At 67.5% G+C, this 110,285-nt stretch carries 115 protein-coding genes and 1 tRNA gene (2 of these 116 running past the window's edge); 51 read left to right on the top strand and 65 right to left on the bottom strand.

What is annotated here, in order from left to right; genetic code table 11:
- The 4 genes from KNW02_RS01140 to KNW02_RS01125 all read left to right on the top strand — a co-directional run.
- Positions 1-646 carry the 3' portion of a VWA domain-containing protein gene (locus tag KNW02_RS01140; protein WP_216031406.1) on the top strand. It extends 257 nt beyond the left edge of the window, so 646 of the gene's 903 nt are visible here — the last part of the coding sequence; its start codon lies off the left edge, out of view; the stop codon is at positions 644-646.
- Positions 643-1,260, top strand: a complete 618-nt coding sequence (locus KNW02_RS01135) for a hypothetical protein (RefSeq protein ID WP_216031405.1) — start codon at positions 643-645, stop codon at positions 1,258-1,260. Before KNW02_RS01140 ends, KNW02_RS01135 begins: the two co-directional genes overlap by 4 nt.
- The gene (locus KNW02_RS01130; RefSeq protein WP_216031404.1) at positions 1,254-2,423 is read left to right on the top strand and encodes a BatD family protein; all 1,170 of its coding nucleotides are present in this window, start codon (positions 1,254-1,256) and stop codon (positions 2,421-2,423) included. The genes KNW02_RS01135 and KNW02_RS01130 overlap by 7 nt, the downstream gene beginning before the upstream one ends.
- 188 nt (positions 2,424-2,611) lie before the next feature.
- Positions 2,612-3,079 carry a MarR family winged helix-turn-helix transcriptional regulator gene (locus KNW02_RS01125; protein ID WP_216031403.1) on the top strand — a complete coding sequence of 156 codons (468 nt, stop codon included), beginning with the start codon at positions 2,612-2,614 and terminating at the stop codon, positions 3,077-3,079.
- A gap of 57 nt (positions 3,080-3,136) precedes the next feature.
- Here KNW02_RS01125 and KNW02_RS01120 read toward each other — a convergent pair whose 3' ends face one another.
- The 8 genes from KNW02_RS01120 to KNW02_RS01085 are packed head-to-tail and all read right to left on the bottom strand — an operon-like array spanning position 3,137 to position 11,176.
- Positions 3,137-4,678 carry a nitrite reductase gene (locus KNW02_RS01120; protein ID WP_216031402.1) on the bottom strand — a complete coding sequence of 514 codons (1,542 nt, stop codon included), beginning with the start codon at positions 4,676-4,678 and terminating at the stop codon, positions 3,137-3,139.
- Entirely contained in the window at positions 4,653-5,876 is a 1,224-nt protein-coding gene (gene nirJ, locus KNW02_RS01115; protein ID WP_216031401.1) for a heme d1 biosynthesis radical SAM protein NirJ, read from the bottom strand. Before nirJ ends, KNW02_RS01120 begins: the two co-directional genes overlap by 26 nt.
- 11 nt (positions 5,877-5,887) lie before the next feature.
- Positions 5,888-6,373, bottom strand: a complete 486-nt coding sequence (ahbB, locus tag KNW02_RS01110; protein WP_216031400.1) for a siroheme decarboxylase subunit beta — start codon at positions 6,371-6,373, stop codon at positions 5,888-5,890.
- Positions 6,370-6,843: an Lrp/AsnC family transcriptional regulator gene (locus KNW02_RS01105; protein ID WP_216031399.1), complete on the bottom strand. Its 474-nt coding sequence runs from the start codon at positions 6,841-6,843 to the stop codon at positions 6,370-6,372. The genes ahbB (KNW02_RS01110) and KNW02_RS01105 overlap by 4 nt, the downstream gene beginning before the upstream one ends.
- Positions 6,840-7,835, bottom strand: a complete 996-nt coding sequence (gene ahbB / locus KNW02_RS01100; RefSeq protein WP_216031398.1) for a siroheme decarboxylase subunit beta — start codon at positions 7,833-7,835, stop codon at positions 6,840-6,842. The genes KNW02_RS01105 and ahbB (KNW02_RS01100) overlap by 4 nt, the downstream gene beginning before the upstream one ends.
- A 2-nt stretch (positions 7,836-7,837) precedes the next feature.
- Complete coding sequence (locus KNW02_RS01095; RefSeq protein WP_284438402.1) at positions 7,838-8,989, bottom strand: cytochrome D1 domain-containing protein; 1,152 nt, start codon at positions 8,987-8,989, stop codon at positions 7,838-7,840.
- Positions 8,989-9,330 (bottom strand): c-type cytochrome, encoded by a 342-nt coding sequence (locus KNW02_RS01090; protein ID WP_216031396.1) that lies wholly within the window; start codon positions 9,328-9,330, stop codon positions 8,989-8,991. The genes KNW02_RS01095 and KNW02_RS01090 overlap by 1 nt, the downstream gene beginning before the upstream one ends.
- Before the next feature lie 55 nt (positions 9,331-9,385).
- Positions 9,386-11,176: a nitrite reductase gene (locus KNW02_RS01085; protein ID WP_252733322.1), complete on the bottom strand. Its 1,791-nt coding sequence runs from the start codon at positions 11,174-11,176 to the stop codon at positions 9,386-9,388.
- A 134-nt stretch (positions 11,177-11,310) separates the two neighbouring features.
- On the opposite strand from KNW02_RS01085, the gene KNW02_RS01080 reads away from it, so the two are divergent.
- On the top strand, positions 11,311-13,365 hold the full coding sequence (locus tag KNW02_RS01080) for a NosR/NirI family protein (protein ID WP_216031395.1): 2,055 nt from the start codon (positions 11,311-11,313) through the stop codon (positions 13,363-13,365).
- Positions 13,362-14,240: an FAD:protein FMN transferase gene (locus KNW02_RS01075; protein ID WP_216031394.1), complete on the top strand. Its 879-nt coding sequence runs from the start codon at positions 13,362-13,364 to the stop codon at positions 14,238-14,240. Before KNW02_RS01080 ends, KNW02_RS01075 begins: the two co-directional genes overlap by 4 nt.
- Positions 14,241-14,275: 35 nt before the next feature.
- On the opposite strand, the gene KNW02_RS01070 is transcribed toward KNW02_RS01075, so the two are convergent.
- A complete protein-coding gene (locus KNW02_RS01070; protein ID WP_216031393.1) occupies positions 14,276-15,349 on the bottom strand; it encodes a tellurite resistance/C4-dicarboxylate transporter family protein in 1,074 nt (357 codons plus the stop codon).
- A 91-nt stretch (positions 15,350-15,440) separates the two neighbouring features.
- Positions 15,441-16,511, bottom strand: coding sequence for a DUF475 domain-containing protein (locus KNW02_RS01065; RefSeq protein ID WP_216031392.1), 1,071 nt, complete (start codon positions 16,509-16,511; stop codon positions 15,441-15,443).
- A 217-nt stretch (positions 16,512-16,728) separates the two neighbouring features.
- Here KNW02_RS01065 and KNW02_RS01060 point away from each other — a divergent pair, with 217 nt between their 5' ends.
- The 3 genes from KNW02_RS01060 to KNW02_RS01050 all read left to right on the top strand — a co-directional run bounded on the left by KNW02_RS01060 (position 16,729) and on the right by KNW02_RS01050 (position 19,913).
- On the top strand, positions 16,729-17,400 hold the full coding sequence (locus tag KNW02_RS01060; RefSeq protein ID WP_216031391.1) for a DUF1045 domain-containing protein: 672 nt from the start codon (positions 16,729-16,731) through the stop codon (positions 17,398-17,400).
- A gap of 193 nt (positions 17,401-17,593) precedes the next feature.
- Complete coding sequence (locus KNW02_RS01055) at positions 17,594-18,829, top strand: aromatic ring-hydroxylating oxygenase subunit alpha (RefSeq protein ID WP_431356725.1); 1,236 nt, start codon at positions 17,594-17,596, stop codon at positions 18,827-18,829.
- Between the two features lie 7 nt (positions 18,830-18,836).
- Positions 18,837-19,913, top strand: a complete 1,077-nt coding sequence (locus KNW02_RS01050; RefSeq protein WP_216031389.1) for an FAD-binding oxidoreductase — start codon at positions 18,837-18,839, stop codon at positions 19,911-19,913.
- A gap of 6 nt (positions 19,914-19,919) precedes the next feature.
- Here KNW02_RS01050 and murD read toward each other — a convergent pair whose 3' ends face one another.
- From murD to KNW02_RS01000, 10 genes are all read right to left on the bottom strand, one after another.
- Positions 19,920-21,323, bottom strand: coding sequence for a UDP-N-acetylmuramoyl-L-alanine--D-glutamate ligase (gene murD / locus KNW02_RS01045; RefSeq protein ID WP_216031388.1), 1,404 nt, complete (start codon positions 21,321-21,323; stop codon positions 19,920-19,922).
- Between the two features lie 92 nt (positions 21,324-21,415).
- Positions 21,416-21,775: a DUF8817 family protein gene (locus tag KNW02_RS21190; protein ID WP_216031387.1), complete on the bottom strand. Its 360-nt coding sequence runs from the start codon at positions 21,773-21,775 to the stop codon at positions 21,416-21,418.
- Positions 21,776-21,779: 4 nt separating this feature from the next.
- Positions 21,780-22,862: a phospho-N-acetylmuramoyl-pentapeptide-transferase gene (gene mraY, locus KNW02_RS01035; protein WP_216031386.1), complete on the bottom strand. Its 1,083-nt coding sequence runs from the start codon at positions 22,860-22,862 to the stop codon at positions 21,780-21,782.
- A complete protein-coding gene (locus KNW02_RS01030) occupies positions 22,847-24,232 on the bottom strand; it encodes a UDP-N-acetylmuramoyl-tripeptide--D-alanyl-D-alanine ligase (protein ID WP_216031385.1) in 1,386 nt (461 codons plus the stop codon). Before KNW02_RS01030 ends, mraY begins: the two co-directional genes overlap by 16 nt.
- The gene (locus KNW02_RS01025) at positions 24,229-25,728 is read right to left on the bottom strand and encodes a UDP-N-acetylmuramoyl-L-alanyl-D-glutamate--2,6-diaminopimelate ligase (RefSeq protein ID WP_216031384.1); all 1,500 of its coding nucleotides are present in this window, start codon (positions 25,726-25,728) and stop codon (positions 24,229-24,231) included. The genes KNW02_RS01030 and KNW02_RS01025 overlap by 4 nt, the downstream gene beginning before the upstream one ends.
- Positions 25,725-27,554, bottom strand: coding sequence for a peptidoglycan D,D-transpeptidase FtsI family protein (locus tag KNW02_RS01020; RefSeq protein ID WP_216031383.1), 1,830 nt, complete (start codon positions 27,552-27,554; stop codon positions 25,725-25,727). Before KNW02_RS01020 ends, KNW02_RS01025 begins: the two co-directional genes overlap by 4 nt.
- Complete coding sequence (gene ftsL, locus KNW02_RS01015) at positions 27,551-27,904, bottom strand: cell division protein FtsL (RefSeq protein ID WP_216031382.1); 354 nt, start codon at positions 27,902-27,904, stop codon at positions 27,551-27,553. The genes KNW02_RS01020 and ftsL overlap by 4 nt, the downstream gene beginning before the upstream one ends.
- The gene (gene rsmH, locus KNW02_RS01010; protein ID WP_216031381.1) at positions 27,901-28,869 is read right to left on the bottom strand and encodes a 16S rRNA (cytosine(1402)-N(4))-methyltransferase RsmH; all 969 of its coding nucleotides are present in this window, start codon (positions 28,867-28,869) and stop codon (positions 27,901-27,903) included. Before rsmH ends, ftsL begins: the two co-directional genes overlap by 4 nt.
- A 3-nt stretch (positions 28,870-28,872) precedes the next feature.
- Positions 28,873-29,391 (bottom strand): division/cell wall cluster transcriptional repressor MraZ, encoded by a 519-nt coding sequence (locus tag KNW02_RS01005; protein WP_216031380.1) that lies wholly within the window; start codon positions 29,389-29,391, stop codon positions 28,873-28,875.
- 625 nt (positions 29,392-30,016) lie between these two features.
- The gene (locus tag KNW02_RS01000; RefSeq protein WP_216031379.1) at positions 30,017-31,093 is read right to left on the bottom strand and encodes an Mrp/NBP35 family ATP-binding protein; all 1,077 of its coding nucleotides are present in this window, start codon (positions 31,091-31,093) and stop codon (positions 30,017-30,019) included.
- Between the two features lie 332 nt (positions 31,094-31,425).
- Between KNW02_RS01000 and KNW02_RS00995 the strand changes: the two genes are divergently transcribed.
- The 6 genes from KNW02_RS00995 to KNW02_RS00970 all read left to right on the top strand — a co-directional run bounded on the left by KNW02_RS00995 (position 31,426) and on the right by KNW02_RS00970 (position 37,248).
- Entirely contained in the window at positions 31,426-31,653 is a 228-nt protein-coding gene (locus KNW02_RS00995; RefSeq protein WP_431356724.1) for a DUF1127 domain-containing protein, read from the top strand.
- 608 nt (positions 31,654-32,261) lie between these two features.
- Positions 32,262-33,041 carry a 23S rRNA (adenine(2030)-N(6))-methyltransferase RlmJ gene (gene rlmJ, locus KNW02_RS00990; RefSeq protein WP_216031378.1) on the top strand — a complete coding sequence of 260 codons (780 nt, stop codon included), beginning with the start codon at positions 32,262-32,264 and terminating at the stop codon, positions 33,039-33,041.
- Between the two features lie 80 nt (positions 33,042-33,121).
- Positions 33,122-33,415 (top strand): septum formation initiator family protein, encoded by a 294-nt coding sequence (locus KNW02_RS00985; RefSeq protein WP_216031377.1) that lies wholly within the window; start codon positions 33,122-33,124, stop codon positions 33,413-33,415.
- Positions 33,416-33,536: 121 nt separating this feature from the next.
- Positions 33,537-34,547, top strand: coding sequence for a pyruvate dehydrogenase (acetyl-transferring) E1 component subunit alpha (gene pdhA, locus KNW02_RS00980; RefSeq protein WP_216031376.1), 1,011 nt, complete (start codon positions 33,537-33,539; stop codon positions 34,545-34,547).
- A 16-nt stretch (positions 34,548-34,563) separates the two neighbouring features.
- Positions 34,564-35,934, top strand: a complete 1,371-nt coding sequence (locus KNW02_RS00975) for a pyruvate dehydrogenase complex E1 component subunit beta (protein ID WP_216031375.1) — start codon at positions 34,564-34,566, stop codon at positions 35,932-35,934.
- Between the two features lie 12 nt (positions 35,935-35,946).
- A complete protein-coding gene (locus KNW02_RS00970; RefSeq protein ID WP_216031374.1) occupies positions 35,947-37,248 on the top strand; it encodes a pyruvate dehydrogenase complex dihydrolipoamide acetyltransferase in 1,302 nt (433 codons plus the stop codon).
- A 135-nt stretch (positions 37,249-37,383) separates the two neighbouring features.
- Here KNW02_RS00970 and KNW02_RS00965 read toward each other — a convergent pair whose 3' ends face one another.
- The 7 genes from KNW02_RS00965 to KNW02_RS00935 all read right to left on the bottom strand — a co-directional run bounded on the left by KNW02_RS00965 (position 37,384) and on the right by KNW02_RS00935 (position 46,071).
- Positions 37,384-40,440: an efflux RND transporter permease subunit gene (locus tag KNW02_RS00965; RefSeq protein WP_216031373.1), complete on the bottom strand. Its 3,057-nt coding sequence runs from the start codon at positions 40,438-40,440 to the stop codon at positions 37,384-37,386.
- Positions 40,437-41,678: an efflux RND transporter periplasmic adaptor subunit gene (locus KNW02_RS00960; protein ID WP_216031372.1), complete on the bottom strand. Its 1,242-nt coding sequence runs from the start codon at positions 41,676-41,678 to the stop codon at positions 40,437-40,439. Before KNW02_RS00960 ends, KNW02_RS00965 begins: the two co-directional genes overlap by 4 nt.
- Positions 41,679-41,827: 149 nt before the next feature.
- Positions 41,828-42,598, bottom strand: a complete 771-nt coding sequence (locus KNW02_RS00955) for a division plane positioning ATPase MipZ (RefSeq protein WP_216031371.1) — start codon at positions 42,596-42,598, stop codon at positions 41,828-41,830.
- 93 nt (positions 42,599-42,691) lie between these two features.
- Positions 42,692-43,582: a DMT family transporter gene (locus KNW02_RS00950; RefSeq protein ID WP_216031370.1), complete on the bottom strand. Its 891-nt coding sequence runs from the start codon at positions 43,580-43,582 to the stop codon at positions 42,692-42,694.
- Positions 43,579-44,526, bottom strand: a complete 948-nt coding sequence (locus tag KNW02_RS00945; RefSeq protein WP_252733319.1) for a DMT family transporter — start codon at positions 44,524-44,526, stop codon at positions 43,579-43,581. Before KNW02_RS00945 ends, KNW02_RS00950 begins: the two co-directional genes overlap by 4 nt.
- Positions 44,523-45,098 (bottom strand): peroxidase-related enzyme, encoded by a 576-nt coding sequence (locus KNW02_RS00940; RefSeq protein ID WP_216031369.1) that lies wholly within the window; start codon positions 45,096-45,098, stop codon positions 44,523-44,525. The genes KNW02_RS00945 and KNW02_RS00940 overlap by 4 nt, the downstream gene beginning before the upstream one ends.
- 127 nt (positions 45,099-45,225) lie before the next feature.
- The gene (locus KNW02_RS00935) at positions 45,226-46,071 is read right to left on the bottom strand and encodes a LysR family transcriptional regulator (protein WP_216031368.1); all 846 of its coding nucleotides are present in this window, start codon (positions 46,069-46,071) and stop codon (positions 45,226-45,228) included.
- A 102-nt stretch (positions 46,072-46,173) separates the two neighbouring features.
- Here KNW02_RS00935 and KNW02_RS00930 point away from each other — a divergent pair, with 102 nt between their 5' ends.
- From KNW02_RS00930 to rpmE, 11 genes are all read left to right on the top strand, one after another.
- Positions 46,174-46,761, top strand: coding sequence for an FMN-dependent NADH-azoreductase (locus tag KNW02_RS00930; RefSeq protein ID WP_216031367.1), 588 nt, complete (start codon positions 46,174-46,176; stop codon positions 46,759-46,761).
- A 178-nt stretch (positions 46,762-46,939) separates the two neighbouring features.
- Positions 46,940-48,436, top strand: coding sequence for a signal recognition particle protein (gene ffh / locus KNW02_RS00925; RefSeq protein ID WP_216031366.1), 1,497 nt, complete (start codon positions 46,940-46,942; stop codon positions 48,434-48,436).
- Positions 48,437-48,447: 11 nt separating this feature from the next.
- A complete protein-coding gene (locus KNW02_RS00920) occupies positions 48,448-48,981 on the top strand; it encodes a GNAT family N-acetyltransferase (protein WP_216031365.1) in 534 nt (177 codons plus the stop codon).
- Positions 48,978-49,490 (top strand): GNAT family N-acetyltransferase, encoded by a 513-nt coding sequence (locus KNW02_RS00915; RefSeq protein WP_216031364.1) that lies wholly within the window; start codon positions 48,978-48,980, stop codon positions 49,488-49,490. The genes KNW02_RS00920 and KNW02_RS00915 overlap by 4 nt, the downstream gene beginning before the upstream one ends.
- Positions 49,487-49,990 (top strand): GNAT family N-acetyltransferase, encoded by a 504-nt coding sequence (locus tag KNW02_RS00910; protein ID WP_348524659.1) that lies wholly within the window; start codon positions 49,487-49,489, stop codon positions 49,988-49,990. The genes KNW02_RS00915 and KNW02_RS00910 overlap by 4 nt, the downstream gene beginning before the upstream one ends.
- A 70-nt stretch (positions 49,991-50,060) precedes the next feature.
- Complete coding sequence (locus KNW02_RS00905) at positions 50,061-50,357, top strand: chorismate mutase (protein ID WP_216031363.1); 297 nt, start codon at positions 50,061-50,063, stop codon at positions 50,355-50,357.
- 50 nt (positions 50,358-50,407) lie between these two features.
- Positions 50,408-50,773, top strand: a complete 366-nt coding sequence (gene rpsP, locus KNW02_RS00900) for a 30S ribosomal protein S16 (protein WP_216031362.1) — start codon at positions 50,408-50,410, stop codon at positions 50,771-50,773.
- A gap of 61 nt (positions 50,774-50,834) precedes the next feature.
- Complete coding sequence (gene rimM / locus KNW02_RS00895; RefSeq protein ID WP_216031361.1) at positions 50,835-51,332, top strand: ribosome maturation factor RimM; 498 nt, start codon at positions 50,835-50,837, stop codon at positions 51,330-51,332.
- On the top strand, positions 51,325-52,200 hold the full coding sequence (gene trmD, locus KNW02_RS00890) for a tRNA (guanosine(37)-N1)-methyltransferase TrmD (RefSeq protein ID WP_216031360.1): 876 nt from the start codon (positions 51,325-51,327) through the stop codon (positions 52,198-52,200). Before rimM ends, trmD begins: the two co-directional genes overlap by 8 nt.
- A complete protein-coding gene (gene rplS, locus KNW02_RS00885) occupies positions 52,197-52,580 on the top strand; it encodes a 50S ribosomal protein L19 (RefSeq protein ID WP_216031359.1) in 384 nt (127 codons plus the stop codon). Before trmD ends, rplS begins: the two co-directional genes overlap by 4 nt.
- Before the next feature lie 12 nt (positions 52,581-52,592).
- The gene (gene rpmE, locus KNW02_RS00880) at positions 52,593-52,814 is read left to right on the top strand and encodes a 50S ribosomal protein L31 (RefSeq protein ID WP_216031358.1); all 222 of its coding nucleotides are present in this window, start codon (positions 52,593-52,595) and stop codon (positions 52,812-52,814) included.
- A 92-nt stretch (positions 52,815-52,906) separates the two neighbouring features.
- Here the strand turns inward: rpmE and KNW02_RS00875 are convergent, their stop codons facing one another.
- Complete coding sequence (locus KNW02_RS00875; protein WP_216031357.1) at positions 52,907-53,314, bottom strand: hypothetical protein; 408 nt, start codon at positions 53,312-53,314, stop codon at positions 52,907-52,909.
- A gap of 121 nt (positions 53,315-53,435) precedes the next feature.
- A complete protein-coding gene (locus KNW02_RS00870) occupies positions 53,436-54,878 on the bottom strand; it encodes a cobyric acid synthase (protein WP_216031356.1) in 1,443 nt (480 codons plus the stop codon).
- A 72-nt stretch (positions 54,879-54,950) separates the two neighbouring features.
- Between KNW02_RS00870 and secG the strand changes: the two genes are divergently transcribed.
- The 3 genes from secG (at position 54,951) to KNW02_RS00855 (ending at position 57,968) form a co-directional block, all read left to right on the top strand.
- On the top strand, positions 54,951-55,457 hold the full coding sequence (gene secG, locus KNW02_RS00865) for a preprotein translocase subunit SecG (protein ID WP_216031355.1): 507 nt from the start codon (positions 54,951-54,953) through the stop codon (positions 55,455-55,457).
- Positions 55,458-55,610: 153 nt separating this feature from the next.
- Positions 55,611-57,254 (top strand): CTP synthase, encoded by a 1,644-nt coding sequence (gene pyrG, locus KNW02_RS00860; protein WP_216031354.1) that lies wholly within the window; start codon positions 55,611-55,613, stop codon positions 57,252-57,254.
- Positions 57,255-57,380: 126 nt separating this feature from the next.
- Entirely contained in the window at positions 57,381-57,968 is a 588-nt protein-coding gene (locus tag KNW02_RS00855) for a YdeI/OmpD-associated family protein (RefSeq protein WP_216031353.1), read from the top strand.
- Between the two features lie 164 nt (positions 57,969-58,132).
- On the opposite strand, the gene rpsO is transcribed toward KNW02_RS00855, so the two are convergent.
- The 5 genes from rpsO to KNW02_RS00830 all read right to left on the bottom strand — a co-directional run bounded on the left by rpsO (position 58,133) and on the right by KNW02_RS00830 (position 60,679).
- Positions 58,133-58,402 carry a 30S ribosomal protein S15 gene (rpsO, locus tag KNW02_RS00850; RefSeq protein ID WP_216031352.1) on the bottom strand — a complete coding sequence of 90 codons (270 nt, stop codon included), beginning with the start codon at positions 58,400-58,402 and terminating at the stop codon, positions 58,133-58,135.
- Between the two features lie 178 nt (positions 58,403-58,580).
- A complete protein-coding gene (locus tag KNW02_RS00845; protein WP_252733318.1) occupies positions 58,581-59,705 on the bottom strand; it encodes a calcium-binding protein in 1,125 nt (374 codons plus the stop codon).
- A 93-nt stretch (positions 59,706-59,798) separates the two neighbouring features.
- A complete protein-coding gene (locus KNW02_RS00840; RefSeq protein WP_216031469.1) occupies positions 59,799-60,302 on the bottom strand; it encodes a DUF1643 domain-containing protein in 504 nt (167 codons plus the stop codon).
- Positions 60,303-60,397: 95 nt separating this feature from the next.
- Entirely contained in the window at positions 60,398-60,523 is a 126-nt protein-coding gene (gene ykgO, locus KNW02_RS00835) for a type B 50S ribosomal protein L36 (RefSeq protein ID WP_042245282.1), read from the bottom strand.
- Positions 60,524-60,604: 81 nt separating this feature from the next.
- Positions 60,605-60,679: transfer RNA gene (locus KNW02_RS00830), tRNA-Val, on the bottom strand.
- A gap of 156 nt (positions 60,680-60,835) precedes the next feature.
- On the opposite strand from KNW02_RS00830, the gene KNW02_RS00825 reads away from it, so the two are divergent.
- Genes KNW02_RS00825 through KNW02_RS00810 form a run of 4 tightly spaced genes read left to right on the top strand, consistent with a single transcriptional unit; the run spans position 60,836 to position 63,314 of the window.
- The gene (locus KNW02_RS00825; RefSeq protein ID WP_252733317.1) at positions 60,836-61,705 is read left to right on the top strand and encodes an N-formylglutamate amidohydrolase; all 870 of its coding nucleotides are present in this window, start codon (positions 60,836-60,838) and stop codon (positions 61,703-61,705) included.
- Between the two features lie 18 nt (positions 61,706-61,723).
- Positions 61,724-62,623 carry an SPFH domain-containing protein gene (locus KNW02_RS00820; RefSeq protein WP_216031351.1) on the top strand — a complete coding sequence of 300 codons (900 nt, stop codon included), beginning with the start codon at positions 61,724-61,726 and terminating at the stop codon, positions 62,621-62,623.
- The gene (locus tag KNW02_RS00815) at positions 62,620-62,889 is read left to right on the top strand and encodes an NfeD family protein (RefSeq protein ID WP_216031350.1); all 270 of its coding nucleotides are present in this window, start codon (positions 62,620-62,622) and stop codon (positions 62,887-62,889) included. Before KNW02_RS00820 ends, KNW02_RS00815 begins: the two co-directional genes overlap by 4 nt.
- The gene (locus tag KNW02_RS00810; protein ID WP_216031349.1) at positions 62,889-63,314 is read left to right on the top strand and encodes an NUDIX hydrolase; all 426 of its coding nucleotides are present in this window, start codon (positions 62,889-62,891) and stop codon (positions 63,312-63,314) included. Before KNW02_RS00815 ends, KNW02_RS00810 begins: the two co-directional genes overlap by 1 nt.
- Here KNW02_RS00810 and KNW02_RS00805 read toward each other — a convergent pair.
- On the bottom strand, positions 63,311-64,045 hold the full coding sequence (locus tag KNW02_RS00805; RefSeq protein ID WP_216031348.1) for a hypothetical protein: 735 nt from the start codon (positions 64,043-64,045) through the stop codon (positions 63,311-63,313). The two genes, KNW02_RS00810 and KNW02_RS00805, sit on opposite strands and share 4 nt — an antisense overlap.
- 70 nt (positions 64,046-64,115) lie before the next feature.
- Positions 64,116-64,823 carry an orotidine-5'-phosphate decarboxylase gene (gene pyrF / locus KNW02_RS00800; protein ID WP_216031347.1) on the bottom strand — a complete coding sequence of 236 codons (708 nt, stop codon included), beginning with the start codon at positions 64,821-64,823 and terminating at the stop codon, positions 64,116-64,118.
- 158 nt (positions 64,824-64,981) lie between these two features.
- Here pyrF and clpB point away from each other — a divergent pair, with 158 nt between their 5' ends.
- Together clpB and KNW02_RS00790 are read left to right on the top strand one after the other, a co-directional pair.
- Complete coding sequence (gene clpB, locus KNW02_RS00795) at positions 64,982-67,624, top strand: ATP-dependent chaperone ClpB (protein WP_216031346.1); 2,643 nt, start codon at positions 64,982-64,984, stop codon at positions 67,622-67,624.
- A 119-nt stretch (positions 67,625-67,743) separates the two neighbouring features.
- Positions 67,744-68,388 carry a hypothetical protein gene (locus tag KNW02_RS00790; protein ID WP_216031345.1) on the top strand — a complete coding sequence of 215 codons (645 nt, stop codon included), beginning with the start codon at positions 67,744-67,746 and terminating at the stop codon, positions 68,386-68,388.
- A 26-nt stretch (positions 68,389-68,414) separates the two neighbouring features.
- Here the strand turns inward: KNW02_RS00790 and KNW02_RS00785 are convergent, their stop codons facing one another.
- Positions 68,415-69,323 carry a 5'-methylthioadenosine/S-adenosylhomocysteine nucleosidase gene (locus tag KNW02_RS00785; protein ID WP_216031344.1) on the bottom strand — a complete coding sequence of 303 codons (909 nt, stop codon included), beginning with the start codon at positions 69,321-69,323 and terminating at the stop codon, positions 68,415-68,417.
- A 250-nt stretch (positions 69,324-69,573) separates the two neighbouring features.
- On the opposite strand from KNW02_RS00785, the gene KNW02_RS00780 reads away from it, so the two are divergent.
- The 4 genes from KNW02_RS00780 to msrA all read left to right on the top strand — a co-directional run bounded on the left by KNW02_RS00780 (position 69,574) and on the right by msrA (position 72,943).
- Entirely contained in the window at positions 69,574-70,542 is a 969-nt protein-coding gene (locus KNW02_RS00780; RefSeq protein WP_216031343.1) for an NAD(P)H-dependent flavin oxidoreductase, read from the top strand.
- Positions 70,543-70,640: 98 nt separating this feature from the next.
- Positions 70,641-71,900, top strand: a complete 1,260-nt coding sequence (locus KNW02_RS00775; RefSeq protein ID WP_216031342.1) for an NAD(P)/FAD-dependent oxidoreductase — start codon at positions 70,641-70,643, stop codon at positions 71,898-71,900.
- 94 nt (positions 71,901-71,994) lie between these two features.
- On the top strand, positions 71,995-72,444 hold the full coding sequence (gene msrB / locus KNW02_RS00770) for a peptide-methionine (R)-S-oxide reductase MsrB (protein ID WP_216031341.1): 450 nt from the start codon (positions 71,995-71,997) through the stop codon (positions 72,442-72,444).
- Positions 72,437-72,943 carry a peptide-methionine (S)-S-oxide reductase MsrA gene (gene msrA / locus KNW02_RS00765; protein ID WP_216031340.1) on the top strand — a complete coding sequence of 169 codons (507 nt, stop codon included), beginning with the start codon at positions 72,437-72,439 and terminating at the stop codon, positions 72,941-72,943. Before msrB ends, msrA begins: the two co-directional genes overlap by 8 nt.
- Before the next feature lie 167 nt (positions 72,944-73,110).
- On the opposite strand, the gene KNW02_RS00760 is transcribed toward msrA, so the two are convergent.
- Genes KNW02_RS00760 through KNW02_RS00750 form a run of 3 tightly spaced genes read right to left on the bottom strand, consistent with a single transcriptional unit; the run spans position 73,111 to position 78,322 of the window.
- Positions 73,111-76,155, bottom strand: a complete 3,045-nt coding sequence (locus KNW02_RS00760) for an efflux RND transporter permease subunit (RefSeq protein WP_216031339.1) — start codon at positions 76,153-76,155, stop codon at positions 73,111-73,113.
- Positions 76,152-77,276, bottom strand: coding sequence for an efflux RND transporter periplasmic adaptor subunit (locus tag KNW02_RS00755; protein WP_216031338.1), 1,125 nt, complete (start codon positions 77,274-77,276; stop codon positions 76,152-76,154). The genes KNW02_RS00760 and KNW02_RS00755 overlap by 4 nt, the downstream gene beginning before the upstream one ends.
- Positions 77,273-78,322 (bottom strand): efflux RND transporter periplasmic adaptor subunit, encoded by a 1,050-nt coding sequence (locus KNW02_RS00750; protein WP_216031337.1) that lies wholly within the window; start codon positions 78,320-78,322, stop codon positions 77,273-77,275. Before KNW02_RS00750 ends, KNW02_RS00755 begins: the two co-directional genes overlap by 4 nt.
- Positions 78,323-78,573: 251 nt before the next feature.
- Here KNW02_RS00750 and KNW02_RS00745 point away from each other — a divergent pair, with 251 nt between their 5' ends.
- Positions 78,574-79,365 carry an alpha/beta hydrolase gene (locus tag KNW02_RS00745; RefSeq protein ID WP_216031336.1) on the top strand — a complete coding sequence of 264 codons (792 nt, stop codon included), beginning with the start codon at positions 78,574-78,576 and terminating at the stop codon, positions 79,363-79,365.
- Here KNW02_RS00745 and KNW02_RS00740 read toward each other — a convergent pair.
- On the bottom strand, positions 79,355-80,179 hold the full coding sequence (locus tag KNW02_RS00740; protein ID WP_252733316.1) for an aldo/keto reductase: 825 nt from the start codon (positions 80,177-80,179) through the stop codon (positions 79,355-79,357). The two genes, KNW02_RS00745 and KNW02_RS00740, sit on opposite strands and share 11 nt — an antisense overlap.
- 42 nt (positions 80,180-80,221) lie before the next feature.
- Positions 80,222-80,692 carry a YbaK/EbsC family protein gene (locus KNW02_RS00735; RefSeq protein WP_216031335.1) on the bottom strand — a complete coding sequence of 157 codons (471 nt, stop codon included), beginning with the start codon at positions 80,690-80,692 and terminating at the stop codon, positions 80,222-80,224.
- A gap of 134 nt (positions 80,693-80,826) precedes the next feature.
- On the opposite strand from KNW02_RS00735, the gene KNW02_RS00730 reads away from it, so the two are divergent.
- The 4 genes from KNW02_RS00730 (at position 80,827) to KNW02_RS00715 (ending at position 83,924) form a co-directional block, all read left to right on the top strand.
- Positions 80,827-81,156 (top strand): DUF8846 family protein, encoded by a 330-nt coding sequence (locus KNW02_RS00730; protein ID WP_216031334.1) that lies wholly within the window; start codon positions 80,827-80,829, stop codon positions 81,154-81,156.
- A gap of 92 nt (positions 81,157-81,248) precedes the next feature.
- The gene (locus tag KNW02_RS00725) at positions 81,249-82,511 is read left to right on the top strand and encodes a lytic murein transglycosylase (protein ID WP_216031333.1); all 1,263 of its coding nucleotides are present in this window, start codon (positions 81,249-81,251) and stop codon (positions 82,509-82,511) included.
- Between the two features lie 166 nt (positions 82,512-82,677).
- Positions 82,678-82,911 (top strand): hypothetical protein, encoded by a 234-nt coding sequence (locus KNW02_RS00720; RefSeq protein ID WP_216031332.1) that lies wholly within the window; start codon positions 82,678-82,680, stop codon positions 82,909-82,911.
- Between the two features lie 116 nt (positions 82,912-83,027).
- Entirely contained in the window at positions 83,028-83,924 is an 897-nt protein-coding gene (locus KNW02_RS00715; RefSeq protein WP_252733315.1) for a DMT family transporter, read from the top strand.
- Positions 83,925-83,975: 51 nt separating this feature from the next.
- Here KNW02_RS00715 and KNW02_RS00710 read toward each other — a convergent pair whose 3' ends face one another.
- The 7 genes from KNW02_RS00710 to KNW02_RS00680 form a co-directional block, all read right to left on the bottom strand.
- Positions 83,976-84,461 carry an RNA pyrophosphohydrolase gene (locus KNW02_RS00710; protein ID WP_216031331.1) on the bottom strand — a complete coding sequence of 162 codons (486 nt, stop codon included), beginning with the start codon at positions 84,459-84,461 and terminating at the stop codon, positions 83,976-83,978.
- Positions 84,454-85,884 carry a S41 family peptidase gene (locus KNW02_RS00705; RefSeq protein WP_216031330.1) on the bottom strand — a complete coding sequence of 477 codons (1,431 nt, stop codon included), beginning with the start codon at positions 85,882-85,884 and terminating at the stop codon, positions 84,454-84,456. Before KNW02_RS00705 ends, KNW02_RS00710 begins: the two co-directional genes overlap by 8 nt.
- Before the next feature lie 16 nt (positions 85,885-85,900).
- Entirely contained in the window at positions 85,901-87,073 is a 1,173-nt protein-coding gene (locus KNW02_RS00700; RefSeq protein ID WP_216031329.1) for a murein hydrolase activator EnvC family protein, read from the bottom strand.
- Positions 87,070-88,587 carry a 2,3-bisphosphoglycerate-independent phosphoglycerate mutase gene (gene gpmI, locus KNW02_RS00695; RefSeq protein WP_216031328.1) on the bottom strand — a complete coding sequence of 506 codons (1,518 nt, stop codon included), beginning with the start codon at positions 88,585-88,587 and terminating at the stop codon, positions 87,070-87,072. Before gpmI ends, KNW02_RS00700 begins: the two co-directional genes overlap by 4 nt.
- A gap of 172 nt (positions 88,588-88,759) precedes the next feature.
- Positions 88,760-89,227, bottom strand: a complete 468-nt coding sequence (gene rlmH / locus KNW02_RS00690; RefSeq protein WP_216031327.1) for a 23S rRNA (pseudouridine(1915)-N(3))-methyltransferase RlmH — start codon at positions 89,225-89,227, stop codon at positions 88,760-88,762.
- Between the two features lie 4 nt (positions 89,228-89,231).
- Positions 89,232-89,663 (bottom strand): ribosome silencing factor, encoded by a 432-nt coding sequence (gene rsfS / locus KNW02_RS00685; RefSeq protein WP_216031326.1) that lies wholly within the window; start codon positions 89,661-89,663, stop codon positions 89,232-89,234.
- Positions 89,664-89,733: 70 nt separating this feature from the next.
- A complete protein-coding gene (locus tag KNW02_RS00680; protein ID WP_216031325.1) occupies positions 89,734-91,089 on the bottom strand; it encodes a mechanosensitive ion channel family protein in 1,356 nt (451 codons plus the stop codon).
- A gap of 263 nt (positions 91,090-91,352) precedes the next feature.
- On the opposite strand from KNW02_RS00680, the gene leuC reads away from it, so the two are divergent.
- Entirely contained in the window at positions 91,353-92,789 is a 1,437-nt protein-coding gene (gene leuC / locus KNW02_RS00675; protein ID WP_216031324.1) for a 3-isopropylmalate dehydratase large subunit, read from the top strand.
- A gap of 52 nt (positions 92,790-92,841) precedes the next feature.
- Here the strand turns inward: leuC and KNW02_RS00670 are convergent, their stop codons facing one another.
- On the bottom strand, positions 92,842-93,399 hold the full coding sequence (locus KNW02_RS00670) for a hypothetical protein (RefSeq protein WP_216031323.1): 558 nt from the start codon (positions 93,397-93,399) through the stop codon (positions 92,842-92,844).
- A gap of 85 nt (positions 93,400-93,484) precedes the next feature.
- Here KNW02_RS00670 and leuD point away from each other — a divergent pair, with 85 nt between their 5' ends.
- Both leuD and KNW02_RS00660 read left to right on the top strand, forming a co-directional pair.
- On the top strand, positions 93,485-94,090 hold the full coding sequence (leuD, locus tag KNW02_RS00665) for a 3-isopropylmalate dehydratase small subunit (RefSeq protein ID WP_216031322.1): 606 nt from the start codon (positions 93,485-93,487) through the stop codon (positions 94,088-94,090).
- Positions 94,081-95,148, top strand: a complete 1,068-nt coding sequence (locus KNW02_RS00660; RefSeq protein WP_216031321.1) for an endonuclease/exonuclease/phosphatase family protein — start codon at positions 94,081-94,083, stop codon at positions 95,146-95,148. Before leuD ends, KNW02_RS00660 begins: the two co-directional genes overlap by 10 nt.
- Here KNW02_RS00660 and KNW02_RS00655 read toward each other — a convergent pair.
- From KNW02_RS00655 to KNW02_RS00595, 13 genes are all read right to left on the bottom strand, one after another.
- The gene (locus tag KNW02_RS00655; RefSeq protein ID WP_216031320.1) at positions 95,118-96,356 is read right to left on the bottom strand and encodes an adenosylmethionine--8-amino-7-oxononanoate transaminase; all 1,239 of its coding nucleotides are present in this window, start codon (positions 96,354-96,356) and stop codon (positions 95,118-95,120) included. The two genes, KNW02_RS00660 and KNW02_RS00655, sit on opposite strands and share 31 nt — an antisense overlap.
- On the bottom strand, positions 96,353-97,024 hold the full coding sequence (gene bioD, locus KNW02_RS00650; RefSeq protein ID WP_216031319.1) for a dethiobiotin synthase: 672 nt from the start codon (positions 97,022-97,024) through the stop codon (positions 96,353-96,355). Before bioD ends, KNW02_RS00655 begins: the two co-directional genes overlap by 4 nt.
- Complete coding sequence (locus KNW02_RS00645) at positions 97,009-98,151, bottom strand: 8-amino-7-oxononanoate synthase (protein ID WP_216031318.1); 1,143 nt, start codon at positions 98,149-98,151, stop codon at positions 97,009-97,011. The genes bioD and KNW02_RS00645 overlap by 16 nt, the downstream gene beginning before the upstream one ends.
- Positions 98,152-98,191: 40 nt before the next feature.
- On the bottom strand, positions 98,192-99,241 hold the full coding sequence (gene bioB, locus KNW02_RS00640) for a biotin synthase BioB (protein WP_216031317.1): 1,050 nt from the start codon (positions 99,239-99,241) through the stop codon (positions 98,192-98,194).
- Positions 99,242-99,391: 150 nt separating this feature from the next.
- Positions 99,392-99,763, bottom strand: coding sequence for a hypothetical protein (locus tag KNW02_RS00635; RefSeq protein ID WP_216031316.1), 372 nt, complete (start codon positions 99,761-99,763; stop codon positions 99,392-99,394).
- Positions 99,757-100,818 carry a flagellar type III secretion system protein FlhB gene (gene flhB / locus KNW02_RS00630; protein ID WP_216031315.1) on the bottom strand — a complete coding sequence of 354 codons (1,062 nt, stop codon included), beginning with the start codon at positions 100,816-100,818 and terminating at the stop codon, positions 99,757-99,759. The genes KNW02_RS00635 and flhB overlap by 7 nt, the downstream gene beginning before the upstream one ends.
- Positions 100,815-101,570 (bottom strand): flagellar biosynthetic protein FliR, encoded by a 756-nt coding sequence (locus tag KNW02_RS00625; RefSeq protein ID WP_216031314.1) that lies wholly within the window; start codon positions 101,568-101,570, stop codon positions 100,815-100,817. The genes flhB and KNW02_RS00625 overlap by 4 nt, the downstream gene beginning before the upstream one ends.
- Entirely contained in the window at positions 101,570-103,666 is a 2,097-nt protein-coding gene (locus KNW02_RS00620; RefSeq protein WP_216031313.1) for a flagellar biosynthesis protein FlhA, read from the bottom strand. Before KNW02_RS00620 ends, KNW02_RS00625 begins: the two co-directional genes overlap by 1 nt.
- Positions 103,663-103,941, bottom strand: coding sequence for a hypothetical protein (locus tag KNW02_RS00615; protein ID WP_216031312.1), 279 nt, complete (start codon positions 103,939-103,941; stop codon positions 103,663-103,665). The genes KNW02_RS00620 and KNW02_RS00615 overlap by 4 nt, the downstream gene beginning before the upstream one ends.
- On the bottom strand, positions 103,941-104,807 hold the full coding sequence (gene motA, locus KNW02_RS00610) for a flagellar motor stator protein MotA (protein ID WP_216031311.1): 867 nt from the start codon (positions 104,805-104,807) through the stop codon (positions 103,941-103,943). Before motA ends, KNW02_RS00615 begins: the two co-directional genes overlap by 1 nt.
- 12 nt (positions 104,808-104,819) lie before the next feature.
- Positions 104,820-105,362, bottom strand: a complete 543-nt coding sequence (locus KNW02_RS21185) for a MotE family protein (RefSeq protein WP_216031310.1) — start codon at positions 105,360-105,362, stop codon at positions 104,820-104,822.
- Positions 105,355-105,705, bottom strand: a complete 351-nt coding sequence (locus tag KNW02_RS00600; RefSeq protein WP_216031309.1) for a hypothetical protein — start codon at positions 105,703-105,705, stop codon at positions 105,355-105,357. Before KNW02_RS00600 ends, KNW02_RS21185 begins: the two co-directional genes overlap by 8 nt.
- On the bottom strand, positions 105,702-106,178 hold the full coding sequence (locus tag KNW02_RS00595; RefSeq protein ID WP_216031308.1) for a flagellar basal body-associated FliL family protein: 477 nt from the start codon (positions 106,176-106,178) through the stop codon (positions 105,702-105,704). The genes KNW02_RS00600 and KNW02_RS00595 overlap by 4 nt, the downstream gene beginning before the upstream one ends.
- Positions 106,179-106,294: 116 nt before the next feature.
- Between KNW02_RS00595 and fliF the strand changes: the two genes are divergently transcribed.
- The 4 genes from fliF to fliP are packed head-to-tail and all read left to right on the top strand — an operon-like array spanning position 106,295 to position 109,408.
- Entirely contained in the window at positions 106,295-107,875 is a 1,581-nt protein-coding gene (fliF, locus tag KNW02_RS00590) for a flagellar basal-body MS-ring/collar protein FliF (protein WP_216031307.1), read from the top strand.
- The gene (locus tag KNW02_RS00585) at positions 107,872-108,447 is read left to right on the top strand and encodes a hypothetical protein (RefSeq protein ID WP_216031306.1); all 576 of its coding nucleotides are present in this window, start codon (positions 107,872-107,874) and stop codon (positions 108,445-108,447) included. Before fliF ends, KNW02_RS00585 begins: the two co-directional genes overlap by 4 nt.
- Entirely contained in the window at positions 108,435-108,692 is a 258-nt protein-coding gene (locus KNW02_RS00580; protein ID WP_216031305.1) for a FliM/FliN family flagellar motor switch protein, read from the top strand. Before KNW02_RS00585 ends, KNW02_RS00580 begins: the two co-directional genes overlap by 13 nt.
- A 35-nt stretch (positions 108,693-108,727) precedes the next feature.
- The gene (gene fliP, locus KNW02_RS00575; RefSeq protein ID WP_216031465.1) at positions 108,728-109,408 is read left to right on the top strand and encodes a flagellar type III secretion system pore protein FliP; all 681 of its coding nucleotides are present in this window, start codon (positions 108,728-108,730) and stop codon (positions 109,406-109,408) included.
- Positions 109,409-109,588: 180 nt separating this feature from the next.
- Here fliP and arsC read toward each other — a convergent pair whose 3' ends face one another.
- Together arsC and KNW02_RS00565 are read right to left on the bottom strand one after the other, a co-directional pair.
- Complete coding sequence (arsC, locus tag KNW02_RS00570) at positions 109,589-109,957, bottom strand: arsenate reductase (glutaredoxin) (protein WP_216031304.1); 369 nt, start codon at positions 109,955-109,957, stop codon at positions 109,589-109,591.
- A gap of 6 nt (positions 109,958-109,963) precedes the next feature.
- On the bottom strand, positions 109,964-110,285 hold the 3' portion of the coding sequence (locus KNW02_RS00565) for an Lrp/AsnC family transcriptional regulator (RefSeq protein WP_216031303.1). The gene runs 194 nt beyond the window's last position; 322 of the gene's 516 nt are visible here — the last part of the coding sequence; its start codon lies off the right edge, out of view; it ends in the stop codon at positions 109,964-109,966.

The raw sequence follows: 110,285 nt of genomic DNA, 5'->3' as shown, positions 1-110,285 counted from the left end.
GCCGGTTCTGGCGCAGACCGATGCCGCGATCATCGCCGTCGATCTGTCACCTTCGGTCGCCGAGGGGCCGGGTCTGGGCGAGGCGCAAATGGCCGCCGCTGGCCTGCTGCAGGGGCTGGCCGGTCGCCCGCTGGGCCTGATCCTGTTCAGCGGCGAGGCCTATGCCGTCTCGGCGCCCACCGACGATCCGGCGACGCTCGAGACGCAGATCGCGGTTCTGGCCACCGACACCATGCCCGGCCCCGGCAGCCGCCCCGCCGCGGCGCTGTCGATGGCGGGCGAGATGCTGGCCGGGCTGCGCCGCGCCGATCTGATCCTGATCTCGGATGGCGGCGGCATCGACGCCGCCGCCGAGGCCGAGGCCGACCGGCTGGCCGCCCAGGGCATCCGTGTCTCGGCCCTGCGACTGTCGGGCGTGGCGCCCGAGGCCCCGCCCGTGCCGGCCGAGGCGCTGGACCGGCTGACCCGCGCCGGCGGCCGGATGCTGCCCGCCGATCAGGTCGTCCGTCTGGCCAAAGGGCTGCAACGGCCCGGTGCGCTGCGGCGCGACCCGGTGCTGAGCGCGCTGCAATACCGCGATCTCGGGCCGTTTCTGGCCGCGCTGGCGATCCTGCCGCTGCTGGTCATGCTGAGGCGGCAGGCATGAGGGCACCGCTGATCGTGCTGGCACTCGCCCTCGCCGCGCTGGTCGCGGCCGGCCCCGAGGCCCTGGGCGGCCTCGCCCTGCGCGCCGGCTGGGACGGCTTGGCGCTACGCCTGCTGGCGGATCCGGCGGCGCGGGGCGTGGCGCAATACCGGCGCGGCGATCATGCCGCCGCGGATGCCAGCTTTGCGCAGGCCGGGCGCTCGCAGACCTATAATCGCGGCCTCAGCCTTGCCGCGACCGGGGATTATCCGCTGTCGGTGGCCTATTTCGACGCCATGCTGTTCGCCAATCCCGCCGATGCGCAGGCCCGCCGCAACCGCGATCTGGTGGCGGCGATGTACCCGCCCCCGCGCGGCGAGTCGATCGTGCCGGGCCGGTTGCGCGGTGCCGGCGGGTTGCAGCCGGAACAGCCGCTGATCTCGGATCTGCTGGCCAATTCCTCGGGGCCGGAATGGCAACGCAAGCTGGACCGCAAGGGGATCGCCGCCAGCGACGCCTGGCTGGAGACGATCGGTGACGATCCGGGCGAATTCCTGCGGCTGCGGCTTGAGGCCGAGTTCGACCGCCGCGCACAACTGGGCCTGATCCGCCCGACCGAGGGCAGGCCATGGTGATCCGGCTTGCCCTGATCCTGCTTCTGGCGCTGGCCAGCCGGGCGGCGGCCCAGGATGTGAAGCTGATGATCCTCTATGATCACGGCAACCCGGTGGTGGGCGAGATGGTCAAGCTGCGCATTCGCGGCGAATACGACCTGACGGTTTCGCTGGAGGACATGCAGTTCCCGAATTCGCCCGATTACGACTGGATGCAGATCGCCCGCGACGACTGGCACAAGGAACGGGTGAACGGCCGGCTTCTGCAGATCTTCGAACGGGTGGTGGCGGTGTTCCCGCGCCGCGACGGGGCCGTCGGCATCGGCCCCCTGACCCATCGCCTGACCTATGTCACGCCCGCCGGCGGACGGGCCGAAATGACCGTGACCGCCCCGGCCGTCACGCTGAACGTGACGCCCTTTCCCGGCGGCTACAGCCCGCTGGCCGCCAGCCAGCTGACCCTGACCGACCAGCTTTCGGCCGAACCGGGGCAACTGAAACAGGACGAGGTGCTGACCCGCCGCGTCACCATCGAGGCCCTGGGCACGCTGGCCCATTACCTGCCGCCGCGCCCCGAGATGCGCCAGCCCTGGATGATCAGCTTCACCGCACCCGAGGAACGCGAGACGGTGCTGACCGATGCCGGGCCGGTCGCCCGCGTCACCTGGGAATGGCAGATGCGCCCCCATACCGGCGAGCCGGCGATCCTGCCGGGAACCGGCTTTCCATGGTTCGACACTGATACGCGCCATATCGAGATCGCGCCACTGCAGCCGATCCCCTTCGGTTTTGCCGGCTTCGGCTCGAACTTCGATGCCGCCTCCGATACCGGGGCAGGCAGCGCGGTGCTGTCGGTGGTACTGTTTCTGGCCGCCTTTCTTGCCGGGCTGGCGGCGCTGGCATGGACGCGCGCGCCCAGGGCACCTGGCCCGACTATGCGCAGCCTGCGCCGCCTCGGCCCTTCACCCGCGCGCCACGCGATGCGCGAGGCCGCGGACCGGCAGGATCTGCCCGCATTGCGGGCCGCCGTCGACCGGCATCTGCGCTGGTCCGGTCGCTGGTCCGACGCGGTCGCCGAACTGGACCGGCAACTCTATGCCGCCAACCCGGCGGCCGGCTTCGATGCCACGGCCTGGCTGATCCGCTTCCGCGCAAGCGAGCGTGTGGCGGGCCGTCGCGGCTGACCTCGTCTCTGCGGTGCCGGATCGGCAGCCTTGCGACAGGGTGACAGCCCCCGACCGGTCGCCTTGCCATTCAGGACAATGCAGTTCAAAATATTCATTCTTGAAATATATCGGCCGGACGGGGAAACCGCGCGAGACGCAACCTGACCAAAGGCGTGAAGGGGACGAATGTGCAGGACAAGCAGCGGATGGCAGTTCCCTCGGAAAGCAGCGCGCTGGCGACGCGGCGGCTGAAGCTGTGGATACGGATGCTGGGCGTGACCCGTCAGGTCGAAAACCAGTTGCGGGAATTCCTGCGGGTGGATTTCGACACGACGCTGCCGCGCTTTGATGTCATGGCTGCGTTGTATCGCCGCCGCGAGGGTCTGACGATGACCGACCTGTCACGCACCCTGCTGATCTCCAACGGCAACACGACGACGGTGGTCAGCCGGCTGGTTCAGGACGGGCTGGTGAGGCGGCTCTATTCCGAAGAGGATCGCCGGCGCATCACCGTCACGCTGACCGCCGAAGGGATCGCCCGGTTCGAGATCCTCGCCGCCCGGCATCGCGAGTTGATCGACCGGCTGTTCGCCGAGCTTGGCGACGAGGATCTGGACGCTTTGCGCGACGTCTTCCGCCGCCTGCGCGACAGCCTGTCCGCGCAGGACGCCTGACACCCTTCCCCTGTTCCCGCCGCGTCGGGCGGGCCACCTGCCCCGCCGCCGACCCGGTCAGTGGCTGGTGCCATCCTCGAAGGTGATCTTGTTCCAGACATTGTATTTCCCCGAGGGCTTGCGCATCGGCAGGCGCTTCACCTCTTCCAGCGTCCTGGCGTCATAGACGACCACGGCGCCATCATCTTCCCACAGCGAGACCAGAACATGGCTGCCGTCGCGGGTGAACTCGGCATGGGCGAAGGTCTGGCCGGGGAACGGTGCCAGCGTCCTGACGATCTCGAGCGTCTCCTTGTCGATGACATGCATCCTGTCCCTGTTCGGACCGAAGAACACATCCGCCCAGAGATAGGGGCTGGCATCGTGGCTGCGCAAAAAGAACCCCGGCCCGTCGGTCTTGATCTGCTTGACCAGCGTCCAGTCCTGCATGTCGATCACCGACAGCACGCCTTCGCCCAGATGCGGCGAGGCCATGACCCGGCGGCCGTCGCGTTCCCAGGTGATGCCGCTTCCCAGATGCGGCAGACCGGGCAACGGCAATTCGGCGATGATCCGGCCGACATCCAGATTGACCACCACGCCCTTGTTGCCGTCGCGGTTCGCGCCGATCAGCTCGCTGTAGTCGGGCGAGAAGAAGAAATCGTCCACCGGCTCGTCGATGACGATGCGGCGGCGGGCGAAAAGGCCCTGCTCGGCGCCAAGCGCCTCTTTCATGCCGACCTCATAGCTGTGAACGAAGCCGTCATGGAAGGGGCCGGCATCCGGGCTGGTCGCCACCTCCCAGATCTCGGGGGCGTCCTTCAGCGCCAGGATGAAGCTGTCGCGGCTGGGCGCCTGATAGACGGCGCTGACCCGGCTGGGGGTCTTGTCGCGGGCCAGCACGTCGATAACCTTCGCCGGGCTCAGATCGCTGCTGTCGAGGATGGTCAGGCTGGCCGGCAGGTAATTGGCCACGGCCAGCCATTTGCCGTCCCGGCTGATGGCGATGTTGCGGCTGTTCAGCCCGGCGCGGATGCGGCCGACCTCCTGCAGGGACCAGATATCGTATTTCTGCACCCAGCCGTCCCGCGACATGATGAAGACGAAACGCCCGTCGGGGCTGAATTTCGGCCCGCCATGCACGGCGAACGGCGTGGCAAAGCGGTCCAGCACCTCGAATGTGTCGCCATCCAGCACGCTGACATGGTGATCGCCGGTTTCCACGACCAGCGTGATGTTCATCGGATCGGCGTCGAAGACCGGCGCCTCGGCGGGCTGGTAATCGGCATTCATCTCGCGGCTGGCGGCAACGTCATCCGGGCGCCAGTCCGGGCTCTGCGCCAGCGGCGCGGTGACGTAATCGACCAGCGCCGCGATCCGCGTGCCATCCAGCGTGTCGGCAAAGCCCGCCATCTGGGTCGAGACGCGGCCCTCGGCGATCACCCGGTCGATCCCCTTCACCCGCCCCAGCGTTTCGGGGATCAGCGCCGGGCCGGTCCCGCCCAGACGATCCGCGCCGTGGCAGGTGGCGCAGTTCTCGGCGTAATCGGCGGCGGGATCGGCCTGGGCAAACAGTGGCGCTGCGGCCAGCAGGCTAGATAAAACGATGCGCCGGATCATGGCTCTTTCCGCGGAAGGGAGTGACGGTCAGGCGTTCCAGATCGGCCCCGGTCGCGCCGATCTCGGCCCCCGAGAGATAGCAGGCCGGATCCTCGGCCCATGGATCGCCGGTCAGTTGCAGCGCCCGGATACGGGTATTGCCGCCGCAGACCTGCTGATAGGCACAGGCGCCACAGCGCCCCTTCAACGGGCGCGGCCGGGTGCGCAGGGTGGCGAGGATCGGGTCATCGCCGGTCCAGATCTCCGAGAACGGCCGTTCCTTGACCGAACCCACAGTATAGTCCGACCAGTAGGTATCGGGATGGACCTTGCCCTGCGGGTCGATATTGCCGACACCAAGACCCGAGGAATTGCCGCCCCAGGTTTCAAGATGGGCGCGCAGATTGGCGATCCGGTCGGGGGCGAACCGATCCTCGGCCCAACGCAGGAAATAGACCGCATCCGCGTCGTTGTTGCCGGTCACGACCTCCAGCGCCTCGCCGGCCTCGACGGCGGCCCAGGCGCGTTCGATCAGCAGATCCATGGCGCGGCGGGTATGCGAATGCTCGGCGTCCTCGCCCCGGTGCTTGTCGCCGCGGCCCGCATAGACCAGATGCGACAGGTAGAACTTGTCCACCCCTTCGTCGCGGCACAGGTCCAGCATGGCCGGCAGGTGATCGCTGTTCCCTTCGGTGATGGTAAAGCGCAGGCCCACCTTGATGCCGCGCGCCTTGCAGGCCCGGACGCCGGCCAGCGCCTGATCGAAGGCCCCCTCGACGCCGCGGAACCAGTCATTGACCGCGCCGATCCCGTCCAGCGAGATGCCGACGTAATCGAAGCCCAGATCGGCCAGCCGGTCGACGTTTTCGGCATTGATCCTGGTGCCGTTCGTGGACAGCGACAGGTGGCGGAAATCCAGCCTGCGCGCCTCGGCCGCCAGTTCCCAGAAATCAAAGCGCGACATCGGCTCGCCGCCCGACAGGATCAGCGCGGGAATGCGGAAATCCGAAAGGTCGTGCAGCACGCCCATGGCCTGCTCATGCGTCAGCTCGCCCGGAAACTCCCGGTCGGCCGAGACGGTATAGCAATGCCGGCATTTCAGGTTGCAGCTGCGGGTGAGGTTCCAGATCACCACCGGCTTCACCGCGCCCGGTCGTGCGCGCCGCCGCGGCGGCGTCGGTTCGCGAAGCTGGTGCATATATTGGGTCAGGCGAAACATCGGGCCTCCTTTCAGCCGTCGCCGCGCAGGCGCAGGCCGGTCTTTTTCAGGATCCGGGTGGAGTAGAGGATATCATCGGCGCGACAGGCAGCCCCCAGCAGGCCGCGAAGCTCGGCCCGCTTGGCCTCGACCTCGTCGCGCGAGGCGCCGTGCAGCATGGCAAACAGGTTATAGCGCCAGACCGGCGCGCGCGGCCGCAGATAGCAATGGGTCACGAAATCCAGCGCGCCGACCTGCCGGCCAAGCGCGGAAGCCTGCGCGTCATCGACATCCCAGACGCTCATGCCGTTGGCGGTCATTCCCAAGGCATAGTGATTGGGCGCGATGGCGATGCGACGGATCACGCCGCTGTCCTGCATCGCGGCAAGACGGTCGATCACCTGTGCCTCGCCGAGCCCCAGATCATCGGCGATCCGGGCGTAAGGCGCCTCGACCAGCGGCAACCCGGCCTGGGTGGCGGCGATCAGGCGGCGGTCGATGGCATCGAGCCCGCTCATGCCGCCACCCGGAAGCCGATGAAGAATTCTTCCAGTTTCGGGAATTGCCAGACGCTCAGCCCGGTTTCGGCCTCGATCCGGGCGCAGGTCTCGGCAATCCCCGCCTGCGTCTCGGTCGCCAGCACGAACCACATGTTCAGCGCATGGTCGCGCTGGTAGTTATGGGCGACCTCGGGATGGGCATTGACCAGATCGGCGATGCGGTCGAAATCGGCCTCGGGGGCCGACAGCGCGCAGAGGCAGAACGCCCCGCCCATCGCCGCGGCATCGAAGAAAGGGCCAAAGCGGGTGATGGCGCCGATCTCGCGCAGCCGGGCCAGCCGGTCGATCAGGTCCGCGCCGTCCAGCCCAAGCGCCACGCCCGCCTCGTCATAGGGCCTCGGCGACAGCGGAAAGCCCTCTTGCAGGGCATTCAGGATGGCGCGGTCGGTGGCGTCCAGCGCCTCGGGCGGCAGGGTCTTGCGTCTCATGCGGCCTTTTCCTTTCGCGTCGCTGTCTCGGTGATGATCGCACCACGCTGGCGGAAACAACGGGTCGAGAACAGGATCTTGTGCGCGGTCCCGGCCAGTTCGGGCAAGTCGCGGGCGCGATCCAGGACCGCCATCGCCTCGTCGCGCGAACGGGCGTGGATCATGCAGAACAGCGGCCAGTCCCAGACCCCCGGCACGATGCGGCGCTGATAGCACAGTGTCACGCCGGGCAGGCCGGCGAGGGCCGTTCCGGCAGCTTCGATCCGATCCTCGGGCAGACGCCAGACGACCATGGCATTCTCGCGCCAGCCAAGGGCGCGGTGACGCACGATCACGCCGACGCGGGTCAGCAGCCGCGCCTCGGCCAGCGCCGCGATGCGTGCAATCACCTCGGCCTCGTCGCGGCGCAGGTCGCGGGCCAGCGCAGCGAAGGGGCGCGGCTCCAGCGCCAGCCCCTCGGACAGGGCCTGCATCAGGGCGCGGTCGCCGGGCCTGAGCGCCGCCATATCGGCGGGCCGGTCCAGCGCCATGCAGCGCCGCGGCCCCTCCAGCGGAAAGCCCAGGTCGATATTGAAGGCGCGAACCAGCGGCAGGGACAGCACCCGAAGCCCGCTGGCCGCCTCGATCCGGGCGAGACAATCGGCCAGCGCGGCGGCATCGGGTGCGGTCGCCACCAGCCACAGGTTCCAGTCATCCTCGCGCAGATAGGAATGGTTGACGCCCGGCTCGGCGCCGACGAGGGCTGCAACCTCGTCGATGCGGTCCGTTGGCACCTGCAATGCCGCCAGCGTCGAGGCCCCTGCCGTATTCGGCCGGCAGGTGGCACCGACCCGGGTGATGCGGCCGGCATCGCGCAGCCGGCGCAGCCGGGCGATCACCTCGGCCTCGCCGCTGTCCAGCCGTTCGGCCATGGCGGCGAAGGGACGCGGTTCCAGCGGCAGGTCGCGCTGAAAATCGTCCAGAAGGCGGAGGTCCAATTCGTCCTTCGGCATGGCTACAACCCTGTCCTGTGCGCGCGGTCGGTGAAGAAGATGCCCGAGGGCGCGCGCGCCTCGATCTCACCCAGAACCTCGCGGCTGCGGGTATCGCGGATCTCGACCCGGTTCTCGTCGCGGACCGACAGCCAGACCTCGCGCCCGCGGGGCGCGAACTCCATGTGCAGCACACCCTTGCCGGGGGTCAGTGTGTCGGTGACCTGCTGGGTCAGCACGTCCACCACCTGCACCTTGTCGTTGTCGGGCGGGGCGAAATTCACCCAGACCTCGCGCTTGTCGGGCCGGGCCAGCGCAAAGACCGGCTGGCCCGCCAGATCGGTGCGGGCGATCTCGGTCAGGCCCTCGGCATCGACCCACAGAAGCTGGTGCAGTCCCACCGCCGGCAGCGCGAAAACGCCATCCGCCAGTGTCCAGCCCTGCAGATGCGGCATCTTGTAGACCGGCAGGTCGGGCTGGTTCTTGCCGTAATCCGGCAGGAAGCGGGTCACCTGCGGCGGGTCCTGCCACAGATCAATGGCGGTCAGCCCCTTCTCGCCGAACAACCCGACGATATAGGTGCGCCCGTCGCCGGTCAGCAGCGCGTCATAGGGATTGGCGCCGATCCCTTCCAGCCGGGTGATGACGGGCTGCGCCGGGTCCTGCGAATGGTCGAGGATCCAGACCTCGCCCGTGTCCCATGTGGCCACCGCGAAACGGCTGCCCGGCACATCGGCGATGCCCACGGTCTTCGAACCCATCGGCACATCCGCGACCAGGTCCAGCGTCTCCGCGTCGAAGACCTTGACCCCGCCGGGCTCGTAATTGGCCACCGCGATCAGGCGGCCGTCATCCGAGATCGCGCCGCCGATGGAATTGCCGCCCTGCACGACGCGCCTGACGATGGCCCGGGTCAGGATATCGACCTTGGTCAGCCCGCCGTCGCGGCCGAAGACATAGGCGAAGCGTTCGTCGGGGGAATAGACGAGGCTTGCGTGGGACAGGTCACCCAGGCCTTCGATCCGGCCGATGGCGGCGCGTTCGCTGCGGTCCACGACCAGCAGCGATCCGGCCTCGCGCTCGACGATCAGACCCAGGTCGCCGGTGCCGCGCAGATCCTCGGCGGCCGCGGCGGGAAGGGCGGCCAGAACGGTCAGGGCGAGAACCTTCAGCATCATTCGCTCTCCGTCAGCAGATAATCGGCAATCCAGCGCGCCTCTTCCTCGGTCAGCAGAGGCCGCCAGCCGGGCATCGCGGTGCCGGGCATTCCGTCAAGAATCACATCCATGAGGTCAACCGGATCGCGCCCGGCCAGCGCCTCCGAGGTGATCGCGCGGCCAAGGCCGCCGGTCAGTCTCAGCCCATGGCATGACCCGCAATCCTGCCTGACCATGTGGCGCAGTTCGGCCTGACGCTCGGGCAATGGCGATCCGGCATCGGCCGCACCTGCCACCAGCAGAAGCAGGGCCACGGCCCTTCCGGCCCGCAAGACTGTTCGGATCAGGGACAATTCCATGTGCAAGCTGCGCCTCGGGGCGGGCATGATGGTCGCCCGCCCCGTGGCATCTGCATCAGTAGGTGTCGGTCTTGGTGTTGTAGACGTTGAACTTGCCGGTCGGCGTCACCAGGCGCTCATCCTTGATGACATGCTTCAGTTCCAGCGTCTTGTCGTCCACCACGACGATGGCCGATTCCTGGTCCTTGCCGTTCCAGACCGAGAACCAGACCTCGGTGCCCTCCTTGTTGAACTCGCCCTGCACCACGCGCGGCTGGCCTTCGGCAATGCCGGCCCATTCCGCGATGGGAAGCGTGATGAATTCCGGATCCGTCTCGGGATCGGGCAGCGTGGTGGTGTCGAAGACCGCGATCGAGCCCGAGGTTTCGGCATCGGGGTTCAGCGTAGCATCCACATAGAGATATTTCGAGTTGGGATGCGTCTTCACGAACAGCGAGCCGCCGCCAAGCGCCGGGAAGGTATCGACGATCTTCCAGGCGTTGTCCGGATGCCCCTCGGGGTCGGTGCCGATCAGCGCCACGGATTCGTCGCCCAGGTGCGAGGTCGCCCAGACCGGGCCAAGCGTCGGGTGCACGAAGTTCGCGCCGCGCCCCGGATGCGGGGTCTGGCCGCCGGTATCCTCGATCGAGACCAGCTTGCCTTCCTTCGTGTCGATCACCACCAGCTTGTTGCGGGCGTTCGCCGCGGTGATGAAATAGCGCTTGGTGCTGTCCAGACCGCCGTCGTGAAGGAAGCGTTCGGCCTCGATCTCGGTGGTCTTGAGGTTCTTCAGGTCGGTATAGTCGACCAGCAGGATCTTGCCCGTCTCCTTCACGTTGACGATGAATTCCGGCCGGTAGTGGCTGGCCAGGATCGCCGCGACCCGCGGTTCGGGGTGGTACTGCTGCTCGTCATACAGCATGCCGCGGGTGGACTTGATCTTCAGCGGCTCCAGCGTCTCGCCGTCCATGATGACATATTGCGGCGGCCAGTAGGCGCCGGCGATGGCGTATTTGTCCTCCCAGCCCTCCATCTTCGAGGTCTCGATCGAGCGCGCCTCGGAGCCGATCTTGATCTCGGCGACGGTATCGGGTTCCGCCATCCACAGGTCGATCATGTTGATCTTGGCATCGCGACCGATCACGAAGAGGTAGCGGCCCGAGGCCGACATGCGGCTGATATGCACCGCATAGCCGGTATCCAGCACCGACTTGATTTCATAGCTGGTGCCGTCGATCAGGGCAATCTGGCCCGCGTCGCGCAGCGTCACGCTGAACAGGTTGTCCAGATCCCAGTCGTTTTCCTGCTGCGTCGGCCGGTCCTCGGGCGGGACATGCACCACCCAGCTTTCGCGCATTTCGCTCATGCCGAATTCCGGCGGGGCTGCCGGATCCTGCAGCAGGTAGTTGGCCATCAGATCGACCTGCTCGGGCGTCAACTCGCCCGAGGTGCCCCAGTTCGGCATCCCGGCGGGCGAGCCGTAGGTGATGAAGCTCTGCAGGTATTCAAAGCCCAACTCGCGGGTCAGATCCGGGGTCAGCGCCTTGCCGGTCGCGCCGTTGCGCAACACGCCGTGGCAGCCGGCGCAGCGCTCGAAATAGATCTTGTTGGCCTCGTTATACTGCTCGTCGGTCATGGCGACGACGCCCTCGGGCGCACCGGGGGCAGTCACATCCTCCTCGGCCAGCACGTCCAGCGAGGGCTCGTACTTGTTTTCGGACTTCGACTCATGGTCTTCCAGCGCGGCCTTGGCCTCGTCGCTGAGCGCCGGCTGTTCCTGAGCCGCCGCGGCAAGCGGCCCGAGGCATAGCGCCAATGCCGATGCCGCCAGCAGGCGCCTGGTTGTCACGGATGTCGTCTTGCTCATCTGGCTATCCTATCGGCTAGATCGCGTCCCGTACCCTTATTGAACAAGATTCGCGCCGCTGACTTTGACTTTGATCAAAGATGTCCCGCATTGTTTGCGAGATGAGCATAGGGCACACATGGAATCGGATCACGATGCCCAGCGATATCCCAGAAGCGCGGCACCGGCTGCTTGGTTGGCTTGTCCTGCCGCTTGTTTGGGTTTGTCTTGCCGCAAGCACCCTGGCCGCCCCACTGCCCCCCGATCCGGCAACCGCGCAGGCACTGTTTGCCGAGGACGGCCCCGTTGCCCTGGAACGCGTCGAGACACCGGTGCCCGGCTGGCGGGCCACGCAAGCCGGGCAGCCGCTGGGGTTGGTCGGCTCGACCTGGGAAATCGGGACCACGACGGGCTATTCCGGCAAGCCGCTGGACGTGCTGGTCGCGGTGACGCCCGAGGGGGTCATCGCCGGCGCCAAACTGGTGCAGCAGACCGAGCCAGTGCTGAGCCTCGGGATATCCGAGGCCGATATCGCCGCCTATGTCGAGGCGTTCCGGGGCACCGACCTGATGCGCGATTATGCGGCGCTTGGCGCCGATCCCGACCTGCCCGACGTGATCTCGCGCGCCACCGTGTCGACCGGGGTCATCCGTGACGGCATCCTGCGCAGCGGGCGGGTGCTGGCGCAGGCGCAGGGGCTTGGCGGCGGCGGCATCGACCGGGTCGGCTATCAGCCCGCGACCTGGGGCGAGTTGCTGGCGCAGGGCGCCTTTGGCCACAGCACGATCACCATGGCGGATGCCGCCCGTGCACTTGCCGACGCCAAGGTTCCGATCCAACCCTCGGAGGCGCCGTTTCTGGACATCTATGCCGGGCTGATCGACCCGCCGACGATCGGCCGCAACCTGCTGGGGGCGCAGCTGTTCACCACGGTGACCGGGGCGCTGCAACCCGATGAGGCGCTGGTCGCGGTCATGTCGCGCGGCGTCCAGAGCCCGCGCGGAACCGAATGGCGCCGCTCGGGGCAGTTCGAGCGGATCGGCTTTCAGCAGGATACCAGCCTGATCCGGCCAGCCACCGACGATTTCACCATGGTCGAAAAGCTTGCGCTGCCGGATGTGCCGGAGTTCAAGGAAATCAGTCTGTTCCGGATCAGCACCGACCCGGCCACCGGCGGCATCGACCCGCAAAGGCCCTTCGACCTGATCGTCACCGCGACCCGCGCGGCCACGAATGGCGGCGAGGCGTCACTGCCCGTTCGGACCACCATCTCGCTGCCCGAAACCTATATCCTCGCCGACACGGCACCGGTTCCGCTGTGGCAGGAATTCTGGATGCGCAAGATCCCCGGCATCGTCATCGTCGGGCTGATGCTGTTCGTTCTGGCCCTGATCCTGTTCGGGCAGGAGGCACTGGTCCGCAGGCCCAAGCTGTGGTTCCGCGTCCGGCTGGGCTTCCTGCTGACCACGCTGCTCGTTCTGGGCTGGGGGTTGAACGGCCAGCTTTCGGTGGTGCAGGTGGTGGCCTTCCTGAATTCGCTGTTGTCGGGATTCCGCTGGGAAACCTTCCTGATCGAGCCGATCATCTTCCTGATCTGGTCCACCGTGGCCCTGGGCCTGCTGTTCTGGGGGCGCGGCGTGTTCTGCGGCTGGCTCTGTCCTTTCGGCGCCTTGCAGGAGCTGATGAACATCGCCGCGCAACGCCTGGGCGTGCGGCAGATCGCGGTGCCGCAGGCGCTGCATGAACGGCTGTGGGTGATCAAGTACACGCTGTTCGTGGCCATCGTCGCGCTGAGCTTCTACAGCATGGAGCAGGCGCTGATCCTGGCCGAGGTCGAGCCCTTCAAGACGGCGATCTCCATGCGCTTCATGCGCGCCTGGCCCTTCGTTCTGTTCGTCGTGGCGGTGCTTGGGGCGGGACTGTTCATCGAGCGGTTCTATTGCCGCTATCTCTGCCCGCTGGGGGCGGGGCTCGCGATCCCGGCCAAGCTGAAGATCTTCGACTGGCTGAAGCGTCGCCCGCAATGCGGCCGCGAATGCCGGTTGTGCGAGACGAAATGCACCGTCGGCGCCATCGACCCGCTTGGCCGGATCAACCCGAATGAATGCGTTCTCTGCCTGCGCTGCCAGGTGGTGATGAACGATCCGCAGACCTGCCCGGTGCTGAAACGCCGGGCCCGAAGCGCCCCGGCGCAACCGGAGGTCACATGAACCGCCGCCGCTTCCTGATCCTGACCGCCTGCGCCGCCGCCCTGCCGCGCGCGGGACTGGCGGCGACGGATGAATGGCGCAGCCGGGCCATGGGCGCGGATGTGACCCTGCGCCTGCAAGGCGCCTCGGCGGTGCAGGCCCGGGCCTTCTTCGCCGAGGCGGCGCGTGTGCTGGCCCATGTCGAAAGCCTGTTCTCGCTGCATCGCGCCTCCGACCTCCAGCGGCTGAACCGGATCGGCGGGCTGCGCTTTCCCGCAGACGGGATGATCGAACTTCTGGCGCTGTCGGATCGGCTGCACCGGATCACCGGCGGCGTGTTCGATCCGACCATCCAGCCGCTCTGGCTGGCACGCGCCGGGGGAACGGATGAAAGCCGCGCCGTGACCGGCTGGCAGGGCGTGAGCTGGTCGGACCGCGAGGTTTCGCTGGCGCGTCCGGGCATGGCACTGACCTTCAACGGCATCGCCCAGGGATGGGCCGCGGACCAGCTGGCCGCCGCCGCCGCGCGCCACGACCTGACCGACCTGCTGATCGACACCGGCGAGGTTCGCGCCCTTGGCAGCCATGGCTGGCGGGCGGAACTCGCCGATGCCCGCGGGCGCGTCCACCAGCGCCTGATCCTGTCCGCGCGGGCGCTGGCGACCTCCTCGCCTTCCGCCACCCGGATCGGCCCGCGGCAGATGCCGCATATCATGGCCCACGACGACCGCCCGCCCCTGTGGGACACGATCTCGGTCAGCGCGCCGCAGGCCGCACTGGCCGACGGCCTGTCCACGGCGCTGTGCCTGATGACGCCGGAAGAAGCCGTGCGGGCCATGGCACAATTGCCGGAATGCCGGATCGAGCTGCAAATCCCTGCGGGCGTGCCCGGCTGATCTTACCCGAACGGGCAAGGGCTGCCCGGCACTTTTCAGGCCGCGCCTTGCGGCCGCAACAGGTTCACGAGATAGGCTAGGAACGCGACCGTCCAGACGATCAGCGCGATGACGGAAAAGGTCCGGGTCAGCGGGTCGAGAAAATGGAACTCCAGCGCGAGGGCCATCTGATGGGTCGAGACCGCATACATGCCAAGCGGAAAGACCGCCCCCCAGTACAGCGGATCATAGCGCAGCGGAAAGCGCATATAGACATGCCGCCAGACCCCGAGGATCAGCAGCATCGGGATCCACCAGGTTCCGGTCGCCCAGTAGAACACCGTGAAGCCCTTCATGAAGGGAACGATCGAATGCAGGAACGGGGCGTCCTGCGAATTCCGGATCAGCAGCGCCCCGGCCAGGGTCGAAATCGCCATCGCCCCCATGTTGATCCAGTAGGGCGGTGACAGATCGCCCGGCGAGAACCGGAAAAACGCATAGCGATAGAAGATCAGCGACATCAACCAGATGTAGAGCATGCCGCCCCACAACCACATCGACAGCGCCAGAAAGTTCAGGTCCAGCCGATAGGGTTGCGGCAGCTGAACGGCCAGCAGCGTGGACAGCACGGCAATGGATTGCGTCGCCACCACCGCCAGCAACCAGGCCCCGCTGATTCCCTGATCCAGCGGCGGCTTGACCTGCTTGATCGTGAGGGCGGTGAAGATCGTGTAGGTCAGGCCGAACCACAGAAAGGCGGCAACGCCCCACAAAACGAAAGCGGCGGCCGGGCGGTCCGCCAGCAGCACGAACTCGCTGCCCAGCACGCTGGAGGCCGCGACCATGGTGAAGAAGCCGGGTCCGCGGAGATGATCGAACATATCCGCCAGCAGCCGCGCGCGATGCCGCAGAAGGCGCATGAGCGTCAGCCCCCACAGCACGACATAGGCAATGCCCGCAACGGCGAACAACGCCACCGCGACGCCCCGCAGCCCGATCTGGTCGGCCGCCAGCGAAACGATCCCGGTTGCCATGACCATCGCGAAATAGGCCGGGGACAGCCGGCTGACATCGGGGCGCAGCAGCCTGCCGCTGAGGGAGTCCCGGGTTGGCGTGTCGGCGCCGGGCATGGGCCAATGTTCCAGTTCTGCCGCTGATGGGCCTTTATGGGCCGGCCAAGGAGGCCGCCGCAAGCAGTCTCTGGCCGGCGTCTCGTCGGGATCAGGACCCGTGTTCGCCGCCCTGCCCGTGATGGCGGCGGTTCCACAGCACCGAACTGACAAAGGCCGTGGCGATGAAGCAGGCCCCCAGAAGCCCGGTCACCACCTCGGGCAGATGCCACATGGTCTGGCCGAACATGATGATCGACAGCACGAGGATCGACCAGAAGGCACCATGCTCCAGATAACGGAACTCGGCCAGCGTGCCGCGCTCGACCAGCATCACGGTCATGGCGCGCACATACATCGCGCCGATGCCAAGGCCGATGGCGATCAGGAACAGGTTCTGGGTCAGCGCGAAGGCCCCGATCACCCCGTCAAAGCTGAACGAGGCGTCCAGAACCTCGAGATACAGGAACGCCCCCAGCCCGGCCTGTGCCGTGCCCCGGGCGGCGCTGCCCTGCCTCTCGCCCCAGCGGTCCAGCACATGCCCCAGGGCATCGACCGCAAGGAAGGTGACGATCCCCCACATGCCGCTGAACATGAACAGCTTTTCGTCGCGCACCGGCAGCAGCCAGACGAAGACGAGGATCAGGACCAGAACGAACCCGACCTCCATTCCCCGGACCGATCCGCAGGACCGCAATGCGCGTTCCAGCCGGCCGATCCAATGCACCTCCTTCGACTGGTCGAAGAAGAAGGTCAGCGCGACCAGCATCAGGAACGAGCCACCGAAAGCCGCGATGGGCAGATGCGCCCCCCGGATCAGTTCGGCATATTCGGCCGGGCGGGTCGCGGCCAGTTCGATCGCCTGCCACGGCCCGATCCGGGCGGCGATGACGACGATCAGCAGGGGAAAGATAACCCGCATCCCGAAGACCGCGATCAGGATGCCCCAGGTCAGAAAGCGCCGCTGCCAGACGGGCGACATCTCTTTCAGCTTGTTGGCATTGACGATGGCATTGTCGAAGCTGAGCGAGATTTCCAGCACCGCCAGCACCGCCGCGATCACCAGAAACGAGATCGCGCCCGCACTCGTCCCCGAGAACCTCCACCCCAGGGCGCCAGCCAGGGCGACGCCCAGAACCGTCACGATCAGCGGCCATCGAAAGTAGGAGGCGGTCGAGCGCATCGGTTAAAGCCTTTCGTTGGACTGCACCCTGATAGGACGGCAGGGTCACGTCAGCAAGGCCGGGCTGGCACCGCCCTGCCGTGGGCGATGCGATCGGATCAAGCCCCTTTGACGGGATATGGCCATCGCCCGGGCGATCGGGCAGGATCGGCCGCAAACGGGCAGGACCGGACCCGGCGCGAAGTCCCTCCGGTGTACCCCCCCAGCGAGGTCAGACATGGGCGAATGGCGCCGCTACGCGATCTACTACACCGCGACCGGGCCGCTGGCCGAATTCGGTGCGGTCTGGCTGGGCTGGGACATCGCCAGGTCTAGGGCTTTCGAGGTCAGGCCGGCGCGGATCGAGGCGCTGACGCGGTCGCCGCGTCGCTACGGCTTTCACGCCACGCTGAAGCCGCCGTTCCGGCTGGCCCCGGACAGCAGCGAAGCCGCCCTTCTGGCGGATCTGCGTGATCTGGCCGCGGCTCTTGAACCCGTCTCGCTGCAGGGCGGACTGCAACTGGCCCTGCTGGACGGCTTTCCGGCCCTGGTTCCATCCGCGCCCGCCCCCGGCCTGCACGACCTCGCGGCGCGGATCGTCCGCGATCTGGACCAGCATCGCGCGCCCCCGACGCCCGAGGAACGCGCCCGCCGCGCCCCTGAACGGCTGACCGCGGCACAGCGCGCGCTGCTGGATCGCTGGGGCTATCCTTGGGTGATGGACCAGTTCCGCTTTCACATGACGCTGGGCGACCGGATGACCGCCCCCGAGGCCGAGATTCTTCTGGCGACGCTGGCGCCGGAACTGGCGCCGCTGCTGCCCGACCCGCATCCGGTCGATGCGATCACGCTGGCCGGCGAGGATGAGGCTGGCAGCTTTCATCAGATCGCGCGCGTTCCGCTGGGCTGATTCGGCCCCGCCGCCGGGGACCGGCACAGGACAGATAGCTGTGGCAGCAATGCCAGTCCCTGCGGTTTTGCTCATGGCACGGTGGCGGATGTCTGAAACCGAGGATGCGAGGTCGCAATTCATCCGTTTCGGCGCGGCGGCACGGGTAGGCTGGCCGGGAACCCCAACCCGCGCCAACGATTACAGGTGCCAGATGACCCAGATGAGCCTTTCGACCGCCGAACTGATCGCCCAACGCCAGCCCGGCCATTCGCTGCCCCGCGATCTCTATTGCAACCAGCAGACCCTGCACGACGATCTGGAACAGATCTGGTACCGGGAATGGGTCTTCGCGGTCCCGGCCTGCGAGATCCCCAAGGCCGGCAATTTCGCCACCCTGCAACTGGGCGCCTTTCCGGTCATCATCGTGCGGGGCGGCGATGGCCGCATCCGCGCCTTCCACAATGTCTGCCGCCATCGCGGCCAGCGGCTGTGCGCCAAGGCCTCGGGCAGCAACCCTAAGCTGGTCTGCCCCTACCACCAGTGGACCTACGATCTGGACGGCAGGCTGCTTTATGCGCGCGACATGGGCGAAGGGTTCGACGCCTCGAAATACGGGCTGAAGCCGGTCCATTGCATCGACCTGGGCGGGATGGTCTTCATCTGCGTCGCCAAGGTGCCGCCCGCGGTCAACGAGCTTGCCCAGAACCTGATGCGCTATCTCGCCCCCAGCGGGCTGAGCGACGCGAAGATCGCCCACAGCTCGACCATCGTCGAGAAGGGCAACTGGAAGCTGGTGATGGAGAACAACCGCGAATGCTATCACTGCGGCGGTGCGCATCCCGAACTGTGCCGGACCTATTCCGACGATCCGCTGATGACGGTGATGGAAGGACCGCATTCCGCCAGCAACGAGATCCTGACCCATTGGGACCGCTGCGACGCGGCGGGCCTGCCGGCGCGGTTCGTGAACGCCCCCGACATGCAGTGGCGGATGGCGCGTGCGCCGCTGATGGACAATCAGGAAAGCTTTACCATGTCGGGCAAGGCGGCGGTGATGCAGCGCATGGGCTCGATCCCGTGGAACGACGCCGGCAGCCTGATGTTCTACCACTTCCCGTCAAGCTGGAACCATTTCCTGCCCGATCACGCGATCGTCTTCCGCATTCTGCCGATCAGCCCCACCGAGACCGAGGTCACCACGAAATGGCTGGTCCACAAGGACGCGGTCGAGGGCCGCGACTACGATCTGGCCAAGCTGACCGAGGTCTGGCTGGCCACCAATGACGAGGATCGCCGCGTGGTCGAGGAAAATCAGGCCGGCATCCTGTCGCCCGCCTATGAGCCCGGCCCCTATTCGCCGCGGCAGGAGGCCGGGGTGATCCATCTGGTCGACTGGTACTGCGCCACCATGGCCAGCCGGCTGGGACTGCAAAGCGCGGCGGAGTAGCACGGCGATGAAGAAGCAGCGACTGAACTGGAACGCCGAGCCCTGGGACGATTCCGAGATGCTGGAATGCACCCAGATCGTGCCCGAGACCGCCGATACCTGGACCTTCACCTTCCGCGCGCCCTCGGGCGCGTGGTTCGACTATGAGCCGGGGCAGTTCGTCACGCTGGACCTGCCGGTGCCGGGCGGCAACGTGCAGCGGACCTATACGCTGTCCTCCTCGTCCTCGCGGCCGCTGTCGATCTCGGTCACGGCCAAGGCGCAATCGACCTCGGTCGCCACGCGCTGGATGATGGATCACCTGAAGCCGGGGATGCGGATCCGGGCCTATGGACCGTCGGGGATCTTCAGCTTCCACCGCCATCCGGCGAAGAAATACCTGTTCATCTCGGCCGGCTCGGGGATCACGCCGATGATGTCGATGACGACATGGGCCTGGGATTCGGGCAAAATGCCGGACATCATCTTCGTCCATGCCGCCCGCCGCCCCTCGGACATCATCTTCCGCGAACGGATGCAGCAGATGGCCAGCCGCCTGCCCGGTCTGCAGCTGCGCCTGACAGTCGAGGAGCCCGAGCCGTTCAAGGCCTGGGCGGGCTATCAGGGCCGGCTCAGCCAGATCATGCTGGGTCTGATGGCACCCGACTACCTCGAGCGCGAGGTGTTCTGCTGCGGCCCCGAGCCCTTCATGCAATCGGTCCGCGACATGCTGATCTCGCTCGGCTACGACATGGACCGCTATCATCAGGAAAGCTTCGGTGCGCCGGTGGCGAACGAGGCCGAGGCGCCGGTGATCGAGGATGTCATCCCCGACGAGGAGGCGAAGGCCCAGATCCGCTTTGTCGGCAGCGATGTCGTGGCCGGCTGCGCCGAGACCGACACCGTGCTGGCCGTCGCCAAGCGCGCGGGGCTGAACATCCCCTCCGGCTGCACCTTCGGCCTGTGCGGCACCTGCAAGGTCAGGAAGCTGTCGGGCGAGGTGCATATGGTCCATAACGGCGGCATCACCGATGAGGACATCGAGGAGGGCTGGATCCTCGCCTGCTGCTCGAACCCGTTGGGCCGGGTTGAGATCGACATCTGAGCCGGCTCAACGCCCCTGCAGGGCCTCGACCAGCGCGGTGAAATGCTCGCCGCGCTTCTCGAAATTGGGATACTGGTCGAAGCTGGCGGCGGCCGGGGCCAGCAGGACGGTATCGCCCGCCTCGGCCTCGGCCGCGGCCCGCGTCACCGCCTGTTCCATGGTCTCGGAGATCTCATGGGGGATCTGGCCGATCTCCAGCGCGAAATCGCGCGCGGAATGGCCGATCAGATAGGCCTTGCTCACCTGCCCCAGATGCGGCAGCAGCCCGGCGATCCCGCCCTCCTTGGCCAGCCCGCCGGCGATCCAGCGGATCCGGGGGAACGCCTGCAGCGCCTTGGCCGCGGCGTCGACATTGGTGGCCTTGGAATCGTTGACGAAGCGGACGCCGCCGATCTCGGCCACCAACTGGCTGCGATGCGGCAGGCCGGCAAAGCTGTGAAACGCCGCCTCGATCTCGCGCGGGGCCAGCCCGACGGCGCGACAGGCGGCATAGGCCGCGCAGGCGTTCTGGTGGTTATGCGCGCCGGGCAGACCCTTGACCCCGCGCAGGTCGATCGAGGCCGCCTGCCGCCCCTTGCGGTACTCGGCCAGAAAGCCCTTGCGGGCAAAGACCGACCAGCCCGGCCCGTCCAGCTTCTGTCCGGCCGAGACGCGGATCACCCGGTCGTCGGCGGGCGCCATGGACATCTGCCCGGCCAGATATAGCCCCTCGGCCTCGTCGACGCCGATCACGGCGCGATCCGGCCCGCCTTCCGCAAACAGCCGCCGCTTGGCCGCGAAATAGCCGCCCAACCCGCCATGCCGGTCCAGATGATCGGGCGACAGATTGGTGAAGACGGCGACATCGGGGGTCAGCGCGCGGGCCAGATCGGTCTGATAGCTGGACAGTTCCAGCACCACCACCTCGCCGTCATGCGCGGGCTCCAGCGACAGAACGCCGGTGCCGATATTTCCGCCCATCTGCGTCGGCCGTCCGCATTCCCGCAGGATGTGATGGATCAGCGCCGTGGTGGTGGACTTGCCGTTCGATCCGGTCACCGCGATCACCCGCGGCATGCGGTCGAACCCCTCCCAGTCGGCGGTCGCATAGCTGCGGAAGAACAGCCCGATATCGTTGTCGACCGGCACGCCGAGGGCATAGGCCCTGGCGATCACCGGATGCGGCCTGGGGTAAAGATGCGGGATGCCGGGCGAGGTGATCAGGGCGGTGACCCCCTCCCAGGCGCCGTCACGGGTCAGATCGACGATGCGCATGCCCTCGGCCTCGGCGCTGGCGCGGGTGTCGTTGCCGTCATCCCAGGCGATCACATGCGCGCCGCCTGCCGCCAGCGCGGCAGCGGTGGCCTTGCCCGACCGGCCAAGTCCCAGAACGGCAATGGTCTGATCTTCGACGCCTTGAACCGGGATCATCGGTCGCACCCTTTCCTGTTGCCGGGATCAACCCCGGGGATTCGCCCGGATATTTCAGCCAAACCGCAGCGCGGTGCAAGCCGGCGCCCGGCTCAGGGGCCGAGGCAGCGGATCAGGCTGCCATCCGGGTCGATCAGCGCGAACATGCGCAGATCGTCGGTCACCCGGCTGATGCCGGTCAGGCAGGGCCTGCCCCGCGCGGGCAGGTTCAGTTCGGCGAACTCGGCGGCCAGTCCTTCAAGGTCTTCGGTGCGGAAACAGGCGCTGAACCAGCTGCCGCCCGGATCGAGGTCGGGATGAGGAAAAAACTCGAGCTGCGCCTCGCCGCGCTTCAGGATCATCCAGTTGTCGTCCCGGTAGGCGCGGGCAAAGCCCAGCCGGGCGTAAAAATCCTCGGTCGCGTCGAAGGCGCGGCTGGGCAGGTTGGCGGTGACGGTCAGCGGCAGGGCCATCGCGTCACCGCAGCTTCAGCGTCGCCAGCCCGATCAGCGCCAGGATCAGCGAAATGATCCAGAAACGGATGACGATCTGCGGCTCCTTCCAGCCCAGTTTCTCGAAATGGTGGTGGATCGGCGCCATCAGGAAGACCCGCTTGCCGGTGCGCTTGAAATAGAGGACCTGGATGATCACGCTCAGCGCCTCGACCACGAACAGGCCGCCGACGATGGCCAGCACGATCTCGTGCTTGGTGACCACGGCGATGGCGCCCAGCGCGCCGCCCAGGGCAAGGCTGCCGGTATCGCCCATGAAGACGGCGGCCGGGGGCGCGTTGTACCACAGAAAGCCCAGGCCCCCGCCGATCAGCGCGGCGACGAAGATCAGGATCTCGCCGGTGCCCGGAACGTGGTGGACACCAAGATATTCGGTGAAGTCCACCCGGCCCACCGTATAGGCGATGACCCCCAGCGTGCCGGCCGCGATCATCACCGGCATGATCGCCAGCCCGTCCAGCCCGTCGGTCAGGTTCACCGCATTGGCCGCGCCGACGATCACCAGCATGGCGAAGGGGATGAAGAACAGGCCCAGATCGATCAGCACGTTCTTGAACACCGGCAGCGCCAGTTGTCCGGTCAGCCCGGCCGGATGCAGCCACATGGCCCAGGCCGAGGCGATGAAGGCCAGCGCCAGCCCAAGCGCCATGCGCACTCGCCCCGGCACGCCCTTGGTATTGTGCTTGCTGACCTTGGCGTAATCATCGGCAAAGCCGATCGCAGCATAGCCGGCGGTCACGCTCAACACCACCCAGACATAGCCGTTGTCCAGCCGTGCCCAGAGCAGGGTCGAGACGAACAGCGCCGAGAGGATCAGAAGCCCGCCCATGGTCGGGGTGCCGGCCTTGACGAAATGCCCCTCGGGGCCGTCGTCTCGGATCGGCTGACCCTTCTTCTGCGTGCGCCGCAGGTAATTGATCAGCGGGCGGCCGAAGATGAAGCCGAAGATCAGCGCCGTGAAAAAGGCCGCGCCCGCCCGGAATGTGATATATCGAAACAGGTTGAAGAGGTCGCCCCCTTCGGACAGGCTGCTCAGCCAATAGAGCATTCGTCTTCCTCTCGTTTGAGGCAGTTACGCAGGGCCTCGACCACCGAGGAAATCTTCGAGGATTTCGAGCCCTTCACCAATACGATGTCACCCGCGGCGACCAGCGATCCGGCCCTGGCCGCCAGTTCGGCGGCGTTCCCGGCCCATTCACCGCGCTTGCCCGCCGGCAGCGCGTCAAAAAGATGCCGCATCAGCGGCCCCGCCGCATGGACCAGATCGACCGAGGCCATGGACGGGTCATCGGCCACGGCGCGATGCAGGTCTGCCTCGTCCGCGCCCAGTTCCAGCATGTCGCCCAGAATGGCCACCCGCCGACCGCCTCGCAGCCCGGCCAGCGTCGCCAGCCCCGCCGCCAGCGAGGCCGGGTTGGCGTTGAAGGCGTCGTCGATCAGCCGGATGCCGCCCAGTTCCTCGACCGCGCCGCGACCTTTCGGCGGCTGCCAGTCCGACAGGCACCGGCCCGCCTCGCTGACATCGGCCCCTGCTGCCGCCAGCGCCGCCAAGACGCCGATCGCATTCATCGCGAAATGGGCGCCGGTGGTCTGCAGCGTGAAATCAACGGTCTCTCCGGCAATCCTCGCGCGGCATTTCAGGGCGGCGCCTTCGGGTTTCGCCTGCACCAGCCTCGCCATGCCATGCTGGCCGAAGCCCAGGACGATGGCGCCCGCCGCATCGGCGCCGTCGCGCAGGATCTGGGTCACCGGCAGATCCTCGGGGATGATCGCGGTGCCGATGGCCTCCAGCCCCTCGAAGATCGCGCCCTTTTCGCGGGCGATGCCCTCGATCGCGCCGAAGGCTTCCAGATGCGCCGCCGCAACCGTGGTGATCATCGCCACATGCGGCCGCGCGAGGCGCGACAGCGGCGCGATCTCGCCCGGATGGTTCATGCCGATCTCGACAATGGCGAAATCGGTGTCGGCGGGCATCCGCGCCAGCGTCAGCGGCACCCCCCAATGGTTGTTATAGCTGGCCTCGGCGGCATGGATGCGGCCCTGCCCGGCCAGCGCGATCCGCGCCATGTCCTTGGTCGAGGTCTTGCCGACAGAGCCGGTGATGGCGACGATCTTGCCCCCCATCCGCGCCCGTCCGGCCCGGCCAAGCGCCTCCAGCGCCGGCAGCACCTCGGGCACGATCAGCAGCGGCGCATCCGGGGTCACCCCCTCGGGGATGCGGCTGACCAGCGCGGCGGCCGCGCCCTTCTGCAGGGCCTGGGCCACGAAGTCATGGCCGTCGCGGAGATCGGTCAGCGCCACGAACAGATCGCCCGGCCGGATCGTGCGGGTGTCGATCGACACGCCCGAGGCAAGCCAGTCGCCCTGCGCCCGACCCCCGGTCGCGGCGGCGGCATCCGCTGCGGTCCACAGGCTCATATCTTGCCGTCCAGTGCCGCGACGGCGACCGAAGCCTGTTCGGCATCGTCGAAGGGATAGACATCCTGACCGACGATCTGGCCGGTCTCGTGCCCCTTGCCGGCAATCAGCAGCGCATCGCCCGGCTGCAGCGCATCGACGCCGCGCAGGATCGCCTCGGCCCGGTCGCCGACCTCGGTCGCCTCCGGGCCGGCACCCGCCATCACGGCGGCACGGATCGCGGCCGGATCCTCGCTGCGCGGATTATCGTCGGTCACGATCACCACATCCGCATGCGCGCGGGCCGCCTCGCCCATCAGCGGGCGCTTGCCCTGATCGCGGTCGCCGCCCGCACCGATCACGACGACGATGCGGCCCATCACATGCGGCCGCAGCGATTGCAGCGCGGCCAGCACCGCGCCGGGCTTGTGCGCGTAATCGACAAAGACCGCCGCACCGTTGTCGCGCTGCGCGACAAGCTGCATCCGCCCGCGCACCGTCTGCAGGTCCGGCAACACCCGCAGGATCGCCTCGGCCGAATCGCCCACGGCCAGCGCCAGCCCCATCGCGGCCAGCACGTTCTCGGCCTGAAAGCCGCCGATCAGCGGCAGGCGCACCATCTGCGCCTGCCCCATCACCGAAAAGCGCAGATCCTGCCCGGTTGCGTCAAAGCGCTGGCCGAGGATCCGCAGCATCGCATTTTCGCCCCGTCCGACCGAGGTCAGGGCCAGCCCGCGATCGGTGGCAATGTCGGCCATCTGGCGGCCACGCTCGCTGTCGACATTGATGACGGCGGCTTCGCCATCCTCGAGGATGCGGTTGAACAGCAGCGCCTTGGCCGCGAAATAGTCATCGAACCCGGCATGATAATCCAGGTGATCCTGGCTGAAATTGGTGAAGGCGCCGGCCTCGACGCGCACCCCGTCCAGCCGCCGCTGGTCGAGGCCATGGCTCGACGCCTCCATCGCCGCATGGGTGACGCCGGCCTCGGCCGCCTCGGCCAGAACCCGGTGCAGGGTCAGGGGCTCGGGGGTGGTATGGGCCAGCCGCGCCTCGTAATCGCCCTCGACGCCCATCGTGCCAAGGCTGATCGCCCTGTGCCCCAGGGCCTGCCAGATCTGGCGGGTGAAATGCGCCACCGAGGTCTTGCCCGAGGTGCCGGTGACGGCGACCACATGTTCGGGCTGGACCTCGAACCACAGCGCCGCCGCGCCGGCCAGTGCGGCGCGCGGATCCTCGGCCACGACCAGCGCGCCATTCCAGCCCGCCAGCGCCTCAGCCGTCAGTTCGGCGCCGGCCCTGTCGGTCAGCACGGCGGCGGCATCCATGCGCAGCGCATAGGGCACGAACTCTGCCCCGTGGATCGCCGTGCCCGGCAGCGCGGCAAACAGATGCCCCGGCTTCACCGTCCGGCTGTCAACGGAAATTCCGGAAATGGCCGGGTCGCGCCCGTCCCTTGCCCGCAGCCCCAGCTGCGCCAGCGTCTTCGTCGCCTGCCTCACCCAGTCACCTGTCATTGGTTCGCGACGAGCTTTATCTCATCGTGCGGGCCGGGTTCAACATGCGGCTGAAAGCGCGCGGCGATGCTGGGCAGGGATTCGTCGGTTTTCGCCTCGAGCCCGATCATCGGCGCGAGGCGGCGGACCAGTTCGGCGGCAACCGGGACGGCGGTGGCGCCCGCCGTCCGGCTTTCGCCGCCGCCGCTGCCGACCGAAGGTTCGTCCAGCGTCACGATCAGCACATATTTCGGATCGCTGGCCGGGAACATCGAGGCGAAGGTCGAGATCACCTTGTTCTTGTAATAGCCGCCGCTGGGCCGCGGCTTGTCGGCGGTGCCGGTCTTGCCGGCGATCTCGTAGCCCTCGACCTCGGCCTGCTTGGCGGTGCCGCGCGTCACCACCTGGCGCAGCATGCTGATGGCCAGTTCGGCCGCACGCGGCGACAGGACCTGCTCGCCCTCGGGGCGCTTGCGGCCGTGGATCAGCGTCGGCTCGACGCGCTTGCCGCGATTGGCGATGGTGGCATAGGCCGCGGCCAGATGCAGCGGGCTGGCGGCAAGGCCATGGCCGAAGGCCACCGTGGCCGCCGTCACCGCGGGCCAGCGCGGCGGCACCAGCGGACGCCCGGTCGGGGCCTCGACCATCTCGATCGAGGTCGGCTCGAACAGGCCCAGCTTCTGCAGGAAGTCCTTCTGCCGCTCGACCCCCAGCATCTGGGCGATGCGGACGGTGCCGACGTTCGAGGATTTCACGATCACGTCCGTGGCGCTGAGTTGGGGGCCATAATTGTTGAAATCATTGATCAGATACTTGCCGATCTTCATCGGGCTTTTCGAGTTGATGCCCGAATTGGGGTTGATCAGCTTCAGGTCCAGCGCCTGCGCGACCGGAAAGATCTTGAAGGTCGAGCCCAGTTCGTATTGCCCCTGCACGGCACGGTTGAACAGCGGGCTGTCCGACGCATCGCCCTTCAACAGCGGCCGCGGCCGGTTGTTCGGATCGAAATCCGGCAGGCTGGCCATGGCCAGAATCTCGCCCGTCTCGACCTCCATCAGGATGCCGGCCGCGCCCTTGGCACTCATCAATGCCATGCCCGAGGCCAGAACCTCCTCCATGGCGGCCTGCGCCGACAGGTCGATCGACAGCGCCAGCGGCGCCCCGTCATTCGAGGGGTCGCGCAACCAGTTGTCGAAAGCCTTCTCGACGCCGGCCACGCCCAGAACCTCGGCGCTGCTGACGCCTTCATTGCCGAAGCCCGAGCCGCCGAGGATATGGCTGGCCAGATCGCCATTGGGATAGATGCGCATCTCGCGCGGGCCGAACAGCAGGCCCGGCTCGCCGATGTCATGGACGGCCTGCATCTGTTCGGGGCTGATCTTGCGCTTGATCCACATGAACTTGCGGTTGCCGGTAAAGTCGCGGATCAGCTTTTCCTCGCTGAGATCGGGGAAAATCCGCGCCAGCCCCTGTGCCGCGCCGATCGGATCGACCATCTGCTGGGGATGGGCATAGACCGAATGCGTCAGCAGGTTGGTGGCCAGCACCCGCCCACGCCGGTCGGTGATATCGGCCCGCTGCGAGATGATCTGCGCCGACAGGACCTGACTGCGCGGCTCGCTGGGGTTGCTGGAGGCCAGCACCCCCATCCGCACTCCGACGGTTCCGAAGGCGAGCAGGAAGAAGCCGGCCATCAGCACCAGCCGCCCCTCGGCGCGGCGGCGCGCCTTGTGCTGGATCGCCTCGTGGCGCAAGCGGCGGTTCTCGGCCTCGATCTCGTCGGGGTTCTCGCCGTGTTCGCGGGCGCGAAGGATACGGGCCAGCGGGCGCAGGGGGGTGCGGATCATGGCTGTTGCTCCTGAGACGGGGCGGTATCGCCGGCGTCCTCCGCCTCGGGCGGCGCAGGCGGTTTCGGGTAATCGACATTGCCGATATCGAGATACTGGCCCGATTCCAGCGGGACCAGTTGCAGGCGCTCGAAATTCAGGTTGACCAGTTCGCGCAGGCGCTCGGGGCGGTTCAGATAGGCCCATTCGGCCCGCAGAACCCCCAGGTCCTCGCGCAGGCCGGCGATCTCGCGCTGGATCTGGCCCATTTCGCTCATCGCGGCCTGGGTGCGATAGTTTTCGCGATAAGCCCAGAAGGCCAGCGCCAGCACCAGCAGCGTCACACCCAGATAGGTCAGCGGGCGCATCATGCACCTCCCTTCGCGGGAAGGCGGGGCATCGCCAGCGCGGATTCGTCGGCTGCCCCCGCCGGTGCATCGGTGCGGATCGCCACCCGCAGAAGGGCCGAGCGCGCGCGCGGATTGCCCTCCATCTCGTCCGGGTCGGGGCCGATGGCGCGGCGGAACGGCAGGGTGAAGGCCGCCGGCGCCGTGTCCTGCACCGGCGCATAGCGGCTGCCGCCGCCGGCGCTGTTCGCGCGGGCCTGCATGAAGCGCTTGACGATCCGGTCCTCCAGCGAATGGAAGCTGACGACGGCCAGCCTGCCGCCCGGCTTCAACGCGCGCTCGGCCGCGGACAGCCCGTCCACCAGCTGCCGGAATTCGTCATTCACCCAGATGCGGATCGCCTGAAAGCTGCGGGTGGCCGGATGGCTCTGCCCCGGTTTCGGGCGCGGCAGGCAGCCGGCCACGATCTCGGCCAGTTGCGCGGTCCGGCTCAGCGGCCGCGCGGCGACGATGGCGCGGGCGATGCGACGGGCGGCGCGTTCCTCGCCATAGTGATAGAGGACATCGGCGATCACCGCCTCATCGACCTCGTTCAGCAGATCGGCCGCCGACGGCCCGTCCTGCCCCATCCGCATGTCCAGAGGACCGTCGCGCAGGAATGAAAAGCCACGCTCGGCCTGATCCAGTTGCATCGAACTGACCCCCAGATCCAGCACCACGCCGTCCAGCGGCTGGCCGGCCAGTTCGTCCAGATCGGAAAACGTGCCCGGCACCAGCCGCAGCCGGTCGCCATACTGCCCGGCCCAGTCCTGCGCCATCTGAAACACCGCCGGATCGCGGTCCACGCCGATGACGGTCTTCGCACCCGCCTCCAGAAGCCCGCGCGCATAGCCGCCGGCACCGAACGTGCCGTCCAGCCAGATGCCCGACACGGGTTCGACCGCCCTGAGAAGCGGCTTCAGCAGGACAGGGATATGCGGCTGGTCCATGCCCTAGCCCTCGCCGCTGCTGGCCTGGCCAAGAAACGAGCGCGGATCGAAGCCCGGCCCTTTCGAGGCGATGAACTTCTCCAGTTTCTCGACATCCTTCGGCGGGGAATCGGGCAGATAGACCTTCACATAGTCACCGCTTGCGGCAAAGATCGTCTCGATCCCGTTGCCGAAGCCCAGCTTCTCGCGCAGCTTCTGCGGCAGGACCAGACGGCCCTCGCGGTCGATTTCCAGATCGACCGACTGGCCGTTCATCAGCAGCTCGAGGCTGAGGCGCTCTTCGGTGCCGCGGGTCAGCCGGTCGATCTGCGCATCGATCTCTTCGATGGCTTCCATGGTGTAAAGTTCGAGCCAGTTCCATGTGTCGGGGCCATAGACCGCCACCAGCTGCGTGCGCCCGGTATTCGAGGTCGAGAAGGCAGGATCGCCGGCGTCGAAGGTCTTGCGCAGCCGGGCGGGGACCGACATGCGGCCCTTTCCATCGACCTTGACGGTCTCGGTGCCTCTGAACTTCCGCGCCACGCCGGCCCGCCCTCACTGCTCACTCTTCCGGTCGCCCGAAAGAGAAAGGCGGACCGGGCCGCTGCCACTGCCCGATCCGCCGCCCTCGTTCCCATTGCCTGGGCCCCTTTCGGGGTCGTCCACCCTGTCACGCGCCACCTGGGGGAGGTGCTGCTCGCACGCGCGGGCGGATCAATATTGGAAAACGGGTGCCTGCATGAAACCTGCGTCGCCTTGCGGGGTCTTGTTGCCCCTTCACTCCCCGTCTCCGTGATCAAGTTGTGACATGGGAATTTGCGGGAAGCAATGGATTTCTACGCCACTTAGGGTGAAATTACCTTGATAAAACCGAGACGTTCATAACAAACGGCAGGCTCGCGGCGCAAGAACACGCCACATGTTGTGTACGCATAACACATACACCACACATATAGAAATGTGCGGTTTTTCCCGCGCAATCCGCGCTGTCCCAGAAAGTGCCCGCAGAAATACCGCGATAACAGACCTCAGCTCAGAATTCACGTGGAATCCCGCTGGAATCACGCCGAATCACGTATCCGGGATCGCCGGCGCCCAGTCAGTGCCCTGAATTCCCAGCCGCCCCGGAAATTCCCACCCGACACCCACCCCATGACAGGGCGCGCCGTCAGGCGACCCCCTGTTCGATCAGCCGCGCGGCCAGCCGCGCATAGGCCTGCGCGATCTCACCCTCGCCCAGGGCGACGGGCCGGCCCGAATCACCGGCCAGCCGCACCTCGAGTTGCAGGGGGATCTCGCCCAGGAAAGGCAGCCCCAGATCCATCGCCTCGGCGGCGACGCCGCCATGGCCGAACAGATGCGCCTCATGACCGCAGTTCGGACAGATATAGCTGGACATGTTCTCGATCAGCCCCAGAACCGGCGCCTTGAGCTTGTTGAACATGTCGATGGCACGACGCGCATCCAGCAGTGCCACATCCTGCGGGGTCGAGACGATGATCGCCCCGGTCACCGCCGCCTTCTGGCACAGCGACAACTGCACATCGCCGGTGCCGGGCGGCAGGTCGATCAGCAGCACGTCCAGCTCGCCCCAGTTCACCTGCTGCAGCAGCTGCTGCAATGCCCCCATCAGCATCGGGCCGCGCCAGACCACGGCCTCGCCCTCCTTCAGCATCAGCCCGATCGACATGATGGTGACGCCATGGGCGTGCAGCGGCTCGATCCGCTTGCCATCGGGGCTCGCGGGACGGTCCGAAACGCCCATCATCCGCGGCTGCGACGGACCATATATATCGGCATCCAGCAGACCGACCCGCCGGCCGGCCCGGGCCAGGGCCACCGCCAGATTGGAGGTCAGCGTCGATTTCCCGACCCCGCCCTTGCCCGATCCGATGGCGACAATGCTGCGCACACCCGGAATCGGCTGCGGGCCGGCCTGCCCGGTCGCATGGCGCCCGATCTTCAGCGACGGCGCCGCCCCCGCCGCGGCCGGGCGGGCCGCGGGGGCCGTCACCACGATCTGCACCCGCTCGATCCCCGGCAGGGCCTCCAGGCGGCGCTGCGCCTCGGCCTCCACCTGCGACAGGCTGCTGGCGGCCGCCGCATCGGCCGCCTCGATGACGAATCGGATCGTGCCGCCATCGACGCTCAGGGCGCGGACGATATCCGCCTCGGCAAGCGTCCGGCCGTCCGGAAGACGGATGTCTGCGATTTCCGCTAGGGCAACTTCCCGGCTGACGGACATGTTATCACCTCGTGTCGACTGTGGCGGGCGGCATGATGCACGGCTGCGCCAGCCACCGCCACCCCCTTGCGACGTTTGGCCGGAAACCCCGCCAAGCGCTTTCAAATCAGGGCTTTGACCGGGCCGGAACGTGATCGCAAACATTTGCCTCAAGGTAAAATTGTTTTTTCGATTCAGTATCAACCCGGCCAATCCTGAGAATGAGCCATGCAATTGCTGCATGGCAGCATTTTGGATCCATCCATTGTGCATCTGCAGCATTAGCGCCATCTTTAACCCATCGAAGGCGCCGGGCCATCTGGGCAAGGCGCAAGACAGAAAGGAACAGAGCAATGACCGTTATCGTCCAGGCCCAGAACAGCACGGCCGCACCCGGCCTGCGTGGCCGGCTGATGGCTGCGGTTCAGCGCTTCCAGGAAAACCGCGCCCGCAATGCCGTCTATCGCCAGACCGTGCGCGAATTGAATGCGCTGACCACTCGCGATCTCGACGATCTGGGAATCAGCCGCTCGATGATCACCCGTCTGGCCCATGAGGCCGCCTGGGGGACGTCGAAGTAAGCCATAGCCTTCCCGCCCCACCTCCTCCCGGGGCCGGGACCGGCGGCATCCTCCTCTCCTCCTCCCCGGAGGATGCCGCCCAAAGACCGTGCCGGACCCCCTCCTCCTCCCTGGGGTCCAGCATCGCCGCGGCGACCCCGCTCCTCCTCCCAAGGGGTCGCCGCAAAAGAACATGGCCGCGCTGTTTCGCGGCACCCGAACACGACCGGCCTTCTCCTCCCTCCTCCCTGGCCGGACGTCAGCGGCAAGCCCCTCCTCCTCCCCGGGGCCGCGCCGCACCCATAGCCGCCCTGTTCGCGGCAAACCGATGCGACGGGCTCTCTCCTCCCCCCTTGAGCCCGCATCGCTGGCGGTGTTGGCCTCTCCTCCTCCCTGGCCCGCACCGCACCCCATACGCGGCCCGACCCTCCTCCCTGGGCCAGCGTTGAGCGGCGGCACCCCTCCTCCTCCCTAGGTGCCGCCGCAACCCCCCTCCATCGCACTCTTTCCAAATACCTGCGGGGGTGAATTGGCCGCAGGCCAAGAGGGGGCCGGCGAGGCCCCCCGGGTTCCGCGCCGCCCGACCCATCCCCCCTTCCGGCGCGCTTCGATCGGCGCTATGGCAGGCCATGCTCAGCTATCAGCACGCCTATCACGCCGGAAACCTCGCCGATCTGCACAAGCACGCGCTGCTGGCCTCGGCGCTCGCCTATATGACGCGCAAGGACAAGCCGCTCTCCTATCTCGAAACCCATGCCGGGCGCGGCCTCTATCGGCTGGACGCCCCCGAGGCCCGCAAGACCGGCGAGGCCGAGGCCGGCATCCTGCGCGCCGAGGCCGAGGGCTGGCTGCCGCAAGGGCACCCGCTGCGACAGGCACTGGCCGCCATTCGCGCGACCCGGGGCGCCACCGCCTATCCGGGCTCCCCCCTGATCGCCGGGCACTTCCTGCGACCGACGGATTCGGCCCATCTGGCCGAGCTGCATCCGGCCGAGCATGCGGCCCTGTCCGAGGTGGCGGCATTTGCGACGCCCTACCGTCAGGACGGGTTCCAGATGGCCCAGGCAATCTGCCCGCCGACGCCGCGGCGCGGGCTTTTGCTGATCGACCCCAGCTATGAGATCAAGGCCGATTACACCGCCATCCCCCGCCAGATCGGGCTGCTGGCCCGCAAGTGGAATGTCGGGGTGATTGCGCTCTGGTATCCGCTCCTGACCGACGATCGGCACCTGCCGATGCTCGATGCACTGGCGGGCGCCCATCCCGACGCGCTGCGCTCGGAGGTCGGCTTTCCCCCGGCCCGGGCGGGGCATTCGATGATCGGCTCCGGCATGTGGATTCTCAACCCGCCCTTCGGCCTGCGCGACGAGGCCGCCCGGATCGAGACGATCTTCCGGCAGCGGCTTTGAACTCGGCCGGGGGATTCCCCTGCCCACGCGCCTGTGGCATGATCGGCGGCAAACCCGCAAAACAATCGCCGGCCCGCCTCATGTCACAACGTCTCTCGATCAGCGCCACCATCTTCTTCGTGCTGACCCTCTCGCTTGGCCTCTATTTCGCCTTCGCCGCCGTGCAGGGCCCCTCCGGCATTCTGCGCCGGATCCAGGTCGAGGCCGAGACCGCCGAACTTGCCGCCGAACGCGACAGGCTGCGTGCCGAGGTGGACCGGATGCAGAACCTGACCCGCCGCCTGTCGGACGATTTCCTCGATCTGGATCTGCTGGACGAACAGGCCCGCGAGGTGCTGGGCGTGGTCCGTGCCGACGAAATTATCCTGCGCTGACGGCAGCCTGCCGCCGCGCCGGGCGCCGATCCGGTTTCCCGCATTGCACCCTTCCGAGCAATAGGTTACGGATAGTTTAACGCTGAACTATCCCGAAACCGCATCTAGGAGGAATGCCCGCATGGCCAGGAGACCCGCCGCCAGCAAGCCGGCTGCGTCCAATACGTCGAAGGACGAATTGCTGAAATACTATCGCGACATGCTGCTGATCCGCCGATTCGAGGAGAAGGCCGGCCAGCTTTACGGCATGGGCCTGATCGGTGGCTTCTGCCATCTCTATATCGGTCAGGAAGCGGTCGTCGTCGGCCTCGAGGCCGCCGCCAAGGAAGGCGACAAGCGCATCACCTCCTATCGCGACCACGGCCACATGCTGGCCTGCGGCATGGACCCCAAGGGCGTCATGGCCGAGCTGACCGGCCGCGAGGGCGGATATTCCAAGGGCAAGGGCGGCAGCATGCACATGTTCAGCCGCGAAAAACATTTCTACGGCGGCCACGGCATCGTCGGCGCGCAGGTGCCGCTGGGCGCGGGCCTTGCCTTCGCCGACAAGTATCTGGGCAATGACAATGTCACCTTCGCCTATTTCGGTGACGGCGCCTCGAACCAGGGCCAGGTCTACGAAACCTACAACATGGCCGAACTGTGGGATCTGCCGGTCATCTTCGTGATCGAGAACAACCAGTATGCCATGGGCACCTCGATGAAGCGCTCGACCAAGTCGACGACGCTTTACGGCCGCGGCGAATCCTTCGGCATCCCGGGCGAGCAGGTCGACGGCATGGACGTGCTGGCCGTGAAGGCCGCCTCCGAGAAGGCGGTGGCGCATTGCCGCGCCGGCAAGGGCCCCTACATCCTCGAGGTGATGACCTATCGCTATCGCGGCCACTCGATGTCGGACCCGGCGAAATACCGCACCCGCGAGGAGGTGCAGAAGATGCGCGACGAGCGCGACGCCATCGAACATGTCCGCGAATTGCTGCTGCAGGGCAATCACGCCACCGAGGACGAGTTGAAGGCGGTGGACAAGGAAATCAAGGACATCGTGAACGAGGCCGCTGAATTCTCGAAGGAAAGCCCTGAACCGGCCCTCGAGGAACTGTGGACCGATATCTACGCCGAGACGGACGCCTGAGGGAGGGACCACAAGAATGGCAACCGAGATTCTGATGCCCGCCCTGTCCCCGACCATGGAGGAAGGCACGCTGGCGAAATGGCTGAAAAAGGAAGGCGACGCGGTCAAGTCCGGCGACATCATCGCCGAGATCGAGACCGACAAGGCAACGATGGAATTCGAGGCCGTGGATGAAGGCATCCTCGGCAAGATCCTCGTGGCCGAGGGCAGCGAGGGCGTGAAGGTGAACACCCCGATCGCCGTGCTGGTCGAGGAAGGCGAAAGCGCCGACGACATCAAGGCGCCCGCACCTGCCGCCGCCGCTGTCCCGGCCGAGGCCAGGGCAGAAGCTCCGGCCGCTGCCGCCGAGGCCGGACCGGCGACGCCCGCCGCCAATGCCAGCCCCGACTGGCCCGAAGGCACCAAGATGAAGACCATGACCGTGCGCGAGGCGCTGCGCGAGGCCATGGACGAGGAAATGGCCCGCGACGAAACCGTGTTCCTGATGGGCGAAGAGGTCGGCGAATACCAGGGCGCCTACAAGATCAGCCAGGGCCTGCTGGACAAGTACGGCCCGCGCCGCGTCGTCGACACCCCCATCTCCGAGATCGGGTTCGCCGGCATCGGCACCGGCGCGGCTCTGGCCGGGCTGCGTCCGATCGTCGAGTTCATGACCTTCAACTTCGCCATGCAGGCGATGGACCACATCATCAACTCGGCCGCCAAGACGCTCTACATGTCCGGCGGCCAGATGGGCTGTCCGATCGTGTTCCGCGGACCGAACGGTGCCGCCGCGCGCGTCGCCGCCCAGCACAGCCAGGATTACTCGGCGTGGTTCGCGCAGATCCCCGGCCTCAAGGTGGTGATCCCCTATGGCGCGGCGGATGCGAAGGGCCTGCTGAAAACCGCGATCCGCGATGCGAACCCGGTGATCTTCCTCGAAAACGAGATCCTTTACGGCCGCAGCTTCGAGGTCCCGGATCTCGAGGATTTCACCATCCCCTTCGGCAAGGCCAGCATCACGCGCCCGGGCAAGGACGTGACCCTCGTCAGCTTCGGCATCGGCGTGAGCCACGCCCTGGCCGCCGCCGAGGCTCTGGCTGGCGAAGGCATCGAGGCCGAGGTGATCGACCTGCGCACCCTGCGCCCGATCGACTATGGCACGGTGATCGAATCGGTGAAGAAGACCAATCGCTGCGTGACCGTCGAGGAAGGCTTCCCGGTGGCCTCGATCGGCAATCACCTCTCGGCTTATATCATGGAAAACGCCTTCGATTACCTCGATGCGCCGGTGATCAACTGCACCGGCAAGGACGTGCCCATGCCCTATGCCGCCAATCTGGAAAAGCACGCGCTGATCACGCCCGCCGAGGTCGTGGAAGCCGTGAAGAAAGTCACCTACAGGTAAGGAGATCGCGAGATGCCGACAGAAATCCTGATGCCCGCGCTGTCTCCGACCATGGAGGAAGGCACGCTGGCCAAATGGCTGGTGAAAGAGGGCGATACCGTCTCCTCGGGCGATATCCTGGCCGAGATCGAGACCGACAAGGCGACGATGGAATTCGAAGCCGTGGATGAAGGCACGGTGGGCAAGATCCTCGTGGCCGAGGGCACCGCCGGCGTGAAGGTCAACACCCCCATCGCCGTGCTTCTGGAAGAGGGTGAAAGCGCCGCCGACATCGGCGCGGCACCGGCCCAAAAGGCCGAGGCCGCCACCGCGCCCAAGGCTGATGCGGCACCAGCGGCTGCCGCGCCGGCCGCCGCCGCCCCTGCCCCGGCGGCGCCGAAATCTTCCAGCGGCGACCGCATCTTCGCCTCGCCGCTGGCGCGCCGCATCGCCGCTGAAAAGGGCATCGATCTGGCCGGCATCGCCGGCTCCGGCCCGCGCGGCCGGATCGTCAAGACCGATGTCGAAGGCGCGAAGCCGGGCGCCGCACCAACAAAGGCGGCTGCGGCACCCGCCGCCGCCCCTGCGGCGGCAGCCGCACCCGCCGGCCCCTCGGCCGAAGCGATCCTCAAGATCTATGCGGACCGCCCGACCGAAGAGATCGCACTCGACGGCATGCGCCGCACCATCGCCGCCCGTCTGACCGAGGCCAAGCAGACCATCCCGCATTTCTACCTGCGCCGGTCCGCCAAGCTGGACGAGCTGATGAAGTTCCGCGCCACGCTGAACAAGCAGCTGGAGGGCCGCGGCGTGAAGCTGTCGGTCAATGACTTCATCATCAAGGCCTGCGCGCTGGCGCTGCAGGAGGTGCCGGATGCCAATGCCGTCTGGGCCGGCGACCGGATCCTGAAGCTGAAGCCCTCCGATGTCGCGGTCGCCGTGGCGATCGAGGGCGGCCTCTTCACCCCGGTCCTGAAGGACGCACAGCAGAAGACGCTGTCGGCCCTTTCGGCCGAGATGAAGGATCTCGCCACCCGCGCCAAGACCAAGAAGCTGGCGCCGCACGAATACCAGGGCGGCAGCTTCGCGATCTCCAACCTCGGCATGTTCGGCATCGAGAATTTCGACGCCGTCATCAACCCGCCGCATGGCGCGATCCTCGCGGTCGGCAGCGGCATCCAGACGCCGGTGGCCGAGAATGGCGAGCTGGTGATCCGCAACGTCATGTCGATGACGCTTTCGGTCGATCACCGGGTCATCGACGGCGCGCTCGGGGCGCAGCTGCTGCAGGCCATCGTCGCGCATCTGGAAAACCCGATGGGCATGCTGGCCTGATCGCACCCCTCGAACCTGTCCCGGCCGGCGCAGCCCTGCGCCGGCCGCGGCATTTCCGCCGCCTTCTTCTTCACAGAAATATCCTCGGGGGGCTCCGGGGGGCAGACAGCCCCCCGGCCGTCGCGGGACGCGAACTCACTCGGCCGGCATCTCGCGCGCCCGGTTCAGCCCGATCCGCTGTCCAATCCAGCCGAACACCCCGTGCTGCGCGCCGTGGATGACCGAGAACAGCGACGGCACGAACAGCAATGACAAAAGCGTCGACAGCAGCAGCCCGCCGATCACCGCAATCGCCATGGGCGAGCGGAACTCGCCCCCCTCGCCGGTCGCCAGCGCCGAGGGCACCATGCCCGCAGTCATGGCGATGGTGGTCATGACGATGGGCCGCGCGCGCTTGTGCACCGCATCGAGGATCGCCTCGCGCTTGGGCGTGCCGGCCGCCATCGCTGTCAGCGCAAATTCGACCAGCATGATCGAGTTCTTGGTGACGATCCCCATCAGCATCAGAAACCCGATCACCACCGCCATGCTGATCGAATTGCCGGTCACGAACAGCGCCAGGATGGCGCCGCCGATGGCCAGCGGCAGCGACAGCAGGATGGTCACCGGGGTGACGAAATTATGGAACAGCAGCACCAGCACCACATAGACCAGCAGCACGCCCGAGCCCATGGCCAGCCCGAAGGCCCCGAAGACCTCGGCCATGATCTCGGCGTCGCCGGCCGCCTTGATCTCGGTGCCGGGCGGCATCTCGATCTCCTGCTGCAGCGCGGTCACCTGCGCATTCACCGGCCCCAGCAGCGCGCCATCGGCCAGGTTCGCGCTGACCTCGGTCTGGAACTGCCGGTCATAGCGGCCGATCTCGGTCGCCCCCGCGGCAAGCGAGACATCGGCGACCGCGGCCAGCGGAACCGGCCCGGCCGCGCCGGGCACCCGCAGGTTCCGCACCTGCATCAGATCGGACCGGACTGCCCGGTCCAGCCGCACGAGGATCGGGATCTGCTCGTCCCCGGCATTGAACTTGGCAAGGTTGGCATCGGTATCGCCCAGCGTCGCCACCCGCAGCGTCGTCGCCATGTCGCTGGCGGTCACGCCAAGCTGCGCGGCGATATCGGCGCGGGGGCGGATCTGGATCTCGGGCCGCTGCAGGCTGGCCGACGAGGTCACCCCCTCCAGCGTCGGCAACCGACCCATCGCGCCGGCCAGCCGCTGCGCCGCCAGTGCAGCACCAGCCTCGGTCTCGCCCAGCACGTTGATGGTCAGGTCGTGGCGGCCCTCCTCGTTCTGGAAATGCAGCCGCATGTCGGGCACCTCGGCCAGCCGCTGCTTCAGTTCGGCCTCAAGCACGAATTGCGACCGCTCGCGGCTGTCCTTCTTGCCGTAATTGATCATGATCCGCGCCTCGGTCACATCGCGGCCATCGCCATAGGCAAAGACCGACTGCACCTCGGGCGTCCCGCGGATCTGCCGCGTCAGCCGGCGCACCGCATCCTCGGTCTCCTCGATCGGCGCGCCCGGCGGCAATTCCAGCTTGATCTGGCTGCGGCCGATATCCGAGGCGGGAATGAACTCGGTCGGCAGCAGCGTGGCCGAGAAGATCGAGCCGGCGAAAATCCCCAGCCCGGCCAGCAGCGTCAGCCCGCGATGCCGCATCGTCCAGCGGCAGACCGTCATCAGCATCCGCATCACCAACGCGTCGCGCGGCTGCCCGTCATGGGCCACCCCGCGCATGAAATAGGCCGCCAGCATCGGCGTGATGATCCTCGCCACCAGCAGCGAGAACAGCACCGAGACCGCGACGGTCAGGCCGAACTGCTTGAAATACTGCCCCGGAATCCCGCCCATGAAGCTGACCGGAGCAAAGACCGCGATGATCGAGAAGCTGATCGCAATCACCGTCAGGCCGATCTCGCTTGCCGCCTCCTCGCTGGCCTCATAGGCGGGTGCCCCCATGCCGATATGGCGTTCGATATTCTCGATCTCGACGATGGCGTCATCGACCAGGATGCCGGTGACAAGGGTGATGCCCAGAAGGCTGATCCCGTTCAGCGTGAAGCCCAGCAACTGCATGACGAAGAAGGTCGGGATGATCGACAGCGGCAAGGCCACCGCCGCGATCAGCGTCGCCCGCCAGTTGCGCAGGAACAGGAACACCACGATCACGGCCAGCGCCGCGCCCTCGTACAACGTCTCCATCGCGCTGTGATAGCTGGAGGCGGTATAGGTCGTGGCATCGTCGATCAGCATGATCCGGGCATTGGGATGGCGCGCGCCGATCTCGGTCAGCTTTGCCTTGGTCGCGTCGCCCGCGCCCAGATCGGATTCGCCCGACCCGCGATAGACACCGAAGGCGACCACAGGCTGACCGTCCAGCAGGGCGAAGGTGCGTTCCTCGCTGGCGCCGTCGATCACCTCGCCCAGTTGATCCAGCCGGACGGTCCGGCCGCCGGCGATGCTGACCGGCGTCCCGGCCAGTTGCGTCACCGTATCGGCCGAGCCCAGCGTGCGGATCGAATATTCGCTGCCAGCCAGATCGCCGCGCCCGCCACCCATGTCGATATTGCGCATCCGCAACTGGCCCGAGACCTCGGCCGCGGTCAGCCCGTGCGCCAGCAGGCGGTCGGGATCCAGTTCGACCTTGATCTGGCGCTCGGCCCCGCCGATGCGGGTGGTCCGGGCGACGCCGCTGACATTGGACAGCTCGCGCCCGATCACGTCATCGACGAATTTCGACAGCTCCTCGATGCTCTGGGCCGGGTCGCTGACGGCATAGGTCAGAATCGGAAAGCCGGTGACATCGACACGCTGGGTGATCGGCTCGCTGATGCTTTCGGGCAGGTCGGCGCGGACATTGGACACCGCGTCCTTCACGTCGTTCACCGCCCGGTCGCTGTCGGTTTCCAGCTCGAACTCGATGGTGATGCTGGCCGTGCTGTCGGTCGCGGTCGAGGTGATGTGGCGCACCCCGGTCACCGCGGCGATGCTGTCCTCGACCGGCTGGATGACCTGCGTGATCAGCTCCGAGGGGGCCGCGCCGGGCTGGTCGATGGTGACGCCGATGATCGGCAGGTCGATATTCGGCATCGCCGTCACCGGCAGCCGCGAAAAGCTGAACAGCCCGACGACCACCAGCACCAGGAAGATCGCGATCGGTGGAACGGGGTGCCGGATCGACCAGGTGGACAGGTTCATGGCTTGCGGGCCCCGTCCGCCGCCACGCCGGCGCTGGCGGTTGCGCCGGTCGCGGCGGTTCCGGTCTGCAACCCGCCCTCCTCCTTGGCCGAGGGGACCGGGCGCACCGGGTCGCCATCGCGGAAGAACGCGCCGGCGCGGGCCACCACCACCTCGCCCTCGGCCAGCCCCGCGACGATCTCGCGACGCCCCTGCCACAAGAGGCCGGCGGTGATCTCGCGCGTCTCGATCCGGCCATCGCGGACCACCTGCACCCGGTCGCCTTCCGCATCCGACAGCACCGCCGCCGCCGGCACCATCACCGCCTCGTGCCGGCCGGTCACGACCTGGCCGCTGGCAAACAGCCCGATCCGCAGCCCCGAGGCCTCGCCAAGCGAAATCCGCATCAGGCCCAGCCGCGTGGCCGGATCGACCGCGGCCGGAACCAGCCGCACCCTGCCCTGCACCGCGCCCACACCCGCCACATGGACCTCGACCGGATCCCCGGCCTTCAGGTCCGGCAGGGCGGTTTCGATGACCTCGGCCTCCAACTCGATCTCGCCCCCGGCGATCATCGCAAAAAGCGGCTGGGCCGAGGCTCCGGACAGGGCGCCCAGTTCGGCATTGCGCGCCGTCACCAGCCCGGCGACCGGCGCGGTGATCTCGGCCCGGTCCATGTCCAGCGAGGCGATCCGCCGTGCCGCCTCGGCCAGGGCCAGCGCCGCCGTAGCCACCGCCAGCCCGTCCGAGGCCGAGGCAGCGGTGGCCCGGGCATTCGCCGCCGCCGCGATCGCCTGATCCAGCGTCGCCTGCGGGGTATTGCCGCCCTGCCGCAGCTGTTCGGCGCGTTTCAGGGCGATCTCGGCCTGCGTCAGCAGGGCCTCGGCGCTGTCGATATTGCTTTGCGCCTGCCCGACCCCGGCCCTGGCCCGCTGATATTCCGCCTCGGCCTGCGCCAGCTGCGCCGCCAGCGTATCGACCGACAGCCGCGCCAGCACCTGCCCTTCCTCCACAGCGTCGCCCGGCTCGGCCAGCAATTCGATGATCTCGAAGCCCGAAACCTTCGCGAAGACCTCGACCGGCCGACGCGCCACCAGCGTTCCCGTCACCGGCACCTGCGCCTGAACCTCGGCCTTCACGGCCGCGACCACCGTGACCGTGGGCACCGAACCCGCGACCCCGGGCGCCGGCGCCTCCTCGGCACGGGCCGGCAAAGTCAGCAGGGCGACCGCCAGAAGCGTGGTCAGAATGGATCGCATCAATCTCTCCCGGGTGGCTGACCCAGATCATGTGGCGCCAGCCCGATAATTCAGACGCCCCGCGCCGCGTCAATGTTTCAGGTCGTCACATTGTGCCCGGCTTCACCGGACCGTGAACCGGAACCGCCCTGCCGTAACGGCGCCGTGCCTCAGAACGCGGCCTCGACCCCGGGCAGGTTCAGGGTCACGATCAGGTCGCGCAGTTCCTGCCGGGCGGCGATATTCGACATCGACAGCTGCTCGGTCCCCAGATCCTTCAGGTCCAGCAGGGTCAGCCCGCGCGGAAACAGTTCGCGGAAGATCACCCGCTCGGAAAAGCCGGGCGCCACGCGAAAGCCGATCCGTTTCGACAGCGTGGCCAGCGCGCCGCCGACCTTGCGCTTGTTGTGCATCGCCTGCGTGCCCAGCCGGTTGCGCAGCACCAGCCAGTCGATCGGCCCGGCCCCCGCCTCGGCCCGCATCTGCCGCGCCATCCAGACCATCTCGGCATAGATCGAGGGGCCCAGAACCTTGCCTTCGGGCGTCAGCCGCGCCAGCAGGTCGAAATCGACGAAACTGTCGTTCATCGGCGTCAGCAGCGTGTCGGCCACGGTATGCGCCATCTGGCTCAGTTGCGTATGTGAGCCGGGACAGTCCAGCAGGATGAAGTCGCATTCCGCCTCAAGCGCGCTCAGCGCCGGGCTCAGCGGATCGTTGCCCGGCGCCAGTTGCCCGATCACCGGCATCGGCAGGTCCAGCCCCTCGCGCGCAGCGAAGGCGGCGCGGTTTTCCAGATAGCGGCCGAAACTGCGCTGGCGCACGTCCAGATCCAGCCCGCCGACGCGGTGCCCCATCCGGGCCAGCGCCGTGGCCACATGCATCGAGGTCGTGGACTTGCCCGAACCACCCTTTTCGTTGCCCACAACGATGATATGCGCCACCGCCCGCCTCGTTCCTGCCCCGGTCTTCGCGCGGACCCTAGCGAGTGCGCGCGGCGATGAAAAGCCGCCCCGGCACGCCGCGCGGCATTCGTCTCAGCGGTCGGCCTGCAACAGCAGCGCCAGAGCCGCCAGCGTGGCCAGCATCCCCGGCAGCACCACCATCCCCGGCAGCCCCTGCCCCAGCGCGGCCTCAAGCGCGATCACCCAGGCCGGCGTCAGATAGGTATAGGCCATCACCTTGGCCGCCGGCAGGTGCAGCGTCGCGAACTGGACCAGCACGAAGGTGACGGCGCTGGCAAAGATCGCCACATAAAGCAGCGTGATCCAGACGATCGCCGGCAGATGCGCCCAGTCGGTCGCCCGGATCGCCCCCCAGCCCCAGATCAGCAGCACGATCGCGCCCGCGATCAGCGTTCCCAGCGTGAACACCACCGGATTCTCGCCCCGGTTCAGCTTGCGCACCAGGGGCGTATAGAGGGCATGCGCCGCACAGCCGGCCAGATAGATCGCCTCGCCGCGCCCGAACTGCAGCCGCGCCATGGCGGCCAGATCGCCGCGGAAGATGACCCACAGCGCCCCCGCCCCGCCCAGCAGCAGCGCAAGCGCCATCCGCGCCGTCATCCGCTGCCGCATCAGCAGCCAGCCGAAACCGGCCGCCATCAGCGGGGTCAGCGTGAAGACCGCACTGGCACTGACCGGGGCCGCAGTTTTCAGCCCCTCGAACATCAGCACGAAATAGACGGCGAAAACCCCGCCCAGCAGCAGATAGCGCCAGGGCGCCCGGAAGGCCGTGGCCGGAATCCCCGGCCCGGCCAGCGCCACCCCGGCGATCACGCCCGCGGCAATGATGAAGCGCGCGGCGGTGATGGCCGAGGGATCGATCAGGTTCGCCGCCCGCGCGCCCAGCGAGAACGACCCCGCCACCAGCGCCGAGAACAGCAGCATCGCCGCATGGCCGCGCAGCGCCTCGCGCCGCGCCGTCATGCCCTGGCCCTCCGGCCCAGCAGCCGTCCGTCGATCAGCGCCAGCCCGCCCGCGATCAGCGCCATGCCCAGAAGATGCGCCGCCCCCAGCGTCTCGTTCAGGAACAGCCAGCCCAGCAGGATGGCCGAGACCGGCACCAGAAAGGTCACCAGCGACAGATTGGTTGCGCCCGCCCGCGCCAGCACCCGGAAATACAGCAGATAGGAAAGCCCGGTGCTGACCGCGCCCAGGACCGCGACCGCCAGCCAGACACGCCCCGGCACCCCGGCGCCCGGCAGCCCGTCGACCAGCAGCGCCAGCGGCAGCAGGATCGCGCTCGACGCCGTGACCATCCCCGCGCCAGCAACCACCGGATCGATGCCCATGGCCCCGAAGCGCCGCCCGAAGGTGCCCGCGAAGGCATAGGAGATCGTCGCGCCAAGGATCGCCAGTTGCGGCCAGACCGCGTGCCCCAGCCCCGCAAGGCTGTCCAGACCGATCATCACCGCGACCCCGCCCAGCCCCAGCACGACCCCGACAAGCTTGCGCAGCGTCGCCCGCTCATCGCTCAGCAGCAGGCCCGAGACGATCACCGTCCACAGGGGCGTCGTGGCGTTCAGGATCGAGGCCAGCCCCGAGGGGATCGCGGTCTGCCCCCAGACAATCAGCCCGAAGGGAACGGCGTTGTTCAGGATGCCCATGATCAGGAAGGACAGCCACAGCGCCCTGTCGCGCGGCACTGCCCGCCCGGTCACGGCGACGATCAGCCACAGCAACACCGCCGCGATGCTGACCCGCAGGGCGACGATGGTCAGGACCGGCAATCCGGTCACGGCGACCGCGATCAGGAAGAACGATCCGCCCCAGAGCAGCGACAGCAGCAGAAGCCGCGCCCAGTCCGACGCCCCCATCCGGGCCGAGATGCCGGGCGTGGCCGCCGTCGCGGCGGCGGGACCCGGTCTCATCCCCGGCCCAGCATGTAGAATTCGTCATTCGGGCGGATATCGCCGGCATTCACCAGCCGGTTCGACAGGCCGAAGAAGGCGGCGATGGCGCCGATATCCCAGATCTCGTCCTCGCTGAACCCGGCCTCGCGCAGCGCCGCATGGTCGGCATCCTCGATCTGCTGGGCGTTCAACGCCACCTTCTCGGCATAGGCCAGCATGGCGCGCTGGCGGGCCGTCAGGTCGGCCTTGCGCCAGTTCACCGCGACCTGATCGGCGATGAAGGGGTTTTTCGCCCGGATGCGCAGGATCGCGCCATGTGCGACCACGCAATACTGGCACTGGTTCAGCCCGCTGGTGGCGACCACGATCAGTTCGCGCTCGGCCTTGGTCAGCCCCTCGTCCTTGTCCATCAGCGCGTCGTGATAGGCGAAGAAGGCGCGGAACTCGGCCGGCCGATGGGCCAGCGCCAGAAAGACGTTCGGCACGAATCCCGATTTCTCGGCGACCTTTTCGATGGCCGCGCGCATGTCCTCGGGCAGGCTGGCCAGATCGGGGATCGGAAATCGGCTTATGGGCGGGGTGTCGGTCATGGCGGGCTCCTCCTCGGCGACAGTCTTGCGCAAGCGACGGGCGGATGGAAGTACGCCCGCCCCGACCCTGACGCCTTTCGCACCGGCACGGGCGCGGAAATCGGGCGCCGCATCCGGCGCGCGGACCTCACCCGCCGCGCAGCGCCGCCAGCGCCGCCTGCACCTTCGGCGTGCGGTGCAGGTCGACATGGGTGACCAGCCACAGCTGCGACTGCCATTCCGGCAGGGCCATCGCCTCGACCAGCCCGCCGGCCCGCTGGGCCGGAATGGCCCCGGCGGCCAGCCCGGCACGGATCACCGCCTCGCGCGCGGCGGCATCGTTGCTGACCATCAGCAGGTTGGCGGCGGGAACATGCGCGATCAGCCAGCGAATCATCGGCGCCCCCTGTTCTTCGGGGCCGGGCAGCGCGAAACGATGCCCGGTCACATCCTCGATCGGGCCATGCGCGTCGAGATAGCTTTGCGCCGCATAAAGACGCTCATGCGTGGCGGCCAGCGGGCGGGTGACGTAATCGGGCTCGGTCGGCTGCGAGCCGGCGCGGATCGCAACATGCGCCTCGCCCGCACCCAGCCGGAACAGCCGGGTATCGGTCAGATAGCGCAGCCGCAGCCCGGGATGGCGCTGCATCAGCCCGATCAGCCGCGGCATGACCAGCCCTGCCAGCCCCGGCAGCGAGGTCAGCACCAGTTCGCCCTCGATCCGGTCGCCCGCGCCGGCGATCTGCGCCGCCATCTGCGCGAAACCCTCATCCGCCGCCCCGCCGGCCTTCAGCAGGGTCCGCCCCGCCTCGGTCAGCGCATAGCCGCGGGCATGGCGCTGGAACAGCCGCGCCCGCAGCCGTGCCTCCAGCGCATCGACGCGGCGGATCACCGTCGCATGATGGATGCCCAGCGCCTCGGCCGCGCCGCTGACCGTGCCCGCCCGCGCCACCGCCAGAGCCACGCGGATATCGTCCCAGTTGTCCATGCTCATGTGCGCCTCTGCACAGATGCTGCGCACTTATTGCCGTTCCGTTCGATCCTGCAAAGCCCTAAATGAGGTCCAGCAACCCATCCGCCCGGAGAACGACCCGACATGAATATCCTGCATCTCGACAGCGCCATCACCGGCGAGGCCTCGGTCTCGCGCAAGCTGACCGCCAATATCGTGGCCAAGCTGACCGCCGCCAATCCCGGCGCCGGGGTGAGCTATCGCGACCTGAACGAGGGCGTGCCGGCGATCGACACCAACTGGTTCCACGCCGTCCGCCTTGCGCCCGAGAACCCGAGCGCCGAACAGCAGCGGCTGATCGACATCTCGGACCGCTATCTGGCCGAGGTGCAGCAGGCCGATGTGCTGGTCATCGGCCTGCCGATCTACAATTTCAACCTGACCGCGCAGCTGAAGAACTGGCTGGACCAGATCGCCCGCGCCGGGGTCAGCTTCCGCTATACCGAGGCCGGCCCCGAGGGGCTGCTGACGGGCAAGCGCGCCGTGATCGCCTATTCGGCCGCGGGCACGCCGATCGGGTCCGATCTGGACCACGCCTCGGGCTATATCCGCTTCATGCTGGGCTTCCTCGGCATCACCGATGTCGAATTCGTCGCCGCCGACCGGCTGGCGATGGACCGCGAGGCCGGGCTGGCCCGCGCGCAGGACGCGCTGGACAGGTTGGCCGCCTGAGATCACCGGATGGGATGGCGTAAACGGCCCGCGTTGACTCGGGGGCCGTTTTTGCCTATCTGAACCCGGATTCCCGGAAGGACCACCCTTCCGGTCCCCGCAGCCCGTGGGGATCGCCCCCCGTCAGCGCGTTGCGCCCACGGGGGCAGTTCTGTTTTGGACCCGCAGGAGGCCCGCGATGTTCGAGAACCTGTCAGATCGCCTTGGCGGCGTCTTCGACCGGCTGACCAAGCAGGGCGCCCTGTCCGAGGATGACGTCACCGCCGCCATGCGCGAGGTGCGGGTGGCGCTGCTCGAGGCCGATGTCTCGCTGCCGGTCGCGCGCAGCTTCGTCAAGTCGGTCACCGGCAAGGCGACCGGCGCCGCCGTCACCAAATCCGTCACCCCCGGCCAGCAGGTCGTGAAGATCGTCCATGACGAGCTGATCAAGGTTCTGCAGGGCGAGGGCGAACCCGAGGCGCTGCGCATCGACAACCCGCCCGCGCCGATCCTGATGGTCGGCCTGCAGGGCTCGGGCAAGACCACCACCACCGCCAAGCTGGCCAAGCGGCTGGCCGAGCGCGAGAAGAAGCGCGTGCTGATGGCGTCGCTGGACACCAACCGCCCGGCGGCGATGGAGCAGTTGGCGATCCTCGGCCAGCAGATCGGCGTCGATACCCTGCCGATCGTGCCCGGCCAGACGGCGGTGCAGATCGCGCAGCGCGCCAAGCAGCAGGCCAGCCTTGGCGGCTATGATGTCTACATGCTGGACACCGCCGGCCGGCTGCATATCGACCAGGTGCTGATGGACGAAGTGCAGGCGGTCCGCGACATCGCCCAGCCGCGCGAGACGCTCTTGGTCGTCGATGGCCTGACCGGTCAGGACGCGGTGAACGTCGCCACCGAATTCGACGGCAAGGTCGGCATCTCGGGCGTCGTGCTGACCCGGATGGACGGCGACGGGCGCGGCGGCGCGGCGCTGTCGATGCGCGCCGTCACCGGCAAGCCGATCCGCTTCGTCGGCCTTGGCGAAAAGATGGACGCGCTGGAAGGCTTTGACGCGCAGCGCATCGCCGGCCGCATCCTCGGCATGGGCGACATCGTCGCCCTGGTCGAGAAGGCGCAGGAGGTGCTGGAGGTCGAACAGGCCGAGCGCATGATGAAGCGCTTCCAGAAGGGTCTGTTCAACATGAACGACCTCAAGGGCCAGCTTGAGCAGATGCAGAAGATGGGCGGCATGCAGTCGATCATGGGCATGATGCCCGGCATGCAGAAGATGGCCAAGCAGGCCGAGGCTGCCGGCATGGATGACAGCGCCATCCGCCGCCAGATCGCGCTGATCAATTCCATGACCAAGAAGGAACGTGCCAATCCCGCGATCCTGCAGGCCAGCCGCAAGAAACGCATCGCCACCGGCGCCGGCATGGACGTGGCCGAGTTGAACCGGCTTCTGAAGATGCAGCGCCAGATGGCTGATACGATGAAGAAACTTGGCAAGATGGGCAAGGGCGGCATGCTGAAACAGGCGATGCGCGCCATGACCGGCCGCGGCGGCGGGCTGCCCGAGATGGGCGATGTCGATCCGGCGAAAATGGCCGAGGCGACGAAGCTGCTGCAGGATCCCAAGGGTCTGGGCGGCGATCTGGGCAAGGCCGGCCTGCCCGGCGGCCTGTCGGGCCTGTTCGGCAAGAAATAGACCCACCTGCAATGCAAACCCAGGTCGCAACCATCCTCGTCAAGGTGCCGGTTCTGGAAACCGGGCGCCTGCGGCTGCGCGAACCGCGGCTGGATGACTGGGACGCCGTGCGTGCCTTCGGCCTGTCCGAACGGTCGCGTTATATCGGCGGCCCGTTCGAGGAATGGCAGATCTGGACCTCGCTGCTGGCACCCATCGGGCACTGGGCCGTGCGCGGTTACGGCTTCTGGACGGTGGAAGAAAAAGCCACCGGCCGGGTTACCGGCCGCCTCGGGGTGATCAACCATATCGACTGGCCCGAGCCAGAGCTTGGCTGGCAGATCTACGAAGGCTTCGAAGGCAAGGGCATGGCCTATGAGGCCGCCATGGCCGCCCGCGCCCATGCCGCAACCGCGATGGGCCTTGGTCCGCTGATCTCGCAGATCCATCCGGACAACATCCGCTCGCGCCGCCTTGCCGAACGGATGGGCGCCGTCATCGAACGCGAAGGCGAGGTCCGCGGCACGCCATGCCTGATCTACCGTCATCCGGCGGAGGCCGCATGACCGCCCCGACCCTGACCACCGACCGCCTGATCCTGCGCCTGCCCGAGGCGGGCGATGGCGATGCCTATGCCCGCTTCTTCGCCGATGCCGAGGCCTCGCATTTCTATGGCGGCCCGCTGCGCCGCGATCAGGCATTCGGCATCCTGTGCCGCGATATCGGTCACTGGATCCTGAAAGGCTTCGGCAAGTTCGTCATGACCCGTGACGGCGCGACCATCGGCGGCTGCGGCATCGTCCATCCCGACGGCTGGCCCGGCCATGAACTGACATGGTGGTTGCTGCCCGAAGCGCGGGGCGCCGGCATCGCACAAGAGGCATCCCGCGCCGTGCTTGGCTGGGCACGCGCGCATCTGGGCCGCGCCACGGTCGAGACGCATTTCCGCGACGAGAACACCGCCGCCCGCCGTCTGACCGAAGCCCTCGGTGGAGGCCTGCTGCGTCGGGAAACCTTCCCCGACGGGATCGACCGCGATGTCTACGGCCTGCCAACCGGCGAGGTGCGGTTGTGAGCACCCCGACCCTGACCACCGACCGCCTGACCCTGCGCCCGCATTGCATGGACGACTTCGGCCCCTACGCCGCGCTGATGCAATCGGACCGCGCGGTCCATATGGGCGGGCCGTTCGATCTGGAACGGGCCTGGCAATGGTTCGCCTCGGATGTCGCGCAATGGCCGCTGAAGGGCTGCGGCGCGCTGGCCGTGACCGAAACCGCGACCGGCCGGCTGGTCGGTCAGGTCGTGCTGAACGACCTGCCGCATTTTCCCGAACGCGAACTGGGCCGGATGGCCTTCGCCGAGGGCCGGGGCTACCTGACCGAAGCCGCCGCCCGCCTGCGCGACTATGCCCTCGGCGACCTCGGCTGGCCGACGCTGGTCAGCTATGTCGATCCGGACAACCGCCGCTCGGCCGCGCTGGCCGAACGGCTGGGCGCGCGGCTGGACGGCACGGCAGGCCGCCCCGATCCCGCCGATCTGGTCCATCGCCACCACAAGGGGGCCGATGCATGAGCCGTGCCCAGCCTGTGTACAACCTGTGCACCTCCTGTGCACCCGCCGGACAGCCTGAAAAGGGGGCCGCATGACCGAACCCGTCGCCCGTGCCGCGGCACTTCTGAAGGAACACCGCGCCAGCATCGACCGGCTGGACGCGATCCTTGTCTATACGCTGGCCGAAAGGTTCAAGCACACCCAATCCGTCGGCCGCCTCAAGGCCGAACACGACCTTCCTCCGTCCGATCCGGCGCGCGAAGCGCAGCAGATCGAGCGGCTGGAACGCCTCGCGCGCGAGGCCGATCTGGACCCGGAATTCGCGCGCAAATTCCTGAACTTCGTGATCGCCGAAGTGATCCGGCATCACGAAATCTTTCAATCCTGAGGTCGGGGGCCAGACCCCGCCAGAACCGCCATTTCAAAGGAGAAACCCGAATGGCCATGAAAATCCGTCTCGCCCGTGGCGGCAGCAAGAAGCGCCCCCATTACGCCATCGTCGCAACCGATTCGCGCATGCCGCGCGACGGCCGCTTCCTGGAAAAGCTGGGCACCTATAACCCGCTTCTGCCGAAAGACAGCGAAGAGCGCGTGAAGATGAACATGGAGCGCGTGCAGTACTGGCTGGGCCAGGGCGCCCAGCCGACCGACCGCGTCGCCCGCTTCCTGGAAGCCGCCGGCGCCAGGGACAAGGCCGAGCGCAAGAACATGAAGAAGGCCGTGCCGGGCGACAAGGCCAAGAAGCGCGCCGAGGAAAAGGCCGCGAAAGCCGCCGCCCCGGCCGAGGAAGCCGCCGCCGAGTGATCGGCAGCAAGCCGGCCGGCGGGGCGCGACCCCGCCGGCCAAGTGTCAGACCGGGGGCCACATGACAGCGGATCGGATCTGCGTCGGCGCAATCGCGGGGGCCTTCGGCGTCCATGGCGAGGTGCGGCTGAAAAGCTTCTGCGCCGAGCCGCGCGACATCGCCGGCTATGGCCCGCTGACCACCGAGGACGGCACGCGCAGCTTCACCATCAGGCTGACGCGCCCCGTCACCGGCGGCCTGGGCGCGCGGCTCTCGGGCGTCACCGGCCGCGAACAGGCCGAGGCGCTGAAGGGCACCACCCTCTGGGCGCCGCGCGACGCCCTGCCCTCGCTGCCCGACGATGAATTCTACCATGCCGACCTGATCGGGCTGGAAGTCGTCGATACCGGCGGGCGGGTGCTGGGCCGGGTCCGGGCGATCTTCGATCACGGCGCCGGCGACATCCTTGAAGTCGTGGGCAAGGAACAGCTTCTGCTGCCCTTCACCCGCGCCGTCGTGCCCACCGTCGATCTGGCGGCGGGCCGTATCGTCGCCGACCCGCCCGACACCGATGAGTGACACACCGAAATCCCACGGCCGGCTGTCCGTCACCGCCAGCCTGCGCCCGCGCGAGCTGATGGCCGAACCGCAAGTCAGGGGCGTCTGGACCGCGCGCGTGGTGACGCTGTTCCCCGAGGCATTTCCCGGCATCCTTGGCCTGTCGCTGACCGGCCGGGCGCTGGCCGAGGGGCTGTGGAACCTCCGCACCATCCCGCTGCGCGACTTCGGCACCGGCCGGCACCGCAATGTCGATGACACGCCGGCGGGCGGCGGCGCGGGCATGGTGATCCGCGCCGATGTCATGGACGCGGCCCTGCGCGAGGCCCGGCAGGGTGTGCCCGCCCCGGTTCTCTACATGTCCCCGCGCGGCCGGCCGCTGACCCAGGCCCGTGCCCGCGCGCTGGCCGAAGGCCCGGGCGTCACCCTGATCTGCGGCCGCTTCGAGGGCGTGGACCAGCGGGTTCTGGACGCCCATGCGGTCGAAGAGGTCAGCATCGGCGATTACGTCCTGACCGGGGGCGAGATCGCCGCTCAGGTCTTGATCGACGCGACCGTCCGGCTTATACCCCGCGTGCTGGGGAATCAGGACTCTCTGGCCGAGGAATCCTTTTCCATCGGCAACCGGGGCCTTCTGGAAGCCCCCCAGTACACGAAGCCCGCCCGGTGGGAAGGCCGCGAGATACCCGAGGTTCTGCTTTCGGGCCATCACGCGGCCATTGCTGCTTGGAGGGCCAGTGAGGCCGAAAGGCTGACCAAGGAACGCCGCCCCGACCTGTGGCGGGCATATGCCGAAGGGCATGTGGACCCGGCAAAGGACCGACAGCTCTCGGGCGCATCAGACCAATCGCGGGACCGCCGCGAGCAGACAGAGGAACCCAAGCGATGAACCTGATCGCAGAACTGGAAGCCGAGCAGATCGCTGCGCTTGGCAAGACCATCCCCGACTTCAAGTCCGGCGACACCGTGCGCGTCGGCTACAAGGTGACCGAGGGCACCCGGACCCGCGTGCAGATGTATGAAGGCGTCTGCATCAGCCGCAAGGGCGGCAGCGGCATCGGCGCCAGCTTCACCGTGCGCAAGATCAGCTTTGGCGAGGGCGTCGAGCGCGTCTTCCCGCTGTATTCGACCAATATCGATTCGATCGAGGTCGTGCGCCGCGGCAAGGTCCGCCGGGCCAAGCTGTATTACCTGCGCGATCGCCGCGGCAAGTCGGCCCGGATCGCCGAAAAGACCAATTACCGGCCCAAAGCCGACGCGAACGCATAAGGAGGTCGCGAGATGAAAAAGGAAATCCATCCCGACTACCACATGATCGAAGTCAAGATGACCGACGGGACCACCTACCAGACCCGTTCGACCTGGGGCGCCGAGGGCGAGACCATGTCACTGGACATCGACCCGACCTCGCATCCGGCCTGGACCGGCGGTTCGGCCAAGCTGATGGACACCGGCGGCCGCGTGTCGAAGTTCAAGAACAAATACGCCGGCCTCGGCTTCTGATCGCCACCGGCCCCGCGCATGCGAAACGCCGCCCCCCCCCCGGGGCGGCGTTTTTCATTGTCATGGCTCGGTGCCGGATGATCCGGAAGGGGTCATTCCAGCCAGGACAGCAGAAAGGCCAGGATGGCGATGCCGGAGGTGACCGCGCCCAGCCGCCAGGGCGTGCGGACACCGGTGACCCGCTCGGCCTTGCGGCCGATCTGCGCCAGCGGCAGCGAAAAGACCAGAATGCAGACCGGCGCGGCGATCCGTGCCCAGACCCGACCGGCGGTCACGCCGAAGATCGCGATGGCGATGACCGCCAGCGCGAAGGCGAGGATGGTGGCCGCAAGGGTCCGGTACTGGGCCAGCAGCAGCCCGCTGACGGCCCTTGGAACGCTGACCCCCGCCTTGTCCAGAATCCGCGCATGGTAGTCGAGCGGCGCGGGGCCGGTCGCATATTTCCAGGCTATCGTCAGGACCAGAAAGGCACAGACGCAATAGAAGAAAGCCGCGATCATCTGTTCATCCTCCGGAATACGCCGCGACCCTCGCACAACCTGCCTCGCGTGACGACCCGCGCGAGGCGGATGTGCCGCAACGGCATATGCGGCTCCGATCGCCGGTCCCGCTTTCAGGCCGTCACCCGCCTGCGCCGGTCGCAAGGGTAAGCAGTGCCGTCACGTCCAGATGCGCCTCGAGATGATCGGCCAGATCGTCCAGAACCCGGTCCACGCCGGCCTCATAGCCCGGCTGCGAGGCCACGCCCAGCCGGGCCAGCCAGGCGGCGCGAAAGCGGTCGTCCGAGAACAGCCCGTGCAGATAGGTGCCCATGATCCGGCCGTCACGGCTGATCGCGCCGTCGGGGCCGGGGATATGGGCGAAGGGGCGGGCGCAGTCGGGGCCGTGGCTGCGGCCCATATGGATCTCGTAGCCCGAGACAGGCTGACCGAAGGCCTCGCCGGTGATGCGTTCAAGCCGCTTGCCGGTCGCCATCTCGGTCTCGATGTCCAGAAACCCGAGGCCCGGCACCTCGCCCGCCGCGCCATCGCCGCCATGGGGATCGCGGATCGCCCGGCCCAGCATCTGATAGCCACCACACAGCCCCAGCACATGACCGCCGCGCCGGACATGGGCGGCCAGATCCACGTCCCAGCCCTGCGCGCGCAGGAAGGCCAGATCGCCGATGGTCGATTTCGTGCCGGGGATCACCACCAGCTCGGCATCGCCGGGGATCGGACGGCCCGGCCCCAGCATGGTCAGCCGCACGCCCGGCTCGGCCGCCAGCGGATCGAGATCGTCGAAATTGGCGATCCTTGACAGGGTCAGGCAGACGACATGCAGGCCCGCGCCCTGCGAGGCGCGCAGGTCCACCGCATCCTCGGCCGGCAGGCGATGCGCGCCCGCAAACCACGGCAGCACGCCGAAGCCGCGCCAGCCGGTGCGGGTCTCGATCATCCGATAGCCATCCTCGAACAGGGCCGGATCGCCGCGGAACTTGTTGATCAGGAAGCCGCGCACCATGGCGGCGTCGCCGGCGTCGATCACCGCCTGCGTGCCGACGATCTGGGCGATCACCCCGCCCCGGTCGATGTCGCCGGCCAGAACGACCGGCACGCCCGCCGCCCGCGCAAAGCCCATATTGGCGATGTCGCGGGGGCGCAGATTGACCTCGGCCGGGCTGCCGGCGCCCTCGACGATGGTCAGGTCACGGCCGGCGGACAGGCGGGCAAAACTGTCCAGAACGCCGGCCATCAGCCGCGTCCGCAACCCAGCATAGTCCCGCGCCTGCGCCCGGCCGATGGCGCGGCCCTGCAGGATCACCTGCGCGCCGGTATCGGTCTCGGGCTTCAGCAGCACAGGGTTCATGTCGACCATGGGCTCCAGCCCGCAGGCGCGGGCCTGCAGCGCCTGCGCCCGGCCGATCTCGCCGCCATCGGCGGTCACGGCGGCGTTGTTCGACATGTTCTGCGGCTTGAAGGGGGCAACGGACAGCCCGCGCCGCAGCGCCGCACGGCACAGCCCCGCGACCAGCATCGACTTGCCGACATTCGAGCCGGTGCCTTGGATCATCACTGCCGGCATGGGACTCTCTTGCTTGCCTTCACCCGCTTCGGTGACTAGATAGGCGCGTCCGCAATTGAAAGGCCGAATGCCGTGGAAAACGTCGTCCTGACCGTCCATCTGATCCTTGCTTTGCTGCTGACCGGGGTGGTGCTGCTGCAACGCTCGGAAGGTGGCGGGCTGGGCATGGGCGGTGGCGGCGGCGTGATGACCGGCCGGCAGGCCGCCAATGCGCTGACCCGGCTGACCTGGATCCTCGGCATCGCGCTGTTCGTCACCTCGATCGCGCTGACGGTGATCGCGGCACGGCAAAGCGCGACCGGCTCGATCATGGATCAGCTTGGCGTGCCCGCCCAGCAGCAGGACAGCGATTCGTCCCTGCCGACGCTGCCCAGCTATGCCCCGCCGCCCGCCACGGGTGGCGATCCGCTGACCCCGCCGGCCCCGGATGCGCCGGCCCAGCCCGCTGCCCAGGCCCCCGCCGCCGAACCCGCAGCGACGCCCGAGGCAGCCGCGGCGGATGCGCTGACCCCGCCCGCCGCAGCGGCCCCGGCCGAGGCCGAGCCCGCCACCGAAACGGCGACCGAACCGGCGAACTGAGACGCTACAACAGCTTGGGGTGGAATAAATCTGTCCCACATCAACTTGCGGTCCGTTGCGGTCACCGGGCGAATCATCTATAGCTTGAGTCCCGTGATGCAGGTCGTCGGACGGCCCGCAGATCAAAGACATTTTGCATTTCACGGGGTCTTCATGGCGCGTTACATCTTCATCACCGGCGGCGTCGTTTCGTCCCTTGGCAAGGGGCTGGCCTCGGCGGCGCTTGGCGCGCTGCTGCAGGCCCGCGGCTTCACCGTGCGGCTGCGCAAGCTGGACCCCTATCTGAACGTCGATCCCGGCACCATGTCGCCGTTCGAGCATGGCGAGGTCTTCGTCACCGATGACGGGGCCGAGACGGATCTGGACCTCGGCCATTACGAACGCTTCACCGGGGTCAGCGCGCGGCGCACCGACAGCGTGTCCTCGGGCCGGATCTATTCCAACGTGCTGGAAAAGGAACGGCGCGGCGAATATCTGGGCAAGACCATCCAGGTGATTCCGCATGTCACCAACGAGATCAAGGACTTCCTTGCCATCGGCGAGGACGAGGTCGATTTCATGCTGTGCGAGATCGGCGGCACGGTCGGCGATATCGAGGGCCTGCCCTTCTTCGAGGCGATCCGCCAGTTCACCCATGAACGCCCGCGCGGGCAATGCATCCTGATGCATCTGACGCTGCTGCCCTATCTGGCGGCCTCGGGCGAGTTGAAGACCAAGCCCACGCAGCACAGCGTCAAGGAACTGCAATCCATCGGCCTTGCCCCCGACGTGCTGGTCTGCCGGTCCGAGCATCCGATTCCGGAAAAGGAACGCGCCAAGATCGCGCTGTTCTGCAATGTCCGGCCCGATGCGGTCATCCCGGCCTATGACCTGCACTCGATCTACGAGGCGCCCCTGGCCTATCACCGCGCCGGCCTCGACCGCGCCGTGCTGGACGCGTTCCAGATCAGCCCCGCCCCGCGTCCTGACCTGTCGACATGGGAGGACGTGATGGACCGGCTGGACAATGCCGAGGGCGAGGTCAGGATCGCCGTGGTCGGCAAGTACACCCAGCTTGAGGACGCCTATAAATCCATCGCCGAGGCGCTGACCCATGGCGGCATGGCCAACCGCGTCCGCGTCCGCGCCGACTGGGTCGACAGCGAGCAGCTTGAGGGCGAGGGCGCGCATCTGCTGGACGGCTATCACGGCATCATCGTGCCCGGCGGTTTCGGCGAACGCGGCACCGAGGGCATGATCCAGGCGGCGAAATACGCGCGCGAAAAGGACGTGCCCTATCTGGGCATCTGCCTGGGCATGCAGATGGCGGTAATCGAGGCGGCGCGCAACCTGGCCGGCATGCCCGATGCGGGATCCGAGGAATTCGACCACGAGGCCGGCAAGACCCGCTTTACCCCGGTGGTCTATCACCTGAAGGAATGGGTGCAGGGGAATTACACCGTCAGCCGCAAGCTCGGCGACGACAAGGGCGGCACGATGCGGCTCGGCGCCTATACGGCGATCCTCGCCGCGGGCTCCAGGATCAGCGAGATCTATGGCGGCGCGCTGGAGATGGAGGACCGCCACCGCCACCGCTACGAGGTCGACGCGAAATACCGCGAGGCGCTGGAGACTGCGGGGCTGAGCTTCTCGGGCATGTCGCCGGATGGCAAGCTGCCCGAGGTGATCGAATATCCCGATCACCCGTGGTTCATCGGCGTGCAGTCGCATCCCGAGCTGAAATCCAAGCCCTTCCAGCCGGCGCCGCTCTTTGCCGGCTTCGTGCGCGCGGCGATGGAGGAAGGCCGGCTGGTCTGACCCGGCGGCAGGATCGGGGCATCCCGACCGCGCCGGTCCGGTTGACCACTCCGCCGGCAGCGTCGCCCGCGCTGGACAGTCACCCGCCGCCTTCGCATAATCCGGTCACCAGATGGGGCTGGAACGATGCCGCGAACCGATCGTGACCCTGACGCCTTCTTCGCCGGCCTCACCCTGTGGCGCGACGAGTTGCGGGCCCTGCGCGCGATCCTGCGCGACCTGCCCCTGACCGAGGAATTCAAGTGGTCCGCGCCCGTCTACACCCATGGCGGCGCCAATGTCGCCATCCTCTGGGGCTTCAGGGACCGGGCGACCCTCGGCTTCTTCAAGGGCGTCCTGCTCGGCGATCCCTGGGCGATCCTCGAAGCCCCGGGCGAAAACTCGCGCTCGTCGCGGATCGTGAACTTCACCAGCCTCGCGCAGATCGAAGCGGCCGCGCCGACCCTGCGCGCCTATCTCGCCGAGGCGATCCGGAACGAGACCGAGGGCCGCAAGGTCGAGTTTCCGAAGGACGATCTTCCGCCGCCGGCGGAACTGCTGGCCCGGCTGGAGGCCGACCCCGACCTCCGCGCCGCCTTCGCGGCCCTCACCCCCGGCCGCCGCCGCGGCTGGCTGCTGCATTTCACCACCGCCAAGCAGCCGAAGACCCGCCTCGCCCGCATCGACAAGGCCACCCCCCGCATCCTCGCCGGCAAGGGCATGCACGACCGCTGAGGGCGCAGTGCCCTGCCTCGCGCTCTTTCCAAATACCTCGGGGGGAGTCGCAGAATGCGACGGGGGGCAGTGCCCCCCTGCCACGCCGAAGCCAGACACGCCCGGCCATGAAAAAGCGCCCGCCGCTCGCGCGACGGACGCTCATGTCCGGCAGCCGGATCGGATCAGCGGCGGATGCCCAGCCGCTTGATCAGGTCCTGATAGCGCGCCTCGTCCTTGCCTTTCAGATAGTCCAGCAGCTTGCGGCGCTGCGCGACCAGCTTCAAAAGGCCCCGGCGCGAGTGGTTGTCCTTCTTGTGGGTCTTGAAATGCTCGGTCAGCGTGACGATGCGCGAACTCAGGATCGCGACCTGCACTTCGGGCGAGCCGGTATCGCCGGCCTTGGCACCGAATTCCTTGATGACGCGGGCTTTTTCCTCGACAGTGATCGACATCGGGGGCTCCTTTCGGATCTAGGGGTTATGGCGCAGGCCGGGATGTCGTCCAGCACGGGCCCATGGAGAATCGCCGCCCGGCACAAGGCACCGGAAGGGATGAGCGCCTATAGGGGAAATTCCCGCGGATGAAAACCCCCCGCCTGCCGCGGGGCTGGGCGGGGCCGGGCTGGGCCGGTCAGTCGCGCCGGGTCACCACCACGATATCCTCGACCCGCAGCCCATCCGATTGCAGCAGCCGGCCGACGGCTTCGCCATTGATCTGGATCAGCGTGGTCCCGTCCAGATCCTCGCTGAGGGCGATCTGCGGATCCGCGGCCATGGCCTGCGGCAGATGCAGGTAGATGACATCCTCCTCGGCGCTGAAATCGGCGATGACGGGAATCTCCGCATCCTGCGGACGCAGCACGAAGGTATCCGCCCCCGCCAACCCTTCCGCGAAATCGCCGGCACCCGGCATCAGCACATCGTCGCCCTCGCCGCCATGCATCCAGACCGTCGCCGGATCGTCATCACCGATCAGCAGGTCATCGCCGCGGCCGCCATCTAGGTCGTCGCTGCCGCCGTCCGAGCGCAGCACGTCATTGCCGTCATTGCCCGACAGCCAGTCGTTGCCGGCGCCACCCGAGATGGTATCGTCGCCCTCGCCCCCAAGCAGCGTGTCGTCGCCCTCATCGCCCCGGATCCGGTCGTCGCCGCCCTGTCCGCACAGCGAATCATCGCCCGCGCCGCCAAGGATCAGGTCGTCGCCGCCGGGGCCGTAATCGGCATCCCCCTGCACCCAGTCGTCACCCGCACCGGCAAGGATCGTGTCCGCGCCCTGCCCGCCGCGCAGGTCGTCGGCGCCACCATGGCCGGCGATGACATCGTCGCCGCCACCGCCCATCAGCACGTCGTCGCGATCGTCGCCGGCAAGGGCATCGGGGCCGGCCTCGGCCGGAACGTCGTCCCAGGCCCAGGGGTCTCCGCCCCGTTCCCACGGCGCCTCGCCCCCGACCGCGGGATCGCCGGGACCATCCGAGCCCCCGTCCGTGCTCCCGCCGCCCCCCGTCGCGGGGCCATCGCCATTCCCGCCGGCATCGGTGCCGGGGCCCCCGCCCGCGCCGTCATCCGGGTCCGTGGGATCGCTGGTGCCGCCCCAGTCCGGGTCGTCGGGATCGGGCATGATGGGTGGCAGGCCGGACCCTTCGCCATTCCCGTCTGGCGGCAGGTCGTCGGCCGAGGTGCCGTCGGTCGCGGTCATGGTCATGTCGACGGCCAGACCCGCGACCAGAATCCCCACAAGACTCGCAAGCATCAACATGACAAAACCCCTGAACCACGGCGAGGAGGGCCGAACCCGCTGACAGTATAGCGCCTGCCGGGGCGAAGGATGAAATGCTATCTTAAGAAACAGTTAATACCAGCGACATGGCAGAATCGCATAGCCGATGTAAAGGGGATGGCGGGGCATTCCTGCGCGTGTGAGGCCAAGATGCCACAATCTGTGATTGTCCTGTCGCAGCATAGCCTCGACCTCGGCGCCGCGCCCCAGATGCGTTCCATGCACCCCCCAGGCGCACAGCACGTCATCGGCCCAGTCCGCGGCCCCGGCCAGAACCGCGTCATTTGCCGGCCCGACCGGGGCCGGGGCCGATGTCAGCACACGCGGATCGGTCGCCCGAAAGGCGAAGATATTGGCGATCCGCATCGCACCACAGCCCATCGCCCGGGCCCGCCTCTCGCAGCGCTCGATGGTGGGATCGTTGCGGCGCTCATCCGCGGTCGAGGGGTTCAGCATCACGAACAGCAGCCGTGCCCCCTTGCCCCATTCACGCGTCAGCGCATAGCGATAGGCCCCGCATTCCGAATAGACCGCCGTGGACCGCGCCCGGTCGTCCTGATGGCTGCGAATGATCATCCCTACCACGCCCCCCGTCCGGCCCCGACCCGGCCATGAAAAAACCCGCCGGCAAGGGCGGGTGATTTCGTCTTCGCGGTGATCCCGCCTGCGGCTCAGCCCTGACGGGCCTTGAAGCGGCGGTTGGTCTTGTTGATCACATAGATCCGGCCCTTGCGGCGCACGACCTGGCAGTCGCGGTGCCGGCTCTTGAGCGAGCGGAGCGAGTTGCGAACCTTCATCGGTCTTCTCCATCGTCGCGGCTCGCGGGCCGCCTGGAAAACGAAATGCCCCCGACGCCTGAGCCGGGGGCGGCGAAATAATGGTGGGCGGTACTGGGATCGAACCAGTGGCCACTACGATGTCAACGTAGTGCTCTACCGCTGAGCTAACCGCCCCACCTTCGGTGATTCCGTCCGGTTTCACGGGGAAACCAGGCCGAGCCACCTTCGGTCCGCGTGTCTATATAGCTGCCTCGCAGGGGATTCAAGACCTATCGGCAAGGCATTCTTTATGTCTATAAATAGAGGATTTCCGGCGCCCGGAGCCCTGCCTTGACTGCGTCTGACCTGCCCGTATCGATCACCCGTCCCGACCACTGGATCAGCGGCGTCATCTTCGCGTCGCCGCATTCCGGCTGCACCTATCCCAACTGGTTCCTGCAGACGACCGACCTGCCGATGACGGCGCTGCGCTCGTCCGAGGATGCCTTTGTCGACCGGCTGATTTCCTGCGCCCCCGAATTCGGCGCGGTGACGCTGACCGCGCAGGTGCCGCGCTGCGTGGTCGACCTGAACCGCGGCCCGGACGAGATCGACCCCCTCGTGGTGCGCGGCGTACCCCGCCATCCGCTGAACCAGCGCACCCTGGCCGGGCTGGGCGTGATCCCCCGCGTCGTCTCGCAGGGGCGCCCGATCCACAACCGCCTGATCGAGCGCGGCGAGGCGGATCGCCGCATCGCCGCCTACTGGCGCCCCTATCACCAGGCGCTGTCCGCCCTGATCACCGAGGCCCGGACCCGATTCGGGCAGGCCATCCTGATCGACATGCATTCGATGCCGCATGACGCGCTGACGCATCTGACCGGGCCGCGCACCGACATGGTGCTGGGCAACCGCCACGGGCTGTCGGCGGCGGCGCGGGTCTCGGACGCGGTGACCGGCGCGGTCGAGGCCGAGGGCTGGCGCATCCGCCGCAACTCGCCCTTCTCGGGCGCCTATATCTGCTCGGCCTATGGCCGGCCGGGACAGAACATCCATGTGGTCCAGCTGGAAATCGACCGCGCCCTTTACATGGACGAGGCCACGATCACGCCGCATCCGGGATTTGACGACTTCGCCGCCCGCATCGCCCGGGTGATCCGGCGTCTGGCGGCGCTCGAGGCGGACGGGGCGGCCGATCTTGGCGGCATCGCGGCGGAATAGCCTGAAGGAGCAGCAAGGATGCAGAACCTAACCGGCGGGATCGGCGACCTGATCGGCCAGAACATCGCCCTGATCGTTCTGGCCGTGGTGATTTTCCTCACCGTCAGCTGGGCGGTGCGGATCGTGCCGCAATCGGAAAAATTCGTGGTCGAACGCTTTGGCCGGCTGCGCGCCGTGCTGGGGCCGGGGATCAATTTCATCATGCCCTTCCTCGACCGGGTGGCGCACAAGATCTCTATCCTCGAACGGCAGTTGCCGACCAACCGGCAGGACGCGATCACCGCCGACAACGTGCTGGTGCAGGTCGAGACCTCGGTCTTCTACCGCATCATCGAGCCGGAAAAGACCGTCTACCGGATCCGCGACATCGACGCGGCCATCGCCACTACCGTCGCCGGCATCGTCCGCTCCGAGATCGGGACGATGGAACTGGATCAGGTGCAGTCGAACCGCGCGCAGCTGATCGAACGGATCCGCGAATCGCTGGCCAATGTCGTCGATGACTGGGGCATCGAGGTGACGCGGGCGGAAATCCTCGACGTGAACCTCGACGACGCCACCCGCGCCGCCATGCTGCAACAGCTGAACGCCGAGCGCGCCCGCCGCGCGCTGGTCACCGAGGCCGAGGGCAAGCGCCGCGCGGTCGAACTGGCCGCCGATGGCGAGCTTTATGCCGCCGAGCAGCAGGCCAAGGCCAAACGCGTGCTGGCCGAGGCCGAGGCCTATGCGACCGAGGCCATCGCCCAGGCCATCTCCAAGAACGGGCTCGAGGCGGCGCAGTACCAGGTGGCGATGAAGCAGGTCGAGGCGCTGGTCGAGGTCGGCCAGGGCGCGGGCAGGCAGACGGTGATCCTGCCGGCCGCCGCGCTGGATGCCTTTGCCGATGCCTTCAGCCTGCTGAAGGGGCGGGCGCCATGAACTGGCTGAACGGCTGGCTGTGGATCGTCCTGTCCCTCGTTCTGGCGGTCCTGGAACTGTTCGCGCCAGGCTGGGTGTTCATGGGGCTGGCGGCGGCGGTGGGGCTGATGGGGATCCTGCTGCTGACCGGACTGTGGTCGGCAGGGCTGCCGATGACGCTGGTCGCCACGGCACTTCTGTCGGGCCTCGCCTGGTATCTTCTGCGCCGCGTCGCCGGCGTGAAGAAGGGTCAGGTCCGCATCTGGGACCGCGACATCAACGACTGATGGCGGCAGCGGCGGGCAGGACGGCGGATGTGCCCTTTCACGGCGCCAAGCTGCTGCTGACCGAGGGCGCGCGGCTGCTGACCTGCCTGCGCGACGATTTCGACCACATCCCCTTCCCCGCCCATTGGGACCTGCCCGGCGGCGGCCGCGACGGGGCCGAGACGCCGATCGCCTGCGCCCTGCGCGAACTGCACGAGGAATTCGGCCTGATCCTGCCCCCGGACCGGCTTCGCGGACGCGCCTTCCCCTCGCATCAGCGGCCCGGCATGATCTCGTGGCTCTTTGCCGGCCAGTTGACGCCGGCCGAGATCGCCGCGATCCGCCTCGGCGACGAGGGCCAGGCCTGGCGGATGATGCCGCTGGCGGAATTCATGGCCCATCCGCGCGCGGTGCCGCATTTCAAGGCCTGGATCGCCGCGCTCTAGCGGCCGGCGATCCCGCGCACCAGCGGGCGCAGGGCGTCGCCCTTGACCATCCAGCCGGTGGCGAAGGCGAAGGTGGCGATGAATTCCAGCCAGAAGATCGGCCGCAAGGGCAACAGGGCCTCGTCCCATCCGGTCACGAACAGCACCCCGATCAGCCCGATGCTGACCACGATCAGCCAGCCGCAGACCGCATAGATGCGGTTCGATGCCCATTTCTCGTCGCTGTCCACCTTGCCGCGCCGGAACAGGACAAGGCAATAGACCGCCAGCGCGGCGAAATAGACCCCGGCCGCGACCAGATGCAGCCGGTCGGCCAGGGCCACCCCGAGGCGGCATTGCAGCAGCGTGCAATCCTGCGCCGGATCGAAGACCTGCCCCGGCGGCAGCAGCCCTTCGGGACTGGTCGGCGCCAGCGCGATCAGCAGCGCCGCCAGCGCCGCCACCCGCGCCGTCGCCTTGTCGCTGACGATCTCGCCGGCGTTGCGGCGAAAGCCCTCATAGCTCCACAGAAACACCGCCTGCGCGCAAAGCGTGCCCACGAAGACCTCGCGCATGGGCGAGTAATAGGCCACCGACATGCTGAGAGGGACGCCCCCCGGCGCGAACAGCCCATAGGCCAGCAGCGCCAGCGGCAGGAAATAGCCCAGCGTGCCGATGGCGCGGCGCACGGCCAGGAAGGACAGCACCAGATCGTTCTCGGCCTTCTGGCGGATACCCTGCGGATCGTTCATGCCCTGCCCTCCTTCAACTGCCGGGAGGGTGGCGCGATCGGCCTGCCGGGTCAACGTGTTGCGCGAAACCTCAATGGTTCGGGCGTTGCGCCTGCGGCGAGGCCATCTCGGCCAGGATCGCCTCGGCGGCGACGCGCGGATCGGCGGCCTGCCAGACCGGGCGGCCGACGACGATGTGATCGGCGCCGGCGGCAATGGCGCTGGCCGGCGTCTCGACCCGCTTCTGATCGCCCAGATCGGCGCCGGCGGGCCGCACCCCCGGGGTCACAATCAGCCCGGCATTCGGCAGCGCGCGAATGGCCGAGGCTTCGCGCGGCGAACAGATGATGCCATCGGCCCCGGCCTCGAAGGCGCGGGCGGCGCGCTCGACCGTGATCTCGTGAAGATCGCCCGCCCGGATCATCCCGGCATCCAGATCGGCGCGCTCCAGCGAGGTCAGGATGGTCACGCCGAGGATCTTCAGGTTGCTGCCCGCAGCCCCCTCGCGCGCGGCGCGCACGACATGCGGATCGCCATGCACGGTCAGGAAATCCAGATCGTATTTTGCGATCCCGCGCACCGCCGCCTCGATGGTGGCGCCGATGTCGAACAGCTTCATGTCCAGGAAGATGCGCTTGCCATGCTCCTGCTTCAGCTCGTTGGCCAGCGCCAGCCCGCCGCCGGTCAGCATCCCCAGCCCGATCTTGTAGAAGCCGACCGAATCGCCCAGCCTGTCGGCGAGGTCCAGCCCCGCCAGCGCGTTCGGCACATCCAGCGCCACGATCAGCCGCTCGTCCATGCTTGTCCCCTTCTGCCGCGCAATCGCGGCGTTATGGCACAGGAAATAACCGCTTGAAAGTGTCGCGCGATGCCCCAAATCTCTACCGAAGACCCGGACCGGGGCGTGCCGCATCAGGGCGCCCGCGACGCGGGGGCTAGTGAAAGGAGCATAGATCGATGAACATGGAAAAGTTCACCGAACGGTCGCGCGGTTTCCTGCAGGCCGCCCAGACCATCGCGATCCGCGAGGAAAACCAGCGGGTTCTTCCCGAACATCTGCTGAAGGCCCTGATGGATGACGATCAGGGGCTGGCCGCCAACCTGATCAACCGCTCGGGCGGCGATGCCGGGCGCGTCCGCCAGGCCGTGGACCAGGCCGTGGCCAAGCTGCCGAAGGTCTCGGGCGACAACGCCCAGGTCTATGTCGATCCCGCGATGGTGCGGGTGCTGGACGAGGCCGAGAAGGTGGCGAAAAAGGCCGGCGACAGCTTTGTTCCGGCCGAGCGGATCCTGATGGCGCTGGCGATGGTCAATACCAATGCCAGGGACGCGCTCGAGGCGGGCGCGGTCAGCGCCCAGAACCTGAACGCCGCGATCAATGACATCCGCAAGGGCCGCACCGCCGACAGCGCCTCGGCCGAGGACAGCTATGAGGCGCTGAAGAAATATGCCCGCGATCTGACCGAGGCCGCCGAACAGGGCAAGATCGACCCGATCATCGGCCGCGACGAGGAAATTCGCCGCGCCATGCAGGTGCTGTCGCGGCGCACCAAGAACAACCCGGTCCTGATCGGCGAACCCGGCGTCGGCAAGACCGCCATCGCCGAGGGGCTGGCGCTGCGCATCATCGACGGCGACGTGCCCGAATCGCTGAAGGACAAGAAGCTGATGGCGCTGGACATGGGCGCGCTGATCGCCGGCTCCAAGTATCGCGGCGAGTTCGAGGAGAGGCTGAAGGCGATCCTGAAGGAGATCGAGGCCGCCTCGGGCGAGATCATCCTGTTCATCGACGAGTTGCACACCCTCGTCGGCGCCGGCAAGACCGATGGCGCCATGGATGCCGCGAACCTGATCAAGCCGGCGCTGGCGCGGGGCGAGCTGCATTGCGTGGGCGCCACCACGCTGGACGAATACCGCAAGTATATCGAGAAGGACGCGGCCCTTGCCCGCCGCTTCCAGCCGGTCCTGGTCGAGGAACCGACGGTCGAGGACACGATCTCGATCCTGCGCGGCATCAAGGAGAAATACGAGCTGCACCACGGCGTGCGCATCTCGGACGCGGCGCTGGTCGCGGCCGCGACGCTGTCGCATCGCTACATCACCGACCGCTTCCTGCCCGACAAGGCCATCGATCTGGTGGACGAGGCCGCCAGCCGTCTGCGCATGGAGGTCGACAGCAAGCCCGAGGAACTGGACGCGCTGGACCGCCAGATCCTGCAATTGCAGATCGAGGCCGAGGCGCTGAAGAAAGAGGACGACGCCGCCTCGCGCGACCGGCTGGAACGGCTGGAAAAGGACCTCTCGGACCTGCAGCAGCAAAGCGCCGAGATGACCGCCCGCTGGCAGGCCGAACGCGACAAGCTCGAGGGCGCGCGCGGCCTCAAGGAACAGCTTGACCGCGCCCGGGCCGAACTGGATCAGGCCAAGCGCGAGGGCAATCTGGCCCGCGCCGGCGAACTCAGCTACGGCATCATCCCGGGGCTGGAAAAGCAGCTGGCCGAGGCCGAAGGCGGCGAATCGGGCAATGGGCTGATGGTCGAGGAGGCCGTCCGCCCCGAGCAGATCGCCGAGGTGGTCGAACGCTGGACCGGCATCCCCACCAGCAAGATGCTGGAGGGCGAGCGCGAGAAGCTGCTGAAGATGGAAGAGGAACTGGGCAGGCGCGTCATCGGCCAGCAGGAGGCGGTGGTCGCCGTCTCGAACGCCGTCCGCCGCGCCCGCGCCGGCCTCAACGACGAGAACCGGCCGCTCGGCTCGTTCCTGTTCCTCGGCCCGACCGGCGTCGGCAAGACCGAACTGACCAAGGCGCTGGCCGAATACATGTTCGACGACGATTCCGCGATGGTCCGCATCGACATGTCCGAGTTCATGGAGAAACATTCCGTGGCCCGGCTGATCGGCGCCCCTCCGGGCTATGTCGGCTATGACGAGGGCGGCGTGCTGACCGAGGCGGTGCGGCGGCGCCCCTATCAGGTGATCCTGTTCGACGAGGTCGAAAAGGCGCATCCGGATGTCTTCAACGTGCTGCTGCAGGTGCTGGACGATGGCGTGCTGACCGACGGCCAGGGCCGGACGGTGGACTTCAAGCAGACGCTGATCATCCTGACCTCGAACCTCGGCTCGCAGGCGCTCTCGACCCTGCCCGAGGACGCCGATGCGACCGATGCCCGCCATCAGGTGATGGAGGCGGTGCGGATGCATTTCCGCCCCGAATTCCTGAACCGGCTGGACGAGATCATCATCTTCCGCCGCCTGACGCGCGAGAACATGGACGGCATCGTCAATATCCAGCTGGCGCGGCTGGGACAGCGCCTCGCCGGCCGCAAGATCGGGCTGGAACTCGACGAGGCGGCGCGCAAATGGCTGGCCGACCAGGGCTATGACCCGGTCTTCGGCGCCCGCCCGCTGAAGCGCGTGATCCAGCGCGCCCTGCAGGACCCGCTGGCCGAGATGCTGCTCTCGGGCGAGGTCCTCGACGGCCAGACCGTCAGGGTCGGCGCCGGGCCGGATGGACTGCTGGTCGGCAGCCACATCGGCACCGCCGGCCACAAGCTGGGGGCGGTGGGCGAAGGCCCGAAACCCGACGCGACGCTGCATTGATACGCCCATGACAACGGCCCCTCCAGCACCTGCCGGGGGGGCCGGCGCGCCTGGCGGGCGCGACTGACGCGGGGCCGTCGATCGTGCTAGGCTTGCCGAAATAGCCGGTGGCCGATCCCATGTCTCACCTTGCCAAAGCCGATTTCGAGGCCCGCTATCGCGGCTTCGACGAACTCGACCCGGTCGCGCAGGGCGGGGCGCGCAAGCAGTTGATCCGCGCGCTCGAGGCCGATCTGCGGCAGGGCGTTGCACCCGACCTGCTGGACAGCCGGGATCTGGCGATACGGCTTGCCAGCGGCGGTGAAATCGACCGTATCCTGTCCTCGCTGCTGATCGAACAGGGCCGCGTTGCCGTGGCCCCCGGCGATGATCGCCGCCATGTCGAATCCGAATGGGACCGCCTGTCCCGCGCCGGTTTCGGCCCGGCCACCAGCCGCCAACCGCTGCATTATGCGCTGCGCGCCTATGCCGCCGGCCTGTCGCGGGACGGGCAGGCCCGGGGCCGTTCCGCCGATCTTGCCTTCCTTGACACCATGCTGGACCGGATGCGCCGGAGCCCGACCGATGCCGGCAGCCGGGTCGAAGAGAAGACGGCGGAAATCCGACGCCTCATCGCCGACGACAGCGCCGAAACCGCATCCCACCCGGTCGAGGTCAGAACGGCGCGGATCGCGCTGATTGCCGCGGTCGCCGTGGCCGTCATCGGGCTGATCGGCACCCTGGGCGGGGAACTGATCAAGGTCTTTCTGGGCGCCTCACGCTAGCCTGCCGACCGCCCCCTGATGATCCCTCACTCGGGCAGCGCCTCCACGAACAGCTTCACCACCTCGGCCGAATTCGTCGCCGCCAGCGACATGAACACGCCCATCTCGTTCTCGCCCTCGCCGCCACCAGCAAGATCCGACAGCGACCGGAAGGCGATGAAGGGCACCTGATTGGCCCAGGCCACCTGCGCCACCGCGGCGCTTTCCATATCGACCACCTGCGCCTGAAACGTCCCGAAGATCCATTCGCGCAGGCCGGCATTATCGACGAAAGCCGACCCCGACACGCCATTGCCGCCGATAACGATCTGCGGCGGCTGCGACAGGCAGGCATTGTCGCCGTTGCACGCGGCCAGATCGGTTTTTGCGGCGACGCCCCGCGCAACCTCCAGCAGGCCCTGATCGACCGGGAACCAGAAGCGGTCCTCGGGTTCGCCCCGGTCGGAGGCGACGGTGGTTTCGCTGGTGAAGATCATCCCGTAATTCGGGAAGGGCGATTCCAGAAAGCCGGGAATCGCGAACCGGCCCTCCGTCTCGCGCGCCATGATGGTTTCCAGATACGGCCCCCATTGCCCGGCCACGACCACATCGCCGATGTTCAGCGACGGATCGACGCCGCCCGCAATGCCCGAAAAGACGATCGCGCCGATATCGAAACGATCCAGCGCCAGCTGCGTGGTCATGGCGGCGTTCACCATCGACACGCCCGACAGGAACAGCACCACATCCTTGCCCGCAAGCTGGCCGGTGATGAACTCGACTCCGTTGATGGTTTGCGACCGGGCGTCCTGCAACTCGGCTTGCAGACCGACCCATTCGGGCGGAAAGGCCGACATGACGGCGATGACCGGCCGCGCCGCAGGGTCCTGCGCCCATGCGGCGGTGGCAAGGCCGGCAATCGCGGCGGCAAGCGTGATCGGACGGATGGCGGGCATGGCGAACCTCATGTGACGGCGGTCCCGCCATCATGCGGCGACGCCGCGCAACACGCAACGCCCGCACGCGGTGTACAGCCTGTGCACGCCCGGTGCCCGCCCCGTGTACGTGCTGTGAGGCCGAAAACCTGGCAATTGCTGGCCTTCCGGGGATGATGCCGCGCTGTTGCGCGCCGCAAAGCGCGCAACGTCACCCTTGCCCTTCGCGCCGGCGCACCCATAGTCCTAGCAACTCAAGAGGGGGATCCCAATGCTGCCGCCAATTCTTCAGAACCTGCGCATTCCGGTCGTGGGCTCGCCCATGTTCATCGTCTCGAATCCCGATCTGGTGATCGCGCAATGCAAGGCCGGAATCGTCGGCAGTTTCCCGGCCCTGAACGCCCGCGAAAAGGACGGCGAGCCGATCCAGCTCGAGGCCTGGCTGACCCGCATCACCGAGGAACTGGACCGCCACAACCAGGCCAATCCCGACCGTCCCGCCGCCCCCTTCGCGGTGAACCAGATCGTCCATCGCAGCAACGCGCGGCTGGACCGCGACATCGAGATCTGCCACCGCCACAAGGTGCCGATCTGGATCACCTCGCTGGGTGCGCGGACCGAGGTGAACGCCGCCGCCCATGACTGCGGCGGCATCACGCTGCATGACATCATCAACAACAGCTTCGCCCGAAAGGCGGTCGAGAAGGGCGCCGACGGCATCATCGCCGTGGCCGCCGGCGCGGGCGGCCATGCCGGGCCGCAATCGCCCTTCGCGCTGGTGCAGGAAATCCGCGAATGGTTCGACGGCCCGCTGCTGCTGTCGGGGGCCATCGCCACCGGCCGGGCGGTGCTGGCGGCGCAGGCGATGGGTGCCGATCTGGCCTATATCGGCAGCCCCTTCATCGCCACGACCGAGGCGAATGCCCAGCCCGATTACAAGCAGATGATCGTCGATTCCGGCGCCATGGACATTGTCACCTCTTCGCTGTTCACTGGCGTGTCGGGCAACTACCTCGCGCCCTCGATCCGCAATGCCGGGCTGGACCCCGAGGCGCTGGCCCATGCCGATCCCAGCACGATGAATTTCAACGACCTGTCGGCCAAGCCCAAGGCCTGGAGCACGATCTGGGGCTGCGGCCAGGGCATCGGCGCCGTGCATGAGATCGTCCCGGCAGCCCAGTTGATCGACCGGCTGGCCGGCGAATACGACGCGGCCCGGCGCGCCATCGTCGGATTGTAAACGCCGCCGATAGACAGTTCCACGCCGGGACGCCTCGCCCTGCCGGCCGTTCCTCGCTAGACCATGCAGGTTGGAGGCGGAACTGCGTGGAGGAAAAGATGACGCGGAAGGTCGTGGTGATCGGCGCCGGCTTTGCCGGTCTGCAACTGGTGAAGGATCTGAAGGGCGCGGATTGCGAGATCACACTGATCGATCAGCGCAATCATCACCTGTTCCAGCCGCTGCTCTATCAGGTGGCGACGACATTGCTGGCGACCTCGGAAATCGCCTGGCCTATCCGCCGGCTGATGCGCCGGCGCAAGGACGTGACGACGCTGCTGGCGACGGTGGTGGGCATCGACCGCGCCGGCCGCGAGGTGATCCTGAAAAGCGGCGCGCGGGTCCCCTTCGACATCCTCGTGATCGCCACCGGCGCGCGGCACGCCTATTTCGGCAACGACCAGTGGGAAAAGGACGCGCCGGGGCTGAAGACGCTGGAAGACGCGACCACGATCCGGCGGCGTCTGCTTCTGGCCTTCGAGCGCGCCGAGGTGACCGAGGACGAGGCCGAACGCGGGGCGCTGCTGACCTTCGCGGTGATCGGCGCAGGGCCGACCGGCGTCGAACTGGTGGGCATCATCGCCGAGCTGGCTCAGCATGTGCTGCCGCAGGAATTCCGCCATATCGACACCCGCAAGTCGCGCATCATGCTGATCGAGGCCGGGCCGCGGATCCTGTCGGCCTTTCCGCAGGGCCTGTCCGACTATGCCGCCCATTCGCTGGGCAGGCATGGCGTCGAGGTCCGGACCGGCATCCCGGTGACGGCGGTTTCCGAGGACGGGATCGTTCTGGGTGACCAGCCGATCCCCGCCCGCACCGTCATCTGGGCCGCCGGTGTGCAGGCCTCGCCCGCCGCCGAATGGCTGGGTGTCGAGGCGGACCGCGCCGGCAGGGTCGTGGTCGGCGACCACCTCGCCCTGCCCGACGATCCAGCGATCTTCGTCATCGGCGATACCGCCCATGTGGTCAGCGACGGCCGGCCGGTTCCCGGCGTCGCCCCGGCCGCCAAGCAGCAGGGGGTTCACGTCGCGAGGGTCATCAGGGCAAGGCTGGCCGACCGGCCCGAACCGGCGGCCTTCCGCTACCACGGCATCGGCAATCTGGCCACGATCGGGCGCAATGCCGCGATCATCGATTTCGGCCGGGTCAGGCTGAAGGGCCGGCTGGCCTGGTGGGTCTGGGGCATCGCCCATATCTATTTCCTGATCGGGACGCGGTCACGGCTGGCGGTCGCGCTGAGCTGGCTGTGGAGTTTCCTCGCGCGCCAGAACACCGCCCGCCTGATCACCCAGAAGGAAACCCTGCGCGACACCGATTGACGGCCCTGCCGTCTTCACGGCATCACGAGGTCCCTTGGCCCGCGCGCCCGCCCGCCTACATAGTGGGGGAACAGATTCGCATGGGAGGCGACGCATGAAATACGCCAGAACCGAAGAGGCGCTGTCGCGCCTGACCCCGGAACAGTTCCGGGTCACCCAGCACAGCGGCACCGAGCGCGCCTTCACCGGCGAATACGACCATCATTTCGAGGCCGGCCTCTATGTCGACGTGGTCTCGGGCGAGCCGCTGTTCGCCAGTTCGGCGAAATACAATTCCGGCTGCGGCTGGCCGGCCTTCACCAGACCCGTCGAGGACAACGTCACCGAGCACCGCGACACCTCGCATGGCATGACCCGGGTCGAGGTGCGTTCGCGCCATGGCGACAGCCATCTGGGCCATGTCTTCCCCGACGGGCCGCGCGATCAGGGGGGGCTGCGCTACTGCATCAACTCGGCCGCGCTGCGCTTCGTGCCGAAGGACCGGATGGAGGCCGAGGGCTATGGCGCCTGGCTGGACCAGGTCGAGGAGGCGGAACATGACTGAGCGCGCGGTTCTGGCCGGGGGCTGCTTCTGGGGCATGCAGGATCTGGTCCGGCGGCTGACCGGGGTGATCTCGACCCGGGTGGGCTATACCGGCGGCGATGTCCCGAACGCCACCTATCGCAATCACGGCAGCCATGCCGAGGGGATCGAGATCGTCTTCGACCCGCAGATGATCACCTATCGACGGTTGCTGGAATTCTTCTTCCAGATCCACGACCCGACCACCCCGAACCGGCAGGGCAACGATATCGGATCCAGCTATCGCTCGGCCATCTATTATCTGGACGAGGATCAGAAACAGATCGCGCAGGACACGATCGCGGATGTCGAGGCCTCGGGCCTGTGGCCGGGCAAGGTCGTCACCGAACTTGAACCCGCGGGCGATTTCTGGGACGCCGAGCCCGAGCATCAGGATTATCTTGAGCGGTTCCCGAACGGCTATACCTGCCATTTCCCGCGCCCGAACTGGGTGCTGCCGAAGCGCAGCGCCGCCGAATAGGCGCGGCACAGGGCACCCGCCGGCCCCCGCGACACAGGCACCCCGAAGCAGGCTTCGGGGTGTTTTTCTGCGTCCCGCGATAGCGCCGCCGCGGCTGTCGTCCCGGGGGGCGGGTTGGTTCAAGGCGGCGCCTGCACGCGTGGCGCGCCCCGGTCAAAGGCCCAGTCTCAGCCCCGATCTGGCGGGCGCACCCCGAACACCGCACAATAGAGTGCCGGTACGAAAACCAGCGTCACCAGCGTTCCGGCGATGATGCCGCCCATCATGGCGAAGGCCATCGGCCCCCAGAACACCTGCCGCGAGATCGGGATCAGCGCCAGCGACGCGGCCGCCGCCGTCAGCAGGATCGGACGGGCGCGACTGTCCGAGGCTTCGAAGACCGCATCCCATGTCGACCGGCCCTTGTGCAGCAGTTCCTGAATCTCATGCACGAGGATGACCGAGTTGCGGATCAGGATCCCGATCAGCGCGAGGATCCCGAGGATCGCCACGAACCCCATCGGCACGCCGAACGGCACCAGCACCGCCACCACCCCGATCAGCCCCAGGGGCGCGGCCGCAAAGACAATCAGCGACAGCCGGAAGCTCTGCATCTGCGCCATGACGAGGAACGCCATGATCAGCAGCATCACCGGCACGACCGCCGCGATCGGCGCCTGGCTTTCCTCCGAGCTTTCGACCGTGCCGCCGATCTCGATCCGGACCGAGGGCGGCAGCGTCGCGGCATAGGCCGCGATCTGGTCGCCGAGCGCCGCGACCAGTGTGGCCGGCTGATCCTGGCTGGCGATGGCCGCCTTGACCGTGACCGTCGGCACCCCGTCGCGCTGCATGATGAGGGGCTGTTCGGTGCCATATTCGAGACTGGTCAGCGTGATCAGCGGGATGCGGCGCCCGTCCCCGATCGGAAGCTGCAGGTTGTGGATCGTGTCCAGCGATTCGCGGTCGGCATCCGCACCGCGGGCGATCACGTCCACCAGATAGATGTCGTCGCGCAACTGCGTGACGATCCTGCCGGAAAACAGGCCCGACAGCGCATCGGCGATATCCTGGCTGGTGACGCCCAACTGGCGGATCTGGTCCTGATCGAGTTCCAGCCGCACCACCCGCGCCGGCTCGTTCCAGTCGAGGGCGATGTCGCGCAGGCGGGGTTCAGACGCAAGCACAGTGGCCAGCCCGCGGGCTGCATCGCGGGCGTCATCGGCATTGGGCGCGCTGACCCGGTACTGGATCGGCTTGCCGACCGGCGGGCCGATCTCGAGATTCTTCACGTAGATGTCAACCCCGATGAAGTCGCGCGCGGCAAGATCGATCAAGCGCGCCTTGACCCGGTCGCGCGCGCCCAGATCGGGCGTCTGGATGATGATCTGGCCCATATGCGGCCCCGGCGTCGGCACATCCATCGGCAGCACGAATCGTGGCGCCCCCCGACCGACATAGGAGGACCAGAACTCCACGTCCTCGTCCTCGGCCAGCACCGCCTCCAGCCGGTCCATATCGGCCCGGGTGCGGGCGATCGAGACATTCTGGCGCTCGGCGATATCGACCAGCACCTCGGTCCGGTCCGAGGTCGGGAAGAACTGCTGTTCAACGAAGCGCATCCCCCAGACCGACAGCAGGAAGATCGCCAGCGTGACCGCGATGGTCACCCATTTGAAACGCATCGCTAGGCGCAGAAGGACGTGGAAGCGCAGCCGCAACCAGCCCGGCCTGTGCTGGTGATGCGCCCCCTTCTCGGTCAGGAAACTCACCCCCAGAAGCGGCGCGAACAAGACCGCCACGATCCACGAGATCAGCAAGGACACGGCGATCACCACGAACAGCGAAAAGGTGAACTCGCCCGCGGCCGAACTGTTCAGGCCGATGGGAATGAAGCCGGCCATGGTGACCAGCGTGCCGGTCAGCATGGGAAAGGCGATCGAGGTCCAGGCATAGCTGGCGGCGTTTCCCAGCGACTCGCCGATCTCGAGCCGCGAGATCATCGTCTCGATGGCGATCATCGCGTCATCGACCAGCAGGCCGAGTGCGATGATCAGCGCCCCCAGCGAGATCCGCTGCAGGGTGATGCCGTAGAGGTCGAGGATCACGAAGGTGATGGCCAGCACCAGGGGAATCGTCAGCGTCACCACGAAGCCCGCGCGGACCCCGAGGCTGACGAAGCTGACGATCAGCACGATGATCACCGCCTCGGCCAGCGCCGTCACGAAATGGCCGACGGCTTCGTCGACGACGCGCGGCTGATCGGCGATCTTCGTCATCTCGATCCCGACCGGCAAATCGGCGGCGATCCCGGCCATCAGCGCGTCGAGTTCGGCACCGAATTCAAGAATGTTCTCGCCGTCGCGCATGCCGATCTGCAGCCCGATCGCCGGCTGCCCGTTCACGCGAAACAGCGTCGCCGGAGGATCGGCATAGCCGCGCCGCACGGTGGCGACATCGCCAAGATTGAAGAAACGTTCGCCCAGCCGCAGATTGACCGCGGCAATGGCCGGGGCATCGTCGAACTGCCCGCCGACACGGATCATCACCCGCTCGGGTCCGGCCTGGATCACACCCGAGGGGGAGATCGCGTTCTGCACCGCAAGCGTCGCCATGACCTGCTGCTGGTTCAGGCCCAGGGCCGCCAGCCGCGCGGACGAGAATTCCAGATAGATCTCCTCGTCCTGCGCGCCGACAAGCGCGGTCTTGCCGGCCGCCTCCAGCGCCCCGACCTGCCGGCGGATGTCATCCACACGGTCGCGCAACTCTCGCGGGGTGAAACCGTCGGCCGTGAAGGCATAGATACTGCCAAATACATCGCCGAAATCGTCATCGAACTGGAACCCCGCGAATTCCTGGGGGAAGTCGGGGCGGATATCCGACATCATCTGCCGCACCCGTTTCCAGATTTCGGGCACATCCGGTCCGCGTGTCGTCGGCAGCAATTCGACATAGACGACCGCCTGCCCCGGCATCGTCACCGAGCGGGTGAAATAAAGCTCGTCCAGTTCCTCAAGCTTGGTCTCGATGCGGGTGGTGACCTGCTTCAGCGTCTCCTCGGTGGTCGCGCCGGGCAGGGCGGCCCCGATCACCATGACCTTGATGGTGAAGTTGGGATCTTCCTCACGGCCCAGATTCATATAGCTGATGGTCCCCGCGATCATCGAGACGATCAGCAGGAACCAGACGAAGCTGCGATGGTTCAGCGCCCAGTCGGACAGGTTGAAACGCGTCATGGATCGACCCTCCGCCCGACCGCCTGCCCGTCTTGCAGGGAATTCACGCCGCGGATCACGATCTCGTCCCCGGCCTCCAGCCCTTCGAGGACGAGGACCCTGCCAAGGAAATCGGGGCCGGTTTTCACCGCCACCGCCTCGACATGGGCCGCCTCGCCCTGGCGCCGTACCCGCCACACCCAGACCCCGCCATCGCGTGTGAAGCAGGCCTCGGCCGCGACGCTCAGGGCCGGTGCGCCGACGGTGCCAAGCCTCGCGCGGACCAGCGCCCCCAGCCGGAATTGCGCCTCGGGCGGCAGGGTCAGGTACAGGCGCCGGGTGCGGGTTGCGACATCGGCCAGCGGATCGATCCGGTTCAGAACGGCCGGCACCTCCTCGTCGGGGGCGTTGCGCTGCCAGACGGTGAAGGCCGCATCGGGCGGCAGTCCGGCAAGGGTCGTCTCGGGAACGTCGATGACCGCCTCGCGCCAGTCCTCGGCCGACAGTTGCAGGATCGGCGCCCCGGCACCGACCACCGCGCCCGGAGCCTCGTAGATGGCGCTGATGACGCCATCGAAGGGCGCCGTCATGCGGGCAAATCCCTCTGCATCCTCGGCCCGGGCCAGTTGCGACCGGGCCTGCGCCACGGCGGCCTCGGCGGCGGTGGCGGCACGCTGCGCCTGTTCCATCTGTGCGTCCGACGCGACGCTGCGGCCGACCAGCGCCCGGGTCCGTTCCAGCGTTCCGTGCGCAGTACTCAACTGCACCTCGGCCGCGTCCAGGGCGGCACGGGCGGCACGGGTATTGGCGACCAGATCCTCGGTCGCCAGTTCTGCCAGGACATCGCCCTTCCGCACCCGGTCGCCCAGTTCGACCTGCCGCGTGACCATACGGCCGAGCGTCTGAAAGGCCATGCTGACCTGCGTTTTCGAGGCGACAACCCCCGGCACCCAACGCGCCGCCTGCCCCCGATCCTCGAGGATCTCGGTCACCACCGGACGCGGAGCCGGCAGATCCGCCGCCTCGCTGGAAAGCCCGAGCCAACGCGGCAGATCCTGCGCCGTGACCGGAGCCGGAAAGGCCGCCAGAGCCAGAAGAAGCCCGCCGCGCCCGGCAATAGCCACGATGCGCCGCGCCATCATGGCAGAACCTCCGCCGGCCGGACCCGGCGGCCCGGATAGAGCAGCTGCGAGCCGGCGCCGATGACGATCTGACCGGCCTCGATCCCCTCGGACAGATAGACGGTACGATCCGCGAAATGGCTGATCTGGACCGGGACCAGCGCCGCCCGATCGTCCTTGCCGACGATCCAGACGGCCGGGCCGTCGCCCAGACGCATCAGCGCCGTCCAGGGCAGAGCGATCCCCTCACCCACAGACATCATCAGATGGCCGCGAACCGCCACCCCCAGCAACCCGTCACTGCCGCCAAACTCGTCGATCCGGGCGCGGAGCGTCACCGTGCCGGTCTGCGGATCGACCAGCGGCGCGATTTCGGTGACGGTCCCGGTCATGCCCGGGCGCTCGATATCAATTGTAGCCAGTCTGACCTTCCGCCCCATCGACTCGCGCAACAGCGGATGATCGGGCGCCTGGAACACCGCCTCCAGCCCGTCCAGCCGGGCGAGTGACAGGGCAGGCTGCGCGGCCCCCACGATCTGGCCCGGCGCGATCAGGCGCGCCGTCACGACCGAAACATCCGAGGCCCGCAGAACCGTATCCTCGACCGCCCGCCGCGCCTGATCGACCGAACTGTCCGCCTGCTTGACCAGCCCGTCAGCCTCGGACGACGCCTGCGTCGCGGCATCGAGCTGGGCCTGCGTTCCGACGCCGCGCTCCAGCATGGCCTTGGCGCGGTCACTGGCCTGATGCGCCTGGGCCTGCGTCGCCCGGGCGGCGGCCCAGCCGGCTTCGGCCACCTTCAGCGCCTGATATTGCTGCTCTGGGTCCAGGCGCGCCAGTGCCTGGTCGGGCCTCACGTGATCGCCCTCCTCAACCAGAACCTCGATCACGCGGCCGCTTTGCCGAAAGCCCAGATCGACGCTGTCCACCGCCTCGATCGTTCCGGACAGTTCTATGTCCAGCCGCAACGGCTCGACCGTCGCAGTCACATATTCCACATTCAGGTCGTCGCTTTCTGCCGCCACCGCGAAGGCGGCAACGACGGCAACTCCCAGCAAACCTGCCAAAAACCGATACATCGATCACACCAACAAGAACCAACTTCCCTGTTTTGCGTCAGAAAATCGCCCTTGGGAAGTGTACTTCCCAAAGGTAACAGCCTTCAGTTGACAAAATTTCTTGTTATCGCTGAGGTTTGCGCCCGGAACCCGGCGCCTGGCGCCCGCCGGAAGACATGTGATGGGACGGGATCAGGGGCCGGCCGGCCTCTTGACCAGTGCCTGCCGGCCGGGTCTTCTTGCCGCCAGAGGAGGGCGTTATGCTGTATCATGTGACCGACTGGGATGACGCCTATGCGAATGGCCCGCATATCCCGGATGCCGACAGCTATCCGCCACGCTGGCGCGCCGCCGCGGCAGATTTCCGCGCCACCCATCCGAACGAGCCGCTTGGCCGCGGGCATCTGTTCCGCCCCCGGGGCCAGCCGGTCGGACTCGCCGTGTTCATTCATGGCGGCTACTGGATGAGGTTCGGGCCGCCGGACTGGTCGCATCTGGCGGCGGGGCCGCTGGCGGCAAGCTGGGCGGTCGCCCTGCCCGCCTATACGCTGGCCCCCGAGGCGCGCATCGCGCAGATGACCGCCGAGATCGCCCGTGCGATCGCCGATGCGGCTGGGCGCGTCGGCGGCCCCATCGCCATCACCGGCCATTCCGCGGGCGGCCATCTGGCCGCGCGGATGATCTGTGACGACGGCACCCTGCCCGCAGCCGTGGCGGCACGGGTCAGCGCCTGCGTGCCGATTTCGGCGCTGGCCGACCTGCGGCCATTGATGCGAACGGCAATGAACGACACCCTGCGGATCGACGCGGTCGAGGCGGCGACAGAAAGCCCGGCGCTTCTGGTCCCGCGCATGGGTATTCCGCTCACCGCCTGGGTCGGCGGGATGGAGCGGCCGGAATTCATCCGCCAGTCGCGCCTGCTGGCCGATCTCTGGGCCGGCCTCGGGGCGGCGACCGATTGCGTCATCGACCCCGGCCGCCACCATTTCGACGTGATCGAGGCACTGGCCCACCCCGACAGCCCGCTGACCCGGACCCTGCTCAGCCGGTGAAACTGTCGGGATCGGGGCCGGTCCGCTCGCCGCTGTCCAGCGCGTCCAGAGCGGCGATATCCGCGTCCTCAAGCCGCAGCGACAGCGCCGCGAAATTCTGCCGCAGCCGTGCGGGGTTCTGCGATTTCGGGATCACCGACAGCCCGTGCGCCAGATGCCAGGCGATGATGACCTGCGCCGGGCTTGCCTCAAGCCGCGCGGCGATGCGCTGCACCGGCGCGGCCCCGAAATCGTGGGTCCGGCCCAAAGGCGCCCAGCTTTGGGTGACGATCCCCAACCGCCGGTTCACCGCCCGCATCAAGGGCTGGGTGAAGGTCGGATGCAATTCGATCTGGTTCAATGCGGGCGCAATGCCGGTCTCATTGATCAGACGGGTCAGATGCGGCTCCTGAAAATTGGCGACACCGATGGATTTCACCCGCCCCTCGTCGCGCAGCGCGATCAGGGCCTTCCAGGTCTCGACATAAAGGTCCTGCTGCGGCGCCGGCCAATGGATCAGGTAAAGGTCCAGATAGTCCAGCCCCAGCCGGTCCATCGTCGCGTCAAAGGCGCGCCGCGCCCGGTCGCCCCCCTGCTGGTCGTTCCACAGCTTCGAGGTCACGAAGACCTCGCCGCGCGGCAGGCCAGACGCGCGCACCGCCTGCCCCATCCCGGCCTCGTTGCGATACATCGCCGCGCCGTCGATCAGCCGATAGCCGATCCGCAGCGCCTCGGCCACCGCCTGCGCGGTCTGGTCCTCGGGCATCTGCCAGACACCCAGCCCCAGCTGCGGCATCTGGCGATGATCGTTCAGGGTCAGCATCGGCTGGTTCATGGCAACCTCCTGCGGCATGGGGGCCCAAGGCCCGGTTCCGGCTCAGCCGGTGAAATCCGCGACGACCGCCCCGGTCAGGGCCAGCAGCCGGTCGGGCGCGATGGCAAAGATATGGCGCGGCGTGCCGGCCGCCGCCCAGACCCGGTCGAAATCCGACAGGCGCGGGTCGTAATAGGCCGCCACCGGCTTCAGATGCCCGACCGGCGCGACACCGCCGATGGCAAAGCCGGTCTCGACCCGGATCAGGTCGGCATCGGCCTTGCCCAATGGCTGGCCCGCCACCGCCGCCGCCTTGGCCGGATCGACGCGGTTGCCGCCGGCGGTCAGGAACAGCACGACATGGCCGCTGTCCTCGCCGCGGAAGATGATCGACTTGGCGATCTGGTCCACCTCGCAACCCGCAGCCGAAGCCGCCTCGGCCGCCGTGCGGGTCGATTCGCCCATTTCCAGCACCTCGACCGGCTCGCCCGCCGCCTCCAGCGCCGCCTTGACACGTCTCAGACTCTTGCTCATCCCGTCACCCATTGGCATCCGCGCCAAAGCTAGCGGCAATGCCGCGCGGCGAACAGCCCGGGCACGAGGCTTGCGCCCGGTGATGGAACATGATGTGCCGATTAGGCCCGAACGGGGCGAAAGGAGGCGGGCGGATGAATGTCTATACCTTGCTGATCGAGCTTGGCCGCAAATCCGGCGACGGTCTGCCCGACGGCGCGACCGGGGCGGCGCTGATCTGCTATGCCGCCGGTCGCGACGAGGCCGAGGCGGTGCGCGAAACCGTGGCGATCCTGAAACAGGCGGACATGGCGCCGCTGGATGTGACCGGCCATGGCACGCTGGACGAACGGCTGGCTGAAGGCCACGAGATCGACGATCAGGAACGTGCCCTGATGGGCCGGGCACTGGCGGAAAACGCCGTCATCATCGCCCAGATGGAGCCGTTTTTCGACCCGCCCGGCGGGGCCGGGGACGCGGACTGACGGCCCTTCGGAAGCGGGCCTATCCAAGCCGAATCGCGGCTGCTACACTTGCGCGAAACAAGAACGACAGCAGTCATGAACAGGCGATTCACATGAGCATTTCCCGCATTTTCCTGTCCACCGCCTTGGTCGGCGCGCTGGCCTCCTGCGCAGGGCCGACGAACCGCGCGCCAGGCGCCTTCGGCGGCGCCGCGCCGGTCGTGCCGGCAGCGATCCCGGCTGCATCGCCGGGCGACGAGGCCGGCCTGCAGGGCTTTGTCCAATCCTTCCGCCCGCGCGCCCTGTCCGCCGGCGTCTCGGCCACAACCTACGACCGCGCCATGCGCATCGCCCGCTATAACCCCGACGTGATCCGGCTCGACCGCAAGCAGGCCGAATTCTCGCGCCCGGTCTGGCTGTATCTGGACAGCGCCGTGTCGGATGCCCGCATCGGCACCGGACGCGAGAAATCGGCGCAGCTGTCCAGCACGCTGTCGGCCATCGAGGCCCGCTATGGCGTCCCGCGCGAGATCGTGCTGGCGGTCTGGGGGATGGAGTCGAATTTCGGCGCCAATCGCGGCAAGATGCAGATCATCCCCTCGCTGGCGACGCTGGCCTATGACGGCCGCCGCGGCGAAATGTTCCAGAACCAGCTGATCGCGGCGCTGAAGATCATCCAGGCCGGTGATGTCGCGCCCGAGCAGATGCTGGGCAGTTGGGCAGGCGCCATGGGGCACACCCAGTTCATGCCGACCTCGTATCTGGAATACGCCGTCGATTTCACCGGCGATGGTCGCCGCGACATCTGGTCCGAGAACCCGACCGACGCGCTGGCCTCGACCGCCGCCTATCTGGCCCGCAACGGCTGGCAGCGCGGTCAGGCCTGGGGGGCCGAGGTGCAGCTGCCATCCGGCTTCAGCATGGGCCAGATCGGCAAGGGCACGCGCAAATCCACTGCGACCTGGGCGGCACAGGGCGTCACCCGGATCGGTGGCGGCGGGCTGCCCTCGGGCAATGGCTCGATCATCATGCCGGCAGGCGCGCGCGGCCCCGCCTTCCTGATCCTCGACAATTTCCGGTCGCTGCTGCGCTATAACAACTCTGACAATTACGCGCTCGGCGTGTCCTTCCTGGGTGAGCGTATCGCCGGCCGGCCCGGCATTCAGGGCGCATGGCCGCGCAGCGACCGCCCCATGTCCACGGCCGAGCGCAAGGAGATCCAGCAGCGCCTGAGCGCCAAGGGCTTCTATGACGGCGAGATCGACGGGCTGTTCGGATCGGGCACGATGGAGGCCGTGGCCGCCTATCAACGCTCGATCGGGGCCACGCCCGACGGCTATCCGACCTCGATCCTGCTGGACCAGTTGCGCCGCTGACGCCCTGCTGGGGCCAGGCAGGCCACCCCGGCGCGCGATCCGCGCCGGGGTCAGGTATCTTGACCAATTCGCCAGCTTCTAGGCGGAAATCCGCCGATCTATAATGATCTCACCCCACCATTTTCAGGGGAAAGCGATTTGCACTCCGATTTGAGGAAACGAGATCATGAAGATATCCATTTCGATCGCCATGGCCGTCACCCTTCTGGCCGGCTGTACCCCGCAAAGCCTCGAGACCGCACCGGTTGCCGTGGACACGCCACAGGGGCAGGTGATGTGCCAGCTGTACCTGAAGGAAATCGTGCAATGGGACCGCGCCATCTCGCATCCCGGCAGCATGGAGCTTGAGGCCGCCAACGCAGTCTGCGTCGCCGAGGGCAAGCGCCGCCAGAAGGGCTGAAGCGGCGACGCCCCGAGATCGGCCTGACGGCTTGCTTTCGGCATCGGAAGTCGGGAATACCGCGCCACGGCATCGTGTCCCGATCCGTCAATGCGGTCATCATCATCGGAAATCTCATGCCGTCAGCTTTTGCAACCGATCACAAGGCCAACCTGTTCGGCAGCCTGTGGATGACCGCGGCGATGGGAGTATTCGCCATCGAGGATGCCCTGGTCAAGGCCGCGTCCGCGATGATGCCCGTCGGCCAGATCCTGATCATCTTCGGGCTGGGCGGTGCTTTGGTGTTCGCCTGCCTGGCGCGCCTTGGCAAGGCGCCGCTGTTCAGCCGCGAGGTCGTCTCGCGCCCGATGCTGGTCCGCATGGTGTTCGAGATCGTCGGCCGCCTGTTCTATGTGCTGGCGATCGCGCTGATTCCCCTATCGACGGCAACCGTGATCCTGCAGGCGACACCGCTGGTCGTCGTCGCGGGCGCCACGGTGATCTTCGGCGAGAAGGTCGGCTGGCGCAGACTGACGGCGATCCTTGTCGGGCTGGCCGGGGTGCTGATCATCCTGCAGCCGGGAACGGAAGGCTTTTCCATGCTGTCCGTTCTGGCCGTGATCGGCATGATCGGCTTTGCCGGGCGTGACCTCGCCAGCCGCGCCGCACCGCGCTCGCTCGCAACCTCGGTCCTTGGCCTCTATGGCTTTCTGTCGGTCGCGGTGGCGGGCGTTCTGTTCGCGATCTGGCAGGGGGCAGCCTTCGTCCCGATCACGGGCGAGGCGGCGCTGATCCTGTCGGGGGCGGTTCTGGCCGGGGTCGGCGCCTATGCCTGCCTGATGAAGGCCATGCGCACCGGAGAAGTGTCGGCCGTCACCCCGTTCAGATACACGAGGCTGCTGTTCGGCATCGGCTTCGGCATCCTGTTCTTCGGCGAACGCCTGAGCTTTTCGATGCTCATCGGCTCGGGCCTGATCGTTGCGTCCGGCCTCGTCATCCTGTGGCGGAGCAGGTCGCAGCGTGCCCCGAAATAGAAATTCCGGCCGCAGGCATTCAACGCCCCGCCCGGGCGGCCGGCGATCCCGTCAGGCCAGCCGGTCGCCAAAGGCCGCGATCACCTGTTCATAGACCGCACGCTTGAAGGGCACGATGCTGGCGATCAGTTCCGCCGCCGGCATCCAGCACCAGCGGTCGAATTCCGGGTGATCGGTATCGATGCGGACATCCTCGTCCTGCCCGAGGAACCGCATCAGCACCCATTTCTGACGCTGGCCGCCAAATCGGCCTTTCCAGATCTTGCCGACCAGTTCCGGCGGCAGATCGTAATAGACCCAGTCGGGCGCCTCGGCGACGATCTCGACCTTGTCCACGCCGATCCCGGTTTCCTCGACCAGTTCGCGCAACGCGGCCTCGCGCGGGGTTTCACCCTCGTCGATCCCGCCCTGCGGCATCTGCCAGGCGCCGGGCCGGTCAAGCCGCTGCCCGGCAAAGACCAGCCCTTCGGCATTCGCCAGCACCACCCCGGCGCAGGGACGATAGGGCAGACCGCCCGGTCCGGTCCGCTCAGCCATTCCCGCTGGAGGCTCCGGCATCTCCGTCACCCGCGCCCTCGCCCGTCATCGCCGGCTTGGCGCTGGCCGGGACCTGCCCGGCCTGGAAATCGACCGCGGCAAGGCCCTTCAGGATATCGACCGCATAGGCCAGTTGATAATCCTCCTCGCGCAGCTTGGCCGTCGCCTCGACCTCGGCGGCCTCTGCCTCGATCTGCTTCTTCTCGTCGTCATTGACCGAATCATTGTTAAGCGCGCCACGCAGATCCGCCTCGGAGCGGCCGAAATTCGACTGGCTGCGCGGCTCGTCCTCGCCCCCCTCTTCGGCGGTCGGGCGGCGGGGCTGCGCGACAAGGATATCGGGCTGGATGCCCAGCGACTGGATCGAGCGACCCGAGGGCGTGTAATAGCGCGCCGTGGTCAGTCGGATGGCGCTGTCCGAGGTGACCGGCATCACCGTCTGCACGCTGCCCTTGCCAAAGCTTTTTTCGCCGACGACGATCGCGCGGCGATGATCCTGCAAGGCGCCGGTGACGATCTCCGAGGCGCTGGCCGAACCGCCATTGATCAGCACGACCATCGGCTTGCCCTCTGCCAGATCGCCGTCTTCGGCGTTCCAGCGCTCGCTCTCCTCGGCCTTGCGGCCGCGCGTGCTGACGATCTCGCCGGCATCGAGGAAGGCGTCCGAGACGCTGATCGCCTGGTTCAGAAGACCGCCCGGATTGTTGCGCAGGTCCAGCACGAAGCCGGTGACCTTGTCGATGCCGCCGACCTCGGCCACCGCCTCGTCAAGTTCGGCCTTCAGCGTGTCATAGGTCTCGTCGTTGAAGGTCGAGACGCGCAGCACGATCGCATGGCCCTCGATCCGGGTCTTGACCACGGTCAGCTTGATCGTATCGCGGGTCATGGTCAGGTCGAAAGGCTCGCTCTCGCCCTCGCGCAGGATGGTGATGGTGATCTCGCTGCCGACGGGGCCGCGCATCATGTCCACCGCCTCGTCCAGCGTCAGGCCCAGCAGCGATTCGCCGTTCACATGGCTGATGAAATCGCCGGCCTCGACGCCGGCCTGCGCCGCCGGGGTGTCGTCGATGGGTGAGACCACCTTGACCAGCCCGTCCTCCTGGCTGACCTCGATGCCCAACCCGCCGAAACTGCCGCGGGTCTGGGTCTGCATGTCCTCATAATCGCTGGCCGACAGAAAGCTGGAATGCGGGTCGAGCGAGGTCAGCATGCCGTTGATCGCGGCCTCGATCAGGGTCTTGTCGTCGGGCGCCTCGACATAATCGGCGCGCACCCGCTCGAAGACATTGCCGAACAGTTCCAGCTGTTCGTAGATCGAGGCGTTCTTGCCGGCCTCCTGCGCGACCAGCGGGCCGGCGATCTGGGTGGTGACCAGAGCCCCGGCCAGCACGCCCCCCAGCCCGGCGATCAGATAATGTTTCATGGCGGCCCTTCCTGCCTCAATTTCCTTGCGGCTCGACAACCGGATTCAGCACGAACCAGCCCGCCGGGTCCAGCGTTTCCTTACCCTTGCGCAATTCCAGATACAGGGTTTCGGTCCGCCCTGCATCCAGCCCGCGCGCCGCGTCGGCGACGAACTGCGCACCGAATTCCTGCGCCGGCGCCTCCGAGCCGCCCATCAGCCCGACCGGATCGCCCGCCTGCAACACGTCGCCAAGTTCACCAAAGACCTGCGACATGCCTGCAAATACCAGAAGATAATCCTGTGCGGGCTCGACAATCATCACATTGCCGTAATCCAGCAGCGGGCCGCGATAACGGATCGTGGCCGGCCAGGGCGTGGTGACCAGTGCGGCCGGGGCGGTGGCAATCACCCAGCCGGGGCGGCGCACACCGGCCGCGTCGGGCTCGTCATAGGGGCGCCGCACACTGCCGATCACCGGCAGGGGCAGGCTGCCCTGGGCACCTTCGAAATCCTCCATCGGCGGGCCGATATCGGTTTCCATCCGGCCGATGCCGCTGGCGAAATCGTCAAGGCTCTGGGCTGCGTCGCGCAGCTTCTGCAGTTCCTCGGGCGCCTCGGCGAAACGGACGGGCATGGTCGAACGGTCGGTGACGGCGCTGGCCAGAAGCCGCCGCGCCTCCTGCATCGAGGCCAGCCCCGCGCCCAGCATCTCGGCCGCGGCCGACTGCAGCGCACGCACCGTGGCGATCTCGTCGAGATCGGCCTGCAACCGCTCGGCCTCGGCGCGCAGGCCGGGCGTCACATCCGACAGGATCATCCCCGAGCGCGCATTGGCCAGCGCGCCGGCCGGGTGCAGCAGCAGCGTCGTCTCGGGCGATTGCTGCAAGGCGGTCATCGCGCCCAGAACCCCGGCCAGCCGGGCACGCTCGGCCTCGAACCGGTCATGCAACTCGGCCTCGCGGGCGCTGGCCTGCCTGAGCCCATCGCGCAAAGCCGCAAGCCCCTGCTCATAGCCGCGGATCACCTCGGTCAGCGCGGTGACCTGATCGTCGGCGCTGACGGCATCGGCCAACTGGTCCACCGCCGCCCGCAACTGCGCCGCCGCCGCCTCGGCCTCGACCACGGCCTGACCGGCGGGCGTCGCTGCCTTGACCGGCGCGGCCAGTCCCGCGCAAAGCAGCAATGCGGACAGAAAGCGGCGGTTCATGCGGGCACGATCAGGCTTTCGCCGGTCATCTCGGCGGGCTTGTCCAGCCCCATCATCTGCAGCACGGTCGGCGCGATATCGGCCAGCCGGCCGTTGCGCAGCGACGCGCCCCCGGGGCCGTTATAGACGATCACCGGCACCGGATTGGTGGTATGGGCGGTATGCGGCCCGCCGGTTTCGGGATCAACCATGGTTTCGCAATTGCCATGATCGGCAATCACCACCGCCGCCCCGCCGGCGCGATCCAGCGCCTCCAGCATGCGGCCCAGGCCCTGATCCACGGCCTCACAGGCCCGCTTGGCGGCGGGCAGGCTGCCGGTATGCCCGACCATGTCCGGATTGGCATAGTTCACCACGATCAGGTCGTACCCCTTGCCGATCGCCTCGACCAGCTTGTCGCTGACCTCGGCGGCGGCCATTTCCGGCGCCAGATCATAGGTCGCGACCTTGGGGCTTTGCGGCATGAACCGGTCCTCGCCCGCCTCGGGCACCTCTCTGCCGCCGTTGAGGAAGAAGGTGACATGCGGATATTTCTCGGTCTCGGCCAGCCGGAACTGCCTGAGCCCCTTGGCGGCGACCCAGGCCCCCAGCGTGTTGACCACCTGCTGCTTGGGATAGGCGCTGGTCATGAAGTCGTTGTGGCGGTCGCTGTAATCGACCATGCCCAGCAGCGCCGCCCATTCGGGACGCCCGCCGGCATCGAAATCGGCGAAATCCGGATCGGCCAGCGCCGACAGGATCTCGCGCGCCCGGTCGGCGCGGAAATTCAGGCAGAAGACCCCGTCGCCATCCATCGCGCCGTTATAGCCGTCGATGACGAAGGGCTGGATGAACTCGTCAGTCTCACCCCGCGCATAGGCCGTTGCCACCGCCGCCCCGGCGCTGGCCGCCAACTCGCCCTGCCCGGCGACGATGGCGCGCCAGGCCCGTTCGACCCGATCCCACCGCTTGTCGCGGTCCATGGCGAAATAACGCCCGATGACGGTGCCGATCCGGCAGCCCGCGGGCAGGCCGGCCTGCAACTCGGCCACGAAGCCCGCGGCCGATTGCGGCGGCACGTCGCGGCCATCGGTGATCGCATGGATCACTACCGGCACGCCCGCCTCGGCCACCGCCTTCGCCGCCGCCAGCACATGCCGGATATGCCCGTGGACGCCACCATCCGAGACCACGCCGATCAGATGCGCATTGCCGCCGCTGTCCTTCAGGCGGGCGATGAACGCGCCCAGTTCGTCATTAAGGAAAAAGCTTCCATCCTCGATGGCCAGATCGATCTGCCCCAGATCCATCGCCACCACCCGGCCGGCGCCGATATTGGTATGGCCGACCTCGGAATTGCCCATCTGCCCCGAGGGCAGGCCCACATCCGGCCCGAAGGTGACCAGCGTCGCGTTCGGGCAATCCCGCATCAGCCGGTCGAAATTCGGCGTCTCGGCCTGATCGGGCGCGCTCTGCTCGGGGCGGTCGGAAATACCCCAGCCGTCAAGGATGCACAGGATCACGGGTTTGGTCATGTCGGCCTCGTCATATTTTGCGCCTTGTTACGCCCCCGCAGGCAGGCCGACAACCGCGGCCCGGCGATCTTCCCGGCATCACCGCGAAATAACCGCCGCCGCATCGTCCGCATGGACCTCCTCGACGCGGAGATGCGCAGCGACGGGCAACTGCCCCTGCCGGGCCTGTGCATCACGCCCGGTGATAGGGAGAGCCGGCAAGGATCGTCGCCGCGCGATAAAGCTGCTCGGCCAGCATCACCCGGACCAGCAGATGCGGCCAGACCATGCGCCCGAAGCTGATCTGCCATTCGGCCCGGTCGCGCAGCCCCGCCTCCAGCCCGTCGGCGCCGCCGATCACAAGGCAGAGATCGCGGGCGGCATCGCGGAACCCGGCCAGACGCGCCGCGAATTCAGGAGAGGTCGGCTGCGCCCCCCGCTCATCCAGCACGACCAGCGCCGCACCGGCGGGAATCGCCCGCGCCAGCAGTTCCGCCTCGGCTGCCATGCCACCGCCACGCCGGTCCTCGACCTCGTGGACGGTCACGGCGGGAAAGCCAAGGCTGCGACCGGTTCTGGCGAACCGGTCAAGGTAATCCGCGACCAGCGCCGCCTCGGGGCCCTTCTTCAGCCGCCCCACGGCGACGATATCGATCCGCATTCCGTCAGTTGGCAGGGCCTGCCGAGGCCTCGCGCACACGGCTCAGCGCGTCGGCGGGCATCCACATCTTTTCCAGCTGATAGAATTCGCGCACCTCGGGGCGGAAGATATGCACGATGACATCGTCGGTGTCGATCAACACCCAGTCGCCGGCATCCTTGCCCTCGATTCTCGGGGTGCTGCCCGTCGCCGCCTTGACCTTTTCGGCCAGATGCTCGGCGATGGCGCCGACCTGACGCGCGCTGCGGCCCGATGCGATCACCATGTGATCGGCCATGGCCGACCGACCGCGCAGATCGATCGTAACGACGTCCTCGGCCTTGTCGTCTTCCAGCGAGGACAGGATACGGGCAAGATGCTGGCCATCGTCCAGCCCTTCGCCCGAAGCGGTCGCAGCCGGCCTTCCGGCCGGCAAAGCGTCTTGAGACAGGGTCATATCCTCCAGTCTGCGCGCCGATCGCCCCCGGCGCAGGGGTGCCTATAAGATAGCATTTTTTCGGCCCATCTCAATCTTTGCCGGCCACACGATCCTGCAAGGGCGAAGTTTCGCCGCGATGCAGCACGGAATCGTCGTTCAAGAGCCGCACCTCGCGCTGCGGGAAGGGGATCGAGACGCCATGTTCCTGGAACGCATCCCACAGCGCCAGGAACACCTGTCCGCGCACATTCGTCAGCCCGCCCGAGGCGTCCCCGATCCAGAAACGCAGCACATAATCGACGGAACTGTCGCCGAAGCCGGTCACCCAGCAGACCGGCTTGCGATGCGCCAGAACCCGCTTGACGCCAAGGGCGGCATTGATGGCGATCTTGCTGACCTCGTGCGGATCGTCGGCATAAGAGGCGCCGAATCTCAGGTCCAGCCGCACGAAATCGTTGGTATGCGACCAGTTCACCACCTGCCCGGTCACCAGATCCTCGTTCGGGATCAGGTATTCCTTGCCGTCGCGGGTCACCACGCTGACATAGCGCGCGCCCAGTTCCTCGATCCAGCCGAAGGTGTCGCCGAGGCTGATCACGTCGCCGGGCTTGACCGACTTGTCCAGCAGGATGATCACGCCCGAGACGAGGTTGGACACGACCTTTTGAAGTCCGAAGCCAAGGCCGACGCCGACCGCGCCCGAAAACACCGCCAGCCCGGTCAGATCGAAGCCCACCGCCTTCAGCCCGACGATCACCGCCAGACTGAACAGCACGATCTGCAGAAGCTTCGCCGTCAGCACCCGCATGGTGGGCGAGATGTCCTCGTTCTGCGACAGCCGCCCGGTGATCAGCCGCGACAGCACCCGTGCGCCGCCGATCATCAGCCCGGTGATCGCCAGCGCCTTGATGACGGTCAGCAGCGACAGGCGGAAATCGCCGATGCTCAGCGCGAGGCTTTCGAGGAAGGCCGCCGCCGGCTCGGTCAGCCCCAGCAGGTGCAGGGTCACCCAGATCCATGCCGCCCAGCTGACGATCCGACGCAGAAACCGGTTGAGGATGACCCGCGCCAGAAAGAATATCCCGACCCATGCCGTGGCGATGGTCGCCGTCAGCTCGATCACCTGGCTGCGGAAGGAATAGGTCACCTCGCGCATGACCAGCACCACCGCCCAGCTGAGCAGCGTGAAGATGATCAGGGTCAGCCGCCGGTCGATCAGCAGGCCCAGCCGCAGCCGCCATTTCGGCCAGTTCTCGCGCGTTCGCAGCCAGTCGGTCAGCCGTGGCGACAGGAAACGCGCGATCAGCCATGACAACAGCACCAGCCCGGCGATGGCCGGCAGCTGATAGATGCGCGAGGGGATCAGAAGGGTGTCGATGAACAGCTGGACACGATACCACAGCCCCTGTGCGGCATTGATCACCTCCGGGTCCAGTTGTTCCATCCGCACTCCTCCCCGACTGCAATCAAAGCCTGCAACCGTCCGTCTCGCAAGGCCCCGGCGATATTGCCTTGGCGCCGAAAGAATCGTAAAAGACGGACCCATGCCCGGGTTCATCTATTTCGACATCCATGATCGCGCGCGGCTGCCCTCGCGTTTCTTCGGCGAGGCGCTCTGCGTGACGGCGCGCGGCTGAGCGGGCGGCGGTTGATCGACCGCGCCCCCGGCCCCAAATTCACAGCATCACAGCCGAAAGCCAGCAAGCCATGACCCAACCCGATGCCGCCTCCGCGCCGCGGACCCTCTACGACAAGATCTGGGACGCCCATGTCGTCGACCGTCAGGACGATGGCACCTGCCTTCTCTATATCGACCGGCATCTGGTCCACGAGGTGACCAGCCCGCAGGCCTTCGAGGGGCTGCGCATGACCGGGCGCAAGGTCCGTGCCCCGGAACGCACCATCGCCGTGCCCGACCATAACGTGCCGACCACCTGGGACCGCGAAAAGGGCATCGACAACGAGGAAAGCCGCATCCAGGTCGATGCCCTGGACCGCAATGCCCGCGAATTCGGGGTGCATTACTATCCGGTCAACGACATCCGGCAGGGGATCGTGCATATCGTCGGCCCCGAACAGGGCTGGACCCTGCCCGGCATGACCGTGGTATGCGGCGACAGCCACACGGCCACGCATGGCGCCTTCGGTGCGCTGGCCCATGGCATCGGCACCTCGGAGGTCGAGCATGTGCTGGCCACCCAGACGCTGATCCAGAAGAAATCGAAAAACATGAAGGTCGAGATCACCGGCCGCCTCGCCCCCGGCGTCACCGCCAAGGACGTGGTTCTGGCGATCATCGCCGAGACGGGAACGGCGGGCGGCACCGGCCATGTCATCGAATATGGTGGCGAGGCCATTCGCAACCTGTCGATGGAAGGTCGCATGACCATCTGCAACATGGCGATCGAAGGCGGTGCCCGCGCCGGCCTGATCGCCCCGGACGAGACCACCTTCGCCTATGTCATGGGCCGCCCCCACGCCCCCAAGGGCGCACAATGGGAGGCCGCGCTGAACTGGTGGCGGACGCTGAAGACCGACGAGGGCGCGCATTTCGACAAGGTCGTGACCCTGCGCGGCGAGGATATCGCCCCCACCGTCACCTGGGGCACCAGCCCCGAGGACGCGCTGCCGATCACCGCCTCGGTGCCGGCGCCCGAAAGCTTCTCGGGCGGCAAGGTCGAGGCGGCACGGCGCAGCCTCGACTATATGGGCCTGACCTCGGGAACGCCGCTGACCGAGATCGCCATCGACGCGGTCTTCATCGGCTCCTGCACCAATGGCCGGATCGAGGATCTGCGCGCCGCGGCCGAGGTCCTGCGTGGCCGCAAGCTGGCCCCCGGCGTGCGCGGCATGGTCGTGCCCGGCTCGGGCCTCGTGCGCGCCCAGGCCGAGGAAGAGGGGCTGGACCAGATCTTCAAGGATGCCGGCTTCGAATGGCGGCTGGCCGGCTGCTCGATGTGCCTTGGCATGAACCCCGACCAGCTGGCCCCCGAGGAACGCTGTGCCGCGACCTCGAACCGCAATTTCGAGGGCCGGCAGGGCTACAAGGGCCGGACGCATCTGATGTCGCCGGCCATGGCGGCGGCGGCCGGGGTGACGGGCCGGCTGACCGATATCCGCGCATTCATGGCCGCGACGGTCTGAGGCGGCGATGCCCGCCTTTCGACCCGAGGGGACCGGCAGATGCGGGGCGGCGTCAGCCGTGCCGCAGCAGCGCGATGGCGTTCAGCGCGATCAGCAGCAGGCCCGCATTCTCGAACAGGTAATTGGCCGGGATGCCAAGGACCTGCTGCCCGATCAGCCCGTCCACGAGGTGAAAGCCCACCGCGCGGACGGCGACAAAGGCGCAGAGGACCACCAGCCCCAGAAAGGCAACGCCGTTCTGGCGCAATTGGCCGCGCATCGCCCGCAGCCCGGCGCGAAAGGCCAGAAGCATCACGATCAGCAAGCCAGCGATGAAGAGGATCTGCACGGGGCGGCGGACATCGTACCAGCCCTGCGCCTGTGCCATGCAGCGCCCCAGGGCCGTCAGCGCGCTTTGCAGGTCAAGCTGCTTGTTGATCCCCAGAAGCAGCATCAAGACCGCGATCAGGACCCAGAAGCCCCGGCCCGGCCGCGCCTTCAGCCTGCGCCAGACCTGTACCGCCAGCACGAAACACAGAAGATAGGCCATCACGGTCAGCCAGCCCGTGGCATTCGGATCGCCGATCCGCGGTTGCCACGCCCCCGCCACGCAGCCCATCAAACCCTGCATACCAACACCAGTATCACCCTGCCGCCGCATGCAGCCTAACAGCAGGCCGGCGCGGCCGACCAGACCCAATCACCCGAGGACCGACATGGACAAGTTCACCACCATCACCGGCATCGCGGCCCCCATGCCGCTGGTCAATATCGACACCGACATGATCATCCCTAAGCAGTTCCTGAAGACGATCAAGCGTTCGGGGCTGGGCGTGAACCTGTTCGACGAGTTGCGCTATGACCGCGACGGCAACGAGACGCCCGATTTCGTGCTGAACCAGCCGGCCTACCGCCAGACCCGGATCCTCGTCGCGGGCGACAATTTCGGCTGCGGCTCCTCGCGCGAACATGCGCCCTGGGCCCTGCTGGATTTCGGCATCCGTTGCGTCATCTCGACCAGCTTTGCCGACATCTTCTTCAACAACTGTTTCAAGAACGGCATCCTGCCGATCGTGCTGCCGCAAGAGGCGGTGGACGTGCTGATGGAGGACGCGCGCAAAGGCGCCAATGCCCGCATGACGGTCGATCTGGAAAACCAGACAGTCAGCAGTTCCGACGGGCAGGAGTTTCATTTCGACATCGACCCGTTCCGCAAGCATTGCCTGCTGAACGGCCTCGACGATATCGGGCTGACGATGGAAAAGGCGCCGGCGATCGACAGCTATGAGGACCGGATGGCGCAGGCCCGCCCTTGGGTCTGAGACCCGCGGCGCTTGCCCTGCTGCTGTCGGCCGCCGCCGGTTCGGGTGCGGCGGCCGATCCCATCCGCATCGCCACCTGGGATCCCGGCCTTTCGCGCAAGGGGCCGGGGCTGCTGCTGCGCGATATCCGCAAGGGTGACCCGCAGGTGCTGGCCGCGGCGCGGGTGATCGCGGCGGCCGCGCCCGATGTGATCCTGCTGACCGGGATCGACTGGGATCACGACGGCCGCGCACTGGAGGCCTTTTCCGAGACGCTGGCGCAGGCCGGCCACGCGATGCCGCATCGCTTTGCCGCCCGGCCGAACAGCGGCATGGCCGCCGGGCTGGATCTGGATGGCGACGGCAGGCGGGGCGAGGCGGATGACGCGCAGGGCTGGGGCCAGTTCACCGGCCAGAACGGCATGGCGGTTCTGTCGCGCCTGCCGCTGGGGCCGGTGATCGACTACAGCGACCGGCTGTGGCGCGATCTGCCCGGCAACCTGATGCCCGACACCGCGCCCGAGATCGCGGCGATCCAGCGTCTGTCCTCGACCGCGCATTGGGACGTGACGGCGCAGACCCCGTCCGGTCCCGTGCGCCTGCTGGCCTGGTCGGCCACGCCGCCGGTCTTCGACGGGGACGAGGACCGCAACGGCCGCCGCAACCATGACGAGGCGGCCTTCTGGCTGCGCCACCTGCCCGAGGCGCCCTTCGTCCTTATCGGCACGCTCAACCTCGACCCGGTTGACGGCGAGTGCCGCGCCGAGGCGCTGACCGCGCTGCTGGACCACGCGCAGGATCCGCAACCGCGCGGCGCCTGGCAGCCGCCGCAGACCGGCGCCAATGCCCGTCACCGTGGCGATCCGGCGCTGGATACCGGCGATTTCGACGATGAGGCGCCCGGCAATCTGCGTGTCGATTACATCCTGCCGGCCCTCGCCCTGTCCGTCACCGGCAGCGGCGTTCTGTGGCCCGCCCCGGGCGATCCCCTGGCCGAGGCCGTCGCACAGGCCTCGGACCATCGCCTCGTCTGGGTCGATCTGGACCTTCAGCCCGCGAAGGAGGCGATGGCCGAATAGGCCAGATCGAGATCCTCGCCGGTCGCGCAATAGGGCGGCAGCACATAGACGGTATTGCCAAGCGGCCGCAGCAGCACGCCATTCGCCATGAAATGCGCCCGCATCCGCGGCCCCGTCTCGGCCAGATAGCCGCCGTCGCGCACCTTCAGGTCCATCGCCGCAATGGTGCCGCATTGCCGCAGATTCTCGAACCGGTCATCGCCGCGGAGCCGGGCCAACCGTTCGGCCTGCATCGCGCCAAGCGCGTCCAGCCGCGCCTGCATGGGCTCGGCCTGCCACAGCCGCACCTGAGCCAGTCCGGCCGCACAGGCGATCGGGTTCGCGGTATAGCTGGAGGAATGGTAAAAGGTCCGCCGCCGGTCGATCGAGGAATGCGCCTGGAAAATCCTCTCGCTGGCCAGTGTCGCAGCCAAGGGCACCACGCCGCCGGTCAAGCCCTTGCTGGTGCACAGGATGTCCGGCGCGATCCCGGCGTGATCGCAGGCCCATAGCCGCCCGGTCCGGCCCCAGCCGGTCATCACCTCATCGGCGATCAGCAGCACGTCATGCCGGTCGCAAATGGCGCGCAATCCGGCCAGCACCTCCGGCCGGTACATCCGCATCCCGCCCGCGCCCTGCACCAGCGGCTCGAGGATCAGCGCCGCCATGTGTCCGCTCGCGGCCAGTTCCTCGAATGCAGCCAGGGTCGCGGCCCCGTCCCCCGCCGGGAAGGGCAGCCGATCAACCGCGAACATCAGCGGGTCATAGGCCGCGTTGAAGACGCCGCGTTCACCCACGCTCATGGTGCCGATGGTGTCGCCGTGATAGCCATCCTCGATCACCGCGATCCGGTGCCGCCCATCGCCCGCGTGCCGCCAGTATCCCAGTGCCATCTTCAGCGCCACCTCGACCGCGGTCGAGCCGCTGTCGCTGAAGAACACCCGGCTCAGCCCCTTCGGGGCCATGCCGATCAGCGCCTCGGCCAGGTCCTCGGCCGGCTGGTGGGTCAACCCGGCAAAGATCACCTGATCCAGCCGTGCCGTGGCCTCGGTGATCGCGGCCACGATCTCGGGCTGGCGATGGCCATGGGTGACCACCCACCAGCTTGCGATCCCGTCCAAGAGCCGCCGGCCATCGGCGGTCTCGATGAAGGCGCCCTCGGTCCGCACGGCCATTGGCGGTTGTGGCTCGGTCGCGTGCTGAAAGAACGGGTGCCAGACCGCGCTCATCCGAAATCCTCCGGGTCGAAATTCGCCTGCATCGCGGTCGAAAGGGTCTCGCGATCCAGCCGCACCAGCCGCGGCAACCGCCCAAGCACCTTCACCACGCCGATCTGGCCGATGGTCGCCATGTTATCGGGATTGTCCTCGCCCACGAAGGCGACGCCATGCACCGGCACCCGCCGCGCCCGCAGGCTTTCCAGCGCGGTCAGGCTGTGGCTGATGGTGCCCAGCCCGGTCGTCGCAACTAGGATGACCGGTATCTGCCATTCGGCGAACAGGTCGGCAAACAGGGTCCGGCGCGTCAACGGCACCAACACGCCCCCCGCCCCCTCGATCACAAGCCGGTCGGCCGGCGGAGGCATCAGGGCGCCGGGATCGATCTCGACCCCTTCGAGTTCCGCCGCCCGATGCGGCGACAGCGGCTCGCGCAGCAGCCAGGTTTCGGGATGCACGCGCGCCCCTGACATGTGCCGGACCTCAGCCGCATCACTGCCCGGCTGCGGCGCAGACCCTGCGACCCATCCGGATTCGGCGCGGATCGGCCCCAAGGAATTCCCGGCCAGCCCGGATTGCACCGGCTTCCAGTAATCCGCGCCGATCAGCCCGCACAGCCCGGCGGCAAAGACCGTCTTGCCGATATCGGTCCCGGTTCCCGTGATCACGAAACGGGCCACAATTCCTCCAGGGTCTCGGCCAGCCGGATCACATCCGCCCGCGTCGCGTTCAGCGTCAGCGAAATCCGCAGCCGCGAGGTGCCCTCGGGCACGGTCGGGGGGCGTATGCCCCGGACATCGAAGCCCCGCTCCTGTATCCGCCGCGCCAGTTCCATGGTTTCCACATCCGGCCCGACGATCAGCGGCACGATCTGGCTGCCGCTGAATTGCAGGTGCGGCAGCCGCCGGCGCAATTCCTCGCCGAAGGCTTGCACATGCCCCTGCAGATCCTCGCGTCGCCATGCCTCCTCGCGCAGGATATCCAGCGCCTCGCTGCCGACGGCCGCCATCAGCGGCGAGGGCGCGGTCGCAAAGATGAACGGACGGCAGCGATTGACCATGAAATCGACCAGGCAGCCGGCACCGCACAGCAGGGCCCCCGATCCCCCCATCGCCTTGCCGAGCGTATGCAGCGTCAGCACATTCCCGCGCCCTTCAAGCGCATGCGCAAGGCCGCGCCCATCCGGCCCGTAGATGCCGGTCGCATGAGCCTCGTCCACCAGCAGGAAGCCATGCTCATCGGCCAGCGCGGCAAGATCATCCAGCGGCGCGATATCGCCATCCATGCTGTAAAGGCTTTCGACCGCGATCCACACGGCGCCGCGATTTCCGGCCTGCCGCCACGCGGCGATCACATCCGCTGCGTGCTGCACATCGCCATGCCGGAAGCTCTGCACGGCGGCGCGCCCCGCCCGCGCACCTTCATGGGTGCTGGCATGCGACAGCTCGTCCATCAGCAGCAGGTCGCCCCGCTGCGGCAAGGTCGTGAGGGCCGCGAAATTCGCCACATAGCCGCCGCCGAACCCCAGTGCTGCCTCTGCCCCGAAATGCCGCGCCGCCTTCTCTTCGAACGCCTCCTGCGCGGCGGTGTTTCCGCGCAGAAGCCGCGATCCCGCCGCCCCGACCGGCACGCCGTCATCCAGCGCCCGCCGCACGGCATCGACCAACCGTGGCGACTGGGCCAGACCCAGATAGTCGTTCGACGCGAAATCCACCCCCTGCCGTCCGGCCAGCCCACGCCGGCGGCCCTGCCGGGTCAGCCCCTCCAGGTTCTCGCGATAGGGCTTCAGCCGGTCGGCGCTGCTCATCTTCGGTCAGACACCCTCAGAAGTCCGGAGTTCGGGCGGCCTAGCGCAGGATCGGAATTGCCGGTTCGGCATCACGCGGCCTGGCCGGCATGGCGGGCGCGGGCATGTGCTCGTGCACCTCCATCGGCTGCAGGCCCAGCTTCGCGAACAGCCGCAGATCCTGATCTTCCCCCGGATTGTCCTTGGTCAGAAGCGTATCGCCCACGAAGATCGAGTTCGCCCCGGCAAAGAAGCACAGCGCCTGCATCTCGTCCGACATCTCGGTCCGGCCCGCCGACAGCCGGACATGGCTTTCCGGCATCATGATCCGTGCCGTGGCGATGACGCGCACAAAGTCGATCGGATCGACCGGCGTGGCGTCTGCCAGTGGCGTCCCCTCGACCGGGATCAGCATGTTGAGCGGCACACTCTCGGGCGGCTCGGGCAGGTTCGCCAGCGTCACCAGCATCTCGACCCGGTCCTGCGCCCCCTCGCCCAGCCCCAGAATCCCGCCCGAACAGACCTTGATTCCGCTGTCGCGCACATGCGCCAGCGTATCCAGCCGGTCGGCAAAGCTCCGCGTCGTGATCACGTTGGAATAATGCGCCTCGGAGGTGTCGATATTGTGGTTGTAATAGTCCAGCCCCGCCGCCTTCAGGCGCCGCGCCTGATCGCCGTTCAGCATGCCCAGCGTCATGCAGGTCTCCATCCCCAGGGCCTTGACGCCCTCGACCATGGCGACGATCTGCGCCATGTCCCGCTCTTTCGGGCTGCGCCATGCGGCACCCATGCAATAGCGCGTGGCGCCCGCGTCACGGGCACGCCTGGCCTCGGCGATCACGCGCTGGACCTCCATCAGCTTCGACGCGGAAAGCCCGGAATCATAGCGCGCGGACTGGCTGCAATAGGTGCAGTCCTCGGGGCAGCCGCCGGTCTTGATCGACAGAAGCCGGCTCATCTGCACGCGGTTCGGATCGAAATGCCGGCGATGGACGGTCTGGGCCTGGAACAGCAGTTCCATGAAGGGCAGGTCATGGACCGCGCGGGCGTCCTCGACCGTCCAGACATCGCGGCTTGCTGCTGCATCGGCACGCTGGCTGGTGTTGGGCATCACGCTGCTCCTCGAATGGCTGCGGAGTTCCCTAGCACCTCACCGGGGCTCTGTCTAATGCCTATCCGGGCAACCTGTCGCGCGCGAAACCCGTCGGCGTCGCGAGCGCGACCCGCGCCCACCCCTTGCCGGGCAGCAGCACCCAACCTCCTAGAAACGCGTTTTCAACCGCTCGTGCATCTGTCGGCGGGCCAGTTCCAGCAGGACCTCGGCGCGACCGAATTCGCGCGCGGCATCCTTCCGCGCCGCCTCGAAACGGGGCGTCATCCGGGTGATTTCCTGATCGGCCCGTTGCAGCTCCCGGGCGGCCCGGCCGGCCTGGGCATTGGCCATCCGCGCCGCCGCGACATTCAGCGGCGCGGTGCTGCGATAGCTTTGATCGAGTGCTGCCTGCAACGCCTCCGCGCGTTGCCGGGCGGCGGCCATATGGGCGCTGAAGGCCGCGAATTTCTTCAACTCGCGCTCGGCCTTCAACCGGGCGATGCGTTGCAGCGCGGCTAGCTTGCGCGGGTCGGCTACCATCCCGCACGGGCCTTCTCGCGCATCTTTTCGGCAAAGCGGATCGCGGCGGCCACGGCGGCGAAATGATCGTGCCGGATTTCTTCCCCGATCCCGACGGTGGCGTGAATCGCGCGCGCGCAGGGCGGGTCCGACCAGATCGGCACCTTGCTCTCGCGGGCGCGATCCCTGATCCGGGCGGCGACCTCGTCGGTGCCCTTCGCCAGGCAGACCGGTGCCCGGCCGCTGCCGCGCTTCCACTCCAGAGCAACGGCATAATGCGTCGGATTGACGATGATCACATCGGCCCGCGCCACATCGGCCAGCATCTGCTTCATCGCAAGATCGACCGCCCGCTGGCGCCGCGCCGCCTTCAGATGCGGGTCGCCCTCGGCATCCTTGTGTTCATCAAGCATCTCCTTGCGCGTCATCCGGTTCTTGCGACGGTGGTCGAACCATTTCCACAGCATGTCGAGGACCGCGAAAACCGCCGAGACGGCGACCGCCAACAGCAGCACCTGCGCCAGCAGAAACCCCAGTTCCCCGACCCAGGCACCGCCGGTCATGGCACTTCCCGCCAGACGGTCGAGATGGGACGAGAACAGATACCACCCGCCGACGCAGACCAGCGCGGCCTTCCCCAGCGAGATGGCGAAGGTCATCAGCCCCGAGACGCCGAATTTCTGCCCCGCCGTCTTCACCGGATTGATCCGGTTCACGTCGAAGGCCAGCTTCTGCGGCGCAAAGATCAGCGCGCGCTGTGCAATCAGCCCGACGGCGATGGCGAATGTCGGTATCAGGATCAGCCCGATCAGCGCCATCCCGGCATAGCGTCCCAGGGCACCGGCCAGGGCAAAGACGGGCTCGACCGGCCAGCCCTCGGCCCCCATCGCGCGGCTGGCCATGCTGAGCCATTGCTGCACCGCGAAACCCGCCCCGACGGCAAAGGCCAGCCATGCGCCCAGATACATCGCCCCGGCGTTCAGTTCAGTCGATCGCGGAACATCGCCGCGCTCGCGCGCCTTGCGCAGCTTCTGTTCGGTCGCCTCGAAGGGCTTGTCGTCGTTTTCCTCGCTCATCCCGACCTCGGCAGGGTGAAATCAAGCACCGCATCGGCCCAAAGCCCGACCAGCATCGGCGCCAGCAGCGCCAGCGCCGCCAGGGCCAGCAGGATCGATCCGGGCGAGCCGATGAAGACCACCGGCAGTGCCGGCATGACCCGGTTGACCACCCCGGACAGGGCCTGAAACAGGAAACCTCCCAGAGTGAAGGGCGCGGCCAGCATCATCGCCAGCAGGAAACTGTCCGAGACCATTCGCACCGCCGCAGGGGCCAGCATGTCGACAGAGGGCCAGCCGCCGGCCGGCCAGAGCACGAAACTGTCCGCGATCAGTTGCACCAGCATGACCGGAAGCCCCAGGGCCATCAGCACGGCCATGCCGCCCAGATGCAGCATGTTGCCGATCGGATGGGGCGCGGCCTCGTTCTGGACCCCGATGATCTGCGACAGCGAGGCGGTGGCGGCGATCGCAGTGGTCGCTATGTCCAGCGCCAGCGCCAGCAGGCGCAGCAATCCGCCGGCCGCCAGCCCGACGATCATCGCGCCCGCGGCCTGGCCAAGCATCGCAATCGTGCCGTCCGGCGCGGCGACCGGCGCGACCAACCCCGCCAGAAGCGGTGAAACGGCCATCGCCGCCCCGACGCGGACCCGGGCCGGGATCAGCCGTTCCCCAAGCCCCGGCAGGATCAGGATACAGGCCTGCGCCCGAAGATAGACCAGCACCAGGCGCCAATCGAGCCCGGGGACGCGGGCCGCTATCTCATCCCACATCAGGCGGCCTCGATGGTGCCGACCAGATGCAGGTCGACCGCTGGGTCGATCTCTTCCAGCCCCAGCACCGGCACGGCGATCCCGTTCGACCCCAGCACCGCCCGGACCATCCGCCGCCGGTGGTCCGGGGTGACGATGACCGTTCGCAGTCCTGGCTGCAGGATCGCCAGCCCCCGGCGCGTCGCCTCCAGCAGTTTGTGCGACAGAGCCGGCGTCAGCGCCCCGCCCCCGTCGCGGCCCGTCTCGGCATCGGCGCGGACGAACTCGGCCTCCCAGGCCGGATGCAGTTGCAGCGCCGTGACCCTGCCGCTCTCGTCCGAATATTGCTGGGTGATCTGGGCGCGCAGCCGCTTGCGAACCAGTTCGTACACGGTTTCGATCGAGTCGATCCCGCGGAATTCGTAGATCGCGTCGATGATCAGGGGCAGGTTGCGGATCGACAGACGCTCTTCCAGAAGGGCGCGCAGCACCGCAAGCAGGTGCTCGGGGCTGACCTTGTCGGGGATCATGCTGTCCAGATAGCGGCGATTGCGCTCGGCCCGGCCGGGATCGGACAGCGACTTCATCTCGTCCAGCTGCCGCTGCATGGCGGCCAGCGTCATCAGGGCCGAGAGATTGGCCTTCACCACCTCCATCAGATGGGTCGACAGCACCTCCATCGGGGTCACCACGGTCACCCCGGTCAGCACCGCCTCGTCCTGATCGTCGCGCGAGATCCAGCGCGCCGGGCTGGAATAGACCGGCTCGCGCACGCTTGCCCCGGCCAGTTGCTCAAGCAGCCGATCCGGCCCAAGGGCCAAGACCTCGCCGGGCCTGAGCGTGCCGCGGCCACGCACGACGCCATGCACACGGATCCGGTAATCGCCGGGAGGAAGTTCGTCCGTGTCGGTGATCCGCACATCCGGCAGGATCAGCCCATAGCCGCGCGCGATGTGGATCCGCAGGTTGCTGATCCGGCTGCCAAGACCGCGCGCCTGATCCAGCGCCGTCACGATCAGGTCAGAGCCGATCTCGACGCTGATGTCATCGGTATCCAGCACGTCGCCGATCCGGGCCGCCGGTCGCGCTGCGGCTTCGACAGGCGGCGCGTCGTCCGGCACGGCTTCGACCGCCTGCCGGCGCGCGAGGTGCAGGGCGAAGCCCGCCAGGGCCAGGGCCAGCATGATGAACAGCAGGCGCGGCATGCCGGGCACGAAGGACATCAGCGTCATCGCCCCGGCCACGACCGCCGCGGGCCGCCAGTCGCGGGTCAACTGACGCGACATCAGATCGGCGGTCGTATCGGTCGCCCCACCCCGCGACAGAAGCAGCGCCGCGGCCATCGAGGTGATCAGCGCCGGGATCTGGCTGACCAGCCCGTCGCCGATGGTCAGGTGCGAATAGGTCTTCACCGCCTCGCCCATCTCCATGCCGTGGGCGAGGACACCGACACTCAGCCCGATCAGCAGGTTGATCAGCGTGATCACGATGCCGGCCATGGCATCGCCCTTGACGAATTTGGAGGCGCCGTCGAGCGAGCCGAAAAAGCTGATCTCGCGCTGTTCCTGGATGCGGCGGCGCTTAGCCTCCTGATGGTCGATGGCGCCGGCGTTCAGATCGCCGTCGATGGCCAGTTGCTTGCCGGGCAGCGAATCCAGCGCGAATCGCGCGGCCACCTCGGCCATCCGGCCCGAGCCCTTGGTGATGACCATGAAATTCACCACCGAGATCACCGCGAAGACCGTCAGCCCGACCAGCAGCGATCCGCCCGCGACGAAATTCGCAAAACCGTTGATGACCTGCCCCGCCGCCTCGGTGCCGGTATGCCCCTCGGTCAGGATCAGCCGGGTCGAGGACACGTTCAGCGACAGGCGGATGACGAGGCTGACCAGCAGAAGGACGGGAAAGGCCTGGAAATCGGTCGGCCTGTCCACCAGCGAGGCCATGACCAGGACCAGCGTCGCCGTGGCGATGGACAGCGCGATGCCCAGGTCCAGAAGCCCCGGCGGCAGGGGGATGACCAGCGAGATGACGATGAGGACAAGGCCTCCGGTGACCAGCAGCGGCGCGTCCAGCAGCCGACTGGCCTTCGGTCCGACAGCACCGATGGCTTTCATTCGATGCCCTCCTGCGAAGCGACGGCCGGTCTCAGAATGTCCTCAAGGCTCCACGCCGTATCGGTCAGAAGCCCGGCCCGCCGCAGAAACACGATCAGTTGCAGCCGCACCGCCGGCTCCATGCGCAACAGCCGGACCCGATAGTCCGGCGGCAGGCTTTTCCCCTCCAGCACCCAGGCGGATGCCTCGTCCGCAAAGGCGGTCATCTCGGGCGACATGGCGGTTGCGGCATCACCCATCCCCTCCATCAGCAGGAACAGCGTCGGCAGCAACATCACGCGGCCTTCTTCAGGTCTCGCAACGCCGATTCCAGCGTGTCAAAGCTGGGACGGACGTGTTCGGGCACGGCCTGCCGGCCGACCTCGACGCAGAGATTGGTGGCGTGCTGGTGCAGGCCGGCGATCAGCACCGACTTGATGACATCGTAAAAGCCCATGTCCTGCTTGACCACGCCCCCCAGCCGGTTGGCCAGCGGCGCGACAAACCCATAGGCCAGAAACACGCCGAGAAAGGTTCCGACCAGTGCCCCGCCGATCATCTTGCCCAGCACCTCGGGCGGCTGATCGATGGCGCTCATGGTCTTGATGACGCCCAGAACCGCCGCGACGATACCCAGTGCGGGCAGCGCGTCGGCCACGCTTTGCAGCGCGTGCGGGATATGCATCTCCTCCTCGCGCAGGATCGCGATCCGGCGCGCCAGCATTTCCTCGACCTGATAGGGATCGTCATAGTTCAGGCTGATCGAGCGCAGCGTGTCCGAGATCAGCGAGACAACATCGTGATCCGCCAGAAGCCGCGGATAAGCCGCGAAGATCGGCGATTCGCCCGGGTTCTCGATATGCTGTTCCAACGCCACCGGATTTTCGCGCGCGATCTTCAGCAGCTGGAACATCAGACACAGCACGTCCTGATGATCCTGCGCGGTCCAGCGCGGCCCCTTGAACGCGCGGACCAGCCCGCCCGGGGTCGCCTTCAGCACATGGCTGTCATTCGACAGCAGATACGAACCGATCGCCGCACCGGCGATCATCATCATCTCGAAAGGCAGGGCATGGGTGATGACCCCCATCTTGCCGCCCGCCAGAAGATATCCCCCGAACACCATGGCGACGGTCAGGAAAATGCCCACAAAGCCGAACATGCCGATCGCTCCCTATTGTTTGCGGACGCTGCGCGCGCCCATCTGGGCGGTCAGCAACGCCGCCTGACGCGGTTCGACCGAGGCGATGATCCGCGCGCCGGTCTCGGGGCGGACCCGCATCAGGATCTCGGCCGCGAAATCCGCCGGCAGGTTGGTCAGGACCGCCGCCGCCTCGGCGGGCTTCATCTGATCATAGACCGCCACCAGCCGATCGATATCCTGGCGCACCGCCTCGGATGCGGTGTCCCGGCGCAAGCGGGTTCCCCCCTTCTGCGCCTTCAGTTCCGACAGCCGCTGGCGCAGGGTGGTCTCGGCTTCGACCAGTTCCTCCTTGCGGGCGTCGATACTCGCCATATAGCGCTCGATGCGCAGCGCGCGGTCGCGCAGTTCTTCCGCCAGGGCCACGGCTTCGGGAACGTCACCGCATCCCTGCAACAACCCGCTGGGGGCGGCGAATGCGGCAAAGACGCGCGACAGGTCCTGCGACTGCCACAGCATGGCCGCCGCCGGAATCGAGAAGGTCAGAGCCAGCAGCGGCAAGATTGATCTAGACACCGGACACCTCTTTCCGCTTGCGCAGCCGGCGCGGCAGGTTCGCTGCCGGTTCGGTCTGCGCCGCCGCGCCAATACGCTGCCGCAACTCCCACAGCGCCCGTTCCTTGCGTGCCTGCGAAATCTCGGCGGCAAGGCCTTCACTGGCTTCGGTCGCCTCTTCCCGGGCAGAGCGGATCGCCTTTTCAAGGCGGTCCACCTCGGCGGCCATGATGGCGATCGCGCCGCCAAGTCCGGTTTCCAAGTCGTTGAGGCGGCGAAGCCTGCGCGCCAGCATCAGGCAGAAGGCGGCCAGCCCGACCGATGCCACGACCAGCGCGGCCTGGAGGATGGTTTCAATGGTCATCTGATCAGGAACTCCGTGATCAACAGGTCTTTCACGGGCGCTTCGCCCAGCACATATCGGCTCCGGGTCAGCAACTCGCCGCGGATGATCTCAAGCACGCCGCGCTTGTCGTAGGCGCCCGGATCGATACCCGACAGAAAGGTGGCGAAGGCGTCGCTGACACGCGGCATCAGGTGCAGGATCTCGCCCTGCTGCGCCTGATCGGTTTCGATCGAAGTCGACAGCACCAGAACCCGCCCGCGGCCGCCCGGAATATTCAGTTCGATCCGCGGGACATCCACGAACACCACCTCCGGCGCGGCTTCGGCCGCCCCGCGATCCGAGACCGTTTCCAGCAACGCAGCCGGTGACCAGAGGCCCAAGAAGGTCGAGGCGAAACCAGCTGCGCCAAGGACAAGCACGACCAGCAGGGGAACAAGCCTCCGCTTTCCTTTCGGCGGTTCCTGGTCGGGAATTTCGGCTGCTGCGGACATCGTGATTCTCCGTCGTGACAGGACCGAGATAGCAGCTTGCGACTAACCAAATATTAATCGCCGCCGTGTCATCAGGGTCCTGACGAAACAATGACGCTGATTCGAAAGGGCGGGTTTTGCAAAAACTGCAGGACTATTGGACCGAGCGAAGCTCTCGACAGAAGACCATCCTCGCGGCGGCATTTCTTGCCACCTTCCTTGCCGTCGCGGCCTTCGGCTGGCTAGCCAGCCGCCCCGGCATGGCCATGCTTTATGGCGCGCTGGATTCCGCGCAATCGGGCGAGGTCATCGCCGGGATCGAACGCGCGGGGGTGATCTACGAAGTGCGCGGCGACACGATCTGGGTCGATGAGAGGCAGCGCGACCGGCTGCGCATGGAACTGGCCGCGCAAGGCCTGCCGGCCACCGGCAGTGCGGGCTACGAGCTGCTGGACGGCATGTCCGGATTCGGCACCACCTCGCAGATGTTCGACGCCGCCTATTGGCGCGCCAAGGAAGGCGAGTTGGCGCGCACGATCCTCGCGCTGCCGAACGTGCAATCCGCGCGTGTTCACCTGGCCGTCGAGAATGGCCGCGGCTACCGCCGCGATTTCACCGGCAGCGCGTCGGTCACGCTGACCACGAATGGCCAGCAGATCACCCCTGAACAGGCATCGGCCCTGCGCTATCTGGTGTCGTCGGGCGTTCCCGGGATGAAACCCGACAGCGTGACCGTCATCGACAGCCGGCGCGGCATCATCTCGCCCAGCGAGGATGCGGACGGCCTTGACCGCGCCAACGAGATGAAGCGCAATGTCGAGCGCATCCTTGAACCCCATGTCGGCGTCGGCAATGCGATCGTCGAACTGAACCTGGATCTGGTCACCGAGACCGAACTGCTGACCGAACGGCGCTTTGACCCCGATCAGCGCGCGCTGATCTCGCAGGTGACCGAGGAAACCTCGGATCAAAGCAACTCGACCGGCTCGGGCGTCGTGACCGCCGCCTCGAACCTGCCCGATGCAGACGAGGCCCAGGGCGACAGTTCGCAGGCCTCGCGGTCCGAGAACCGCCAGCAGGCCAATTACGAGGTCAGCCAGATCATGCGCGAGGTCTCGCGGCAACCGGGTGCCACCAGGCGTCTGAGCGTCGCGGTGCTGGTGAACGGGGTGGTGGAAACCGATGCCCAGGGCGACGCGCAGCTTGTGCCCCGCCCGGAGGCCGAGCTTGAGACGCTGCGGGAACTGGTCGCAACGGCCGTCGGCTTCGACGAGGCGCGCGGTGACCAGATCACGGTCAAGTCCCTGCCCTTCGCAGCCCTCGGCGAGAATGGTGCCCTTGCACAGCCGGGCCTTCTGGACCGGCTGAGGCTGGATAGCCTGCTGCGCACCCTGCTGGTCGGGCTTTTCGCTCTGGCCATCGTGGCCCTTGTCCTGCGCCCCATGCTGCGCCAGCGCGCGGCGGTGCAGGCGCCACCCGCCGCCTTGCTGGATGACAGCACCCCGGTCCAAGAGGCTGTGACCGGCACGATCGACAGCGACGATCCGGCAGCCGGGCAGGATGCAAGGCTGATCGCGGCCGAGCCGCAACGCCCCGAGCAGCTTTCACTGCCCTCGGCCGATCCGGTGGCCCGCCTGCGCAGCATGATGCGCGACCGGCACGAGGAAAGCGCCAAGATCCTCGGCGGATGGATCAAGAACAAGGAGACTGCGCAATGACCTTTGCCCTGTTCAAGCTGGAATCATTTTCCGCCACCCAGCCCGGCCTTGCGGCCGGCACGGTCTATGGCCCGGATGACCTCGATCAGGCCTATGCCCGGGGCCTCACCGAAGGGCTGGCGCGTCGCGAAGATGAACAGATGCGCAATCTGGCCGCCGGGCTTGAACGCCTCGGCCATGCGCTGATCGACGACAGCGCGCGGCGGGCCGCGTTGCGCGAGGAGGCCGTCACCGCCCTTGCGCCGGTCCTGGATGCGATCGTCGGCAGCCTGACCCCGGCCGGCGAAAGCCAGCGACTGGAAACCGCCTTGCGCGAAGAGCTTTCGCGCCTCGCCCGGCTGGCCACACCCCTGCGCGCCCGCATCGCCTGCGGCCCGCGCCTGCGCGGCCTTGTCGAACGCTGCCTGGCCGCCGAGGGCATCGATGGGGTCGAGGTCGAGGATATCGACAGCGACCGGATCAGCCTGTCGCTTCAGGGCGGCCGCATCGAGCTGTCACCCCGACAGATCACCGAGGACATTCGCGCGCTGCTGGCGGAACTCAAGGAGGACAAGCCGACATGGACACGCTGAAACACCTGATCGATACCGACAACATCATGGTCGAGGTGACCGTCCGGCTGGGCAGGTCCCGGCAGACGGTCGCGCAACTGTCCGTCCTGCGGGCCGACGACGTGCTGATGCTGGATCAGGCGATCGAGGACGGGGTCGAAATCTGCGTGGGCGACAAGGTGATCGCCCGCGGGGAACTGACCGGTGACGGCTCGCCCGACGAACGGCTCTGCGTGCGGATCATCGGCACGACGGAGGCGGTGTGAGGCCGCATATCCTTTTGGTGCTGGTCGGCGCATTGATGCTGCTTCCGGCAGCATCCTTCGCGCAGGCCCTGCCGATCATGGGGGCGGAGGGCGAAGGGCTGGGCCGGAACGCGGTCCTGATCGTCCTGGCGCTGACCGCGCTGTCGCTTGCCCCCGGCATCGCCATCATGGTCACCTGCTTTCCCTTCATCGTCACCGTGCTGTCGATCCTGCGGCAGGCAATCGGCCTGCAGCAGTCGCCGCCCAACATGCTGATCGTCAGCCTGTCGATGTTCCTGACCTGGTTCATCATGGACCCGGTGCTGCGCGATGCCTGGCAAAGCGCCGGCGCCCCGCTGCGCGACGGAACCATCGGCATGAGTGAGGCCTTGCAGCGGGGCATCGTCCCGTTTCAGGCCTTCATGGCCACCCGGACCGACCCGGACACGCTGCTCGGGCTGGCCGAGATCGCGCCCGATCCCACTGCCCCCGCGGATCGGCTGTCGGTGCTGATCCCGGCCTTCATGCTTTCCGAAATCCAGCGGGCCTTCGAGATCGGCTTCCTGATCGCGCTGCCGTTTCTGATCATCGACCTGGTCGTTTCGGCCGTGCTGATGTCGATGGGGATGATGATGGTGCCACCCGTGGTCGTGTCCCTGCCTTTCAAGCTGGCCTTCTTCGTCGTGGTCGACGGCTGGTCGATGATCGCCGGCGCCCTCGTGCGCAGCTATCAATAGCACCGCCGCCCGTGACACCCGCCCGGCCCGCAAGCCCCATGGGTTCAGGACGTCGCGATGGTCGCCCGCGAGGATCCGGCAATTGCAGGCGCGCGCGGCCACTGATGCCAGTTGCCCGGTCAGGACAACAGCGGGCCTGCAGGCGCCGGTCGCGCGAAGTCGCCGGACATTGGCTGCGGTTCAGCCGGCGGCCTCGAGCAGCGCGAAGACCGTCTCCTTCGGCCGGCACAGGCGCGCCCGACCGTCCGGCATGATCACGACAGGCCGTTCGATGACCTCGGGATGGGCCGCCATCGCCGCCACCAGTTCATCCTCGCTTCGGGCCGCACCGCCCAGGTCAAGCTCATCGAAAGCCGGGCTTTTCCGCCGCAGAAGGCCGCGCGCCGGGATCCCCGCGGCGGCCAGTACCGCACGCAGTTCGGCCTCGGACGGCGGGTCCTTCTGATAGTCGCGCACGACTGGCTCAAGGCCACCATCGCGCAGCGCCTGCAGCACGAAGCGCGAGGTCGAGCATTTCGGATTGTGCCAGATGATCCATTCGCCAGCCATGACCCCTTACCTCCCCGCCTCGGCAATCGGCAATGCCGAGGTCGCCTTGATTTCTTCCATGGATAACAATGCCGTCACGTTGTAAATCTTCACCTCCGAGATCAGCGACTGGTAGAACCGGTCATAGGCCCGCGCGTTCCGCACCTGCACCTTCAGGATATAGTCGATATCGCCCGCCAGCCGATGCGCCTCGACCACCTCGGGCCGTTCGCGCAGCGCCTTGAGGAACCTTGCCGCCCAGTCCTTGTCATGCTCGGCCGTGCGGATCAGCACGAAGAAACAGGCCTCCAGACCCAGGGCCTCGGGGTCGAGGATCGCCACCTGCCGG

The sequence above is a fragment of the Paracoccus marinaquae genome (assembly GCF_018860165.1).
GTDB classification, from domain to species: Bacteria; Pseudomonadota; Alphaproteobacteria; order Rhodobacterales; family Rhodobacteraceae; genus Paracoccus; species Paracoccus marinaquae.
This window is presented reverse-complemented; position numbering and strand designations above follow the sequence as displayed.

Excerpts from the sequence above, each read along its gene's own strand:
- KNW02_RS01135 (WP_216031405.1), top strand. The coding sequence starts at position 643 with ATGAGGGCACCGCTGATCGTGCTGGCACTCGCCCTCGCCGCGCTGGTC.
- KNW02_RS01130 (WP_216031404.1), top strand. The coding sequence starts at position 1,254 with ATGGTGATCCGGCTTGCCCTGATCCTGCTTCTGGCGCTGGCCAGCCGG.
- KNW02_RS01125 (WP_216031403.1), top strand. The coding sequence starts at position 2,612 with ATGGCAGTTCCCTCGGAAAGCAGCGCGCTGGCGACGCGGCGGCTGAAG.
- KNW02_RS01120 (WP_216031402.1), bottom strand. The coding sequence starts at position 4,678 with ATGATCCGGCGCATCGTTTTATCTAGCCTGCTGGCCGCAGCGCCACTG.
- nirJ (WP_216031401.1), bottom strand. The coding sequence starts at position 5,876 with ATGTTTCGCCTGACCCAATATATGCACCAGCTTCGCGAACCGACGCCG.
- ahbB (WP_216031400.1), bottom strand. The coding sequence starts at position 6,373 with ATGAGCGGGCTCGATGCCATCGACCGCCGCCTGATCGCCGCCACCCAG.
- KNW02_RS01105 (WP_216031399.1), bottom strand. The coding sequence starts at position 6,843 with ATGAGACGCAAGACCCTGCCGCCCGAGGCGCTGGACGCCACCGACCGC.
- ahbB (WP_216031398.1), bottom strand. The coding sequence starts at position 7,835 with ATGCCGAAGGACGAATTGGACCTCCGCCTTCTGGACGATTTTCAGCGC.
- KNW02_RS01095 (WP_284438402.1), bottom strand. The coding sequence starts at position 8,989 with ATGCTGAAGGTTCTCGCCCTGACCGTTCTGGCCGCCCTTCCCGCCGCG.
- KNW02_RS01090 (WP_216031396.1), bottom strand. The coding sequence starts at position 9,330 with ATGGAATTGTCCCTGATCCGAACAGTCTTGCGGGCCGGAAGGGCCGTG.
- KNW02_RS01085 (WP_252733322.1), bottom strand. The coding sequence starts at position 11,176 with ATGAGCAAGACGACATCCGTGACAACCAGGCGCCTGCTGGCGGCATCG.
- KNW02_RS01080 (WP_216031395.1), top strand. The coding sequence starts at position 11,311 with ATGCCCAGCGATATCCCAGAAGCGCGGCACCGGCTGCTTGGTTGGCTT.
- KNW02_RS01075 (WP_216031394.1), top strand. The coding sequence starts at position 13,362 with ATGAACCGCCGCCGCTTCCTGATCCTGACCGCCTGCGCCGCCGCCCTG.
- KNW02_RS01070 (WP_216031393.1), bottom strand. The coding sequence starts at position 15,349 with ATGCCCGGCGCCGACACGCCAACCCGGGACTCCCTCAGCGGCAGGCTG.
- KNW02_RS01065 (WP_216031392.1), bottom strand. The coding sequence starts at position 16,511 with ATGCGCTCGACCGCCTCCTACTTTCGATGGCCGCTGATCGTGACGGTT.
- KNW02_RS01060 (WP_216031391.1), top strand. The coding sequence starts at position 16,729 with ATGGGCGAATGGCGCCGCTACGCGATCTACTACACCGCGACCGGGCCG.
- KNW02_RS01055 (WP_431356725.1), top strand. The coding sequence starts at position 17,594 with ATGACCCAGATGAGCCTTTCGACCGCCGAACTGATCGCCCAACGCCAG.
- KNW02_RS01050 (WP_216031389.1), top strand. The coding sequence starts at position 18,837 with ATGAAGAAGCAGCGACTGAACTGGAACGCCGAGCCCTGGGACGATTCC.
- murD (WP_216031388.1), bottom strand. The coding sequence starts at position 21,323 with ATGATCCCGGTTCAAGGCGTCGAAGATCAGACCATTGCCGTTCTGGGA.
- KNW02_RS21190 (WP_216031387.1), bottom strand. The coding sequence starts at position 21,775 with ATGGCCCTGCCGCTGACCGTCACCGCCAACCTGCCCAGCCGCGCCTTC.
- mraY (WP_216031386.1), bottom strand. The coding sequence starts at position 22,862 with ATGCTCTATTGGCTGAGCAGCCTGTCCGAAGGGGGCGACCTCTTCAAC.
- KNW02_RS01030 (WP_216031385.1), bottom strand. The coding sequence starts at position 24,232 with ATGAGCCTGTGGACCGCAGCGGATGCCGCCGCCGCGACCGGGGGTCGG.
- KNW02_RS01025 (WP_216031384.1), bottom strand. The coding sequence starts at position 25,728 with ATGACAGGTGACTGGGTGAGGCAGGCGACGAAGACGCTGGCGCAGCTG.
- KNW02_RS01020 (WP_216031383.1), bottom strand. The coding sequence starts at position 27,554 with ATGATCCGCACCCCCCTGCGCCCGCTGGCCCGTATCCTTCGCGCCCGC.
- ftsL (WP_216031382.1), bottom strand. The coding sequence starts at position 27,904 with ATGATGCGCCCGCTGACCTATCTGGGTGTGACGCTGCTGGTGCTGGCG.
- rsmH (WP_216031381.1), bottom strand. The coding sequence starts at position 28,869 with ATGGACCAGCCGCATATCCCTGTCCTGCTGAAGCCGCTTCTCAGGGCG.
- KNW02_RS01000 (WP_216031379.1), bottom strand. The coding sequence starts at position 31,093 with ATGTCCGTCAGCCGGGAAGTTGCCCTAGCGGAAATCGCAGACATCCGT.
- KNW02_RS00995 (WP_431356724.1), top strand. The coding sequence starts at position 31,426 with ATGACCGTTATCGTCCAGGCCCAGAACAGCACGGCCGCACCCGGCCTG.
- rlmJ (WP_216031378.1), top strand. The coding sequence starts at position 32,262 with ATGCTCAGCTATCAGCACGCCTATCACGCCGGAAACCTCGCCGATCTG.
- KNW02_RS00985 (WP_216031377.1), top strand. The coding sequence starts at position 33,122 with ATGTCACAACGTCTCTCGATCAGCGCCACCATCTTCTTCGTGCTGACC.
- pdhA (WP_216031376.1), top strand. The coding sequence starts at position 33,537 with ATGGCCAGGAGACCCGCCGCCAGCAAGCCGGCTGCGTCCAATACGTCG.
- KNW02_RS00975 (WP_216031375.1), top strand. The coding sequence starts at position 34,564 with ATGGCAACCGAGATTCTGATGCCCGCCCTGTCCCCGACCATGGAGGAA.
- KNW02_RS00970 (WP_216031374.1), top strand. The coding sequence starts at position 35,947 with ATGCCGACAGAAATCCTGATGCCCGCGCTGTCTCCGACCATGGAGGAA.
- KNW02_RS00965 (WP_216031373.1), bottom strand. The coding sequence starts at position 40,440 with ATGAACCTGTCCACCTGGTCGATCCGGCACCCCGTTCCACCGATCGCG.
- KNW02_RS00960 (WP_216031372.1), bottom strand. The coding sequence starts at position 41,678 with ATGCGATCCATTCTGACCACGCTTCTGGCGGTCGCCCTGCTGACTTTG.
- KNW02_RS00950 (WP_216031370.1), bottom strand. The coding sequence starts at position 43,582 with ATGACGGCGCGGCGCGAGGCGCTGCGCGGCCATGCGGCGATGCTGCTG.
- KNW02_RS00945 (WP_252733319.1), bottom strand. The coding sequence starts at position 44,526 with ATGAGACCGGGTCCCGCCGCCGCGACGGCGGCCACGCCCGGCATCTCG.
- KNW02_RS00940 (WP_216031369.1), bottom strand. The coding sequence starts at position 45,098 with ATGACCGACACCCCGCCCATAAGCCGATTTCCGATCCCCGATCTGGCC.
- KNW02_RS00935 (WP_216031368.1), bottom strand. The coding sequence starts at position 46,071 with ATGAGCATGGACAACTGGGACGATATCCGCGTGGCTCTGGCGGTGGCG.
- KNW02_RS00930 (WP_216031367.1), top strand. The coding sequence starts at position 46,174 with ATGAATATCCTGCATCTCGACAGCGCCATCACCGGCGAGGCCTCGGTC.
- ffh (WP_216031366.1), top strand. The coding sequence starts at position 46,940 with ATGTTCGAGAACCTGTCAGATCGCCTTGGCGGCGTCTTCGACCGGCTG.
- KNW02_RS00920 (WP_216031365.1), top strand. The coding sequence starts at position 48,448 with ATGCAAACCCAGGTCGCAACCATCCTCGTCAAGGTGCCGGTTCTGGAA.
- KNW02_RS00915 (WP_216031364.1), top strand. The coding sequence starts at position 48,978 with ATGACCGCCCCGACCCTGACCACCGACCGCCTGATCCTGCGCCTGCCC.
- KNW02_RS00905 (WP_216031363.1), top strand. The coding sequence starts at position 50,061 with ATGACCGAACCCGTCGCCCGTGCCGCGGCACTTCTGAAGGAACACCGC.
- rpsP (WP_216031362.1), top strand. The coding sequence starts at position 50,408 with ATGGCCATGAAAATCCGTCTCGCCCGTGGCGGCAGCAAGAAGCGCCCC.
- rimM (WP_216031361.1), top strand. The coding sequence starts at position 50,835 with ATGACAGCGGATCGGATCTGCGTCGGCGCAATCGCGGGGGCCTTCGGC.
- trmD (WP_216031360.1), top strand. The coding sequence starts at position 51,325 with ATGAGTGACACACCGAAATCCCACGGCCGGCTGTCCGTCACCGCCAGC.
- rplS (WP_216031359.1), top strand. The coding sequence starts at position 52,197 with ATGAACCTGATCGCAGAACTGGAAGCCGAGCAGATCGCTGCGCTTGGC.
- rpmE (WP_216031358.1), top strand. The coding sequence starts at position 52,593 with ATGAAAAAGGAAATCCATCCCGACTACCACATGATCGAAGTCAAGATG.
- KNW02_RS00875 (WP_216031357.1), bottom strand. The coding sequence starts at position 53,314 with ATGATCGCGGCTTTCTTCTATTGCGTCTGTGCCTTTCTGGTCCTGACG.
- KNW02_RS00870 (WP_216031356.1), bottom strand. The coding sequence starts at position 54,878 with ATGCCGGCAGTGATGATCCAAGGCACCGGCTCGAATGTCGGCAAGTCG.
- pyrG (WP_216031354.1), top strand. The coding sequence starts at position 55,611 with ATGGCGCGTTACATCTTCATCACCGGCGGCGTCGTTTCGTCCCTTGGC.
- KNW02_RS00855 (WP_216031353.1), top strand. The coding sequence starts at position 57,381 with ATGCCGCGAACCGATCGTGACCCTGACGCCTTCTTCGCCGGCCTCACC.
- rpsO (WP_216031352.1), bottom strand. The coding sequence starts at position 58,402 with ATGTCGATCACTGTCGAGGAAAAAGCCCGCGTCATCAAGGAATTCGGT.
- KNW02_RS00845 (WP_252733318.1), bottom strand. The coding sequence starts at position 59,705 with ATGTTGATGCTTGCGAGTCTTGTGGGGATTCTGGTCGCGGGTCTGGCC.
- KNW02_RS00840 (WP_216031469.1), bottom strand. The coding sequence starts at position 60,302 with ATGATCATTCGCAGCCATCAGGACGACCGGGCGCGGTCCACGGCGGTC.
- ykgO (WP_042245282.1), bottom strand. The coding sequence starts at position 60,523 with ATGAAGGTTCGCAACTCGCTCCGCTCGCTCAAGAGCCGGCACCGCGAC.
- KNW02_RS00820 (WP_216031351.1), top strand. The coding sequence starts at position 61,724 with ATGCAGAACCTAACCGGCGGGATCGGCGACCTGATCGGCCAGAACATC.
- KNW02_RS00815 (WP_216031350.1), top strand. The coding sequence starts at position 62,620 with ATGAACTGGCTGAACGGCTGGCTGTGGATCGTCCTGTCCCTCGTTCTG.
- KNW02_RS00810 (WP_216031349.1), top strand. The coding sequence starts at position 62,889 with ATGGCGGCAGCGGCGGGCAGGACGGCGGATGTGCCCTTTCACGGCGCC.
- KNW02_RS00805 (WP_216031348.1), bottom strand. The coding sequence starts at position 64,045 with ATGAACGATCCGCAGGGTATCCGCCAGAAGGCCGAGAACGATCTGGTG.
- pyrF (WP_216031347.1), bottom strand. The coding sequence starts at position 64,823 with ATGGACGAGCGGCTGATCGTGGCGCTGGATGTGCCGAACGCGCTGGCG.
- clpB (WP_216031346.1), top strand. The coding sequence starts at position 64,982 with ATGAACATGGAAAAGTTCACCGAACGGTCGCGCGGTTTCCTGCAGGCC.
- KNW02_RS00790 (WP_216031345.1), top strand. The coding sequence starts at position 67,744 with ATGTCTCACCTTGCCAAAGCCGATTTCGAGGCCCGCTATCGCGGCTTC.
- KNW02_RS00785 (WP_216031344.1), bottom strand. The coding sequence starts at position 69,323 with ATGCCCGCCATCCGTCCGATCACGCTTGCCGCCGCGATTGCCGGCCTT.
- KNW02_RS00780 (WP_216031343.1), top strand. The coding sequence starts at position 69,574 with ATGCTGCCGCCAATTCTTCAGAACCTGCGCATTCCGGTCGTGGGCTCG.
- KNW02_RS00775 (WP_216031342.1), top strand. The coding sequence starts at position 70,641 with ATGACGCGGAAGGTCGTGGTGATCGGCGCCGGCTTTGCCGGTCTGCAA.
- msrB (WP_216031341.1), top strand. The coding sequence starts at position 71,995 with ATGAAATACGCCAGAACCGAAGAGGCGCTGTCGCGCCTGACCCCGGAA.
- msrA (WP_216031340.1), top strand. The coding sequence starts at position 72,437 with ATGACTGAGCGCGCGGTTCTGGCCGGGGGCTGCTTCTGGGGCATGCAG.
- KNW02_RS00760 (WP_216031339.1), bottom strand. The coding sequence starts at position 76,155 with ATGACGCGTTTCAACCTGTCCGACTGGGCGCTGAACCATCGCAGCTTC.
- KNW02_RS00755 (WP_216031338.1), bottom strand. The coding sequence starts at position 77,276 with ATGATGGCGCGGCGCATCGTGGCTATTGCCGGGCGCGGCGGGCTTCTT.
- KNW02_RS00745 (WP_216031336.1), top strand. The coding sequence starts at position 78,574 with ATGCTGTATCATGTGACCGACTGGGATGACGCCTATGCGAATGGCCCG.
- KNW02_RS00740 (WP_252733316.1), bottom strand. The coding sequence starts at position 80,179 with ATGAACCAGCCGATGCTGACCCTGAACGATCATCGCCAGATGCCGCAG.
- KNW02_RS00735 (WP_216031335.1), bottom strand. The coding sequence starts at position 80,692 with ATGAGCAAGAGTCTGAGACGTGTCAAGGCGGCGCTGGAGGCGGCGGGC.
- KNW02_RS00730 (WP_216031334.1), top strand. The coding sequence starts at position 80,827 with ATGAATGTCTATACCTTGCTGATCGAGCTTGGCCGCAAATCCGGCGAC.
- KNW02_RS00725 (WP_216031333.1), top strand. The coding sequence starts at position 81,249 with ATGAGCATTTCCCGCATTTTCCTGTCCACCGCCTTGGTCGGCGCGCTG.
- KNW02_RS00720 (WP_216031332.1), top strand. The coding sequence starts at position 82,678 with ATGAAGATATCCATTTCGATCGCCATGGCCGTCACCCTTCTGGCCGGC.
- KNW02_RS00715 (WP_252733315.1), top strand. The coding sequence starts at position 83,028 with ATGCCGTCAGCTTTTGCAACCGATCACAAGGCCAACCTGTTCGGCAGC.
- KNW02_RS00710 (WP_216031331.1), bottom strand. The coding sequence starts at position 84,461 with ATGGCTGAGCGGACCGGACCGGGCGGTCTGCCCTATCGTCCCTGCGCC.
- KNW02_RS00705 (WP_216031330.1), bottom strand. The coding sequence starts at position 85,884 with ATGAAACATTATCTGATCGCCGGGCTGGGGGGCGTGCTGGCCGGGGCT.
- KNW02_RS00700 (WP_216031329.1), bottom strand. The coding sequence starts at position 87,073 with ATGAACCGCCGCTTTCTGTCCGCATTGCTGCTTTGCGCGGGACTGGCC.
- gpmI (WP_216031328.1), bottom strand. The coding sequence starts at position 88,587 with ATGACCAAACCCGTGATCCTGTGCATCCTTGACGGCTGGGGTATTTCC.
- rlmH (WP_216031327.1), bottom strand. The coding sequence starts at position 89,227 with ATGCGGATCGATATCGTCGCCGTGGGGCGGCTGAAGAAGGGCCCCGAG.
- rsfS (WP_216031326.1), bottom strand. The coding sequence starts at position 89,663 with ATGACCCTGTCTCAAGACGCTTTGCCGGCCGGAAGGCCGGCTGCGACC.
- KNW02_RS00680 (WP_216031325.1), bottom strand. The coding sequence starts at position 91,089 with ATGGAACAACTGGACCCGGAGGTGATCAATGCCGCACAGGGGCTGTGG.
- leuC (WP_216031324.1), top strand. The coding sequence starts at position 91,353 with ATGACCCAACCCGATGCCGCCTCCGCGCCGCGGACCCTCTACGACAAG.
- KNW02_RS00670 (WP_216031323.1), bottom strand. The coding sequence starts at position 93,399 with ATGCAGGGTTTGATGGGCTGCGTGGCGGGGGCGTGGCAACCGCGGATC.
- leuD (WP_216031322.1), top strand. The coding sequence starts at position 93,485 with ATGGACAAGTTCACCACCATCACCGGCATCGCGGCCCCCATGCCGCTG.
- KNW02_RS00655 (WP_216031320.1), bottom strand. The coding sequence starts at position 96,356 with ATGAGCGCGGTCTGGCACCCGTTCTTTCAGCACGCGACCGAGCCACAA.
- KNW02_RS00645 (WP_216031318.1), bottom strand. The coding sequence starts at position 98,151 with ATGAGCAGCGCCGACCGGCTGAAGCCCTATCGCGAGAACCTGGAGGGG.
- bioB (WP_216031317.1), bottom strand. The coding sequence starts at position 99,241 with ATGCCCAACACCAGCCAGCGTGCCGATGCAGCAGCAAGCCGCGATGTC.
- KNW02_RS00635 (WP_216031316.1), bottom strand. The coding sequence starts at position 99,763 with ATGGTAGCCGACCCGCGCAAGCTAGCCGCGCTGCAACGCATCGCCCGG.
- flhB (WP_216031315.1), bottom strand. The coding sequence starts at position 100,818 with ATGAGCGAGGAAAACGACGACAAGCCCTTCGAGGCGACCGAACAGAAG.
- KNW02_RS00625 (WP_216031314.1), bottom strand. The coding sequence starts at position 101,570 with ATGTGGGATGAGATAGCGGCCCGCGTCCCCGGGCTCGATTGGCGCCTG.
- KNW02_RS00620 (WP_216031313.1), bottom strand. The coding sequence starts at position 103,666 with ATGAAAGCCATCGGTGCTGTCGGACCGAAGGCCAGTCGGCTGCTGGAC.
- KNW02_RS00615 (WP_216031312.1), bottom strand. The coding sequence starts at position 103,941 with ATGTTGCTGCCGACGCTGTTCCTGCTGATGGAGGGGATGGGTGATGCC.
- motA (WP_216031311.1), bottom strand. The coding sequence starts at position 104,807 with ATGTTCGGCTTTGTGGGCATTTTCCTGACCGTCGCCATGGTGTTCGGG.
- KNW02_RS00600 (WP_216031309.1), bottom strand. The coding sequence starts at position 105,705 with ATGACCATTGAAACCATCCTCCAGGCCGCGCTGGTCGTGGCATCGGTC.
- KNW02_RS00595 (WP_216031308.1), bottom strand. The coding sequence starts at position 106,178 with ATGTCCGCAGCAGCCGAAATTCCCGACCAGGAACCGCCGAAAGGAAAG.
- KNW02_RS00585 (WP_216031306.1), top strand. The coding sequence starts at position 107,872 with ATGACCTTTGCCCTGTTCAAGCTGGAATCATTTTCCGCCACCCAGCCC.
- KNW02_RS00580 (WP_216031305.1), top strand. The coding sequence starts at position 108,435 with ATGGACACGCTGAAACACCTGATCGATACCGACAACATCATGGTCGAG.
- fliP (WP_216031465.1), top strand. The coding sequence starts at position 108,728 with ATGCTGCTTCCGGCAGCATCCTTCGCGCAGGCCCTGCCGATCATGGGG.
- arsC (WP_216031304.1), bottom strand. The coding sequence starts at position 109,957 with ATGGCTGGCGAATGGATCATCTGGCACAATCCGAAATGCTCGACCTCG.